Origin of the sequence: Blautia luti, assembly GCF_033096465.1 — a bacterium.
GTDB lineage: Bacteria > Bacillota > Clostridia > Lachnospirales > Lachnospiraceae > Blautia_A > Blautia_A luti.
In genome coordinates, this window is record NZ_AP028156.1 from 367501 (window position 1) to 482843 (window position 115343).

A 115343-nucleotide genomic window follows, 5' to 3' on the forward strand; every position below is an offset into this window, starting at 1 on the left:
CAGACGGGGAGTTTGACTGGGGCGGTCGCCTCCGAAAGGGTATCGGAGGCGCCCAAAGGTTCCCTCAGAATGGACGGAAACCATTCGAAGAGTGCAAAGGCAGAAGGGAGCTTGACTGCGACACCGACGGGTGGAGCAGGTACGAAAGTAGGGCTTAGTGATCCGGTGGTATTAAGTGGGAATGCCATCGCTCAACGGATAAAAGCTACCCTGGGGATAACAGGCTTATCACTCCCAAGAGTTCACATCGACGGAGTGGTTTGGCACCTCGATGTCGGCTCATCGCATCCTGGGGCTGTAGTAGGTCCCAAGGGTTGGGCTGTTCGCCCATTAAAGCGGTACGCGAGCTGGGTTCAGAACGTCGTGAGACAGTTCGGTCCCTATCCGGCGTGGGCGTAGGATATCTGAGAGGAGCTGTCCTTAGTACGAGAGGACCGGGATGGACGGGCCGCTGGTGCATCGGTTAGACTGCCAAGTCTACGGCCGAGTAGCCAAGCCCGGAAGGGATAAACGCTGAAGGCATCTAAGCGTGAAGCCCCCCTTAAGATGAGATATCCCATTCGAAAGAAGTAAACCCCCTTGAAGACGACGAGGTAGATAGGGCAGAGGTGGAAGTGCAGTAATGCATGGAGCTGACTGTTACTAATCGGGTGAGGGCTTGACCAAGAATCGCAGGAAGTAATGAATCTCAAGGAAATGTCAACATGTATGTAGTTTTGAAGGTGCAAACCTTTATTCCTCCTTAGCTCAGTCGGTAGAGCATGCGGCTGTTAACCGCAGTGTCGTTGGTTCGAGTCCAACAGGGGGAGTTCTCGGAAACGAGTATTTAAAATTTAATCTTTGGCTCCATGGTCAAGCGGTTAAGACACCGCCCTTTCACGGCGGTAACAGGGGTTCAAATCCCCTTGGAGTCATTAAATAGTTAAATGAGATTTTCTGTGGCTTGATTCTGACAAGTGATATGCCGATGTGGCTCAATTGGCAGAGCAGCTGATTTGTAATCAGCAGGTTATCGGTTCGAGTCCGATCATCGGCTTTTTGGACCTTTAGCTCAGTTGGTTAGAGCAACCGGCTCATAACCGGTCGGTCCTGGGTTCGAGTCCCCGAAGGTCCATTTTTATTATTTTGGCCCAGTGGCTCAGTTGGTTAGAGCGTCGCCCTGTCACGGCGAAGGTCGAGAGTTCGAGTCTCTTCTGGGTCGTTAGCAATTTGCTGGCGACAGTAAGTTGTTTTATAATCATGGAATCTTAGCTCAGCTGGGAGAGCATCTGCCTTACAAGCAGAGGGTCATAGGTTCGAGCCCTATAGGTTCCATATGCCGCAGTGGCGGAACTGGCAGACGCACAGGACTTAAAATCCTGCGGGACTTATACTCCCGTACCGGTTCGATTCCGGTCTGCGGCATGATTTAGGGATTGATACATTTAAAGTGTGTCAATCCTTTTTTTGCGTTTGTAATATACGCAGGAGACAACCAGGAAGATCCGGAGCCTGGAACGTCCGGATGCGAAAAAAATTCCCGTTTTCGCAATGACTGCCAATGCTTTTATAGAAGATAAACAACGCAGCAAAGAGGTCGGGATGAATGAACATTTATCTAAGCCTTTGGATGAAAAAACTTTGCTGGATATGATATGGAAATATATGTCGGAGAGAAGAAATTTCCGCGGATGTTGAGATTACAGATCAGCAGAAAATTTTTAAAGGGTGAAGCAAAACCATTAAAAATAGATGGTTTTGCCTTACCCTTTATGCATTTGCGGACAATACCGCCGGATAGTTAAACCTGTATTCTGTCAGCGACTTCATTTCCCAGGACAACTCTTCTGTCAGCAGTGGAAATGATCAGAGAATCGCTGAATTTCTGAAGTACCTGAATCGTACTGCCTTCATGAATATCCATGTTATGCATGGTATTCAGAACTTCTGGTAATCCGAACATCCATTTGATTGTATAGGTATTTCCCTGACTGGAATGTGATAATGGTTGCATAAAAAAACCTCCTTTATAAAAGAATAATATTCACAGGTAAAACAAATTGCTTTTGTATATCTGAATTATAGTTAGTGTCAGATAATTTGCTTTTATTATTAGAATAATTGTACAACTAAAAGTATCAGTTCGTCAATTATAACATTATTATATCAAATATCTGAAATATTATTCATTTGTTCAGGGGTTATTATAAAATTTATTGCCGGAGATTACTGCCGGGCTTCAGTATCTACAAATTTCAAATTATCAAGAGCATAGCGGAGCGCTTTGCACATTAATTCGTTACGTGAGCGTCCGCTTTTGGCAGCAAGCTCATCGTATTCTTCCTGAAGTTCGCGGTCAAGGCGAATCGTCATGGTAATGGATTTATCTTCTTTTTTGTCTGCACTTTTTGGCATAATAATGAAATCTTCTGTCATGATAATACCTCCCTGTAATGTAAATTATAATTACACGGCGTTGACATTGATATACCACAAACTTATAATACATATAAGTGTTACTTGTGGAGGGAATATGGAGACAGTTATTGAGAAAATATACGAGAACTATATACAGAAGTATTCAGAAACAGATACAGCCAGCCAGGAGAAAAAAGCGATATATGAGAAGTACAGAACCCTTCGCCAGAAGTTGCCGGCGGACCTGGTCCAGGAGCTGGATATGCTGATGGAGAAGCAGACTGAGATTTTATGTGGAGAGCTTAAGGAGAATTTCGCAGAGGGATTCAGAGCAGGGGTGAAGCTGATAAAAGAAGTATATCTGGAAGAAATACCTGATCTGGAAGAAAAGATCCGGAAGATGGTTTAATCATGTCAGACAGTAGATGAATGAAGAATCTTTGACTGATGAGTATTCCATATAGCGGATCTTTTTGGCAAAGGCAGTATTATTTTGTATGAACAGCAGTAATTTCATTGAGAAGGCGCTCAATGGTGTGCATGTGTTCATTCATGATCTTCTCTGCCAGAGGGGCATTTTTATTAATAATAGCATTTACCAGTTGAGTGTGCTGGGAGTCGATTTCCGGTGAATCTTCATTTTTTTGCATAAAATGGGAGCGGATTCCGGTAATCATATTTTCGATGAGCTGTGCGGATGCATTCAGAACACTGAGGATCAGAGGATTGTCAGCAATCTGGGCAATTTTCAGATGAAGGTCGCGATCCAGATCGCCGCGGATACTTTCATCCTGGGTGCTGTCCAGACGTGCGATGATCAGCTGAAGCTCTGCTGCGTCCAGAGGGGTACAGTTTAAAGCGGCCAGAAAAGCAGCTTTGCTTTCCAGAGCCCCACGAAGCTGAAGAGTATCCTGGATCTTGCTGTTATACATCTGAAACAGGATAGACAACGGTTCTGTGAGACAGCTGCGCAGATCAGCAGCAATATAGTTCGCACCTCCATGAACACTGACTGTAATCCCCAGAAGGGACAGGGCTTTTAATACCTCTCTCAATGCAGGCCTGGAAATCCCGAATTCTTCTGCCAGAATACGCTCGGCAGGGAGTGCATCTCCCGGCTTCAGCTCGCCGGTCTGTATTTTTTCAATAATCTGTTTCAGTACATCATTAAAAGTGCTGGTTTTATCTATTTTTCTGAACATTTATTTTCCTCTTTCTTAATCTTACATTGTATGCCTGAATGCAGGAATACATATGTTTTATTATACCTTATAAAAACACAGATGCAACCGATTATTGAAAAAGTGTACCATATGACAGCGGATATATTTTGCGGTAAGTAAAAAGTTATACGTTGTTTATAAATTTTATAATTTTATTAGAAATTAGACAAATTTCGCTCACATTTGTGCGATATGATAATTACATCTTAAGGGAGCGACAAACCTTAAGAGAAAATCTTTCCTTTCCCTAAAAAATGTAAAATGAACAATGAATCACCGCCTAACCGACAAGATCGTCGGGCAGGCGGTGATTTTATGTTACGGTGTATCTGGAAGAAGCTGCTGGCGGCAGATTGTTTCAGGGACGTCTGTAGCGGTTAAAGCAGGTATAGATTTCCTGAAGGCGGGGAACTGCATAGCCGCAGGCGGTTTCTCTGCCATCTGCGAAGAATGAAAGACCGTGCTGAAGCAGTTTCTGGTAGAGAAATTCGACAATCTCAGAGAGGGTACGCTTTCCATCGATGAGATGTTCCACTGCATATTTCAGAAGAAGACTCAGGGCAGCAGTCTGTTCTGCGTCGATCAGCTGTTCGGTATAACGCAGGTCGATCTCCTGTCTGCCAAGAGAAAAGCCATCTGTACCGGACACTTTGGTCTTTAAACGTTCCGGTCTGTCACTGGATTCCGGACGGACATGACCGCGATGCTGTCTGCCAGGTGCTGAAACTGCTTTGGTCATAATGCGGCTGCTGTGAGGCATGGTGAATTCCGGCACGGAAATCTCAGCCAGAGGATACTGGCTACATAAAGCTTTGGCAGTTTCGGTGATATCTCTGGGGACGTAATTGTCCATCTGGATGATGGTATCTGCAATGTGGAAAAAGGCTCCGGAACTTCCGGCAACCAGAACAGTGGAGATCCCGGCTTTCTCGTACAGATCCCGGGCACGTTCCAGAAAAGGTGTGATGGGCTCTTTTTCACGGAGGATCACTCTCTGCATAAAAGCATCCCGAACCATAAAATTGGTGGCTGAGGTATCTTCATCCAGAAGAAAAAGACGGCTGCCTGCTTCTATGCTCTCTACGATCCCGGCTGCCTGGGAAGTACTTCCGCTGGCGTCCAGGGTGGAGAAACAATGGGTATCCTTTTTATTGGGCAGGTCATTGATAAAAAGGGAAATATCTATGTCTTTAATGAACCGTCCGTCTTCGGAACGGAGCTTGACAGCGGTATCATCTGTGAGCACATATTCTCGTCCATCGCCTGGGATGTGATTGTAGACGCCCAGTTCCAGAGCATTTAAAAGGGTGGATTTGCCATGGTAACCACCGCCTACGATCAATGTGATCCCACGGGGAATTCCCATGCCTGTGATCTTTCCTTTATAAGGCAGATCCATGGAGATCCGCAGGCTGTCCGGGGACGTAAAAGGAATGGAATCTTTCATAGGGCGGGAAGAAACCCCACTTTCTCTGGGAAGGATCGCTCCGTCTGCCACAAAGGCAGCCAGATTCCGTCTTCGAAGTTCCTGGCGGATATAGTCCTGATCCAGTGCGGTGTGGATCCAGGCGAGAAGCTGCTGTTTATTCTGACTGGAATAGAAATAGGCTTTTTTTACACATACAGGGAGAAAATCAAAAAGAATTTTCTCAAGTTCTGTGGAATTGATCGTACGTCCGTTGGCAGGAAAACCAATGAAGAAACGGGCGGTAATGCCTTTTTCATCAATCTCACAGGCGGTTCTGGACAGGACTTCCTGACCACAGTGGCTTACTGAGATCAAGCCGCTCTTGCCGGAACCCTTTGCCCGGAAGGTGTAGTGATCAATCTGTTCAGCGAACCGGCGAGTCAAATAATCACAGAGCGTAGTCCTTGTTAGGGGAGTATTATAATAGTCTGCGGGAAAACCGGCTGACTGATGAGAGATGCGAACACTGATATGCGAAGGAGATGCAAAGGGATCCCCCTGCACATGATCAATAGAAAGAATATAATCGCCGAATCCGTACATACCTTTCAGGCCTTTGTATGCAGGATAGCTTTTTTTGTTTATGGAATGAAGCTGCTGACGCAGATCTTCTGAAGTTTTCATGAAAATCCCTCCTGAAAAAGTTTTTTACAGGCTCACTATAGCGGAAATGAGAAAGTTTGTCCAGCGTACTGCATGTCATATCTGGAAAAATATTCCGGGATGTTTTATAATAAAAAAAGCAATACTATGAATCACAGGATTGTCTGTCCGGCAGTATGAAGCAGGCAGCAGTTATAAAGAAAGGCGGAATAGAAGATGGAGCGTAGAAACGCATGGCTGTCCTATACAGAGGCAGAGGAAAAAGAACTGGAAACTGTAGCAAAGGCATACCGTAATTTCCTTAATGTGGGAAAAACAGAGCGAGAGTGTGTGACTGAAATCGTGAAAGAAGCGCAGGAAGCAGGCTATGAATCTCTGGAAGAGAAGGTTGCTAGAGGTGACAGACTGAAAGCCGGAGATAAGGTTTATACAGTAGGAATGAAAAAGATCGTTGCCCTTTTCCATATCGGAGAAGAGGAGATTTCCCATGGAATGAACATTCTGGGAGCACATATTGATTCCCCGCGTCTGGATATCAAACAGAATCCGCTGTACGAGGATACAGACCTGGCTTATCTGGATACCCATTATTATGGCGGCGTTAAGAAGTATCAGTGGGTAACTCTTCCCCTTGCGATCCACGGTGTAGTAGTAAAGAAAGACGGAAGCATAGCAGAAGTAAATATCGGAGAGGACGAGGATGATCCAATCGTATATATTACAGACCTTCTGATTCATCTGGCAGGAAAACAGCTGCAGAAAAAAGCAGCAGAGGTCATCGAAGGAGAGAATCTTGACATTCTCATCGGCAGCAGACCGCTGAAAGACATTCCGGATGATAAGAAAAAAGAAGCAGTAAAACAGAATGTACTGAAAATCCTGAAAGATAAATATGATATGGAAGAAGAAGATTTCCTCTCTGCAGAACTGGAGATCGTACCGGCAGGTAGAGCAAGAGAATGCGGACTGGACAGAAGCATGATTGCAGCTTATGGACAGGACGACAGAGTATGTGCATATACTTCCCTGCTTGCAATGCTGGAGATGGAAACACCGAAACGCACCTCCTGCTGTCTGCTGGTAGATAAAGAAGAAATCGGAAGTGTAGGTGCAACAGGAATGCAGTCACAGTTCTTCGAGAATGCAGTGGCAGAGCTTCTGGATGCAATGGGATGCTACAGTGAACTTACCCTGAGAAGAGCACTGAAGAATTCCAGCATGCTTTCTTCTGATGTGAGTGCAGGCTATGACCCATCTTATGGCGAAGCATTTGAGAAAAAGAATGCTGCTTATCTGGGAAGAGGTATTGTACTGAATAAATTTACAGGAGCCAGAGGCAAATCCAGTTCCAATGATGCGAACGCAGAGTATGTGGCAAGAGTCAGAAATATTTTTGACAGCCATGAGATCGCATTCCAGACTGCTGAACTTGGCAAAGTAGATGTAGGAGGCGGCGGAACTATCGCATATATTGCCGCACTTTACGGCATGGAGGTAATTGACAGCGGAGTAGCAGTGCTGAGCATGCATGCACCGTGGGAGGTTACCAGTAAGGCAGATGTTTATGAAGCAAAGAAGGCTTATAAAGCATTTCTGCTGGATGCCTGAGTCTGGCTGACGTGGAAACATCTGGATAAAAATTTCACAGAATATGAATGGAATCGCAGTTCTGGTTCGTTATGGAAAACAGAGACTTATAGATTCCGTGTAAAAAGGCAGTGCCTCGGAAACCTGGGGCCTGCCTTTTTTCGGAAAATGGAGGAAGAAAATGGAAGAGGCGCTGATAAGGGTAAAAGACCTGTGTAAGATCTATAATCCCGGGGAAAATGAGGTGAGGGCACTGGATCATGTAAATCTGGAGATCAAGAAAGGGGAATTCGTAGCTATTATCGGTCAGTCCGGTTCCGGGAAATCCACATTTATGAATATGCTGGGATGTCTGGATGTTCCCACTTCCGGAGAGTATTTCCTGAATGGGACAGATGTATCTACCATGGAAGATAATGAACTATCGGAGGTCAGAAACCGGGAAATAGGATTTATTTTTCAGGGATTTAACCTGATCTCCAATTTGACAGCTATAGAGAATGTGGAACTTCCGCTGGTGTACAGAGGGGTGGACAGAAAGACCAGGCATAAGCTGGCTGTGGATTCCCTGACAATGGTGGGACTGGAGAAACGTATGGATCATAAGCCCAACGAAATGTCCGGAGGACAGCAGCAGAGAGTAGCCATAGCAAGGGCTATTGCAGCACAGCCCCCTGTGATCCTGGCAGATGAGCCGACTGGAAATCTGGATTCAGCATCCAGTAAGGAAATCCTGCAGATCCTGAAAGATATGCATGAAAAAGGAAAAACAGTCATACTGATTACCCATGATAATGGAATTGCAGCACAGGCCAGAAGAGTAGTGAGGATCATGGATGGAAAAATTGAGTCAGATACCGTTAATGAGAATTACGGAAAAGAAAAATATGTGAAAAATCAGCTGGATGCGTAGACAGCAGGAGGAAAATCATTATGAAGAAAAAGAAGAAAAAAAAGAAAATTATCATAGGGGCAGCTGTGGTTCTGGTGGCTGCAGGTGGAATTTCAGTGGCAGCGCAAAGAAAGTCCGGTGAGGATCAGATCCCGCAGGTGCCGGTGGTTACTGTACAGACCGGGGATGTAGAAGAGATCGTGGATGCTTCCGGAACTGTGGGAAGTGAGGAAGAGAAAACGTATTATTCTCCTGTAAATGCCCAGATTAAGAAGGTAGCTTTTTCCCAGGGTGATGTGGTGAAAAAGGGAACAAAGCTGATCGAATTTGATACAAAGGATCTGGAGAAGGATAACCAGAAGGCTGAACTGAATCTGAAGTCAACGAAGTATGATACAAAGGATACTGTAAACAAATCCGATAAAGCGGATCAGAAGCAGAAAGATGCAAAGAAAAAGGTTCAGGAACTTGAGAAAAAGGTAAAAGATAAGAAAGCTTATGTGGCTTCCCTGAAGTCTCAGATCTCTGCTGCAACAACCCGTGCACAGCAGGAAGCAGCGGCTCAGGCGGCAGCACAGGCAGCGGCCGAGGCACAGGCACAGCAGGCAGCAGCACAGGCGAAAGCTCAGGCAGAAGCCCAGAAGCAGCAGGAGATCCAGAACAAATATCATGCAGCACTTTATACATATCAGAAAGAAACTCTGCCTCAGTATCAGCAGAAGCTGTCTGAACTGAATTCTGCATATACCCAGGCACAGACGGCGTATAATCAGGCAGATACTGCTTATCAGATGGCATTTGCAGCATGGCAGGCAGATCCTTCAGAAGAAAATACCCAGGAGCTGAGTACTGCAGAAGAGAACAGAAACCAGGCGCAGATTAGCAGGGATCAGGCGAAGGAGGCATATGAGGATTATAAGCAGCAGACTCCGGCGATGCCAAACCTGGCGGATTTTTCCACAGATAATACAGGAAGTGATCTGGGATTTTCAGATGGCACGGATGTTGAGGATACGGAAGAAGAGGTGGAGACAGATACCTCGTATAGTGGCAGCAGTGAAACTGTGACTGCAGATACTTCAGCACTGGAGAGTGCGATGGAGGCAGCCAGTGATGAGCTGGCAGAACTTCAGTCTGACCTGGCATCTGAGAAAGCTATTGCGGAGGCGGATTCCACCAGCCTTACGAAAGAAGAGCGGAAGAAACTGAAGGTAGCAGATAATCTTTCTGAGCTGGATGCCAAATCCGCGAAGGAGCTTGTGGAAGAAGGAAAGAAGGGTATCACTGCTGAATTCAACGGGATCGTATCCAAAGCTGACCTGAAAAACGGGGAAGCAGTTACCCAGGGAATGGAGCTTTTTACCATTCAGAATACAGATAAGGCAAGTGTGGATGTAACTCTTTCCAAGTATGATTATGATACAGTGAAGGAAGGACAGAAGGCGGAAATTACTCTGGGAGGTAATACTTATGAGGGTACTGTGACCAGAATGAGCCATATTGCTGTGCAGAATGAAAAAGGGACTCCGGTGATCTCGGCTACAGTGAGTATTGATGATCCGGATGATGATATTTTCCTGGGGGTAGATGCAAAGGTGAAGATTCATGCAGCATCTGCGAAAGATGTTGTGACTCTTCCTGTGGAAGTGGTCAACATTGGTAAAGATGGTTCTTTCTGCTATGTGATCGAGAATGGATTGGTAACCAGAAGAAACATTACCACCGGGATCAGTTCAGAAGATTATATAGAAATCACAGACGGGATTGAAGCCGGTGAAGAAGTAATTTCCGATCTGGGCGATTATACAGAAGGCATGGCAGTTCAGGCAGAGCCACAGGAACAGACAGGAGAGGATGCTGATGAGTAATCTGTATGAATATATCAAGATGGCAGTCCATAATATTATGGCAAATAAGGGCCGGTCTTTTCTGACTATGCTTGGTATTATTATAGGTATTGCTTCTGTGATCGCCATTGTTTCGATCGGTGAGGGAACGAAGAACCAGATGAACAGCGAGATCGATGATATCGGCGGCGGACAGATCGCGATCAGTGTGAGCAGTGATGCGCAGACTGCGGAAGAATGGATCACTGCGGATGATATAGAGGCGATCCGGGAACTGGACGGAATTGAAGGTGTGAATGTTTCGGATTCCTATGATGGCGAGACTGCTACCGGTAAGGGAAATTTCACTCTTATGGTTACCGGAGAGGGACCGGATGCGAAGCTGGTCAGCAATGCAACAATGAAGCATGGAGTTTATTTTGGAGAGAAAGAAGTGCAGGAAGGAAAGAATGTTTGCGTGATTTCTGATTCAGACGCGAAGAGACTTTTTGGTACCGATGATGTTGTGGGAATGAGTCTGGATGTGAACTGTTATGGGCTGACGAAGAGTCTGCGGATCTGTGGTGTGACTACGCAGAAAGAGAATGGGACTTTTGTAAGTTATACCTATGACGGGATGCCGGTGACTGTGAATGTGCCTTATACGACAATGAATGAGTTTACCGGGACATCAGATTATTTCTTCTCTATGACGATACAGGCAGACAAGAGTCTGGACAGTCAGAGTATCGCAGATAAAGTGGTGAACCTGTTGGAGAAGAGACATCAGTGCGCTGGAGAAGATTATTTCCAGGTACAGAGCTTCCAGGATATTATGAGTTCCATGAACCAGATGCTGGATATGGTAACTGCGTTTATTTCCTTTGTGGCTGGAATTTCGCTGCTGGTTGGTGGTATCGGGGTTATGAATATCATGCTGGTGTCTGTGACTGAACGTACCAGGGAGATTGGTATCCGTAAGTCTCTGGGGGCAAAGACCTCATCAATTATGCTTCAGTTTCTGGCAGAAGCAGCAATCCTGACGGCCATGGGTGGTCTGATCGGAATTGTTCTTGGCGTGATTGGAGGGTATGCGATCTGTTCTATCATAAGCAGCAGTATGGAAATGACCATTACACCGGGAATCAGCCTGAGTACGATCATGGCGGCAACGTTGTTCTCCTGTGCAGTGGGAGTATTTTTCGGAATCTATCCTGCAAGAAAAGCTGCGAAACTCAGTCCGATCGAGGCGCTGAGACGAAATTAAGTTGTTGCAAAATAGTCAATTTTATCAATCAAAAGAAAAAAATAAAAAAAATCAAAAAAAGTGTTGACAAATGCTCTGGTATAGAGTAGAATACTCATTGTTGTGAGGGACACGCGATAAGAACTTCACAAGGATGTGCGTTTAGCTCAGCTGGATAGAGCGTTTGGCTACGGACCAAAAGGTCGGGGGTTCGAATCCTCTAACGCACGCTATGTCGAAAGGCTGGAAACCTTGAAAAATCAATGGTTTCCGGCTTTTTTTGTGCTTGTTGATTTGAGCTCGAACCTGTGACTTCCTGTGACAAGGAAAATTTGGGTGAAATCAGCTGGCAAATGCCTTTTCCATGATACTCAGACTTCAGTGGATTATAGATATACCCTAATGTTGTTGTGGTGTTGCTGTGACCAAGGCAGGCACGAATTTGATTAAGAGGAAGACCAGCTGCGTTCAGGCGACTTGCGTAAGTCTTTCTCAGTTTGTGGCTGCGCTTTACATCTGTACTGATGTGTTTGCAGGCATATTCCAGCATACTGTTAATTGAACGCAGATTCAGGTATTTGCTTCCATATCCGAAGATGAAGTCATCAGGTCTGATATCAGGAGCATTGGCTTTTAATAATTTGAAAATCTCCTGAGCTTTATGGACAACAGGAATGACACGCTCTGTATGAGTCTTGGTATGATCAAGCAATACATACACACCTTTTCGGCCTTCCTGACCAGGAAGAATAACAATCTGTCCGGAAGCCTTATACACATCATAATAAGGATTATTCAGTTCAGTGGCATCCATATGTACCATTTCCTGTACAATCGATATTTCCCACTTGTCCATGTTCAGATCTCGCCAGCGGAGGGCGCACAATTCTCCGGCACGTAATCCCATCAGGAAATTGCAAACGATGGACAAAAAGCGTGGCTGATGTTTCTTGTTGTACGATTTCCAGAGATCCTCAATGATTTTATGATATTCGTCGGTGTTGTAAACCTGAGTTTCATTGGTTGGCTTGGACACCTGACGGAATTTAACGGTTACCTTGAGTTCTGGAAATGGATTACGGGCAATATATCCGTGATCTTTGGCATACTCAAACATCTGCTTGGGAATAGTTTTTATCGTCTGCCAGGTGTGGCTGGATAAATTATATTTTTTGATCAGCTGATTGGCCCAGGAATTGATATCTGAGACCTTTATTTCCTGTAAGGGAATCTGAAAGAAATCAGTTCCGTCAAAAAATCTTTTCCAGTGTTTTCTGTGGGCACAGATAGTGTTAGGGCTGTCTGTGATAGTTCTTTTGTAGGCGAGCCATTCCTCAAAAATATCCTGCAGGCAAGTGGAAGTGGATTCTAGATAGTATGGTTTTAATGCATCCAACAATTCACCGTAAGTTTTCCGCTGAATACGCTTGTTATAATCCTGCGGGTTTGCAGTGTACCAGGCATCTCTTTTCTTGTTGTATAAGAATGCGTATTTGTGAAGTTTTCTACTTTTTTTCTGGTTAGCATTTTTTCAATATCCGCTACCGTTTTCTCATCAATTGTATCATCGATAAAGAGATTTTCCAGTCTTGATTTTTTTACTTCAGTCTGCATAGTTCATCACCTTTTTATCTTTAATATGTGATTTTAAGATGCAGGGTGTCTGAAAAAGGAAGATGCTTTCTAATTGTATAATTTTGTAGTAAATTTAGTTGGAATTCGGAACTCAAAAGTATATAATGTATTTATGGAACTCAAAAGTTGGGAGGTGAAATTAAATTGAGTCCACGCACTGGCAGACCGACAGATGCGTTGAAAAATCATGATCTGAAAGTGAGAGTAGATGATAAGCTCTATGATCGATTGCTTAAATATGCAGATGATAATAATATTACCAAAGCTGAAGCAATAAGACGTGTATTAGATGTGCATTTGCCGAAAAATTAAAAACCAGTCCAACTGCCCTGACAAGATAGTGAACTGGTTTATTGGGTTTGCCACAGGAGTTGCCCTGCAGCTAAATCTGATTATAGCACCGTAGGAACACTCCTGGCAACTTATTAACTGCTGTCGGAGAAAAAAATCTGACAGTTGATTATGTGAAAAAGGAGTCGATCATATGGAACTTGATCTTTTAATTACGGAACTGGATGAAACGACCATCCAGATCGACAAGATGAGATATCTTGCCACACAGATTTCTACTAAAGCATGTGAAAAGACAAAGCACGCAAAGAATGCTCTTCAGTATGACTTTGAGAGCCAGGAAATTGTCAAATGTGCTGCAATTCTTTCTGACTATATTGAAGTTGCAGATGCCGCAATTAAAAAGGCAGTCACAGAACTGGCAGAATACGATACAAAACTTCAGAAAGGAAATGCCAAGGCGCTTTCTGCTGATTCTGCGAAAGTGGATTTTGGAGTAACGGCAGATCCATCAAAGAATAATTAATCATAAATTTTAAATCAGGCTATATTTTGCAAAATCAGGCAAAATATGGCCTTTTTGTATTTTTAGGACTTATTTTTGCTATCCGGTTTCCAGAAATCACATATTTAAAGAAACAAACAAAGGAGCCGATATCGCAATGAAAGAAAATATCAGTTTTGAATTTATTAAATCAGATAAAACAGAACCAAATATCTATTATCGTATCCCTAAAATCCTGTTTGAAAGCAGTGTCTTTGAAGATCTATCGACAGATGCAAAATATCTGTACAGCTTTATGCTGGATCGCGTTTCTTTGTCCAGCAAAAATAAATGGATAGATCCGGATGGGAGAGTGTATATCATTTATACTGTAAAACAGGTATGTGAAATTTTAAAATGCGGAAAAGACAAGGCATCGAAGTTACTGGCAGAGTTGGATAGCGAGAATGGTATTGGATTGATTGAAAGGGTACGTAGAGGCCTTTGTAAGCCAGACAAAATTTACGTGAAAGATATTGTGGTACGGAAAGATCATGTAGACAAAAAGGAATCTGCTGCATCGGAAAATGCGACTTCCGGAGATCGATTTAATCGACTTCAGGAGGGGGAAAAACAGAGGTCATGAACTCGGAAATTCATATCACGCAGTGTAGTAAAAACAGATGTCAGGAAATCGGAAAAACAGACACAACTAATAATGATAATATTAAGACTTATAATATTAAAACGGACAAAAGTAATCAGGATAATAGTAATCATCACTCTGTCAAGAGCTCTGCCCTGACAGAGGATGATGATACATATACCCGCTATGAACAATTGGTCAAGCAGCAAATCGAATATGAGTATGCTGTCAAAGAATGTCAGAAGAATGAAGTAGCGTACATTAATGCGATGGTAGCTATAATTGCAAAGCTGTTTTGTTGGCCAGGTAAGCCTGTTAGAATCAATGGCGTCGAGTATTCATATGCTTATGTGAAGGATAAACTGTCGTTGATCACTAAGGACCATATCATCTATGTCGTTGAGCAATTACGTAAGTGGCGCCCGGATATTTCAAATATCTATAACTATTTGCTGGTATGCATGCTTCGTGCAGTTGACACAATTGACTGCTATTACACGGCGCAGGTAAATCATGACATGGGTGCGGGAAATTTTACAGACAAACCCGACGTATCTGACAAAGGGCAGGAGAATGAGGAACTGCTGCCGTGGATGCGATAAATTTATTTTCAGGGGATATGCTTTTAATCAACGGTTTTAGGAATAGGGCTAACAAAAAGTGTTGACAAATATATCATAGTGCGATATAACATAACTATCGAAGTACGATATATCGCACTGAAAGGACAACGCTTATGGATGCACATATAAAAAAAGTTTACGTTCCTATGACGGAGACAAGCTTTTACATATTGTTATGTCTTCGTACCCCGAATCATGGGTACGGGATTGTACAAAAGGTAAAAGAGCTGACAGATAATGAAGTGGTGCTCGGTCCGGGAACCATGTATGGAAGCCTTTCGAAGCTGGAGAAGGATGGTCTGATTCATTTTATTCGGGAGGAAGACAAGAGGAAGATTTATGAGATCACAGAACTTGGCACAGAAGTTCTGGAGCTTGAACTGAAGAGAATCCGCAGGTTGTATCGGAATGCACAGGAGGTAACGAAATGAAAGAACTCAAAAAAGAATTTCGCTGGTTTAACATCATGGAGTACGAAAAAGAAGAAAATTACCTGAGTAAAAGACACCAGGAAGGCTGGAAATTCAAGAGAATGACTTTCCCTGGTGTGTATACATTTGAGCGGTGTGAGCCTGAGAAAGTGATTTACCAGTTGGATTACAATAAAGAAGGAATCAAACACCAGATGGAATATGTGCGGATGTTTGAGGATTGCGGCTGGGAATACCTGACAGAGTTTGATGGCTATAATTATTTCCGCAAGCCGGCAGATAAGATGCAGCAGGAAGAAGAAATATTCTGTGACGACATCTCCCGCCTGGATATGATGAATCGGATTTTTATAGGAAGAGTAATTCCGTTGATCGTAATTCTTTGCAGTCTGATCTGGCAGCTTTATATATCTGCGACAGACCATAGTGAACGGGGTTGGTTGCCGGTATTTATTGTATTAGTGATTATATACATTATTACTTTCCTACAGTTTGCAGTAAAATATTTTGCATTTCGGAAAAAGGTAAAATAATAGCATTCGTTTGACGAAGCATTAATAGAAAGAGTTCTTTATCTGGGGAGCAATGACCTCAGGTGATGGACTTTTTCTGATTTTATAAAGAAATTTGAATTTTTTTGTTACCATTCAGGCTTTTTTACGATATATAGTATGAGTAGAAAAACGAGGAGGACAACCCGTAAATGAAAGACAATGAAATCATATCTTTGTTTGAGCTAAGGGATGAGCATGCGATTGAAGCATTGAGCGACAAGTATCATCCTTACTGCTATAAGATTGCCTGGAATCTGCTTACAAATAAAGAAGATTCGGAAGAATGCCTGAATGATACCTGGTTTTCGGTCTGGTCGCTGATCCCGCCGAAGAAGCCTTCTGTATTATCACATTTTTGTGGCAGGATCACGAGAAATTTAAGCATTGACCGCCTGCGCAAAAAATATGCTGACAGGCGCCCGGATGTACATATGGCAGACGTTTTGGGTGAAATGGATCAGCTGAGTGTTACCTATACCATTGAAGATCAGCTGGCAGAAAAAGAACTGTTGGAAATTATCAATGATTTTCTTGGAAAAATGAATGCAGAGGACAGAGATATTTTCGTGAGAAGATACTGGTTTTTTGATTCTGTTGCGGCGATTGCCAAGAGGCATGCGGTGTCCGTCGGAAGTGTGAAAATGAATCTGTACCGGAGCAGAAAGAAGCTGTTGAAGGTCTTAAAAAAGGAAGGAAAACACTTATGAAAAAATTCGATTTTTCAAAAGAATTTGGCAATATTGATCCGAAATATATCAGCGAAGCAGAGGGAGAATGGAAAGGGAAGAAAAAAGCCTGGGCGCCATCATTCTGGAGTAAACTGGCAGTTGCCTGCGTGATCCTGGCACTGATTTCCACTGTCCTATCGAACCCGAAAGTGCAGGCTGCGATTAAAAGTCTTGCTTTATCCATAGGAGAAACTCTGGGATTTCAGAAGGAAATTGAGTCCTACACGGAGGATTTGAACATATCCAGGAGCGATCAGGGAATCACTGTGAACTTAAAAGAAGTTGTTCTGGATGAAGGTGTTTTGCTGTTCAGAGTGCATGCAGAAATTGATGCTCCTGAAGAAAATCAGCAGGAAAAATCTGTAGATATTTCATCTTTTAAGAATACGGGAATTACACTTGATATGGACAAAACAACAATAAACGGACAGAAGCTTGATGAATATATGAATGCGGAATATTCTCCTTATTCTGTGGATGATTTATTAGACGCAGATGCCGACAGAGATGAAGAGGAATATGACCGTGTACAGGAGTATCGCTTTCATGCACCGACAGATCTCGGAGAAAATCCAGAAGTACATTTTGTACTCAATGCGTATGACTATGATGACTGGGAGAAATCTGTAGCAGAATTTACATTTGATTTCAATATTTCGCGAGAAAAAATCCTGAAGCAGACAACGAATAAAAAACTGGAAAATATTTCTGTTCAGACGGAAGAAGGCACGGTAACACTGAAAGATATTTTCCTGAACAAGTTACAAAGCAGTATCTCAGCAGATGTGCCGGAAAAACTGTTTCAGAAGTATGATGTTGAGCTGCGTGGAACGGACAGTAAAGGAAACAAAGTGCGGTATGAACTGAGAGACGATGCAGAAACAGGCGCCATCAATCGGATCTGGAAATTTAAGACAGATTTCTGGAGAACTTATGGAAGTGCAGGAGATGATGAAAGACCGGAAATTCCTGATCCTGAGAGTGAATATCTGGAATTACAGTTTTATCTGAAATGTGATGATATAATGGAAAGCAGTGTTACTGAAACGTATGATTTAGATGATGATACTTATGCCGAGGAGGAAGGCAAAGTCTATGATGCTTCAGATGATTCTGCATGGAAAGCTGTTGGAGAGAAGATACGGATCAATATCAGATGAAAGTAAGGAGGAACTGAGAAATGAAGAAAAAATTGATTGCATTAATCGTGGCAGGGGAATTGTTAATATTCAGTGGAGTAGTCCTGGGATATTATCATCCGGTTGCAGGAAGTATCTTTGAAATAATTGGAGGGCTGTTGAACCTTTGCTTCTTTATACTGCTGCTGGTATATGCTAAGAAGAATAAAAAGAAATAAGAACTTTCAACAAGAGGTAAGAGCATGAATTTTGATACATACAAAATCAAGGATGAATTGTTAGAAATTTATAGTGGCAGTGAAGAAACTTTCTGTGTCGGTAAAATTCTGTCCAAAAACAGGGATAGTATTCTTTTCAGATCTTATGATGCGCAGGGAAAGAACGATGGGTTACATTTTATAAAAAGCAGTCATATCAGCGAAATAAAATCAAACACACAGTATTTAAGAAAAATGCAGTTATATTTAGCATACTGGAGAGAACAGGAGGATGCACCTTTAACTAACCCATTTAAGAAGCATCCTGCATTGTCTGGGCTATTGGCATATGCGATGGAGAATAAGAAGATAATTACTGTTTTCTGCAGTTCCAAACCGGACGAATTGCTTACCGGTTATGTAGAGACATATGACAATAAAAAAATTAAATTGAACTGTGTGGATATGGAAACTGCCTGCATTTATGAAACTGCAACGCTGCTTAAAGAGGATATTTTTTATCTGGAAGTTGACAGTTTGGACAATGAATTACTGAAATATGCCAATGAGAAAATAGAGAGGTAAACGATTAATCAGGGAAGGAGTGAACAGATGAAAAAGATGATCATATTTGCCTTAATTATGGCTATATCCGTAGCAACACCAATCCAGGCAATGGCAGAAAGTGTTACACAGTCTGACGTGGAAATGCAGCCTTCGGAACAGAACATTGAGCAGATCATTGATGAGATTACGTCTGAACCGCATCCAATAAATTCTGATGCGATCCAGAATGTAAAGGAATACATCATCCAATATTGGGGTGATTTGGGATATGACGAGATAGAATGTCAGAAGTTTGAATATAATGATGAAAATAATGAGAATGCAATACGGCGTTCCTCACAGGCAGATGTATTTCTGGCACCAACGGCCGAAAATGCAACTATTGACGGCACTGGTGAAAATATTATTGTGACAAAAAAGTCATTCACTGATATGACGAAAAATCTGATCATAAGTGCCCATTATGACAGTGCAGAAGATTCGGTAGGAGCCAATGATAACGGTTCCGGAGTGGCAGCAGTACTTGAACTGGCAAGAATTTTAAAAGATACAGAGATGCCGTATAATGTAAAATTCATCCTGTTTTCGGGCGAAGAAAAATATATGCTGGGTTCAAGATGGTATGTTGGCAATCTGTCTGAGGACGAGTGGAAGCAGATCATCGGAGTAATAAATATTGATACCATCGCAGAAAAAAGTGATCTGGGTTATATGGCGATGATCGAAGGAAACAAACGACCAGATGATATAGAGTATGACGATGAGAGACTGAAAAAACTGGCCGAGTTAAATAAAAACAGCATGTCAGATTTATTTACATCCAGTGACAGATTCTACCTGACAATGGCAACTAACAGTGACCATTATCCATTTGCTTTGGTGGATATCCCGGCAGTTTCCATTGTCCAGGACTGGCAGGATGGATTGAACGTGAATGACAGTTCTGATGTAAAAGAGAATATGGATATGCAGAGGATTGTGGAAGTGATTGAGAAGGTTACGGAAGTGCTTTCTGAGATACCATCAAATAATTAATAAAGAAGAGAGTAAAGCAGAGCCGGGATTCGAAAGGGTCCCGGTTTTTTGCAAGTTTAAATGACAAAAGAAATTCTAATTTTTTTGTTATCACCCGGGATTTTTTACGATATATAGTATGAGCAGGAAAATTTTCTTTCGAAATACAAGACAAGGAGAAACAAAACGATGAAAAAAGGAACAATGATGGTTTTTTCGGCATTATTGATGAGCTGCTTTTTAGCAGTTTCGGCAGAAGCTAAGAGCATCGAGAATGGTACTTACCGCGTATGCAAAAACGATATTTTTATTGACTATGATCAATTAAATTGCAAAAAGATCGTTACGAAAGTAAAAGATGACGGGTCATTCACTGCGATTGATCTGGGAGAGTGGTTAGAAGAACAGGATATTTATAATATTTCGGTAATTGAAGATGATGAAAATACCGGCTATAAAAAAATGTTTTATGAAAGAAATCCAGAAAAAGAGGCATCAGATGAATTTTGTGATTCAGAAGATACTTCCTATATTGATTTCCAGGGATTGGTGTATGAGGGGGATGTTATCCGCAGTACGGATTCTTTCCAGGAAACGGTAACGGAAGTAAGTTTTGATGGAAGCTTCTATACGGAGACGGAAATGACAGGTCTGTATGTGGATGGAAAGACAACTCGAATTAAATAATTTATGGAGAATAGAAGGGGCTATCGTGATGATATGCTCCTTTTTCATGCTATAATTCAAAAAAATATAAATTTTTTGAGACGATCATCAAAAAAATACGACTTTATAATTGAAAACATTTTTGAGGAGATGAACATCATAGACGATATAAAAATCATAGAGCTTTATTTTGAAAGAAATGAGCAGGCGATTAAGGAAACGGATATAAAATATGGGAAGTTCTGTCGTAATATGGCCTATAAAATTCTGAATAATCACCAGGATTCGGAAGAGTGTGTAAATACCACTTATTTAGAAATGTGGGATAGAATCCCACCGACAAGGCCTGCTAAATTTAAAGCTTATATTTCCAGAATTGTCAGAAGTACTTCTGTAGATAGAGTAAGGCATCTGACAGCTAAAAAGAGGTCGGCTGATATGGTTATGGCATTGGATGAACTTACAGAGGTACTGCCAGATGAAAGACATGCGCCTGGAAGGAACGATGAAGAGATTGGAAAATTGCTCAGTATTTTTCTTCGTAAACAAAAAGAAGAGGTTCAGAGGGTGTTTGTTCTAAAGTATTTTTATTTCGAATCTAACAGGGCTATTGCGGAAAAATATGGTTTTACTGAACGCAAAGTAACGAATATGCTGGCCCGTACCAGAAATAAATTAAAAAAATATCTGATTGAGGAGGGAATCTACATATGAATATACCAAGAATTGTAAATGCTATCGGTTATATTGATGATGACCTTATCACGGCAGCACTGGAAGATCCGCCGAGGAAAAGGTATAATCTTATAATTAAATGGCTGTCGGCTTTCGCCTGTTTGGCACTGGTTATGATTATTCGATCTGTTTTCTGCAATAGTGAAGAGTATAAGTGCAGAGAATAACAAAAGATTAGAACCTGGATATTCATGTAATGGAAAAAAGAAGAACGCTATACAGCTTATTGTTGTAGGGGATTTTTTCCAGCTTCCACCAGTTATAAAAAAAGAAGATCGGGAAATTTTGGTGGAAATGTACGGAACAGAATATGAACAAGGTGAAACATGTGAGCGTGGATATGCGTTTTTTTCAAAAGCATGGAAAGAAATGAAGTTTCATTGTGTAAAGTTAGAAGAAGTTTGTCGACAGAAAGATGCAGAATTTCTTGGAATTTTGAATGACATAAAATATGGCAGGAACCTTCAGAATGTGATTGCGTATCTGGAAAGCAATCAGAGCAGTGATCTGATAGAAGAAGCACCTTATTTTGTTGGGACCAATGCGAAGGCAGATAAAATCAATCAGGCACACATGAGAGCCTTAGATGATAAAACAGAAAAGAAATTTTATGCTATTATTGAGGGCGATGTGACTTATGAGGACATTAAAAATATAAGTTATGCGAAACAGTCTCTGGTAGTAAATATTGGGGCAAAAGTGATGCTCACGGCGAATGATGCAAATGGCGAGTATGTGAATGGCACCATGGGTACAATAATTGATATCAGTAAGGAAAGAGGAGATGCAACCTGTATACAAGTTCTTACAGATAAGGGAAAGAAGGTAGATGTATATAGGTATGAACGAGAAATCGAGAGACAAGATATAGAAGAACACAAAGAAAAAGGTGAAAACGGTGAAACTGTTACCGTAAAAAAGATAGTCAGAAAAATAGTAGGATCCTTTAAACAGTTTCCAATTAAAATTGCATGGGCGCTAAGCATCCATAAGTCGCAGGGACAAACCTTTAGCCAAGTTAACATTGATCCTCAGTGTTGGGATTCCGGGCAGTTTTATGTGGCAGTTTCAAGAGCAGAGTCCATAGAGGGAATCCATTTTATGGTCCCCATAATGAAACAGTATATTCGGACATTATCAGATGAAGTGATAAAGATTTTGAGAGAAAGTTTGTATTCGATAATATAATAAAAAGCATAATTATTTCGGGTGGGTAGAGTATCCGGCATTTCAGAAACTCTTGGAGAATTCACCGTTGGAAGAGTAAAGCATATTTGCAAAGCAGGGGAAACTCTGGTTATGCCGGCAACAATCCCACATGCAGTTTACGCGGTAGAAAGATTCAAAATGCTCCTGACAGTTGTATTTCTGGTGAATAGATAATTTTTAAAACATTATTTATATAAAAACAAGTATAAAGAAGACGTGAGTTACATCATCAAAATGAGGTGAATTAAGTCTTTTTTATTATTTGAAAAAATATTGAAAAAAAGTGTGACCAATGTAAAAAAATACGATATTTATTATGTAAGACTTTTGACTATGATAATAAATGGAGAAACAAAACGATGAAAAAGGAATAATGATGGTTCTTTCCACATTACTGATGGACTGCTTTTTAGCAATTTCGGTAGAAGCTAAGAGTATCGAGAAGGATACTTACCGTATATGCAAAAACGAGATTTTTATTGACTATGATCAATTAAACTGCAAAAAGATTGTTACGGAAGTAAAAGATGACGGGGCATTCATTGTAGTTGATCTGGGAGAGTGGTTAGAAGAACAGGATGTTTATGATATTTTTGTAATTGAAGATGATGAAAATAACGGCTATAAAAAACGTTTTATGAAAGAAAGCTAGAAAAAGAGACATCAGATGAATTTCATGACTCAGAAGATACTTCCTATACTGATTTCCAGGGATTGGGAGATTGCGGATATAAAGGAATATGCATTATCCTGTTTTTATGTTATTATTGTAAATAAGAAAAATTTAGAGGGCAAAAGTTATGAAATTTAGTGGAAGAATAAAAGATGTTAATAGCGATTTTGAATTTTTAGAACAGTCTATAAGTGACGATGAAGCCCAACAATATTATGTGGACTGGATGGCAAAGTATAGGAAATATTTTCGCGATGGTTCAGAAATAAAGACAATTATTATGGCAAACAGAAGTATTAGAGCAAGGCGAGAAATAATAACATCCGCAATACTTTTTGAAGAGTCGAAAGTTGCTCGTGATAATGGGTGCATTTCGGCAACGTACTTTTTAACGTACTATTCTTTATTTCACGCGATGTGGTCAGTATTATTTCTTAATAGTGATTTGAATAATAGTATTAGTGAAATTACACATCAAAAATTAAAAAATTTATTTTGCGATTACTACACACGTAATAATTTTTTTGATGTGGATATGAAAGATTATATTACTAAACATAAGGATATGCGCGAATTCTTTTCTTATAATGTGCCATTTAATATGATAGGTGATGCAATTGATTTTGATCTGATTGAACGGATAGTTCTAAAATGTTTCCAGTTGACTAATTTACATAATAGTATGTTGGCTAAATGTTCAGGATTCTTAAATGTAACCGAAGAAAATATACCCTGGATTAAGACTTACTTTGCGGTATTTAATGGGAGAACAAGAGAGAATGGTAAAATGCTGGAAGATCCTTCAGAGGAACATCAACTTATAGAAATGCTTAAATATGGAATAAAAATTGAAAATTATGAAATAGAATTAAGCAATGACTGGGATGAAATGGGGTACGCGTACTATTTAGATGGTAAGTTTGATGAAGTTGCTGTAGATAGAGTAAAATCAAATGCATTAAATTTGGTATATAAGGCTATTCGATATTAATTTACAACAAAAGAGGATATAACTATCATGCATATCAATTGTGTTGACATCGGTGTAGAGCCAGGGTAAAATTAAGAAGGAAATATTTATAAAAGCAAGGAATTTATGTATACTTTTTGATATAGTATATAATGTAAATGAGCGAGGTAATTTATTTTAAATGAGGTTTGGTAGCTGTTTGTTTAATACAAACAGCTTTTTTTCAAAAGAAAGATGCGGAAAATAGTAGGCTAGTGGATTAATTTGGAGTTATTGTGGAAGAGAAAAATATTATACAAAAAAGGAAAGGTTGGCAATGAAGACTCAAAGAAATATTATATACATAACTATAATATGTAGTGTTATATCGGCATTACTATATGCATTTTGTGTATTTGATTGGAATCCAAGTAAATGTTCTGGCGGGTATAATTGGAATACATATATATCAAATTTGATTTTAGGAGTATGGGGAAGTTCAATTATATCTTTTATAGTGGGAGTAGTGAGTTATAATGAATGTAGAAGAAAAGATATGGAAGCATTTATCTTTTCACAAAGTGATTTGTTTGTTCATTGTATGCGATTTAAGAAAGAGAATTCTATAGAATGGTTTGATGAATATGCAAAATTGTACCGAGATTTATCAAACAATTGGTCTAATATATGGTTTTTATTTGATCCGGTGCGGCAGAGATTATTTTTAAAAGAATATATTGATTATTATGGGGATTTTATAGAGCTAACACAAGATAAATATAATTTATTAAGACAGACAGATAGCGTGGAGTGTCAAAAGAAAATATTAGATGAAATTAATGAAATAGTAATAGAAAAGAAGTCTTCTATGAAAGGAATTTGCTGTACGACAACAGAGACAAATCGTCTTACTCATGACATGGAAATTGTAACAAAAAATATTGACGAGATTTATAGAAATAAAAATCCTTTTCATAAATATAGAATGGGTAAAACTTTATTAAATGCTACAAACTTTAAAGTGTTAGATAAGAAATATGAAAATTATTTGAACGAAATTAAAAAACAAATGGATGAGTTTAATAGTACAGAGGTTAGTTTTAAAATGCCTAAAGAAGATGCAGATTACCTAGTCGAATGTAAATATTTATCAGGATATGTATGGGGTGAGTCAAATTTTACGTCAAAGGTTAGTTGTAATTTTATTGTAGATCATTATTTTGATATGAAAGCAAGATATGAGAGAGACTTTGAACATAAGAAACCAGACAGAAGATTTTTTTGTAAAAAGAAGACGAGATAAAACTTCCCTAACTTGGGGAAATTTTCAAAAATATTGCAATTATAGTAAATGCTACTAAGGTCTATGCGACTGAAAATCTAATTAATAAATGGAGTAGAATTATGTTGAATGTGTACCTGGGAAAAATGGACGAGGCAGTTTATTACCCACCAGTTTATTTTGATAATCGATATGAGGATGAATGGATCATAGACAAGCGGTCTATTGAGATTATTCGAGATGTGGACAAATCCGATGTGGTAAGTGCGCATCTGATTGAAAGCCCGGTTCTTGGACCTATTTCGCCTAAGGATTTATCAGGTGGCGTAAAGACGATATTGTTGATGTTATTTGATGAAACAGGAAGAATTTTTAATGCATCAGCATGTGGGGACAACTGTGCAAAATGGATTTTGAAAATTGCTGAAAGCAAAAATTTGACAATTAATCTCAGACATATTATGGAATTCGGAGATGGTGAATTTGAGATGAAAATTCTGAACACCGGAGAAATAGTCCATAATATGCCGGAGTTTGTCAGCGTTGCAGGATTGTATGTATAAGGTGACTGTGTATGAAGGGATTGCATAAGGTTATTGTACAAAATAACAGGTTACACTATGAGTTTGACATAAAGCGAAATATTACGATTATCCAGGGCAATAGTGCAACTGGAAAAACGACTTTGATCAATATGCTGCGGCAGGCAGAAAATCTGGGAGCTGACAGTGGAGTTGATGTGAATTGTGATGTTCCATGCAGGATTTTAGAAGGCAGAAACTGGAAGGTAATACTTGAGAGTATTTCAAAGAGTATTATTTTTATTGATGAGGAAAATACTTTTATCAACACAGAGGAATTTGCTTCTGCTATTCAGAATTCAGATAATTATTATGTACTGATTACCAGAGAAAATTTATATAACCTGCCCTATAGCGTAGAAGAAATATATGGTCTGCATTCTTCGGGGAAATATCAGAATACACGAAAAGTATACCAGCAGATGTACAGGATATATTCTGATGAAAATATTCTGCCGATAAAACCGGAAAAAATAATTGTTGAAGATTCAAATTCAGGATATGATTTTTTTCATTCGGTAAGTGAAGATCAGAATCTGGAGTGCGAAAGTGCACATGGGAAGACAAAAATTTTTGACTTGCTTCAAAAAGCGGATGACAGGCAGATATGTGTAATTGCAGATGGAGCTGCTATTGGAGCAGAAATGAACCGGTTATATAAACAATGCCAGGCAAAAAAGAATATTCATCTGTATTTGCCGGAATCTTTTGAATGGATTATTTTGAATTCAGGGTTACTCAAAGAAAATGTGATTCGTGAAATCCTACAGGCTCCGGAAGAATATATTGAGAGCAGTGAATTCTTTAGTTGGGAGAGGTACTTTACTAAATTATTGATTGAACAAACCGAAGGGGCGTATCTGAAATACAAAAAGTCCAGATTGAATAAGGTTTATCTCCATGAAAAGAATAAGGATACTATCTTAAAGAGTATAAAGGGAATAAAACTTACGAGATAATACTAGATATTCGGAAAGAACAATATTAGATATCAAGGATGATAGATTATGAAACGATATGGATTAATGCTTAGTTGTGAAGAATATAAAGAATATGATGATATTTGTTATTGCCACAGCGATGCGCTTCTGTTACAAGAGACACTCGTAAATTATTGTGACTATGGTTATTCAAACCTGGAATTGATCCCAGCATATATTGATGATGACACTACCCCTGAACAAATATATAAAAAGTTATCATTACTTATAGATAATGCGGATTCTGATGATACCGTTATGTTTTATTTTGCAGGACATGGTATGAAAATTGAATCAGAAGGTTTTTTAATATTACCCAATACTAAGAAAAGTGATATTGCTAAAACAGCGATTGAGCTGAAAAAACTAAATGAAATTATGTTAAATAAAAAATGTAATTGTTTTATAATTTTAGATGCATGTCATTCTGGCCTTTCGCCTCGAGGAGAACAAATTAGTTTGTTTGTTGAAACCCTATCTGATAAAAGCTGTGTAACTTTAGCTTCTTGTTCTGAAAATGAATGTAGCTATCCTGATGAAAACTTGGAACAAGGGGTCTTTACCTATTATCTTGCTGAGGCTATAAAAGGTAGTCCATTGGAACAAACAATACTTTTGGACAAATTAAAAGTTCAAATATGCGAGAATTTGGAGGAATGGTGTTCTCAAAATTACAAAAAGCAAACACCTACTTTAGTTGGAACAATAGTTGGAAATACGTCTATTGCAACTAGAAATTCCAAACCTTATGAATATGCAATTATTTCGTATGAAAAAAAGGAGGTTACTACAGTGGAAAACACACATTTAGAAATTACTCCATCGAATAATTCAGATATAGTTTCTCCGGCTCTTTGGCAAAGTAATTCAGGCATAGAACTTCCTAAAGTTGCGACTTTAGATGTTATATTGAATTATAATTATCAATTGAAAACGCGGGAATTATCTGCAATTTCCCAAAATTATAATGCCGGTTTCTTTGAAATGGCATCTGAATCTATTTGGAATCGATCTATTGCTATTTTACGAAATAGAGTTTTGGCATTAGGTCTTCAGTTTGTCAGTGAAATGGTAGGAATTGACAATCTTGACTATATTCAGAACCTACCTGCTTTTGAAGTAATAAACCTAGCAATGGAGTTAGGATTTATAAATGCTACAGGAAAAATGCGATTAACACATGCTAATGAAATAGTTCAGCATTATTTGGAGCGTGATGTTATGGAAGAAATGCCCCAAAACGAAAGTGATTCTGTTATCAGACCTTGTATACAATATATTTTAGGATATGAAGATTCAAATATTCAAATTGAGTATACGGATTTTAGAACAAGTTTAAAAGTTGAGGATTTTTCTGGCAATCCTACAAAGCTTGAATCTCTTAATGCTAGTCCATATTTTTATAAAAAAACAACAATACGAACTTTGGTTAATTTGCTTTCATCAACGGAAGGCGCTGAATTTGAAACAGTAGAGTCAAATTTCATTTTAATAATTAAAACAATTTGGAAAGACCTTACATCAGATGATAAATATTTTTTAGGATTAACATTCAGTAAACATAAAAATGATGGAAATACTAAACTTATTTCAGCATTTACAAAAGCCTTAATGTCTGTTCGTGGTTTTGATTATGTTCCAGAAAACTTACGTTCTTTGACCTTTATTGAAGCCGCTAAAAATCTTAAAAGTATACATTATGCTATGAATAATTTTTATAATGAACCTAGTGCCGTTAAAGAATTAAATAGAATGGGAACGAAAATTCCAAAACCAGCAATTAAAGAATGTATTAGTGCTACATTAATGGTTCTTTTAGGAAATGCTTATGGAAGATCCTTTGAGGCTATTGAGCCTGCAGAGGATATATTACAAAAACTTTCTCAAAGCGATTGGATCTATTATATCGAGCAATGTTTACCTCACGATGAAGAAGTTCTTCAAAAAATTTCTTCTGGAGGTGCGCGTGTAGAGCGTTGGTGTAATATCGTCAAAGAATTTGATCTTAAATCCTTTGAGTATCAAAATTCTAAAATACAAGAGTTTATTAAGTTTTCAGCTAATTTGGATAAAAACAATGCCAAATCTTGTGCTAATTCATTTTATAAAAAATTAATTAATTTGAATTAACTTGTATATTTAATATATAAGATACCAGACCCCATGTATAAAATAAGTATATGTGAAGGATATGCAAAATAATAGGAGGTTCTGTTTATAATGACAGATGAAAAAATCAAAAATTCCAATGAACTGGAATTTGCTGTATTTTGTATTGAAAATGTTGCAGCAAAGCTGGGGTGGATGCAGAACGTGTCTATCAGGCATTTACAGAAAAGAGCGATATTCTGAATGGCTATATTGTGCTAGAATATGAAGTGCTGCATACTCAGAGCAGGGAATATATTGTAGACGATCTTCTTGATGTGATGAAAGAAAAGGAAGTGGAAGTATGAACGCAAATCCAATTTTGCTTCAGAAAAAGTATAGTCGTGTCATTGAATGTTTTGCAATGGGCTGTCGCATGTTGGTGCAACAGCCCATTTGATGATACTAATATTTGTTTGATATCAGCATTTCTCTGCAATATCATAAATCAGGCGTTCTGTATCTTCCCATCCGAGGCATGGGTCTGTAATAGAGCAGCCCGGAGTCATGTGGTCGCTGATGTCCTGGCGGCCTTCGAGGAGGTAGCTTTCGATCATAACACCTTTAACCAGTTTCTTGAGATCCGGGTTGTAGTTGCGGCTGTGAAGTACTTCTGTAACGATACGGATCTGTTCTTTGTACTGTTTGTTGGAGTTAGAATGGTTGGCATCTACAACAACAGCAGGGTTCTTGAGATCTTTTTTTGCATATAATGAAGCCAGATGCATCAGATCTTCATAATGATAGTTCGGGATTGTCTGTCCATACTGGTTTACACCGCCGCGGAGAATAGTATGTGCCAGGTCATTTCCGGATGTTTCTACATCGCACCCTCTGTAAATGAAGTGGTGCGGATGCTGTGCAGCAGTTACAGAGTTCAACATAACGGAAAGGTCACCGCAGGTTGGGTTCTTCATACCAACTGGAATATCCATACCGCTGGCAGTAAGACGATGCTGCTGATTCTCTACAGAACGTGCACCTACCGCTTCATAGGAAAGAATATCATCCAGGTAGCTGCGGTTCTCAGGGTAGAGCATTTCATCAGCAGAAGAAAGTCCTGTTTCCTGCATAACTCTCATATGCATCTTACGGATCGCAATAATTCCGGCAAGAAGGTCAGGAGCTTTATCAGGGTCTGGCTGGTGAAGCATTCCCTTGTAGCCGTCACCGGTAGTACGCGGTTTATTGGTATAAACTCTCGGGATGATCATCAGTTTATCTGATACTTTATCTGCCACTTCTTTCAGTCTGCGCACATATTCGCAGACAGTATCTTCGTTATCAGCAGAACAAGGTCCTACAAGGACAATAAATTTATCTGATTCACCGGTGAAGATACGACGGATTTCTTCATCACGCTGTTTCTTAATTTCTTTCAGCTCCTGGCTGAGTGGGTACTGAGATTTCAGGATCTCCGGTAAAGGGAGTTCGTGATTAATGATAATTGACATGATCGGTTTCCTCCATATAAATATCATGTGGACTTTTTTTCAGATGATAGAGAACTGTTAAGTAATATCCCAATGATCTGAAAAGTCGTCCAGATATTTTTCGTTCTTATCAAGTATAACATGATGTTAGTTTAAAATCCAGTACTTTAACACTTTAAACTGACAAAATTGACCGAAATAATTTTGCACGATTTGGTAAAAAGGTATAAAATAGATTGTAAAAGTGGAAATATGACAGGAAATTATATTTTGAAAATGGTGCTGGAAGTATAAGAGATTATTTTGCTCCATATTTTCAGCAGAAAATAAAAATCGCTGAAATCTGGTAAAAATATCAGATTCAGCGATTCTATCTATTTGTCTGCCGGGAATGAGATATGGCATTGTCTGCGGATTTCATCCATCAGTTCTATTGCGTCCAGAGAACGCTGTGTATGCAACTGATTTTGTTCCTGACCGTGTACCATACGAATGAAATGTTCTAGTTCATATTTCATGTTGTTTTCCTTATTTCTGAAATAAACGACTTCTTCTGTTCCATCATTATAAATAATTTTTACATTTTCCAGGCAGTTGATCTCATGGATCAGCATGATTCCTTTTTCGCCCTGAATTTCACTTGGGACTTTTGAATTGGTGATTTTTGAATACTCTACTTCTGCGATCATATCCGGATATTTTGCAAGAATAGTTCCTGCGCCGTCAATGTCACCGCGGATCATGTCTGAAAATCCAACAACCTGTTGAGGTTTTCCGAACAGGCAGAGCAGACCGTGAACGCAATAGGTTCCAATGTCCATTAATGCTCCGGCAGAACAGTCCCGGCGGAAGATATTGTGGTCCTGTCCCTGAAGAAAACTGTCATAACGGCTGGAATATTGACAATAATTAATAGTTGCTCTGCGGATCACGCCTAATTTATTCATATTTGCTTTTACAGCATCCATTCCCGGATCAAATACAGAACGCATGGCTTCCAGTAAAATCACATGATTTTCTGAAGCGGTTCGGAACATTTCTTCTGCCTCCTTCTGATTCGATGCAATAGTCTTTTCACAAAGTATATGCTTGCCTGCTTTCATCATCTGGATTGCCTGTGAGCAGTGAAATGCGTTCGGACTTGCGATGTATACAGCATCAATGGTACTGTCTTCTGCCAGCGATGTTAAATTATCATAGAATTTTGTTACACCATAAGAGTTTCCAAATTCTTCAGCGTTTTTGATATTTCTTGAATATACTGCCTCCAGTTTAAATTCTGGTACATTGCTGGCAGCACTGAGAAAATTTCTGGTAATCTTACTGGTTCCTATAGTGGCAAATCTTATTTCTAACATGTTTTCCATACCTCCTGAATAGATCTTCTTGTGTGTAAAAAATCTCTAATTTCATTTTCTGACTATCTGATATTTTATGCAAGCATTTTATATACTTTCTTTGGAATATTCTGTGTTAACAGTACTGATTCGTGATTGCCGGGGCGTCATTCCATAAAGATTTTTAAAAAGCTGGTTAAAAATGTTCTGATTAGTGAAGCCGCTTTCATTCATTACCTCAGAAACAGGTAGATCGGTAGTTGTGAGAAGCCGCCCGGCATGAGAAATTATGCTTTTGCCATAGGAAATCCTTTCTTTATATTTTGGTTCTTTTTTATGTATTGCTGTAATATGTAAACAGTTTAGATATTGTCGAACAGATGAAATGTCAATATCGTTGTAAAACAGGATAATTATAGCACTGGTTTTATATTGAAAATAAGGCTAAAATACAGGATGTAACAAGGAAAACAAAGAAACAATAAAAATAATAGGAGGAAAGAATGGTGGTTACAGATCTGACAAAGGAGCATCCGAACAAAACGCTATGGCGTTTTTTGCTGCCAATGATGCTCAGTGTGATGTTTCAACAGATTTATAATATTGCAGACAGCATGATTGCAGGGAAATTTGCGGGGGAAGATGCTCTGGCAGCGGTTGGAGCGTCTTATCCGATCACTGTGATCTTTATGGCATTTGCAGTGGGAATGAATCTGGGAACTTCGGTGATTGTGTCCAGATTGTTTGGGGCAGGTGACAGAAAAGGGGTAAGAAGGGCAGTTACTACTGCATTTGTAGCATCTGGAGCACTTGGAATTGCTTTGACACTATTTGGGTGCATGGCATGCAGGAGTATGATGTTGTGGATCCGGACACCGGAGGATATTCTGGCAGATGGAGAGCTGTACCTGAAAATTTATGTGTTTGGATTGTTGTTTTTGATGCTTTATAATGTCTGCACAGGTATCTGTACGGCACTTGGAGACTCTAAGACTCCATTGTATTTCCTGCTTGGTTCTTCTGCCGGAAATATTTTTCTGGATTTTTTGTTTGTGGCAATATTTCGTTGGGGAGTCAGTGGTGTGGCATGGGCGACATTTATTGCACAGGGGATTTCTGCAATCCTGGTTCTGATCACGGTGCTTCACAGACTCAGTGCCATGACTGCGGAAAAGCAGCCGCTATTTGATGGAAAATTATGTAAGCAGATTCTGGCGATCGCAGTGCCGAGTATTTTGCAGCAGAGTGTGCTCAGCGTGGGAAATCTGGTGGTGCAGGCGATCATTAATCAGTATGGTTCGGCGGTTGTGGCAGGATATTCAGGAGCAATTAAGCTGAATACGTTTGTTATTAATATTTTTATGACACTTGGTTCCTGTCTGTCCAGTTATACTGCACAGAACCTGGGTGCAGGGAAGCCGGAGAGGATTCCCATGGGATTTAAAACTGGTTTAAAATTGGCAGAACTGACAGCTTTGCCGTTTGTGATTCTGTACTTTGGATTTAGCCGTCAGATGATGAGCCTGTTTCTTAATGCAGAGAGCACAGGAGCATTGGATGCAGGTGTGGCATTTCTGCAGATCGTGTCGCCATGGTATCTGATGATCGTGGTCAAGCTTATGACGGACGGGATTATCCGTGGATATGGTGCAATGCTTTACTTCGTATTGGCAACTATCCCTGATTTGATTTTAAGAATTATTTTTGCACTTATTTTCTCACAGAAATTTGCAAGTACAGGAATCTGGATGGCATGGCCGTTTGGATGGCTTGCGGCTACGGGACTGACGATTTTCTTTTACAGGAAAGTGCTGCAGAAGATGTTGGGTAAATCAATTAAGCGGAGGGATATTTAGAAAATGAGTTTATACGCAATCGGTGATTTTCATCTGTCATTTACGGTTCATAAACCAATGGATGTGTTTGATAAGAGATGGAAGAATCACGTAGTAAAGATTGAGAAATACTGGAAGAAGAAAGTAACAGAGAACGACATGGTGGTGATCACAGGTGATCATTCCTGGGGACGGAATCTGGAGGAGTGCCAGGCGGATTTAGACTTTATTATGGCATTGCCGGGAAGAAAGATTCTGCTTCGTGGGAATCACGATATGTTCTGGGATGCAAAGAAGACTGAGAAGCTGAATGAGATGTTCAGAGGAAAGCTGGAGTTTCTGCAGAATAATTTTTATATATATGAGGACTATGCGCTGGTAGGAACAAAAGGCTATTGCTATGAAGGAAAAGACAGCTACGAACACTTCCTGAAGATCAGAGACCGTGAACTGGAACGTCTGCGTTGTTCTTTTGAAGCAGCGAAGGCAGCAGGATATGAGAAATTTATTATGTTTCTTCATTATCCGCCAACAAGCATCGGTGAAATGGAAAGCCCATTCACATTGATGGCGCAGGAGTATGGCGCGGAGAAAGTAATTTATTCACATTGCCATGGAGAAAAACGATATGATGACAGTTTCAAAGGTTATGTGGAGGGAATCGAGTACAAGCTGGTATCGGGGGACTATCTGAATTTCAAGCCGGAGCTGGTTTTACGATAATGTTGAATCGTACTTTTCGTAAAAATGGATTTATGTTGTCAGAGACAAAGAACAAATTCATATTATCTGGAAAAAATTCCTGGGAAGTATTATACTTTTCAGGGATGATTTTATTATGTAACAGCAATTTTCTGTGCCATAATAAAGTTATTCAAAATGGAAGTCTTTATTGTAAATTGTGAAATGAAATATTTTTGAAAAATAGATTTCCGGGGAGAGAAAAATGAAGATATATTACAGAGAGAAATCTGGTGGAATTGAGATTCTGCGATGTTTGGGAATTGAGAGCAGGGTTGAGATTCCGGAGATGATAGATGAGAAAATGGTGATCAGTGCTGCGCCGTATGCGTTCTCCAGTCATATGGATGAGACGGAAGAGCTTAAGGATGCCAGTGTCTGGGAGATGGAAGATGGATTTGGATTTGGCAGGGAAGAGCGTGTTCTGGCAGGAAATGAAGTTGAGGAGATTGTTTTCCCGGACAGTCTGCGGGAGATTGGACGGTATATTTTTTATGGATGCGGGAATCTGAAGAAGCTGGAATTCTCTGACAGTCTCATGCAGATTGGATGTGGGGCATTCACTGGATGTCATGCATTGGAGAAGTTGACCGTGCATATGAAACAGGGAAAGAAGTCTGGTGTTAAAGAAATGCTTGGGGAGATGTGGCAGAGGATTGATGTGACATTTCTTTATGAGGATAAAAATGAGCAGACTGTACCAGAACGACGCCTGGCAGGAGATATGTTTGAGACAGGAAAGGTGCATAGAAAAGACAGCAAATGTGAGGCGAGACTCGTATTTCCAGAGCACTATGACGAGGCAGTTGAGAACACTCCGGCGCGTATTCTGTATACGGAATATCATGGTTCGGGAAGTAATTACAGGCAGTGTTTCTATAACAAAGAACTGAATTATCAGGAGTATGACAAGCTGTTTGAAATGGCAGTAGTAATGGATAAGCTGGAAGTTCTGGTGAATATGTCATTCGGCAGACTGGAATTTCCGTATGAACTGACCGAGAAAGCCAGAGAAGAATATCAGGGATATATCAAGAAGAATCTGAGAGAGATTGCTGTTTATCTGGTGAAGCAGGAAGACATACACAGATTGGAAGTCATATCAGTACAGAAACTCTGGACTTTGGAAGGAATCGATGCTGCCCTTGACTGTGCATCTCAGAGAAAAGAGACAGAAGTTTCCGCATTTCTGATGAATGAGAGAGCAAATCTGGTGGATAAGTCAGTTGGTGATGAGCGGGTGAGTGTGGATAAAATAAAGAATCATCAGGAAATGAACATGCCAGTTCTGGAAAAAACTGTTCACGCATCTCCAGCAGAAAAGCCACTGAGTATGAGAAAGAAGAGATTTGAATTGTAAGTATCGGGAGAATAAATTTCTATTATAAACCTTCAAATGAAGAGAGAAATCTTACCGAATTAGATAAGTTGTGAAGCAGATAGGGAGTACTTGATTGAGAGTGAATAATACTTGGACAAATATAGAGGAAAATAACTATGCAGCCAGAAAATAGAACACAGGAAATGGCAGAAACTGCAGAGCGTCTGCAGGTAATTGGCAGCAGTATTCTGCGGGCAGCACGGGATGAACTGTATCTGGGAATGCGCTTCCTGGATGTGGCGTTGAGCAGTTTTTCCTATCAGATGGACGGCTCAATTCATGGATTTGGAACAGACGGAAGAGTGATGTATTTCCAGCCGCAGATGCTTGGCGGATTGTATAAAGAGAACAGAATTCTGGTAAATCGAGGATATCTTCATATGGTATTTCACTGCATTTTCAGACATTTTGCGTGGCGTGGTGCAGGTAGAAATATTGGTGCTGGTTACAGTGCAGGAGAGAATAATGCTGACAGTGAAAAAACAATTGAGGAGCGCCTGCGGGATTTAAGCTGCGATATCGCAGTGGAGCATATCATAGACGGAATGAACTACCGAAGTATCCGCTTCTCCCGCAGCCTCCTGCGCAGGGAAACCTACCGTCTGCTTGAAAAAGAAGGAAAAACCCTGAATGCCCAGCGAGTATATAAGATTCTGTCCGGATGGAATTTAAGCGAGAAAGATTTCGTAAATCTGGAACAGGAATTCCGTACAGACGACCACAAATACTGGGAGAGCAAGAAACCAGATCAGAAGCCGAACCCCATGCTCAGCCGTAAATGGGGTGAGATCAACGATGGAATCGAGACAGACCTGGAGACGTTTTCTCAGGAGGCAGGAGAACACGACGGGGATTTCCTGGAACAGATTAAAACTGAGAACAGAAGTAAATATGACTACAGAGAATTCCTGCGAAAGTTTGCAGTTTTTCATGAAGAAATGGCAGTAGATAATGACAGTTTTGATTATAATTTTTATACTTATGGATTGCGGTTGTATGGCAATATGCCGCTGATTGAACCATTGGAATCCAAAGAAGTGAAGAAAGTAGAAGAATTCGTGATCGTCATTGACACTTCCATGTCCTGTTCCGGGGAACTGGTGCGGAAATTTCTGGAGGAAACCTACGGCGTACTCAGTGAGAATGAGAGTTTTTTTATAAAAATAAATGTGCATATCATCCAGTGTGACGAGAAAGTCCACACGGACAAGAAAATTACTTCTCAGGAAGAAATGAAGGATTATATGGAACATCTGGAATTATACGGTGATGGTGGAACAGATTTCAGACCTGCGTTTGAGTGGGTGGATAGATTGCTGGAACAGCATGAATTTCACAACCTGAAAGGGCTGATTTATTTCACAGATGGTTTCGGGATCTATCCGCAGAAAATGCCTCCATATAAGACGGCATTTGTGTTTATGCAGGATAATTACCGGGACGTAGATGTGCCAGTTTGGGCAATGAAGTTGATTTTAGATGAAGATGATTTAACCGAATCAGGTAAGTAGAGAATGGCGTTTTGAATATCTGATCATGAAAGAGCAGATATATCAGAAATGCAGAAAAGAACAGATTAAAAAAATAACTTTCAGTAACAGGAAAGGATTTACATTATGGATATAAAACGAGCAAAACAGGAGATAAAAGATTCAATAGAAGCATATCTCGCGAAGGATGAATTTGGACATTATCTGATTCCTGCGATCCGTCAGAGACCAATCCTTCTGATGGGCGCACCCGGCATCGGCAAGACCCAGATCATGGAACAGATCGCCAGAGAATGCAAAGTAGGTCTGGTGTCCTACACCATCACTCATCACACCCGCCAGAGCGCAGTGGGACTGCCGTTTATCAAAGAGAAAACCTTTGGAAACGAAACATTTTCTGTCACAGAATACACCATGAGTGAGATTATTGCATCTGTCTATGAGAAGATGGAGAAGACAGGTCTGAAAGAAGGAATTCTTTTCATTGACGAGATTAACTGTGTCTCAGAAACCCTGGCACCGATGATGTTGCAGTTCCTTCAGGGAAAAACCTTCGGTAACCAGAAAGTTCCGGAAGGCTGGGTGATCGTAACTGCCGGAAATCCGCCGGAATACAACAAATCTGTCCGCGAATTCGATGTAGTAACTCTCGACAGAATTAAGAGAATCGATGTACAGCCGGACTTTGAAGTGTGGAAAGAATATGCCTACGAACAGGGAATCCATCCTGCAGTCATCTCTTATCTGGAACTTCGCAGAAAGAATTTCTACAGAATGGAGAACACAGTGGACGGCCGTATTTTTGCCACTGCCAGAGGCTGGGAAGACCTTTCCAGATTGATTCAGGTGTATGAAACACTGGGCAAGGAAGTGGACAGAGAGGTTGTATATCAATACATCCAGCACCCGATGATCGCGAAGGATTTTGCCGCATATCTGGCACTGTACAACAAATATAAAACAGACTACGCAGTAGAAGATCTGCTTCAGGGAAAATGGACACAGCTTACCACTCAGAAGATCAGAAACGCATCTCTGGACGAGCATTTAAGTCTGGTAGGACTTCTGAATGGAAAATTAAGCCAGTTATTTACAGAATGCTATCTGATGGATTCTTATGTAACAAAACTGTATGAATATATGGTATATTATAGAGACAACCTGGCAGATATTTCTCTGAAAGCAATCTGCCAGAAAGCAGAAAATGATCTGGCATCTGCCAGAAAATCAGAACTTCTGGCTGCAAATGAGGAGAAAACATCTCTCCGGGTCAATGCTTTTCTGGAGAAAATCTGGCTGGAACTGGAAGGACTGACACAGAGCGAACAGGACATTTACGAGAAAGTAAAACAGGCTTTTTCAGCAGAAGCAGACGCTCTGGAAGAACAGACAGAAGCTGCCGCACAGACACTGCAGAGTGTTTTTGACTTCATGGAGGCTGCTTTTGGAGACAGCCAGGAAATGGTAGCATTTATCACGGAACTGAACGCAAACTTTTACAGTATCTGGTTCATCCGGGAAAACGGTTCTGATCAGTATTATCGTCATAATAAGGGATTGTTATTTGATGACAGACAGAAGCTGATCCTGGGACAGATGGAGGAACTGGAAGACACGATGAAACGGGGGATTACGAATGTCTGAATTAAGATTTGAGACAAAGAAGATCAGAGTGGCTGATCTGGGAAAAGAGAGCTGCGTGCCGGATCTCCTTGGAGAATTGACCGTGCAGAACAACCTGGAATTTCACCTGGACGAAACCGATGAGATCTATGAGGGATACGGAAGAGTAAAAAATGCCTATCCATACCGCCAGAGAAACACTTATACAAGAGAGCTTAAGGAGCAGGAAGTGCAGACTGCAGTTCTGGAAAACCGCTATTTAAAGGCAGTATTTCTCCCTGGATTCGGTGGCAGACTGTGGGAACTCTGGGACAAATATGCGGGCAGGAATCTACTGTATACCAATGATGTTCTGCAGTTCAGTAATCTGGCAGTGCGTAACGCCTGGTTCAGCGGCGGTGTAGAATGGAATATGGGAATCATCGGACATAATCCATTTACCACAGAATCTCTTTATACTGCCCGGACTACCAATGAGAACGGAGAGCCGGTTCTGCGTATGTATGAATATGAGAGGATCCGTAAAGTAACTTATCAGATGGACTTCTGGCTGGAAAAAGACAGCAGTTTTTTGAACTGCAGAATGCGTGTTGTGAACGAGGGAAAAGAAGTCGTTCCGATGTACTGGTGGAGCAACATAGCAGTTCCGGAATATGAAAAGGGAAGAGTGATCGTACCGGCAGTTCAGGCGTTTACATCCAGAGGAAATCAGGTTACAAAAGTAGATATTCCTGTAGTGGAAGGAATCGATGTATCCGACTACAAAACTATAAAAAAATCTGTAGATTACTTCTTCGATATTCCGGATGGATGCCCGAAATACATTGCCAATGTAGATGAAACCGGCTGGGGACTTCTGCAGATTTCCACAGACCGCCTTCGCAGCCGTAACCTTTTTTCCTGGGGAAATCAGGACGCCTCCAATCGCTGGCAGGAGTATCTGACAGATAAGGCAGGACGTTATGTAGAGATTCAGGCAGGCCTTGGAAAAACTCAGTATGGCTGCATTCCCATGGCACCCCATACAGCCTGGGAGTGGATGGAACAGTATGGTTCTGTTGATATTTCCGAGGGAGTACTTGAGAAAGAATATAAAGAGCGTACAGCACTGGTAACGGAAAGAATCCTTGAGTCCGGGTTACATGAGAAGCTGAAAGAGAAACTGGAAACTTCTAAAGAAATGTCACGAAAAGAAGCACAGCTTGTATACAAAGGCAGCGTATATGGTGGGCTTGTCACCCATGGAGAAGGAACAAAACATCTGAAATTCATGGAAGAAAATACAGATGAATCACAGAGCGAAATTCCGAAGGAAGCAGAGTCTCTGAAAAACTGGAAACGCTTTTTTGAAACAGGAATTTTACATTGTCCACAACCGCTGGAAACACCGAATGAATTTCTGATCGATGAGACAAATGTGGATTTTCTGGAAACTCATATAGAAGAAAATGCACAGAACTGGTACGCGTATTACCAGCTTGGACTGGGATATTACTGCAGGGAAAATTATGAGAAGGCAGAGAAAGCTTTCAGAGATTCTCTGAAATTACGGGAAAGTGCATGGGCATTTCATGGCTTAAGCTGTGTGAAACTGATGCAGAATGACAAAGATCAGGCAGGCACATATATTCTTCAGGGAATGGCGTTTAAACGTAAAGAACTGTCCTATCTGAAGGAGGGATTCCGGATCCTGCTGCTGTCCGGGAAATATGAAGAACTGAGCCGTTTCTACCGGAAACTTGATAAGGAAGAACAGGAAGATGGCAGACTGAAACTGGGATATATTCAGGCTCTTCATGGTTTGAAACAGGACAAAAAAGCCCTTGATCTGCTGGAAAGTAAAGGTGGTCTGATACCCGATGATATCCGCGTGGGCGAAGATTACCTGGGAGAGATCTGGCAGGAACTGTATGAAAGTGTATACAAAAAAAAGGGAAAACTTCCGCATAAATTTAATTTTCGTGCGAATTAGCATTGGATTTTCAGATAAATCGTGGTATGCTGATTATCAGAGTAAAAAGTACAGTTCTGTTATAACAGCTGGAAATGAGGAGGAATAAAAATGGAACTTGAAGCATTAAGAAAAGACATGGTTGCAGCTATGAAAGCCAAAGATAAAGTAACAAAGGAAGCAGTATCTTCCCTGATCTCAGCAGTTAAGAAAGTAGCTATTGATGAAGGATGCCGCGATGATATTAAGAGTGATCTGGTAGACAGAGTGATCTTGAAAGAGCTGAAATCTGTAAAAGAACAGCTGGATACCTGCCCGGAGAGCCGTGAGGATCTGAAAGCTGAATATCAGGCAAGATATGATGTAATTGCCAAATATGCTCCGAAGCAGATGGATGCGGCAGAGATCAAAGTGTATCTGGAGGAGAAATTTGCAGATGTTCTTGCAACAAAGAATAAAGGCCAGATCATGAAAGCTGTTATGGCAGATCTGAAAGGCAAGGCAGACGGAAAAGTGATCAACCAGGTAGTTGCAGAAATCTGTAAATAATCCGTATCTGACCACAGTTGGAGATCATAGTGAAAAATACCGCAGTATCATGTGAAAGCAGGGATGCTGCGTTTTTTTTATTTTACTGAAGAGAGGTGAGAGGTTTGGAATTTCAGCATGAACTGATCATTCCGGATGAAGGATTTCCTTTTAAGGTGTTTTTGTTTGAAGGGGGAAATGGAAATTATGTGCGGGAAAAGCACTGGCATACTTCCATCGAAATTTTTGCGGTTCTGGCCGGAAGCCTGGATTTTTTTGTAAATAAAGAAGAATACCCGCTGAAGGCAGGAGAACAGATCATTATCAATTCCAATGAGATCCATTCGATCCATGCACCGGAGAAGAACCAGACAGTGGTTCTGCAGATCCCGCTGAAACAGTTTGAGAACTATTTTACAGCGCAGAGATTCATTCGTTTCCGGGGGCAGGAGGAGACAACAGATAAGAAATTGACGTCTTTGATCAAGAAACTTTATAAGACATATGTGGACAGGGAAACTGGATATGAGTTTAAAACAATGTCTATTTTCTATGAGATCATGTATATTCTGATCCGGGATTATCGTGTGACAGAGGCGAAGGAGAAGGAGATACGCCACAGCCGCCGCCTGGATGTTTTGTCAAAAATTACCACATATATGCGTGAACATTACAAAGAAGATCTGAAACTTTCTGAGCTTGCAGCTACATTTGGGTATTCTGATGCATATTTGTCGCGAATGTTCCAAAAATATGCAAAAATCAACTATAAAACTTATCTGCAGGATATTCGTATGGCATATGCGTATAGAGATTTGCTGAATACGGACCATACTATTAGTCAGATTGCACTGGATAACGGATTCTGCAGCAGCAGGGGATTTTCCGGGGAATTTCAGAAAAGATACGGAATCCTGCCAAGTGAGATGCGCAGGCAGGAAAATCAAAAAGGTCAAAAAAATGCCATAGAATAGTCAAGAAAACTGGCGAAAAGAGAAGTGCCTGTCTGCTATACTCAAACCACAATAAAGATAACGTGACACCCCCGAAAGGGGAAAAGGAGGTTTTACAGGTGAAGATTCAGAATGTAGCAGATGCTTCCTTCCGTAAATACGGAAAAGTTCTGGAAGGGTATGATTTCAGTGCACTTCTTAAAGAGATGAAACACACACCGGTTCCGGATGATGTGGTTTATGTTCCTTCTGTAGAAGAACTGGAAGCTCTGGATGTAGCCAAAGAATTACAGAACAAAGGATTCGGAGGAATCCCGGTAGAGATTGGATACTGCAACGGACATAATAAGAAGTTAAATGCAGTAGAATATCACCGCAGCTCAGAGATCAATGTAGCAGTAACAGATCTGGTACTGCTGATCGGAAGCCAGCAGGATATCACAGATGAACTTACATATGACACTTCCAAGATTGAAGCATTCCTTGTACCGGCAGGAACAGGCATTGAGGTATATGCAACCACACTTCATTATGCACCATGCAATGTACAGGACGGCGGTTTCCAGTGTGTAGTAGTACTTCCGGCAGGAACCAATACAGATCTCACATTTGAAACAGCAAAGACTGGCGAGGACAGCCTTCTGACAGCGAAGAACAAATGGCTCATCGCACATGAAGATGCAGCGATTGAAGGTGCAGTAAACGGACTTCGCGGTGAGAATATTACCATCGACTGAGTCTTTCAGAATCTGCGTAAGCAGAGTGCCGGAATATAGTAAATGATTAATGAAATCACATAAATACATATCAAAATGGAGGAATTGATACTATGAACAATATACCAGTAGTAAAACTTGGATTAATCGCAGTAAGCCGTGACTGTTTCCCGATTCAGCTTTCTGAAAAGAGACGTGCAGCGATCAAAGCAGCTTATCAGGGTGAACTTTACGAATGTCCTGTAACTGTTGAGAATGAGAAAGACATGGAGAAAGCTCTTGAAGATGTAAACAAAGCAGAGTGTAATGCACTGGTTGTTTTCCTTGGAAACTTCGGACCTGAAACTCCTGAAACACTGATCGCAGAAAGATTTGACGGACCTTGCATGTATGTAGCTGCAGCAGAAGGCGACGGCGACATGATCAATGGCAGAGGTGATGCTTACTGTGGTATGCTGAACTGCTCATACAACCTGAAAATGCGTCATCTGGAAGCATATATTCCAGAATATCCGGTTGGAACAGCTACAGATATTTCCCAGATGATTGCTGATTTCGTTCCGATCGCACGTGCAGTTATCGGTGTTCGTAACCTGAAGATCATTACTTTCGGACCACGTCCTCAGGACTTCTTTGCATGTAACGCACCGATCAAAGGACTCTATGAACTGGGTGTTGAGATCGAAGAGAACTCAGAACTTGACCTTCTTGTTGCATTCAAAGAGCATGAAAACGATCCTCGTATCCCGGAAGTTTGCGCAGATATGGCAAAAGAGATGGGCGAAGGCAATTATTATGCAGATCTTAATGTTAAGATGGCACAGTTCGAACTTACTCTTCTTGACTGGGCAGAAGCTCATAAGGGAGCAAGAAAATACGTTGCATTTGCTGACAAATGCTGGCCTGCATTCCCGTCACAGTTTGGATTTGAGCCTTGCTATGTAAACAGCCGCCTTGGATCAAGAGGAATTCCGGTAGCCTGTGAGGTTGATATTTACGGAGCACTCAGCGAATATATCGGAATTTGTATTTCCAATGATGCAGTTACACTGCTTGACATCAACAACTCTGTTCCACAGTATATCTATGATGAAGATATCAAAGGAAAATATGATTATAAACTTACTGATACATTCATGGGATTCCATTGTGGAAATACTCCGGAGTGCAAGATGTGCAAATCCAGAGCAGTTAAATATCAGCTGATCCAGCACAGACTTCTTGAGCCGGAAGGATCTGAGCCAGACTTCACAAGAGGAACACTTGAAGGCGATATCGCTGCTTCTGATATCACATTCTATCGTTTACAGTGCAACTCTCAGGGTGAACTTGTATCTTATGCCGCAGAAGGTGAAATCCTGGATGTACCTACAAGATCATTCGGTGGTATTGGTATTTTCGCTATCAAAGAAATGGGAAGATTCTACCGTCATGTTCTGATCGAAGGCAACTATCCGCATCACGGAGCTGTTATGTTCGGACATTATGGAAAACTTTTCTATGAAGTACTTAAATTACTTGGAATCGATGTAAATAAGATCGGTTACAACCAGCCGGCAGGTGTAAGATACCCGACAGAGAATCCTTGGGGCTAATACTTAGAATTAGCAGAGTGGATTGTGAATATCCCCGGATATGTACAAATCTGAATAAAGAATAAATAAACTGACACGATTAATCATAGGGCATCCCGGGGTTTTACCCTGGGATGTATTAGATTAGATGAATATGAGAAATTGAGTCAGTAAGAATTAACAGGTTTTCAATTTATTTGCACAGAAAAGAATCAGGCTGTTTGCTGAAGATAGTATGTGAACAGCAGGATAAAAGAAAAGGAGTAAGTATTATGTATTATATCGGTATTGACCTTGGTACTTCCGCTGTAAAACTTCTTCTTATGGAAGAGTCAGGAAAAATCTGCAACATCGTATCCAGAGAATATCCATTATATTTCCCGCATCCAGGCTGGTCTGAGCAGAAACCGGAAGACTGGTTTGCACAGAGCATGGAAGGTATGAAGGAACTGACAAAGGATATCGACAAAACTCAGGTAGCCGGAATCGGTTTCGGCGGCCAGATGCATGGTCTTGTAACACTTGACAAAGACGACAATGTAATTCGTCCTGCAATCCTCTGGAATGACGGACGTACAGGTGAAGAGACAGAATACCTGAACACAGTGATCGGAAAAGATAAACTCTCTGAGTACACAGCAAATATCGCTTTCGCAGGCTTCACGGCACCGAAGATCCTCTGGATGCAGAAAAATGAGCCGGAGAACTTTAAGAAAGTAGTAAAGATCATGCTGCCAAAGGACTATCTGGCATATCGTTTGTCAGGTTCTTTCTGTACAGATGTTTCCGATGCTTCCGGTATGCTTCTTCTTGATGTAAAGAATCGCTGCTGGTCAAAAGAAATGCTGGAGATCTGTGGAATCACAGAAGAACAGCTTCCAAAACTGTATGAGAGCTGGGAAGTAGTAGGAACTCTGAAACCGGAGCTCGCAAAAGAACTTGGATTCGGTGAAAATGTAAAAGTTGTTGCAGGTGCAGGTGACAATGCAGCTGCTGCTGTAGGAACTGGTACAGTTGGTGACGGACAGTGTAATATTTCTCTTGGAACATCCGGAACTGTATTTATTTCCAGCAGGAAATTTGGTGTGGACGAAAACAATGCACTTCATTCTTTCTGCCATGCAGATGGAAGCTATCATCTGATGGGATGTATGCTCAGTGCAGCCTCCTGCAACAAATGGTGGGCAGAAGAAATTCTTCACACAAAAGATTTCGCAGCAGAGCAGGCTCCAATCCAGAAACTTGGAGAGAACAATGTATTCTTCCTTCCATATCTGATGGGAGAGCGTTCTCCACACAACAACCCTGATGCAAGAGGTGTATTCTTTGGAATGTCCATGGACAGCACAAGAGCAGATATGACACAGGCTGTTCTGGAAGGTGTTGCATTCGGACTTCGTGATTCCCTGGAAGTTGCAAGAAGCCTTGGAATCAAGATCGAAAGAACCAAGATCTGCGGCGGCGGAGCTAAGAGTTCACTGTGGAAGAAGATCATTGCAAATGTTATGAACCTGAAAGTTGATGTCCTGGAGAACGAAGAAGGACCATCCATGGGTGGTGCAATGCTTGCAGCAGTAGGCTGCGGTGCTTACCCGGACGTAGAAACAATCGGTAAGAAATTTGCCAAGGTTGTAGATACAGTAGAACCAGATCCTGAACTGGTAGGTAAATATGAAGAAAGATACCAGAAATTCAGAACTCTGTATCCGGCTATGAAACCGTTATTTTAACCGAATCAAGTAAGTCCCCTGCTTCAATTGCGAAAAGCAATAAGCAGTGGGTGGGGACTTGCTTGTATCAGGAGGAGTGCAAGCTCCTTCTGATAAACTGCGGAGCAGTTATTCGGTGTAGAGCCGCGTAGCGAAGCGGATTGCGAATATCCGCTTGACGATATAGAGATGGTATAAATATAAATGCCGCTGTAGACAAAAAACTACAGCGGTATTTTTGTGCGTAAAACAGCACGATAATAAAACCTGTAAAATAGAACATGATTGAAGCAGGGGTACAGCATAAAAACAGGCGGGAAATCTTCCCGCCTGTAAAATCATCTGGACATATATCATATATAAATATGAATTTTTTGGTTTTGATTGAGTTCTGTAAGCTTAGAACAGACCTGTGATCTTACCTGTTTCGTCTACGTCGATTCTCTCAGCAGCCGGAACTTTCGGCAGACCTGGCATGGTCATGATCTCACCTGTGAGGGCTACGATAAATCCAGCACCAGCAGAAATCTTCAGATTACGTACTGTAACTTCGAAGTCTGTCGGAGCGCCAAGTTTGGTCTGGTCATCTGTTAAACTGTACTGAGTTTTAGCTACACAGATCGGGCAGTTGCCGAAGCCAAGAGCCTCTAACTGTTTTGCCTGTTTCTGAGCGTTTGCTGTCAGAACAACTCTCTTACCTCCGTAAACTTTCTGAACGATCTGGTTCAGTTTGTCTTCGATAGAACCTTCCAGTTCATATGCATAGGAGAAGTCATTTGGTTCTTCAGCAAGACGGATTACTTCTTCCGCAAGTTTGATTCCGCCTTCGCCGCCTTTTGCCCATACTTCAGAAAGAGCAACATTAACGCCGAGTTCTTTACATTTTGCTTCTACAAGATCAAGCTCTGCTTTTGTATCTGTAGGGAATGCATTGATAGCAACTACACATGGCAGTTTGTATACATTCTTGATGTTGGATACATGTTTGAGCAGGTTTGGAAGACCTTTCTCAAGTGCTTCCAGGTTCTCGTTGTTGAGGTCAGCTTTTGGAACACCGCCGTTGTATTTCAGAGCACGTACTGTAGCTACGATAACAACTGCACTTGGTTTTAAGCCTGCCATACGGCATTTGATGTCGAGGAATTTCTCAGCACCAAGGTCTGCACCGAAACCAGCCTCTGTGATCGCATAATCAGCAAGTTTCAGAGCCATCTTTGTAGCTGTTACGGAGTTACATCCGTGAGCGATGTTGGCGAATGGTCCGCCGTGTACGATTGCAGGAACGTGTTCCAGAGTCTGTACAAGGTTTGGTTTCAGGGCATCTTTTAACAGAGCTGTCATAGCACCTTCTGCATGAAGGTCACCGGCTGTTACAGGTTTCTGCTCAGAAACTTTACCATATGTATATCCGATGATGATCTTGGATAATCTTTCTTTCAGGTCTTTGATGTCACTTGCAAGACAGAGAACTGCCATGATCTCAGATGCAACTGTGATGTCGTATCCGTCTTCACGAGGCATACCGTTTGTTCTTCCACCAAGGCCGTCTACTACGTTACGAAGCTGACGGTCGTTCATATCTACGCATCTCTTCCATGTGATCTTACGTGGGTCGATGTTTAATGCGTTGCCCTGGAAAATATGGTTATCGATCATAGCTGCAAGTAAGTTGTTTGCTGCACCAATTGCATGGAAGTCACCTGTGAAGTGAAGGTTGATATCTTCCATAGGAACAACCTGTGCATATCCACCACCTGCTGCACCACCTTTTACTCCGAATACCGGTCCTAAGGATGGCTCACGAAGAGCTACCATAACGTTCTTGCCAAGTTTCTGCATAGCATCTGCAAGACCTACAGTTGTAGTAGTTTTTCCTTCTCCGGCTGGAGTCGGGTTGATAGCTGTCATGAGGATCAGCTTTCCATTGGGTTTATCTGTCTCTCTTAAGAGATTGTAGTCGATCTTTGCTTTGTATTTTCCGTACTGTTCCAGATATTTGTCATCAATACCTGCTTTCTCCGCAATCTCAGTGATTGGAAGCATTTCGCATTCCTGTGCGATCTCGATGTCTGATTTGAATCCCATAATGTTTTTCTCCTTTCGTCTCCGCATAACATGAAAAACTGTTGCTAATCACTTTACTTTATTCTCAGCAACGAAAAAATACTCATCAGAGAAACCGGATCTGACAGTCTGATGAAAAATTTAAAATAAAAGTTCACCAAATAAAAAGGGCAGTATCTGAAAACTTCAAATACTGCCCAGACGGTCGGCATTTACAAACCTCCGACTCCCCGTGGTTTGCATTCCACTCTTTCCGTCAGTACTCGAAGGTTCCTCCAATTGATGAATACAATATAGCATTTTGAGAAAAAAATGTCAAGAAAATCTTGCGAAAATGTCAAAAAAATTAGATAATCTGGATGAAATTTATGCAAATTCAATAATAATGAAGAACAGAAAAGAAGTTGATGAAATAGTGTCTCGTTTATATAATTATGAGCCTGTTAAAAAATAAACATATTTGTGAATAAAAAAGTTATTTTACAGCATTGTATTACTGAGAAAGAAGTGAAGAACAGCAGTTTATAAGTTTTTCATAAAAAATTTATGATTATATTAGTTGCCATCTGAAAGAAGTATGATAAAATAAAACCACAAAATCCCATGTACAGGAGATTAGGTAAATGAACAGAACCGAATTTCTAACTATTCTGAGAAATCAGCTTGCCGGGCAGATGCAGGAAGGTAAAGCTGAGGCACACATAAGATATTATGAAGATTATATTCAGTCCCAGGTCAGAAAGGGACGTACAGAAGAGGATGTTCTGGGTGAACTTGGTGATCCCAGACTTATTGCGAAAACTCTTATAGAAACAGAAGACAGCCAGCCGCAGGCAGGATACGGGCAGTATTCCAGCTATGGAAGCGGTGTAGAAGAGTCTGTCCAGCCGGAGAAAAGATGGAAGAAGATCCTGGATCTTTCCACCTGGCAGGGAAAGGCAGTGGTGATCGTAGGCGCGGTCCTTGCCATGATCCTGATCCTGCTGGTTATAGGAGCGGTGCTTCCATTCTTTATTGTTCTGACTATCGTTCTTTCAATCCTTTCCTGGATTAAGAAGCGTACTAATTAATAAATATCATCATCAGGCTTTCCTTCTGGAAAGTCTGGTGTCTAAAATTTCAATTCTGAAATCTGAAAATCCATTCCTGAAAATTTTTATTTAAGAACTTTTATTCAAAAATCTTTATTCAAAATTCCTGTTTCAGTTTGACGGGAGTGCAGTATTTATTACGAATATCCGTTTGACTCAAATAGTAATCATTTAGTTTCTGATCTACGAGTCTTTATCCATTTTATTCTTTATTCACGCATTTCAAACATATTTTCCCTATTCTCTAATCCTGCCATGAAAGGCAGAAAAATCAAATTTATTAAAAGTCTTAAAGAAAGGAGTCTATCATGAACAACTCAAAAACATTTCACAGAGGCTCTGTCCTGACAGCATTCTGTCTGGCAGTCCTATTCGCTCTGCAGGCGGTCTGCGCCCTGCTTCCGGCCTGCATTGTGCGGGCAGCTTCCTCTGATTCTGTAGAAATATGGGACGAGGATAAAAAAGTAGATTACGGATATCGGTTCAGCATGAAATTTCAGCCGGGAGTCTCAACCTATGAATCCTTTGGATGTGATAACCTGGACAGAGAAGCTTTTTCGGATAATGGAAAAAGTGACCGTGATACCGAATGCGTTCGTGTAACATCTGACTATAAGCCTGGAAGCGCAGGAATGCGTTACAACAACGTAGGAAAAGATGCCAACGGGAACATTGTAGATGTCCGCATGACACTTCTGGGAGTAGAGAACGCAGAACCGCGATACGATATGCGTACTCCGGAATCCATTGTTCAGAATCAGGGAGGGCTTACCTTTGCGTGGAAAGATAATGAAGCATATCCAATAGTAGGTTTTTCTAAGAACAGCATTGGGGTTTTTATTTATTCTGTGGGATATGCGAAAGTTAATTTCCAGTTTCTGAAACACGGAACGGATGAACCGCTGTCTATCAGCGGTCATGGAACTATTCGGGATATTGACGCAGGACAGGGCGTGCGTATTCCGTCAGACAGTGGACTGGATAATGTGTATTTGCTGAAAGATAATGATTTCCTGACTGTGGACGGAAATTATGTAGTATCACCTGTGACAGCCATAGAGCCGGATGACCCCAGAGGATGGCTGAATCTGTTTTACAACACAGATAATTTCACTGTAGAATTCAGCCATCAGTACAGACTGGACAAATGGGATCAAAGCCGCCAGGATGGGATCGAGAAAGCCGGTTCCCAGAAGAAATGGGCAGAAAACATGAAAAAGAAATATCTGGATCCGGATGGAAACAGTTACTGCGCTAATTTCCAGGGGCAGAAAATCTGTAAAGCATATGCATATTTCGACTTTACTTCCTATTGTTTCGGAGATGTGGAGATGAAAAAGGCACCGGAGAAACGTGTGGGAGAAGCTGGATGTACCTGGGACCAGGCAGAAGCAGCCGGGAAAGAACAGCCATTTACAATTAATGACTGTGAAGAATTTCAGTATATGATCCAGGCAGAGACTACTCCGAACAAGCTGAAAACATTTGTGATCAGGGACACATTGGAGGATTGTCTTACTATAGATGATGCATCTAAGGTTTCTGTTATCAATGATACAGGTCTGGATGTAACAGGGCTGTTTGACATCGCCGTGGAGGGACAGACTATTACCTGCAGTGCGAAACCGGAAAGTCTGGCACCGGAGAGTTTTACTGACAATCAGGTGTATACATTTGCCCTGAGGGTCCATAGAAAGACAGAATCTGATTTCAATTCGGCAGAGTATCTGCAGCAGGATGGCTGTACACTTCTGATCCCTAACAGTGCGTCCATGACTTATGAACGTACTAATGGAACAGGTGATACTATGAACACAGATACAGTCTGGGTGAAGGGAATCATCCAGCCGGATCTTCAGGTAGAGAAAAATGTATCCAGATATGAATGGATGACAGGAGACATCATCGATTATACAGTAACAGTGACTGAGAAAAAACAGAATGTATGGGCTGCAGATGTAGTGCTCACAGATGAAATACCGGCAGGACTTCAGCTTCTGGAAGGACAGTACAGTGTACAGACAAGTCCCGGCGCTGCGTCAGCTGTATTGTCTGCAGCAGACAATGGATGGAGAGTGGAATGCCCGGTTCTCAGATATAATGAAACGATCACAGTACAGTTCAGATGCCAGGCACTGGAAGAATCTAATGGTCAGGAACTGGAAAATATTGCTACAGCTACAGCAGGAAATATGATCGACCCGGAAACAGGAGAACAGCAGTACCGCAGGGATATGGCAGAAGTATGGCCCAACAGTCCGCAGTTTGAGATTAATAAGACTGCAGATAAATATGAATGGCAGCAGGGCGGTGAAGTTGTCTACCGTATTGTTGTAAATAACACAGAAGCGGGAACCATTGCGAAAGATGTCAATATAACGGATATCGGGCTTCCGGAAGGTCTGGTGCTGGCAGGAGGAACTGACAGTATAGAAATCCTGGGAGTACAGCAGCAGGTCAATTATCCTGTACCGGATAAGAAGTCTGGTCAGGCATATGAGATCCGTCCTGTGGAATCACATATGGAAGCGGATGAAAAAGGTTTCAGATTCTACTGCTCTTACCTTCCGTACAGCCAGCCGGTTACGCTGATCTTCCATTGTACAGCACAGGAAACTGCCAATGGACATGAAAGTGTGAATGCGGCAGGAGCATCTGCGTCAAATGCTGCAGAACAGGAAGATGATACGGAAGTTTATGTAAATACCGGATCATTCAGCATTGAGAAGACTGCAGACCATTATGAGTGGCAGGTAGGAGAAAAAGTAGAATATACGGTAAAGGTTGAAAATGTAAATCAGGGAACCATAGCCAGAAATGTGACTGTATGGGATACACAGATGCCTCAGGGACTTGCCTTGACATCTGAAGACAGTGTATCTGTGGATGGAATCCCACAGAGCGTGATTCAGTCTGTAGCAGGAACTGAGGATACTCCCAATGAGCTGAATCCGGAATACTATAATGAGACAGAGGAAAAAGAAGTAAGTTATGAACTTCTTCCGGAAGATGCAGGCTGGAGACTGAATATTTCAGATCTTCCCTCCGGCTGCCCTGTAACGATTACTTTCCATTGTACAGTTACAGAGGAAGTGAATGGAATGGAAAGTATTAACATTGCCAATGTACAGGCAGAAAATGCACCGGAAACATCCGATGATGCGGAAATTTATGTAAACACTGCAGCTTTGGATATTCAGAAAAGTTTTCAGAATCCATATCTGGAAAATGGAGACGGACGTGCGGAAAACGAATTCCGGGTGGGAGAACAGATTGATTATCTGGTAACTGTCAATAATCTTCAGAAAGGTTCCATAGCCAGAAATGTGGTGATCAGTGACAGTTCCATACCGGAAGGTCTGGTTTTGTCAGGAGAGGAAGGTGCTGTTACTGTAGAAGGAGTACCAGCTGTGATTCAGAATCCTGTGGCAGGAACAGATGATGCAGGAAATCAGCAGGATCCGGATAATTATAACGAAACTGTGGAAAAAGCAGTGGAGTGCCAGGTAACACGGCAGGAGAATGGATGGATCGTAACAATTTCAGATCTTCCATATCAGACACCTGTAACTGTGAAATTCCGCTGTACAGCTTCTGACAGTATCAATGGAATGGAGGTTGTAAATACAGCACAGGCCTATGCGGACAATGCACAGGTTGTAAAGGCATCAGCGAAGATCTGGGTGAATTCCCCGGTAATTCATGTGGAAAAAACAGCAGACCAGGAAATCTGTAAATACGGTGATATCATTACATATCGAGTAAAGATGACCCAGGAACAGAAAGGATGCGTGGCAAGGGAAGTAACCCTTGAGGATACGATGGATTCTGAGGGAGTAAGCCTGCTGCCGGATTCTATTGTACTCCTGGATGAAAACGGAGAGCAGATCAATGGAGCGGCAGAGAACGGAGAGCATGGATTTCTTCTGCGGACAGGCCGAAACCTGATTAAAGACGAAGTCTACAGTATCTGTGATAATGACCGTGGCGGCATTCTGGAGCAGGTAATGCCCAATCCTCTGAACTGTACAGAACAGAAATCCATGACTGTACAGTATCAGGTAAAAGTAACAGAAGAAGGCCAGGAAGATTTCAAGGTTTGTAATACAGCAGTGGCAGACAGCAGGGAAAATAATCCTGGTTCTGATGAAACAGAGACAGAGATCATACGGCCTGCTCTGGAAATCGTAAAAGAATCCGACAAGAAAGAATATGTATCAGGGGAAAAAGGATACTATAAACTGGCTGTGCGCCAGTTAAAAGAGAATATCACAGAAGAAAATATCGTGATAAAAGATGAGATCAGCACTCCAGGAGCAACATTGAATCCGGAAAGTATTGTAATAAAGAAAAATGGAGAGATCCTGAAAGATACAGTGATCGACAGTTCAGATACAGGTTTCGTTATCCGAACAGGAACAGGCCTGTCAGACAGAGATACTATGGAAGTATGCTATGAGGTGCTCTTTGAACTGGAAACTGACGGAACACAGACGATCAGAAACTGTGCAGGAGCCAGCGGAGATCTTTCCGGGGAAGTCTCTGACGAAAATGAAGTTACCGTAACGAGAACCAACGGGGACGGAGATAATGGTAACGGGGACGGAGATAATGGTAATGGAGATAATGGAAACGGAAACAATGGAAATGGAGACAGCGGAAACGGAAACAACGGCAACGGAGATAATGGAAATGGAAACAATGGAAACGGAAACAACGGAACTGGAAACAACAGCGGATCAGACAAAGGAGGATCCGGCGGATATTCTTCAGGTAACGGAGGAAGCAGCGGATATTCTTCAGGGTCCGGCTATGGAAATTACGGCGGAGGATCTGTAGCAGGAATATCCAAAACAGGAGATGTAAGACCATTTAAGATCATGAGCATTATTGGAATCCTGGGAATTCTCATGATGACCGGCGGTATTGCCGTATATAGAAAGACAGCCAGAGGAACAAAAAAGAAATGAAACGGCTGAAAGCATTTGCAGTGGGGATGATCCTGGCTGCGGCAGGGTTGATGTTCTATTGCGGAAGTTTCTATATAACCAGCCACAGACAAAATAAAGAAGCAGAAGAAAACTGGAAGCAGATAGAACAAACTGCCCATACAAGTGAACAGACATCTGAAGATCATGCTGTGAAACAGAAGAAACGAAAGGAGAAAAATAAAAAACAAAAGATCAGGGAATCCTTCGGGATTTCCTGGGAAAATTTAAGAAAGATCAATCCCCGGACAGTTGCCTGGATTACTGTCCCGGGAGCGGATATTTCTTACCCTGTAGTGCAGGGAGACGATGATGAATTTTATCTGAAGCATAACTTTCAGGATGAGGAGAATCTGTTCGGCTGCATTTTTCTTGGAAAAGCGAACAGGAAAGATTTCTCGGATTCCCACAGTTTTCTGTATGGCCATAATATGCAGGGAAATATGATGTTTGCCAATCTGAACCGTTATGAAGATCCTGCTTATCTGGAACAATATCCTGAATTTGAGATCATTACACCTGAAAAGAAATACACCTATCGAATCTTCTCCGTAGAACAGGCGCAGGAAGGAAGTACAGCATTTGAGTACGGATATGATCTGTCAGGAAATGCATACAGAGAACAGCTTATGCTACTGAAAAACCATTCTCTCTATGATACAGGGATCATGCCTCGCTCAGATCGGCAGATTGTCACACTGGTTACGTGTAATTCCAGACTGGACCAGACAGTGAGAATGGCGGTTCATGGGAATCTGAGAAATACTCTGTCCTGGAGTCAGTATAGTGCCCGTAAGTAGATATGGTCTTTGCAATTAAAACAGAAATTTTTCTGATTCACATAAAAAGACCGAAAAAAGTAATGAAAACTCTCCTGATATTTTGTATAATTTGTGCATAAAAAACAACTTGTTCACACATGCGTACAAGTTGTATCCTAAGTACAGGAGGGAAGAAAACATGACAGAGAATGGAAAGCCTAAATATTTTTCCCTGATGGAGCAGCTGAAGGCAGACATTGTTTCAGGTGCTATCTGCCCGGGGGAAAAGCTTCCTTCAGAAAATGAACTTTCACAGAAATATTCTCTCAGCAGGCATACGGTGCGGAAAGCACTGGGGATACTGGAACAGGATGGATATGTAGAAGCATTTCACGGAAAAGGGACATTCTGCTCTGAGAATATGAGCCATATCCGGAAGTCCAAGAATATAGCAGTAGTTACTACTTATATTTCTGACTATATTTTCCCAAGGCTGATTCAGGGAATGGACAATGTACTGTCTGAAAGAGGATACAGCATTATCCTGAAAAATACAGGAAACAGCCGTCAGAAAGAGGCAAAATGTCTGGAGGAATTGCTGAAAAAGGATATCGATGGTCTGATCATTGAGCCAAGTAAAAGTGAAATGGTCTGCAAACACAGGAATCTTTATCAGAATCTGGATAAATTTCAGATTCCATATGTGTTCATTCAGGGAATCTACTCTGAGATGAAGGAGAAGCCGCATATTCTTATGGATGATGCCAGAGGCGGATATCTGGTCACCAGATATCTCACAGAACTGGGACACAGAAATATCATGGGATTTTTTAAGGCAGATGATATGCAGGGGCTGGAACGCCATAAGGGATATGTAAAAGCACTGCAGGAAGCCGAGATTTCCTATGATCCGGACAATGTGGTCTGGTTTCATACAGAGGACAGGAAAGTCAAGCCTGCGCTGATCGCCAGAGAAATGCTGGAAAAGGGAAATCTGCCGGACGGGATTGTCTGCTACAATGACCAGATCGCGGTACAGGTGATGGAAGAACTTGAAAAGGCGGGAATCCGTATACCGGATGATATTTCTGTTACAGGTTATGATAATTCACTGTATGCGCGGAGAGGCACAGGAATCACCACTATCGCCCATCCTCAGGAAAAGCTGGGAGAAATGGCAGCAGAGCTGATTATGGAAAAAATCAACGGTGTTGCGGAAAAGGACAGCAAAGTAGAGCGCCTGATCCAGCCGGAACTGATCATCAGAGGTTCCTGCGCAGTTAATAAAAAGAAAGACAATATGTAACTATTCAGCATCCTATGAGGTAACACACTGCGGGACAGTTACAATAAACAAAATATAAAAAATCCAGGGAGGAATTTTATCATGAAAACAGGAAGAAACTACAAATTCTGGTTTTGCACAGGTTCACAGGATCTTTACGGAGATGAATGCTTAAGAAAAGTTGCAGAGCATTCCAAAATTATTGTAGAAGAATTAAATAAGAGCGGTGTACTTCCATTCGAACTTGTATGGAAACCAACACTGATCACAAACGAACTGATCCGTAAAACATTCAATGAAGCAAATGCAGATGAGGACTGCGCAGGTGTTATCACATGGATGCATACTTTCTCACCGGCAAAATCCTGGATTCTTGGTCTGAAAGAATATAGAAAACCACTTTGCCATCTGCATACACAGTTTAATGAAGAAATTCCTTATGACACCATCGATATGGACTTCATGAACGAGAACCAGTCTGCACATGGCGGCCGTGAATATGGTCACATTGTTACAAGAATGGGAATCGAGAGAAAAGTTATCGTTGGCCACTGGGCTGACAAAGAAGTTCAGGAAAGACTTGCTTCCTGGATGCGTACAGCAGTTGGTATTATGGAAAGCAGCCATATCCGTGTTTGCCGTGTAGCTGATAATATGAGAAACGTAGCAGTTACAGAAGGTGATAAAGTAGAAGCACAGATCAAATTCGGATGGGAAGTTGATGCTTATCCTGTAAATGAGATCGCTGATTATGTAAAAGACGTAGCTAAGGGCGATGTTGATGCATTAGTTGACGAATATTACAGCAAATACGACATTATTCTTGAGGGAAGAGATCCGGAAGAATTCAAACGCCACGTAGCAGTACAGGCCCAGATCGAAATCGGATTTGAGAAATTCCTGGAAGAGAAGAACTACCAGGCAATCGTTACACACTTTGGTGATCTGGGTGCTCTTCAGCAGCTTCCTGGACTTGCAATCCAGAGACTTATGGAAAAAGGCTATGGATTCGGTGCAGAAGGTGACTGGAAGACAGCAGCAATGGTTCGTCTGATGAAAGTCATGACAGCAGGAATGAAAGATGCTAAGGGAACTTCCATGATGGAAGACTATACATACAATCTGGTACCTGGAAAAGAAGGAATCCTTCAGTCTCATATGCTTGAGGTTTGCCCGTCTGTTGCAGATGGCAAGATCGGCATCAAAGTTTGCCCGCTTTCTATGGGTGACAGAGAAGATCCTGCAAGACTTGTATTCACAAGCAAGACAGGTCCGGCTATCGCAACATCCCTGATCGACCTTGGCGATCGTTTCCGTCTGATCATCAACGATGTAGAGTGTAAGAAAGTAGAGAAACCAATGCCGAAACTTCCTGTAGGAAGCGCATTCTGGACACCACAGCCAAATCTTAAGACAGGTGCAGAAGCATGGATTCTTGCAGGCGGCGCTCATCATACAGCATTCACCTATGACCTGACAGCAGAGCAGATGGGTGACTGGGCAAATGCAATGGGTATTGAAGCTGTTTATATTGACAAAGATACAAACATCCGTGACTTCAAGAACGAACTGAGATGGAATGAGCTTGCATACAGAAAATAATGTATAGCCAAAACCGAAGAAAAATGAGATAATAGAATCAGAGAGGGTTGCTGCCCCGGAACATACGGGCGGCAGCCCCGAATAAGATTATGGGAGGTTTACATAAATGGGAACAGCAGAAGCAAAAGCAGCGATCCTTGCAAACAAAACAGCACTTGGTATTGAGTTCGGATCCACCAGAATCAAGGCAGTACTTGTGGATGATAAAAATCAGCCGATCGCATCCGGCGGACATGAGTGGGAAAACCGTTACGAAAACGGAGTCTGGACATACAGCCTGGAAGATATCTGGACAGGTATCCAGGACTGCTATCAGGATATGGCGAAGGATGTAAAAGCGAAATATGATGTAGAACTGGAATCTGTAGGTGCACTGGGTATCAGTGCCATGATGCATGGTTATATGCCTTTTAATAAAGAGGGCGAGCTTCTTGTACCATTCCGTACATGGAGAAATAATATCACTGCAGAGGCCAGTGAGAAGCTGATGGAACTGTTTAACTATAATATTCCTCAGAGATGGAGCATTGCCCATTTGTATCAGGCAATCCTGAACGGAGAGGAGCATGTAAAGGATATCGATTATATTGCAACTCTGGAAGCTTATGTTCACTGGAAGCTGACAGGAAAGAAAGTTCTGGGAATCGGCGATGCAGCAGGTATGTTCCCGATCGATACAACAAAAGCAGATTATAACCAGGAAATGGTTGATAAATTCGACGAACTGGTAGCTCCTTACGGATTTTCATGGAAATTCCGTGACATTATGCCGAAAGCACTTGTTGCAGGTGAAGATGCAGGTGTCCTGACAGAAGAAGGTGCAAAACTCCTGGACGTAACCGGTAAACTGAAAGCCGGAATCCCGATGTGTCCTCCGGAAGGTGACGCAGGAACAGGTATGGTTGCCACAAACAGTGTTGCAGTCCGTACAGGTAACGTTTCCGCAGGAACTTCTGTATTCGCAATGATCGTACTGGAGAAAGAACTTTCCAGACCGTATAAAGAGATTGATATGGTTACCACTCCATCCGGACATCTGGTAGCTATGGCTCATTCCAACAACTGCACTTCTGACCTGAATGCATGGGTAAATATATTTAAAGAATTTGCAGAAGCTATGGGTATGGAAGTAGATATGAACAAACTTTTCGGAACCCTTTACAACAAAGCTCTGGAAGGTGATCCGGACTGCGGCGAACTTCTGTCTTACTGCTACTTCTCAGGCGAGCATATGACAGGATTCGAAGAAGGACGTCCGTTATTTGTACGTTCCCCAGAGAGCAAATTCAATCTTGCAAACTTCATGAGAACCAATCTGTATACATGTCTTGGTGCCATGAGAGTAGGTCTGAACCTTCTGTTCGAGAAAGAGAATGTAAAAGTAGACCGTCTCCTGGGACATGGTGGATTATTCAAGACCAAAGGTGTAGGACAGCAGATCCTGGCAGACGCAGTAAATGCACCGGTATCTGTAATGTCCACTGCAGGTGAAGGCGGCGCATGGGGAATCGCACTTCTTGCTTCTTATCTTGTAAACAAAGAAGAAGGCGAAACTCTGGAAGCATTCCTTGACAATAAGGTATTCGCAGATCAGGAAAGCAGCACACTGGATCCGAAACCGGAAGGTGTGGCTGGATTTAACGCATTTATGGAGCGTTACATGAAAGGACTTTCCATTGAAAAAGCAGCTGTAGAATCAAAAATCTGGTAAATATATGAAAAAGAAAGGCATTCTCCTCTGAAAATGGGGCAGGATGCCTTTTACATTTCATAGAAAATTAGTCTGATATAAAAAAGTCTGCCACATTTTTTGCCACATATTGAGGTGTACGACAAAAAGTTGTAAAATAGACCTATCAAGTCCGAGAAAGAACCTATGAGAGGAGTGAAACATCATAACTGTGATCAGACAGACTTCGAAACACGTTCTCTGGCGCGTATGAAAATAAGAAAATAAAAAGGAAAAGAAAAATATAGAAAAAAGCCATAAACACACGGATACCTGCCGCGTATTTATGGCTTTTTTATGTCACGGGGCTTATTTACAGAAATTTTTGCAAATATAAAGAGAAAGACCCGGCAGGGGAGCTGCCAGGCCTTTCGAGGGGAGTATAAATAATTAAATAAGGGGTTTATGTAAAAAAAATTATTGAAGGGTAAATTTTTTTTACATCTACGATTATAATATAGCTTGGTGAAAAAAGCAACATTTTTTGATGAATATTCCGAAGGGTTTTTGGAATAATAGTATTGTCATTAAAAATTGTGAGGGTTTTCCGGGAAAACCGGGACTTTCCCTTAGAAACCGCATTAGGAGGAATGAAAAATGGCAAAAAACTATGAATATGAAAGCAAAAACAGCAGAAATTATGCAGGAAGCTCAAATAAGAACAGCTACGGGGACGAAATGAACCGTACAGACAATTTAAGAAGCAAAAATGAGTCGGACTGCAGAAATAAGGCAGGCAATAAGGCGAAAAACAAAACTTCTCAGTCCTACAGATCAGAAGAAGACGAGCAGTACTGATTCATACAAAAATGAAAAATAGAAATGCAGCAGGGCAGTTTTATATTGTCCTGCTGTATTTTTATACCTGGAAAATTATTCCGTATCATTTCTATGATTCAAAAAGCTCTCCGGGCAGGATCGAACTGCGTCGGCGAGGAATTATGTCACGGAAGATCCTGACAGTAATCTCCAGGTGAGCAATCCGGCCATCTCCGGCATAGGATATAACAAAAAGGAGTCTGCCATGTTTCCGGTGGAAACTATTTCTGCAAAAATGCTGGATTATTATGTGGACCGCAGAGATTCACTGATCATAGATCTCAGGGAAAGAGAAGAGTTCAATAAAAGTCATGTGAGAGGTGCAGTTAACATTCCATATGAAGAAGCGGACAGCTATGCCCTTTTTCCAAAGGATAAAATCCTGGTGATGTACTGCGACCGTGGAGGAGCCAGCCTGCGTCTGGCACGGCAGCTTGCCAGAAAAGGACACAGAACCAGGTCGGTTATCGGCGGATTTGAAGCATATCGGGGAAGAAATCTTGTAATTTTCTCATAAGCATGATAAGGTAAGAGATAGGATGCGGTGACGGAAAACCGCAGGAAATCCATATGCCGGACTGTCAGGAGATAAGACTGCCTTGGACCTGCAGGAGATGAAAGGCTACTGAGAGCAGGCGGCAATGTTTAAAGAGGAGAATTACGATCATGAAATATATGTTTGCGTCAGATGTACATGGCTCTGCCTATTATTGCAGAAAAATGCTGAATGCCTATAAAGAAGAAAAAGCAGACCGCCTGGTATTGCTGGGTGATCTGCTTTATCATGGACCCAGAAATGACCTTCCGAGAGAATACGCACCCAAGGAAGTCATTCCCATGCTGAATGATATGAAGAAAGAAATCTATGCAGTACGAGGCAACTGTGAGGCTGAAGTAGATCAGATGGTGCTCCAGTTCCCGGTAATGGCAGATTACTGCATTCTTAACCTGGATGGCAGAACTTTTTATGCTACCCACGGACATGTCTATAATGAAAACAATCTGCCGCCACTTCAGGAGGGGGATATTCTGATCCACGGCCACACACATGTGCTCAGGGCAGAGAAAAAGGAAAGTTATACACTGCTGAATCCGGGCTCTGTTTCCATTCCGAAAGAGGGAAATCCTCCTACTTATGCAATCTTTGAAAATGGAATCTTCATGATCAAAGACTTTGATGGAAATATCGTAAAGAGTATTCACCTGTAACATCATATTTTTAGAGAGGATAAAGAATGGAAAAATTTGAACTGATCGCACCCTGCCATTTCGGCATGGAGGCAGTACTGAAAAGGGAAATCCTGGATCTGGGCTATGAGATTGTTAAGGTAGAAGACGGCAAGGTGACCTTTGAGGCTGATGCCCAGGGTATCGCAGATGCCAATGTCTTTCTGCGCTCCACAGAAAGAATCCTGCTGAAGGTGGCAGAGGTAAAAGCAGAAACCTTCGATGAACTTTTTGAGAAGACCAAGGCCCTTCCGTGGGAAAACTATATTCCCAAGGATGGCAAATTCTGGGTGGCAAAAGCCAACTCAGTAAAGAGTAAACTGTTCAGCCCATCTGATATTCAGTCGATTATGAAAAAAGCCATTGTAGAACGTCTGAAGGGTGTTTACGGCGTATCCTGGTTCGAGGAAGACGGCGCAAGCTTCCCTATCCGTGTGGCTTTTATGAAAGATGTGGCAACCATCGGCATCGATACTTCCGGTGTGTCCCTGCACAAAAGAGGCTACCGCAAGATGATAGTGAAGGCTCCGATCACAGAGACACTTGCGTCTGCACTGATCATGCTCACTCCATGGAATAAAGACAGGATCCTGGTAGATCCTTTCTGCGGAAGCGGCACATTTCCAATTGAAGCGGCTATGATGGCAGCAGATATCGCGCCGGGAATGAACCGTTCTTTCCTTGCGGAAGACTGGAAACATCTGGTTCCGCGAAAATGCTGGTATGAAGCGAACGAGGAAGCACAGGACAGAGTAAATCTCAATATTGATACAGATATCCAGGGATTTGACATAGATCCCGAGGCGTTGAAAGCAGCCCGCGCTAATGCGAAGATGGCAGGAGTGGACAAGCTGATCCATTTCCAGCAGCGCCCGGTAAAAGAACTCCGCCACCCGAAACCGTACGGATTTATCATCACAAACCCGCCATACGGGGAACGACTGGAAGAGAAAGAGAATCTGGCACAGCTTTATCGAGAGATCGGTGAAAGCTATGCAAGACTGGATAAATGGTCCATGTATCTAATCACATCCTATGAGAAGGCAGAGAATGACATTGGCAGAAAAGCGGATAAGAACCGTAAGATCTATAATGGAATGCTGAAAACCTATTATTATCAGTTCCTGGGCCCGCGTCCGCCGAAAAAGAACCAGAAATAACAGAATTCAGGATACAATCTGAAACAACAGAGTCAGAAGTTAAGATAAAAAGGAAACGAAAATCATGAAAAAAATAATCTTTGCAACAGGAAACCAGGATAAGATGAGAGAGATCAGGGAAATCCTGGCAGATATGGATGTAGAAGTGGTTTCCATGAAAGAGGCAGGAATCCATGCAGATATTGTGGAAGACGGCTCTACATTCGAAGAAAATGCAGTGATCAAAGCCAGAACAATCTGTGAGATAACAGGGGAGATCACACTGGCAGACGATTCCGGACTGGAGATCGATTATCTCAATAAAGAACCAGGAATCTATTCTGCGCGTTATATGGGAGAAGACACTTCCTATCATATTAAAAACGCCAGCCTGATCCAGCGTCTGGAAGGAGTGCCGGACGAAAAGCGTACAGCAAGATTTGTGTGTGCGGTAGCAGCAGCATTTCCAAACGGAACTATAAAAACAGTACGGGGCACAATGGAAGGCCGTATCGGATATGAAGAAAAAGGGGCAAACGGCTTCGGCTATGACCCGATCTTTTATCTTCCGGAATATGGATGTACTTCCGCAGAACTTGCCATGGAAGAGAAGAATAAGATCAGCCACAGAGGAAAGGCTTTGCAGGCGATCAGGACAGAACTGGAAGGGCTGGAATAAATGAAAGTATTGATCGTCAGCGACACTCATGGAAAAGATGAAAATCTGGAAAGGGCAGTATATCAGGAAGTACCTTTCGATTATCTGATCCACTGCGGAGATGTGGAAGGCAGAGAGATCTTTATTGAAGCACTTGCAGAATGTCCCTGCTGTATTGTGGCAGGGAATAATGACTTTTTCTCGGATCTTCCCAGAGAAGATGTGGTTGAAATTGAAGGGCACAGGATCTTCGTGACCCATGGACATCTTTATGGGGTATCCATGACTACAGAAGGAGTGGCGGATGCTGCGGCAGCCAGAGATTGTGAGGCAGTATTTTTCGGTCATACCCATTGTCCGGAAGAGGAAGTGGTCAAAGGGATCCTGACAGTGAATCCGGGAAGCCTGACCTTCCCACGGCAGCGGGGACGCAGACCAAGTTATGCGGTTATGGAAGCAGAAGCAGGAAAAGATTTGCAGGTTGAATTAAAATATTTATGATTTTGATCCATTATATAGCAACAAAATAACTCCATATTGTTCCAGAATATAAAAAGACGAAGTTGCTCAAAAAAAATATTTTTTTGAAAAAATTCAGCACTTTTTAGAAAAAAAGACCTGAAAACAGGAAAAAAGAGGATTTTTTCCGGGATACTTAAAATCCCGGAAACCCTTGATTTTATTGGCTTTCCGGGATTCTGTACATCTTCGGAAAATATATTTTTGAAAAAAAATAAAAAAATTGAAAAAAAGGTGTTGACATTTGTCCCCGTTTACCATATAATATGTCTTGCGTCGGACAACGAAGCACAAATAAATAAAGAAACAGCGGGGTGTGGCTCAGCTTGGCTAGAGCGCCTGGTTTGGGACCAGGAGGCCGCAGGTTCGAATCCTGTCACCCCGACTGCTGTAACACAACATTACCGTTTCAGCGAAATGCGGGTGTAGTTCAATGGTAGAACACTAGCCTTCCAAGCTAGATACGTGGGTTCGATTCCCATCACCCGCTTCTCTGTATGTGACAGAGAAATGTGTCTGTAGCTCAGCTGGATAGAGCAACGGCCTTCTAAGCCGTGGGTCGGGGGTTCGAATCCCTTCAGGCACGCTGTGGTGGGTATAGCGCAGTTGGTTAGCGCGCCAGATTGTGGCTCTGGAGGCCCAGGGTTCGAATCCCTGTATCCACCCTTCGCCTTTGGGCTATCGCCAAGCGGTAAGGCACAGCACTTTGACTGCTGCATTCGCTGGTTCGAATCCAGCTAGCCCAGTCTTAATATGGAGCATTAGCTCAGTTGGTAGAGCACTTGACTTTTAATCAAGTTGTCCGGGGTTCGAATCCCCGATGCTTCATTAAAACAGCGGAAATCTTTTGATAAGATTTCCGCTGTTTTTATAAAAAAATATTTCACAGAGATGTGAAACAGGAAATGCGGATATGGCGGAATTGGCAGACGCGCTGGTTTTAGGTACCAGTGGGCATCCCGTGCAGGTTCAAGTCCTGTTATCCGCAGTAGAAACAGAAAAGTACCGTAGAATGAGAAATATCTCAGAATCGGTACTTTTTTGTCATATCGGAAGAGAGAGATACAGGCAGAAGCAGAAATTGAGGTTGCATAGTCTGCTGCCATTGATTATAGTAAAAATATAAAAAGGCCGGACGGAAATCCGACAGCAGTAAAAAAGGAGTAAGAACATCATGGATATACAGAAATTTCAGGAAAAGCTGGCAGAAATCTGTGAGCTTGGAGAAAAAAGTGGAAAGATATTAAAACCTCAGCAGATAAAGGAATGTTTCGGTGAAATGGATTTGGATAAATCTCAGCTGATCAAGATCCTGCAGTATCTGAAGCTGAAAGGTATTACTATCGAGGGAGCAGAGGTTGCTCTTCATACATCAGGGGAGGAACAGGAGACAGAGCCGGAAGAGCAGGAACAGAAAGTCCCGCTGACCCCTGAGGAGGAAGAATACCTGAAAGAGTATCTGGAAGGTCTTGAGGAACAGAAGGCAGGGGAAGGACAGACAGAGCTGTACCTGAAATATCTTCCTGCAGCAGCGAAAATGGCAGCAGAGATGAACTGTGAGGAGATTTTCTTGGCTGACCTGATCCAGGAGGCCAATATCAGCCTTCTGATGGCAGTAGGAGAGGAAACAGAAGATGAGAAGGATGACAACTGGTTCATGGGAAGGATCCGGGCAGGAATCCGCCATGCTATTGAAGAGCAGACACAGAGAAAGTTTGAAGACGATTATCTGGTAGCAAAGGTGGAGAAACTGGAGGCTGCTGTCCGTGAACTCACAGAGGACGAAGACGATGAAAACTCGAAGTTCAGTGTGGAAGAGCTGGCGATCATTCTGGATATGGATGAAGAAGAGATCCGTGATGTGCTTCGCCTTACAGGAGATGACAAATAACGTTTTCAGGCCGATGATACAGCATTTGCAGAGCATGAGAATTTATTAAAGGAGGAAAGAGCAATATGTGTATTCCAACACCCCATAATGCAGCGAAAAAAGGAGACATAGCAAAGAAAGTTCTGATGCCGGGAGATCCCCTGCGTGCGAAATTTATTGCAGACAATTATCTGGAGAATCCGGTGTGTTTTAATACAGTCCGGAATATGCTTGGGTATACGGGAACCTATAAAGGAGAATGTGTATCAGTCATGGGAGCGGGCATGGGAATGCCCTCAGCAGGCATTTATACCTATGAGCTGTACAATTTCTATGATGTAGATGAAATTATCCGTATCGGGTCTGCTGGAGGCCTTCAGGACGATGTGAACGTAATGGATGTGGTGATCGCACTGGGAGCATGCACGGATTCCAACTATGCATCACAGTTCTGCCTCCCTGGAACTTTTGCACCCACAGCAAGCTATGAACTTGTGGAAAAGGCAGTACAGGCAGCCAGAAAACTGGGCACACCGGTACGTGTTGGAAATGTAATGTCTTCCGATGCATTTTACAATGATAATCCCAATGCAGCTGCAGCCTGGAGGAAAATGGGCGTGCTCTGTACAGAGATGGAGTGCGCAGCCCTCTTCATGAACGCAGCCAGAGCTGGCAAAAAGGCAGTAGGCATCCTGACGATTTCCGACCACATTTTCAAAGACGAAGCGATCTCAGCAGAGGAGAGACAGACATCCTTCCGGAAAATGATGGAGATTGCTCTTTCTGTAGCGTGTGAACGATAACTAAGATACCGTTAAGTGATTACTGTTCTCAACAAGGAACATTGAAAAAAATGCCTTTTTGTGTTAACATAAAAATATCACGGGAGGTATTTTGAATGCAAATCAGAAAATCAGCAGAGGATTATTTAGAGGCAATTCTGGTTCTGTCGAAACAGGGCGGGGCAGTCCGCTCCATTGATATTGCCACAATGTTGGGGGTGTCTAAGCCGAGTGTAAGCCATGCCATGAAACTGCTTCGGGAAGATGATTATATTGCCATGGACAGGTATGGAACAGTTACACTTCTTGAGAAAGGGGAACAGATCGCGGTTCATATTTATGAAAGACACACGGTATTAAGCAAGATGCTTGAGTACCTTGGGGTAGATCCGGAGATCGCCAGAGAAGATGCGTGTAAGTTAGAGCATGACCTCAGCGATGAGAGTTTCGCGAAGATAAAAGAACACTTCCATAAGAACGTTGGTAAAGTTGAGTAAAACAGATTCATAAAAACAGGCGCTATACAGTGGAAAAGCTGTACAGCGCCTGTTTTTATATAAGAAGCATAAGCCGTTTTATACCTGGGAGGTATCCTTCTGAGGAAGCTGGGCAAGGATGATAGCTGCAAACATGATCACACATCCAAGGATTTCTTTTGCGCTTAGCTGCTGTCCAAGGATGATCCATCCGGCAAGTACGGAGATGCAGGACTCCATACTGAGGATCAGGGATGCCACAGTGGGGTTCATGTTCTTCTGACCGATGACCTGCAGAGTATAGGCAACACCGCAGGACATGACACCTGCATAAAGGATGGGCTGCCATGCTGCCAGAATAGAGGAAACCTGGGGATGTTCCAGGATCAGGGCAGGGATGGCAGACAGGATCCCGCAGGTCAGAAACTGGATACAGGAAAGTTTTACTCCATCTGCTTTCGGAGAAAAGTGATCAATGACCAGAATATGTATGGAGAATAAAAACGCACAGACCAGTACAAGCAGGTCGCCTTTTCCAATGGAAAATCCATCTGTAATGCACAGAAGGTAAAGACCGATCAATGCCATAGCAACAGCAGCCCAGATAAATTTGCTGCATTTTTTGCCAAGAAACAGTCCGATGATCGGTACGATTACGATATAACAGGCAGTAATAAATCCGGCTTTTCCCACAGTGGTATATTTAATGCCGAACTGCTGGAAATTACTTGCCAGACAGAGGCAGATCCCGCAGGAAATACCGCCGATGATCAGATCTTTTCGTTTCTGAATACCGGATGTGGTGCTGGCAGCTGCTTCTGAGATTTCGGAGTTATCAGAATTTTTTTGCCCGGGAATAAGTATGAGAGGAACCAGTACAGCTGATCCGATGAGAGAACGGACTGCGTTAAAGGTGAATCCACCCACATAGTCCATTCCCACGCTTTGAGCCACAAAAGCGATGCCCCAGATAACAGCCGCGAGCAGCAGGAACAGGGAATTCTTTAAAGGTATCTGTTGTTTTTGCATTTGTAAAAAATCCTTCCTTAAATAATGTGTAAATGAAATGTATAAAATGTGGATAATACAAAATATTTATTCATACAGTGTGGATAGAAACAGTATAATCTGTAAGTATCATACTGATTGTAAAATGAATAAATACTTTCATAATTATACAACACAGAGTAAGAAAGTAAAAGAAGATTATAGCAACAAAAAAAGAAGCCCCTGCAGGAGGCTTCTTTTATCTGATTATCTGATCTTAATCCTGATAGCTGAATCAGATAAAGATATATTTCAGGATGAACAAAACAGCCAGCACATACATCAGGGCGCTGATCTTTTTCTCGTTGGCTTTGCCTGTAACTACGTTGATGATCACGTAAGAGATAACTCCCATGGAGATACCTTCAGAGATGCTGTACAGGAAAGGCATGGCGATGATGGCGATAAATGCCGGGATCGCTTCTGTCATATCGTTGAAATCAATCTTGGTCACAGAAGTAAGCATCAGGAATCCTACGATGATCAGTGCCGGAGCAGTAGCGAAGGACGGGATAGCCAGGAAAATCGGTGACAGGAACAGGGACAGTCCGAAAAGGATGGCTGCAACCAGGGAGGTAAGCCCTGTACGTCCGCCTTCTGCAACACCGGAAGCACTTTCTACGAAAGTGGTAACAGTGGAGGTACCGCATATTGCGCCCACTGTGGTTCCTACTGCATCAGAGAGCAGGGCGCCTTTGATCTTCGGAAGTTTGCCGTCTTTGTCCAGCATGTCTGCTTTGGAAGCAACACCGATCAGTGTTCCCAGTGTGTCGAACATGTCTACGAAAAGGAATGCAAACATGATCACAATGAAATCAAGTGAGAATACAATGGAGAAATCCATTTTCATAAAAGTCGGTGCCATACTTGGAACAGAGATTCCTGCGGAAAAATCAGGAAGGAGGCTGTACCATCCTGCTTCCACGTCAGGTCTGTAAATGCCTGTAAGCTGGCAGAGGATACCCAGGATCCATGTAAGAAGGATACCCCAGAGGATACCGCCCTTTACATTTTTTACCAGGAAAATAGCAGTGATCAGGACTCCGATCAGTGCCAGGAGAACTGTGATTCCCTCTGTATGGAAGGTTCCGTTGGCAGCTGAGGATTTAAAGGAGAAAACAGATACCAGTGTAGAATCGTTGTTTACAACGATCTTGGCATTCTGCAGACCGATAAATGCGATGAAAAGTCCGATACCAACAGATACTGCGTGTTTCAGGTTCATAGGGATGGCATTGAAAATAGCTTCACGAACATTGGTCAGTGACAGGAGGATAAAGATGATACCCTCTGCAAAAACAGCTGCCAGAGCCTGCTGCCAGGTATATCCCATACCCAGGACTACCGTGTAGGTGAAATAAGCGTTCAGTCCCATACCCGGGGCAAGGACGAACGGATAATTGGAAAGAAGTGCCATCAGGCAGGTTGCGATAAATGCGGATAATGCTGTGGCTGTAAAAATGGAACCCCGGTCCATTCCTGATGCGGACAGGATGTTCGGATTTACCGCCAGGATGTAAGCCATTGTCATAAAGGTAGTGATACCAGCCATGATCTCGGTCTTTACATCTGTGTGGTTTTCTTTCAGGTGAAACAGTTTGTTAAGATTCATAATCTTTCCCCCTTTTTATTGTATTGCCGGTGTTTCCGTATTTCCTGCAGTTACAGAATCTTTCGTCCGGCTGTGTATTTGGCGGAGATGTTGCGGTCGTCGGAAAGGTAGACAAGTCTTTCCAGCCTGTCTTTCGGAGAGAGCTTCAGAGGGGTGGGAATGGTGGAGCTGTTCAGGACAACTGCATCGAATTCATAACCCTCCTTAAAACTTCCGGCTTTTCCGAAGAAGGAGCCGCCGCCTTCTGTACCCATATAAAAAGCTTCCTCCAGCGTCAGCGGTTTCATGGAAGAATCAATGAGCCGCCAGTACAGTTTGGAAACCTGAATGGCATCAGCCATAGCGCGCAGAATGGAAGAACAGGTTCCACCTGCGACGTCAGAACCAAGTCCGACATGCAGTCCTTCATCCAGATACCGCCTTACAGGAGCGATGCCGGAAGAGAGGTTGATGTTGGACTGTGGACAATGGGCGATATAAACGCCCTGTTTTTTCATAAGTGCGATCTCTTCGTCAGAGGAGTGAACACAGTGAGCCATAATCGTCGGACAATCCCCTCCGAACAATCCGAACCGACTGTAAGCTTCGCCGTAGAAATGTGTATCTGGGCAAAGTTCCTGTACCCAGGCAATTTCACCCAGGTTTTCAGAGAGATGGGACTGCACCGGCAGATGATATTTCTGCTGGAGCGCGGAAAGTTTTTCCATCAGTTCGTCGGAACAGGATGGGATAAATCTTGGTGTCAGGATCGGTTTTACATTTTCGAATTTCGTCAGGGTATCTTCAAGCCAGGACAGGGTAGCATCTGCAGAAGCCTGGGCGCTGGTTTCCTGCAGGACAGGAGAACCGTTTCGATCCATGTTTACTTTGCCAACCATGGTTTTCAGACCGGTCTGGTTCAGAAGTTCCATCAGAATTTCTGTGGCAGGAACATGGAGAGTTCCGAAAATACAGGCACGGGTATTGGGGCCTTTTTTCAGATCTTCCGCGAAAATGGTATAGGCTGCTCTGGCAAACTCTGTGTCCTCATAGCGGGCTTCCTGGGGAAAGGTGATGGTATTCAGCCAGTCCAGCAGTTCCAGATCCATGCCAGATGCCCGGAATGTGTACTGGGGAGCGTGAATGTGCAGATCTGTCAGGCCCGGGATGATCAGTTCATCTCCGAAATCTGTACATGGAATCTGCCTGTATCTGTCCGGAAGTTCTGGAAAAACACCAGCGCAGTGTCCGTTTTCACAGACCACATATCCTCCCTCGGTAATGGAAAGTTCTGTGGGAGAAGTGCTGTAACAGATGGTTCCCTTTAGTGCGAATATTTCTCTGCTCATGATCATTCCCTCTCTTTCTTACAATAAGGAAAGGCAAAAAAAATCTACCGAAGATGTCTTATCTATGCCTGTCCCTTAAGATGACAAAACTTATAGACAACTATTACGGTAGTTGGTAGAAACATCCAACCAATTATGGACATATATAAGTTTCCTGATTATTGTTTATAAAATTATTATAAAATATTTCCAGTTAACTGTCAATTCTTTTGTTTTTTTGATTATGGAATATATGAAATAAGAAATAATCTATTTTATGACAAAAATATCAAAGAAATGATATAAATTTGTAAATGCTCTGTAAATGAGTGTAAGGGCTTTGTAATTGTAATTAATCTGATAGTTCTTTATTATAATAATATCTGGTTAAATATGGAGGTAGATCTTAAAATGGACATATTAAAGGGTAAACGTTATGATGTTATGAATGTGCTTTGGGAAGAGGGAAAACCTCTGTCTGCTTTTGAGATCAATGAAATAGCACCAGAGTTAAAGATGCCAACAGTGCGCAGATGTCTGGAGCTTCTTTTGAAAGAGAAACTGATCGAGGTAGCAGGGACTTCCATGAATGGAAAGGTTTATGCGAGAAATTACAGACCGCTTCTTTCCAGGGAGACATATCTGAAGAATAATGCGGAGAGAAGGAAAATCACTCCGGTGGAAATGATGCATGCGCTGCTGGAGACAGAAGGGATCACAGAGGCTGACCTGAACGAACTTCAGACTCTTCTGGATCATAAAAGAGCAGAGTTAAGAAGCAGATAAAAGATCATAAAAATCATAACATAAAAAAGTTGCCGGTTTCGGCGGCTTTTTTGCATTTTAACAGATTTATGTGTAAAGATTACCTGGTGCTGTTTGCGTCTGACAGGGTGCATATTTGTAAAATAAAAAGTAAAACAGTAAAATGGTAAAAAATAATCTGTGCATAATATCTCATAGGAGCAGGTTTAAATGCAAAAAATCGCAGAAAATTTATGAAAAATATACAAAAATAAATGGCTGAATTGAAATAAAAATAAATATAATTGACAAAAAGAATAAGTATGATATTATTTCTGTATAATGATTTGCAAAGAAGAAAATGCAGCCTTGAAATATTGATTTTAATCATACAACATGAAGAGGAAAAAAGACTATGAATATTATGAAAAAAGAGTACATAGAACACATTTATGCCGGATGGCTTGCAAAAATAATCGGCATTCGTCTGGGAGCTCCGGTAGAGGGTTGGAGCCAGCGGCAGATTGAGGATATTTATGGAGAAACAGATGGATATCTGGTGGATTACAGAGATTTTGCGGCAGATGATGATAGCAATGGCCCACTGTTTTTTCTTAGAGCACTGGAAGATTGTGGGAAAGGTTCCGAAATGAAAGCGCAGGATGTGGCAGAGGCTTTATTGAATTATGCACCTTTTGAACATGGATTTTTCTGGTGGGGCGGTTATGGAGTATCAACAGAACATACAGCATATCTGAATCTGAGAAATGGAATCAAAGCTCCGGAAAGCGGAAGCATTGAACAGAATGGAAAAACAACTGCAGAACAGATTGGTGGTCAGATTTTTATTGATACCTGGGGATTGGTTACACCTGGGAATCCGGATATAGCGGCAAAACTTGCACGGAAAGCAGCAAGTGTTACTCATGGCGGAGACGGAATCCATGGAGGTATTTTTGTGGCTGTGTGCATTAGCTATGCATTTGTGGAATCTGATATGAACAAAATACTGGAAAAAGGACTCAGTTATATTCCGGAAAACTGCGATTATGCAAAGATTGTCAGAGTGGTCATGGATTATCATAAAAAAAATCCGAACAACTGGAAGGATTGCTGGAAATTTATACGTGATAATTATGGATATGATAAATATCCAGGCATGTGCCATATCATTCCGAATACGGCAGTGATGATACTTGCTTTGCTGTATGGTAACGGGGACTTCTCTGATACATTGCAGATCTGCAATCGATGTGGATGGGATACTGACTGCAATGTGGGAAACATCGCAACGATCATGGGAGTCAGAAATGGACTGGATGGAATTGATTATCGCAAGTGGCGTGAGCCGGTCAATGATTTTCTGGCATGCTCCAGTGTTGTGGGCAGTCGTAATATCATGGATATTCCTTACGGTGCATGTTATATTGCGAAACTGGCAGCTGAACTGGCAGGGGAAAAACTGCCGGCTCCATATGATAAAATCGCAGAAGATAAGATTGAAAGCTGCCATTTTGAATTTCCGGGCTCTACCCATGTCATGCGTGTGAGGATAGAACACCTAAATAAGGGAGATGATTATCCGAAACCGGAGTATCATCTGATGAACACAGATGAATCCGCTGCGTTTGGAAACCGTTCTTTGAAAGTAACGGCGAACAGGATGGAATCCGGAGAAAATGTTCTGGTATATAAAAAGACCTATTACAGACCGGCAGATTTTCATGACAGCCGTTATGATCCTGCATTTTCTCCGCTGGTTTATCCGGGACAGACTGTTCATGGAAGTGTAATGGTGCCGGAATATGGACTGTCAGATTTGCAGGTAAGTCTTTATGTACATGAAGTGCGTGGCGACAGGATTTATCAGGGAGATGCAGTGGTGTTGGAGAAAGGTCAGTGGAAACAGCTGGAGTTTGTGATTCCTGCCATGGAAGGTGCGCTTCTGGATGAAGTGGGATTCTGCGTCCATGTAGGCGGGGAAAGAGGATCTGCACAGCAGGTTACAGTACTTTTGGATGATTTTTATACGGACGGAACTCCTGATTATTCTGTCGAAATGAGAAAAGAAGAGGAAGAAGTGTGGACTCCGGTTCATCGCGAAATTACGCAGTTTACCAAATTGAAGGGGCTTTTCTATCTGGCAGATGGAAATCTTCATTTATCCTGCTGCGATTTCGGAGAGGCATATACGGGCAGTCATAACTGGAAGGATTATACGGCTGAATTCTGGCTGACCCCTCATACGGGAGACTGGCATATGATGAATGTAAGGGTGCAGGGAGGAATACGATCTTATGCAGCTGGATTTCTGGCGGACGGACGGGCAGCAATTCTGAAAAATGAAAATGGATATCGGATTCTGAGCCAATGTGACTTTGCCTGGGAGAAAGAAAAAGAATATCATCTTTGCGTCAGCGTTGAGGGAAGCAGACTGATTTTGTGGGTAGATGATCAAAAGCTTCTTGAAGTGACTGATGTGGAAAGGCCATATCTGGAAGGGGCTGTGGGCATTTCTGTACAGAACGGAAGCCATTGTAGCTGCAGTAAAATGGCTGTGCACGGGAATTTCTGAAATCTACGGGACCTGACCTGCCACTGCCAGCTTGTTACGGATGTATGGTAACAAAAAAATACTGCTGAATCTAAAAAGGATTCAGCAGTATTTTCACATTTCAGAAATTATTTTTTGTTCTGTTCAACTTCTTTTAACATCATAGCGCGAACTTTCAGTGGAAGTCCGAACAGTGTGATGAATCCGTCTGCATCGTGGTGGTCATAGAGGTCACCTGTTGTAAAGGATGCAAGAGATTCATTGTACAGGCTGTATGGAGAAGTTGTACCGGCTTTGATGATGTTGCCTTTGTACAGTTTCATCTTAACTTCACCTGTTACATATTTCTGAGTGGACTCAACGAATGCCTGGATTGCTTCACGAAGTGGTGTGTACCATTTTCCTTCGTAAACAACCTGAGCAAACTGGCTGCCAAGTTTCTTCTTGGTTTCCATTGTCTCACGGTCAAGTGTGAGTTCTTCCAGCTGCTCATGAGCTGCCATCAGGATTGTTCCGCCAGGAGTCTCATATACACCACGGGATTTCATACCAACAACACGGTTCTCAACGATATCAACGATACCGATTCCGTTCTCGCCGCCTAATTTATTAAGCTCAGTGATGATCTCGGAAACTTTCATCTCTTTGCCATTTAAGGTTTTCGGAACACCCTGCTCGAATGTCATGGTGATTTCTGTATCTTTATCAGGAGCTTTTTCAGGTGTAACACCTAAAACAAGCATGTTGTCATAGTTTGGAGCCTGAGAAGGATCTTCCAGTTCCAGACCTTCATGGCTGATGTGCCATAAGTTTCTGTCACGGCTGTAGCTGTGGCTTGCATCGAATGGAAGGTCAATTCCGTGAGCCTTGCAGAATGCGATCTCATCTTCACGGGACTGCATGGTCCATTTGTCTGTCATACGCCATGGAGCGATGATCTTGATGTCCGGAGCAAGAGCTTTGATACCAAGTTCGAAACGAATCTGGTCATTACCTTTACCTGTAGCACCGTGGCAGATAGCAACTGCGCCTTCTTTACGTGCAATCTCAACTAATTTCTTGGCGATCGCTGGACGGGCCATGGATGTACCAAGGAGATATTTATGCTCGTATACAGCACCTGCCTGTACACATGGCATAATGAAATCATCACAGAATTCATCAACGATATCTTCGATATATAATTTGGAAGCACCGGAAAGCTTTGCTCTCTCATCCAGTCCATCCAGTTCGTTTCCCTGACCGCAGTTTACACAACAGCAGACAACGTCGTAATCAAATGTCTCTTTTAACCACGGGATCAAGGCTGTGGTATCAAGACCGCCTGAGTATGCTAAAACGACTTTTTCTTTCATGATTGTATTCCTCCTGAAATTGGGTTTTATTATTTTCTTTGTAAAAATTTCCTGAGATATCCGTTTGCTGAAAGTAAATGAATAGGTCGGGATTTTCTGATCTGATTTTTGAATAAATATTCAATGCGGAATAAGATGATTCCCTATGACTCCGCTTAACAAGTGATAATATACACCTTTTTTTATAAATATGCAATAGAAAAATGCAAAAAAGTTTTATTCATTTTTGCATAAATATGCAACATAATATAGGTAAAAACAAGGGAAAATGAACAATCTGAATTAAAATCCATGTAAAAACATTGGAAAATGACTATTGCATATTATGCAAGTAAGATGTATAATTAGTCCAGCGCTCTGGTACAGTAGAGTTTCAGAGCAGATAAGGAAAGACAAACAGATAAAATTTTAAGAACATCGCAGAGAGAAAAATGCTGCGGAAGATGGAGGAAATTATTATGATTAAAGCAGGAATTATCGGTGCCACAGGTTACGCAGGTAACGAGATCGTGAGACTGCTTCTGGGACATAAAGATGTAGAAATTGCATGGTATGGTTCAAGAAGTTACATTGACCAGAAGTATGCAGATGTTTATCAGAATTTTTTTAAACTGGTAGATGCGAAGTGTATGGATGATAATATGGAAGCGTTGGCTGATGAAGCAGATGTGATCTTCACTGCAACTCCTCAGGGACTTTGTGCTTCCTTGATTAATGAAGGAATTCTTTCCAGGGCGAAAGTCATCGACCTGAGTGCGGATTTCCGTATTAAAGATGTGAAGAAATATGAGAAATGGTATGGTATCGAGCATAAAGCTCCGCAGTTTATTGATGAGGCAGTTTATGGATTATGTGAGATTAACCGTGAAGATATCAAGAAAGCAAGACTGATCGCGAACCCAGGATGTTATCCGACATGTTCTACTCTTTCTATTTATCCGCTGATCAAAGAAGGACTGATCGATCCGTCGACGATCATTATCGATGCGAAATCCGGTACTTCAGGAGCAGGACGTGGGGCGAAGGTTGCGAATTTATTCTGTGAAGTAAATGAGAATATTAAGGCTTATGGTGTCGCAACTCACAGACATACACCGGAGATTGAGGATCAGCTTGGATATGCATGCGGTAAGGAAGTACTGATCAATTTCACACCACATCTGATTCCGATGAACCGTGGTATTCTGGTGACTGCTTATGCTTCTCTGACTAAGGATGTTTCTTATGAAGAAGTGAAGGCGATTTATGATAAATATTATGAGAATGAGACTTTTGTCCGTGTACTTGATAAGGATGTGTGTCCACAGACTAAGTGCGTGGAGGGAAGCAACTATGTGGATGTGAACTTTAAGATTGATCCGAGAACTCACAGAGTAATTATGATGGGTGCTATGGATAACCTTGTAAAAGGTGCGGCTGGACAGGCTGTGCAGAATATGAATCTGTTGTTTGGATTTAAGGAATCTGAGGGGCTGCTTCAGGTACCGATGTGTCCGTGATAGGTTGATGAAAAGGGGACGCTCCGGAAATTATGGAAATACAGGAGGATAAATTTATGAAGATTATTGAAGGTGGCGTTACAGCTGCGAAAGGTTTTCAGGCGGCAGCTGCAGCAGCTGAGATTAAATATAAAGGCAGAACAGACATGGCAATGGTTTACAGTGAAGTTCCCTGCGTAGCAGCAGGTACTTTTACGACAAACGTTGTAAAGGCTGCTCCTGTTAAATGGGACCAGGATATTGTGTACAATCATCCGTATGCACAGGCAGTGATCTGTAACAGTGGTATTGCAAATGCCTGTACAGGTACAGAAGGTTATGGATACTGTAAGGAAACTGCAGATGCGGCAGCAGAGGTTCTGGATGTGGCAGCAGACAGTGTGCTGGTGGCTTCTACTGGTGTTATCGGTATGCAGGTTCCGATCGATCGTATTAAGAATGGTGTGAAGATGATGGCTCCGAAGCTGGATGGTTCTCTGGAAGCAGGTACTGAGGCTGCGAAGGCGATCATGACTACGGATACGAAGAAGAAGGAAGTTGCCGTTCAGGTTGAGATTGGTGGTAAGACGGTTACCATTGGCGGTATGTGCAAAGGTTCCGGTATGATCCATCCGAATATGTGCACAATGCTTGGATTTGTTACTACTGATGCGAAGATTTCCAAGAAGATGCTGCAGGAAGCCTTGAGTGAGGATGTGAAGGATACTTACAATATGGTTTCTGTAGACGGCGATACTTCTACCAATGACACCGTTCTTCTTCTGGCAAATGGTCTGGCTGAGAATCCGGAGATTACGGAGAAGGGCGAGGATTATGAGACTTTCAAAGCTGCGCTGAATTATATCAATACTTCCCTGGTTAAGAAGATTGCCGGTGATGGTGAGGGCGCAACTGCTTTGTTTGAAGTGAAGATCATTGGGGCTGAGTCTAAGGAGCAGGCGGTTACGTTGAGTAAATCTGTAGTAACTTCTTCTCTGACAAAGGCTGCTATCTATGGTCATGATGCAAACTGGGGAAGAATCCTGTGTGCGATGGGATATTCCGGTGCGCAGTTTGATCCTGAGAAAGTGGATCTTTACTTCGAGAGCAAGGCCGGAAAGATCAAGATTATTGAGAATGGTGTTGCTACAGATTACAGCGAGGAAGAAGCTACGAAGATTCTTTCCGAGGAGGCTGTTACAGCAATCGCTGATGTGAAGATGGGCGATGCAACAGCAACTGCATGGGGCTGTGACCTGACCTATGATTATGTAAAGATCAATGCAGACTATCGTTCATAATAAAGGAATAATATAGGAAATTGACAAGCTGTTGTTGCCTGAGACAGAATGAAATAAATGATTCCGGACAGAGCAAATTGGAATGGCAGTCAGAGTGTGAATTGGATTACAAAGATTTGTCTGAAAGAACAGATAATCAGTATTTTTTCTATAGCAGGAGAAAGATGTATTTTTCAGACAGATCCAGGGAATAAGGAGAAAGATAAATGGTTAATCAGAAATACTTGGACAAGGCGGAGGTGCTGATCGAGGCGCTTCCTTATATTCAGAGATTCAATCGTAAGATTGTAGTTGTAAAGTACGGCGGAAGTGCCATGCTGGATGATGAACTGAAGAAAAATGTTATCAAAGACGTAGTTCTTCTGAAATTGGTTGGTTTCAAGCCGATCATCGTTCATGGTGGTGGAAAAGAAATCAGCCGCTGGGTTGGCAAAGTAGGTATGGAGCCGAAATTTATCAATGGTCTTCGTGTAACAGATAAAGATACTATGGAAATTGCAGAGATGGTTCTTGCAAAAGTAAACAAGGAACTGGTTGCCATGGTAGAATCTCTCGGCGTAAATGCAGTAGGTATCAGCGGTAAAGATGGTGGTCTGCTGAAATGCCGCAAGAAACAGACAGAGGGCGGAGATATTGGTTTTGTAGGTGAAGTTACAAAGGTTGAGCCGAAGATTCTGGAAGATCTTCTTGAAAAAGATTTCCTGCCGATCATTTTCCCGGTGGGTTATGATGATAATTTTGCTACTTATAATATTAATGCAGATGATGCCGCATGTGCCATTGCAGAGGCTGTACATGCAGAGAAACTTGCGTTCCTTTCTGATATTGAAGGCGTTTATAAAGACAAAGATGATCACTCCAGTCTGATTTCTGAACTTCATGTAGACGAAGCACAGAAACTGATTGATGATGGATTCGTAGGCGGCGGTATGATTCCGAAGCTGAAGAACTGTATTGATGCCATTGAAGAAGGCGTTAACAGAGTTCATATCCTGGACGGAAGAATTCCGCACAGCTTACTGCTGGAGATCTTTACAAACAAAGGTATTGGTACTGCAATTCTGAGAGAAGACGGGGAGAAATATTACAATGAACATGAATGAACAGATGAAGGAATCCGAAGAGAGTATCCTTCACACTTATAATCGTTTTCCTGTTGTTTTTGAAAAAGGACAGGGATGTTACTTATACGATTCCGAGGGAAAGGAATATCTGGATTTTGCGGCAGGTATCGCTGTAAATTCTCTGGGATATCACTATCCGGGATATGATGAAGCACTGAAAGACCAGATCGATAAGCTGATGCACATTTCCAACTTATATTATAATGAGCCGATCATTGAGGCCGGTGCGAAACTGGTAAAGGCAAGCGGAATGAGCAAGGCATTCTTTACCAACAGTGGTACAGAAGCAATCGAAGGTGCTTTAAAAGCAGCCAAGAAATATGCGTATGTACGTGACGGACATGCAGATCATGAGATCATTGCCATGAACCATTCTTTCCATGGAAGAAGTATCGGAGCACTTTCTGTAACAGGAACTGCTCATTACAGAGAGCCATTCGAGCCTCTGATGGGAGGTGTAAAGTTTGCAGATTTCAATGATCTTGAGAGTGTAAAGGCTCAGATTACAGATAAGACCTGTGCGATCATTACTGAAGTTGTACAGGGTGAAGGTGGCATTTATCCGGCGAAGAAAGAATTCCTGGAAGGTCTGCGTCAGATCTGTGATGAGAAAGATATCATGCTGATCTTCGATGAGATCCAGTGTGGTATGGGAAGAACCGGACATTATTTTGCATGGCAGGCATACGGTGTACAGCCGGATATCATGACCAGTGCGAAAGCTCTTGGATGCGGCGTGCCGGTAGGTGCATTTGTGCTGAGCGAGAAAGCTGCCAAAGCTTCTCTGGAGCCAGGGGATCATGGTACAACTTACGGTGGAAATCCATTTGTATGTGCTGCAGTCAGCAAGGTATTTGATATTTATGAGAATGACAAGATCATCGAACATGTACAGGAAACAGCTCCATATCTGGAACAGAAACTGGATGAGCTGGTTGCAAAACATGAATGTGCTACTACAAGACGAGGCATGGGCTTCATGCAGGGAATCGTGATCCAGGGACGTCCGGTTGGCGAAGTTGTAAAGGCTGCTCTTGCAAAAGGACTGCTGGTGATCTCCGCAGGCAGTGATGTACTGAGGATCGTACCTCCGCTTGTAATCACCAAAGAACACATCGACAAGATGGCTGCTATTCTGGATGAGTGCATGGAATAATTTTAACCAAATCAAGTATTAAGTCTTCAAACAAGCATTTTACAGCACGTAAAGGAGTGGGTGTAAATGCCATTTATGTTGAGCAGAAGCAGGATTACGTTATAAAAAGGGAATACAGCCAAAATCCGGGAAAAGAATACCAGGGATGGACTGGTTCTCCATTAAATTATTGCTTTGATCTGAATTTTGACTAAACAAAACCCCCGTTTATAACATCAGAACACGTATCTGATGTATAGACGGGGGTTTTGTTATATTTTCCGTAAAACCTGCCGGAAGCGTGTATGATTTTATTCGGAATGAATAGACTAATTTGGAGATGTTTTTTTCAGAATATTAAATGATTCTTGGGAGGGAAAATTATGTGGGGATTTATCGCGGCATTGATTTCAGGGGCATTGATGAGTATTCAGGGGGTTTTTAACACGGAGGTGACGAAGCAGACCAGCCTGTGGGTGTCCACGGGATGGGTGCAGCTGTCTGCGCTTGTGGTCTGCGTGCTGGCATGGCTGTTTACAGGGCGGGAAAGTATTGCAGCTCTCTGGCAGGTGGATAATAAGTATACACTGCTGGGAGGGGTGATCGGAGCATTTATTACCATCACAGTGATCCAGAGTATGGGGGCACTGGGGCCGGCAAAGGCAGCTATGCTTATTGTAATCTCACAGCTGGCAGTGGCGTATATTATAGAACTTCTGGGGATTTTCGGGGTGGATAAGCAGCCATTTGAATGGCGGAAACTTCTGGGAATGGGAATCGCTATCGTGGGAATTATTATATTTAAATGGCAAAAATAAGAGTTTACTATTGTAAAATCATTAAGATTTCGTTACAATAAGATATGGCATTATGGACAAGGGGACTCTTATCCGGAAGAAGGAGGAGCAGACCTTGTTAGGAAATTTAAATAAGAACATATGCTATGCTGTGGTTTGTATTCTGATTCTTACAACACTGACAGGGTGTAAGAGCAGGGAAGCACAGTTTCTGATCGATGGCTTCCAGGAAGCGAAGGCAGAAGTGGAGGCTGAGGAGAAGGAAACTGCAGATGCAGATCGGGCAGAGGAAAATGTGTCCAAAGAGCCGGAGATATCAGATGAACCGGAGAAAGCCGCGGAGATTTATGTGGATGTCTGCGGGGCAGTAGCGAATCCGGGAGTTTTCCGGATGGAGGAAGGCAGCAGGGTTTTCCAGGCCATCGAAGCTGCGGGAGGATTTTTGCCGGAAGCAGCACAGACCTGTGTGAACCAGGCGGGTATCCTGGCAGATGGACAGCAGCTGTACATCCTTACACAGGAGGAAATGGAGCAGCAGGATCTGAAACCGGGAGAGACGGCTACTGCGCAGAATAATCCGTCAGGCACGGATTTAAATCGGCAGGATAGCAGAGTAAATATAAATACAGCAGATGAGAGCCAGCTTACCACCCTGACAGGAATCGGAGCCACCCGGGCGAAAGCGATCATTGCATACCGGGAGGAGAACGGACCATTTGCAACCATAGAAGACATCATGAATGTACAGGGCATCAAAGAGGGTACATTCGTTAAGATAAAAGATGAGATTGTAGTAGGATAAGGAGAATTCAATGAGCAGGAAAGTATTGGTAGTAGATGATGAAAAGCTGATCGTAAAGGGAGTCCGTTTCAGTCTGGAACAGGATGGAATGGAAGTTGACTGTGCTTACGATGGTGAGGAAGCTGTAGAGAAAGCGAAAGAAAAGAAATATGATATTATCCTTCTGGATCTGATGCTGCCGAAGATGGATGGACTGGAGGTCTGCCAGCAGATCCGAGAATTTTCCAATGTTCCTATTGTGATGCTGACTGCCAAGGGCGAAGATATGGATAAGATCCTGGGACTGGAATACGGAGCAGATGATTATATTACCAAACCTTTCAATATCCTTGAAGTGAAAGCACGTATCAAAGCTATCATGCGCCGTGCAGGAAGTGACCATGAGGAGAAAGATAAGGCGAAAAATATCCAGGTAGGAGACCTGCGTATGGACTGTGAGGGAAGACGTGTATTTATCGCAGATAAAGAGATCAACCTGACTGCCAAGGAATTCGATGTACTGGAGCTTCTGGTATTTAACCCGAATAAGGTTTACAGCCGTGAGAATCTGCTGAATATTGTATGGGGCTACGAGTATCCGGGTGATGTACGTACTGTGGATGTACATATCCGCCGCCTTCGTGAGAAAATTGAAACCAATCCAAGTGAGCCGAAATATGTACACACCAAATGGGGCGTGGGATATTATTTCCAGGCACAGTAGGATCATAAATAAAAGAGGCCAGCGTTTTACAGACGCTGGCCTCTTTTTGATATGCCCCCACTGGTCAATCATGCAGCATGACTTTGGCAGTGAAGATGCCATCTTTGTAGGTGAAGGAATCTGCCCCTCCGTTTTTCTCACAGATACGCCGTACCGACTGGAGGCCGATACCGTTTCCCGTTCTCTTGGATGACTGGAAAATACCGTTTTTCTCCCGGATCTCTCCGTCGTAGGGGTTGGATACCTGGATCAGGATCAGATGTTCGGCATGAAGATAGGCGGTTATTTTGATATGGCGGCGGGAAGGGGATGTTTTCTGGCTGGCTTCCAGGGCATTTTCCAGAAGGTTGGAAAGTACCAGACACATGTCAATCTCGTCTACCGGTACTTTGGCAGGCAGATCCATCTGTGCCTGGAAAGGAATGCCGGACCTGTGGGCCAGCTCGCAGTAATAACCTGCTACACTGTCAGCTGCGCGGTTTTTACAGAAATGCATGTCAAGGCTGGGAATCCTGCTGCCTGTCAGGGAAAGGTACTCTCTGATGCCTTCCAGATCGCCGTTTTCTGCCATTGCAGAGAGTTGGTGGAAATGGTGACGCATATCGTGTCTTGCATGACGGGTCTCTTCGATGGCAGTACAGAGATTATCGTAGCGTGTCTGCTGCATGTTCAGCAAATGATTCTCCTGCTGTAATTTCGCATTTTTGTTCAGGCTGTCTGCTATCAGCAGGAACATGGTGTAAAACAGACAGAGGATCAGCAGCAATGTCAGGCTGATGATAATGTAGCCCTTCAGGATACGTCCGGAATACAGAGTTCCTTTATATCTGGGAACCATGAACAGATTTAAACCGATAAAAACAAGGGGCAGGATCCAGAACACATACCATGTCTGTGCCAGATTCTCGTCTTCTGCCATATCACGGACTGAATGAGTGGCCGGATACCATGCAAGAAGTACGAACAGCCAGCAGAAACCATTATAAAGAAGCCCGGCAGGGATCTGGAACCATAATTCATGTCCGTACAGATTGCTCTCGGAGATCATAACAGCATTAATGGCTCTGGAAATGCTGTTAAGGCAGGCGAAGACCGCACACACCGCCAGAGCAATACTGCCGGATTTCCAGATGGAAACCGGAAGAGATATCATATAGATGGCTATTGCACCTGTTGTCAGGATCAGCAGGAAAGGTGCGGAAGAAATCCTTACATGATAACAGAAAAATCCTCCTGCAATACACAGCCCCAGAGAGGGTAAAAGAAGCCAGCCAAAGAGTTTCCGTACAGAATATCTGAGACTGGAGTTCAGCGGCAGGTATGCCAGAAGAAGTCCTGGAATCACTACAGTAAGTTCCAGAACAGGACGTAGAATATTAATCATGATCAATGCCCTCCCTGAAAAAGAAAATCCATGAAAACCTGTCGTGCATTTTTTACAAGTTTCCGGCTGATCAGCACAGTACTTCCCTCATCCATAACAAAAGAAGCGTCAGCAAGATCAGCCACATGTTCCAGATTTACTACAGCACCCCGGCTGCACGGAAAGAATCTGGAATCTTCTTTCAGCCGTTTCACCAGAAGTGGCCGCTCTTTCGCAATATCATCAACAACAGTAATTCTCATAACTATTTCCTCCTTTGTATCAGATGTATCAGAGTAAATTCAGGATTTTATAAAATGAGTATAGCACAATATTTCACCATGTTCTATGAACCTGTTTGATAATTTGTGACAGCCTCAGCCTGAAAAAGGGAAAAACTGTTAGGAGCAGACAGGACGTCTGGCATAAATGTCTGATCTATGATAAGATTGATTTATAAAATAAAAGGCGGGCAGAGCTATAGGATGAGAGATAAATATGGAAGAGAAATAGATTATTTAAGGATTTCCCTGACAGACAGATGTAATCTGAGATGCATTTACTGTATGCCGGAGGAAGGGGTGAAATCACTTTCCCATGGGGACATCCTCACATATGACGAGATCCTCCGTATCTGCAGGTGCACAGCAGATCTGGGAATCCGTAAAATAAAACTGACAGGCGGGGAGCCTCTTGTGCGTAAAGGCTGCGCAAGTCTGGCAAAGCAGATCAGGGCAATCCCAGGGATAGAGGAGATAACCCTGACGACAAATGGAATTCTGCTTGCAGACCAATTGGATGCATTGCTGGATGCAGGAATCGATGCCATTAATATCAGTCTGGATACTCTGGACCCGGAACTTTTTAAGAAAGTTACGAGACGTGATGAACTGGAAAAAGTATTCAGGGGAATTGAGGCAGCACTTGCACATCCGGGACTTTCCCTGAAGATCAACAGCGTTCCTGTTATCAAAGAGAAAGATAATTTCGTGGCCATCGCAGGGCTGGCACAGAAATATCCCATTCATGTGCGTTTTATCGAAATGATGCCGATCGGATTCGGGAAACAGTTCCCGTTTCAGGATGAGGAATCTATCAAAGCAGTTCTGGAAGAAGCGTACGGCTCCATGAGCCCGGTGACAGAAAGACTTGGAAATGGCCCCTGCCATTACTATGAGGTGCCGGGGTTCAAGGGAAAGATTGGCTTTATCAGTGCCATGACCCACAAATTCTGCAGCCAGTGCAACCGTGTCCGTCTCACGTCAGAAGGCTTCATGAAAGGATGCCTCCAGTATCAGGAAGGCACAGATCTCCGAGCCCTGATGCGAGGCGGCTGTGCAGATGAACAGCTTAAAGATGCAATTTACCAGGTTATCTGGAATAAACCGGCCAGCCATAATTTCTATGAATCGAAAACGGAACAGGATGAAATACGTGGAATGTCACAGATTGGTGGATGATCCAAATAGATGTTGGCATTGTCAGCAGCAAGGACTTTAGGTTGTGAGGGGGAATAAAAGTGCCAGATTGGAAAATGCGAATTCATTTATGCATTGCAATTCTTCAAGGCGTGGTACGTGGTACCGTTTCTGCAGTTGCCCTTGGGATTTTAATAAAATTTATACATGATTATTGCGGTGGAGCCGGTCATGCTTTGTATGGAATTGTAGTTTTACTTTTATATTTTTGGATATCTGATACAGAGAGAAAATTAGTCGGAAGATCAGATATTGACATAAACAAGATAAAAACACGTTTAAAAGATTCTTCAAATAATTTGAGCAAAAAGGTACGGACAAAGAAGAAAATTTTCACAGAGGAATTGCCGGGGTTGTATTATTGCCAAATAGGCGCTTTTATTACAATTATTCTTTGGATCATATATGGCATTTATAGTTTGATACATGGATTGAAATCATATATAGTAATAGAAATTATATTGGCAATTATAACTGCAGTTATGTTAGGAATACTATTGATGGTGACTGGGCATTACGAGGGGACTGTTTATCGTGATTTATATTCGGGCTGGACTGGCAATGACTGGACACCTTTTGGACATACTGGAGAAAAATTTTCTTGTGGCCTTACTTATCGGAAAAAAATAACGATTGAAGAAATGGAGGCTTCCTGTATACAGAATGGATATGTTCTTTTTTTGTCAAAAAAACTGGATAAACACTTGGATATTTGGGTATACAAAAAAGCTGAAAAGAATAAACTATGGATTTTTGAAATTGTTAAAGTACCAGGGATAGCAGATGAAGATATTGACAAATTAAATGAAGATTTTCATGAAATGTTAAAGCTTGACAAAATACGGGAAAAATATAAAAAAATAAATTTGATTTATATATTATATTCCAAAGAAGAAACTCCAACTTTTAGAAATATTTTACATAGATATATAAAAAAACCTTTGGGAAATAATTATTATCGTTTATCAACAGGGTATTTGGAAGAAGAACAGGAGTTATATAGATCGATAAGCGAAACATTTTCTATTGGCGATACACGTGAACGAGAATATAAAAGGCTGTGCAAAGAATTTTATCAAATTATGCAGATTGCAGAAAAGGATATTGTGTAAGCTATAAGCATTTTTAAGAAAAATGTGACACATCTGGTTGAAGGAGCGGGAAATGAAGGATGAGAGAAAAAAATTAAAATCATTTATATTACAATGCATAGCTGTGATATCTGTAAATTTTATTACAATCTGGTATTTTGAAGAACTTTTTTTCAGGGGATTTTGGTATGTTATTTTTGCATCATTTATTCTAACTTTTATATATATCATACGGAGTTTTTGCTGTTTGAGAAAGATTCGTGTATTTGGGGTTGCAGCAATACCAGTTTTTTTATTTGGAATATATCTGGCATTTTTGTTTAATGATGGAATAAAAAAATTAAACTTTCAGGTATATAAGGAAAAAAGGACTGAAATTGTTCAGATGGTACAGGAGAACCAGATAAAAACAAGGAAAGATCTGGAATTAATTGAACTACCAGAAGATTATAAAAAATGTTCTTCAGGTGGAGAAGCTGTAGTACGACAGAATAATGGAAGTTATACAGTTGGATTCTGGTATACACAAGGCTTTTTGGACAGTGGATTTTCTTTATTTACATATAGTAAGGATGACAGCCGGACAGATGTGATTCAGATGGTAAAAGAATATGGAGGAATAGAATATGAAATTAATCTGTCTGAGAAAGAAAAGGGCTGGTATTATGTTACGGCAAAAGTCAGTGAGTAATTGAGAAAATGAAAGCGAAATATGTCTGCGGCTCAAATTAGGATTAAGGAGAATAGAAATATGGATATACAAATACTGGATATTGCTGAACTGCTGCTATTTGTTTTACTGATCTGTACTTGTATAAGGATATACAGACAAAAGAAACATAAAGGAAAAATATCGTTAAAAACGTTAATTATGTTTTTGATAAACTTTATATTCTATGGTATGGTAACCGGAACGAATTATCATCGAACTCACCCGGGAGAGAGTAAATTTCAGGGAGGGATTACATATAATAATGTACGTATATTTATTTGTAGTATTGTCTTTTGTTTAGGTCTGGCAATCATGAAGAAAATGAAAAAGCTTGCGTCAAAGAGGATTATAGCATGGGCGATATTATGTACGGTATTTCTGATCATAATGTCGTTTTGCGAAATAGAAAATGCATATGTGAGTTTTTCAACAGCAGATCAGGCAGAAAAGTATTATGGAATTGAAAAAAATAAAATAGATGAAATATATGGTGAAGATTCCATAGAGGTATTGTATCTGGAAGATAGACAAATGTATAGTAAAATAGTCTATAAAGGGGAAAAAGGATGGAAATGTACAACAAATTCTGAGATAAAATATCTTTATAACAGGGCTGATTTTAAGAAAGATAACTCTATTGTTGTGCGAGAATGTATTGTAACCGGAGAATTATATGTCAGTGTTGTTTGCGAAAAAAATGATAATAAAGATTTTCAGATATCAGATACACAAAATACAATTTTTACAAAAAAAGAATTTGTAAATAAAAATGGAGAACAGATAAGTTATAATGGTTATCTTGGAAAAGGAAAACCCCAAAATTATGTGATTTACTTGGATGGTGAAGAGATTCCTATAGACTGGAACGAAAGTGGTATTACGATTGTCTGACAGGAACAACACCGACCGTTCTTTTTGTACCCATTTTTAAGAAAAACAGGTGAAAAACTATTTTTTCTGTGATAAGATGATAAGGATTCGATAAACAAAAAAGTGTTTTACGAACAAACAGTGCGCATGCAGGAAACTGCATGTTGAAAGAGAACGGAGTTGAAAAGGTGAAAAAAAGAAACAACTTTTTCAGAAGTCTGCGTTTTCGTATTCTGATTATCTTAATCATTCTGGGAATCGTGCCGGGTGTGGTGGTGACCTGTACCATGCTGCATAATTATGAAGATCGTGCTGTTTCCATGCTTACAGAAACCATACAGGATCAGTGTGGCATTCTCAGTAACCTGATCATCAAGGAGAATTATCTGAATGATACCAGTTCGCAGACGGTGAACAGCAAGCTGGAGCTGTTTACGAACATCTATGATGGCAGGGTTCTTCTGGCAGACAGAGATTTTAAGATAGTAGGAGATACGTTTCACACAGAAGAAGGAAAGACATTACTGAGCTCCCTGGCAGTACAGTGTTTCAAGGGAGAAGAAGCAGTTAATTACGACAAAAATAACCAGGTGCTGGAGCTGGCTGTACCTGTGCAGAGTCCGGATGTAAGACAGATCCAGGGCGTGATGCTGGTGACTGTTTCGGCAGCAGAGATCGCAGATACCCTGGCAGAGCTTGAACAGAAAGGCGTCATGCTGATCGGAATTATTGTGGTTCTCGCAATATTCCTGTCATGGCTGCTGTCAACGATCCTGGTAAAACCTCTTGCAAGAGTAACGAAATCCATCGAGGATCTGACAGATGGTGTTCTGGATGGAGAGATCAGTGTGCCTGACTATACAGAGACAGAGCTGATCACAGACGCATTCAATAAGATGGTCAATCGTATGAAAATTCTGGATGAGTCCAGACAGGAATTTGTATCCAATGTGTCTCATGAGCTGAAAACACCTCTTACTTCCATGAAGGTGCTGGCAGATTCCCTGGTAGGCCAGCAGGGAGTTCCGGAAGAACTTTATCAGGAATTCATGGGAGATATCACGGCAGAGATCGACAGGGAAAGCAAGATTATCACAGACCTGCTCTCGCTTGTCAAGATGGACAAGAAGGCTGCTGACGTGAACATTACTCATATGGATATCAACCAGCTTCTGGAGGACATCCTGAAAAGACTGCGTCCTATTGCAGACAAGCGCAATATCGACCTGATCCTGGACTGTTTCCGCCCTGTAGAGGCAGATGTGGATGAGGTGAAATTCACCCTTGCCATCAGCAATCTGGTAGAAAACGGGATCAAATATAACGTAGATGATGGATGGGTCCGTGTATCCCTGGATGCAGACCATAAATATTTTTATGTCACGGTAGCGGATTCCGGAATGGGAATCCCGGAAGACAGCATTGAACGTATTTTTGAGCGTTTTTACAGAGTGGATAAGTCCCATTCCAAAGAGATCGGCGGAACCGGACTTGGACTGGCGATCACGAAGAGTTCTATTGCTATGCATCACGGTGTGATCAAAGTGTTCAGCAGGGAAGGGGAAGGAACTACATTTTCCGTCCGCATTCCTCTGTCATATATTCCGTCTTAGGAGGTACAGGTATGAGAAAAAGAATATATAGGATCCTGCCTGTACTGATCGGAAGCATTTTCCTGGGAGGATGCTCTGTAGAAGTTCAGGATAATGGAAATCCGTCGTCAGGTTATTATATCTATGAGATCAGCCAGGATGAAACACAGCTGGTCAGAGAGGCTTATTCTCCGGAAGAGACTACTGTGGAATATATGCTGAAGGATATGATGCAGCGGCTCAATAACCGTGAGGCAGACAAAGAAGATATAGGGCTTCTGCCTGATGAAGTGCAGATGAATTACAGCATAGAAGACAATGTGCTGGTTGTGAATTTCAACAGTAAATATCAGGAGATGAGCGGTGCAAGGGAACTTATGGTCCGTGCAGGCGTGGTAAGGACATTTTTACAGGTTCCGGGGATCACAGCAGTAAGATTTACGGTAGAGAACGAAGATCTTCTGGATTCCAGGGGAGAACCTGTGGGAGAGATGACAGAAGATACTTTCGCGGAATTCAGCGGAAGCGAACCGGATGCATACTGTAGCAATACATTTACCCTCTATTTCACAGATAAAGAGGGACAGCATCTGGTAAAGGAACAGCGCACGGTCCGGTATAAGAGAAGCATTCCGAAAGAGTGGATTATCCTGCAGCAGCTGATGAAAGGACCTCTGGAGAAAGGACATTATCCTACGATCCCGGAGAACACAGAGATTCTGAATGTAACACTTGCAGATAATATCTGTTATGTGGCTTTTGACCGTGTATTTTCTTCTTATGCACTGGATGTTTCCGAGAATATCCCCATCTATTCGGTGGTGAATTCCCTTCTGGATGCCCTGGATGCAGATAAGGTCCAGATCACAGTGGGAACTAAGGATAAACTGGATACATTTGGAGAGAAGATGGAGCTGTATTGCTTCTACGAAAAAAATGACAAGCTGGTAACAGCGGAAACAGATGACCAGAAGAAAAAGTAACCAATTATAGGAGGAGCGCAATGAGAAGACGCCCGGTGTGCGTCCTGTGCCTGCTTCTGGCTGCATTTCTGTGTGTGACAGACTGGCTGGGTTTTTCCATGATCCGTGGAAATCCCCTGCCGGAATCTGTACAGACATGGATCAGTAAGCACCCGGAATCCACCATCTGCGGGGAGGTGGTCAGGTGCCAGGAAAAGGAAGAAACCCAATCTGTATATCTGAAAAATACCTATCTTATTTACAATTCTGAAAAAGATTCTGAAGAAATCTCTACAGAAATTTCCTCAAATAAAAAAGTACTCATTGATGAAGTAAAAGTGAATTTAAATAAAAAAGAGAAACTTCCTGCCGGAAGTCTGGTTTTCGTGTCCGGAAAGCTGACGGAGGTGGAAGGACTACGCAATCCAGGAGAATTTGACAGCAGACAGTATTACAGATGTCGTCATATTTACTATATGATGAATAAAGGGATTATCAGGAGAAGATCATCGTTTCATTCCGGATATGGACAGTTTCTGATCGATGCCAGGGAGCGCCTCGAAGGGATCCTGGATCAGATCTGTGGACAGGAAGCGGGAATCTTTCAGGCTATGGTGCTGGGAGAGAAGAGCAATCTGGATCAGGAGGTGAAACTGCGGTACCAGATGGCGGGGATCATCCATATCCTGGCTATTTCGGGGTTACATATCAGTCTTCTGGGGGTGGGACTTTATAATCTTCTGAAGCGGGCAGGGCTAGGGATCTGGCCTGCGGGACTTGTGTCCCTGGTAGTCATGTTGCAGTACGGACTGATGACGGGCGGCAGTGTTTCCACCATGCGTGCAGTCTGCATGTTTCTGCTTTCCGCAGGAGCGAAGATCGCAGGACGGATCTATGACCTGCCCACTGCCCTGGCTGCGTCTGCCATTCTGATCCTGGTGGAGAGTCCGGGATATCTTCTGGATGGAGGGTTTCTTATGTCCTTCGGGGCAGTATTGGGAATCGGCGTGGTGTTTCCGGCAGTTCTGGAAATCTGGAATGTAGAGGGCAAAATCCTTCGTGCCCTGTTTGGGTCGGTGGTGGTGCAGCTTACCACCCTTCCGATTGTTCTCTGGTTCTACGGGGAAGTGTCGGTTGTGGGGATATTTCTGAATCTGCTGGTGCTGCCCTCTGCAGGCATTGTGCTGGGAAGCGGTGTGGCAGGGGCACTGACTGGACTGGTTTTTCTGAAGGGTGCCGCGGTACTGGTGATCCCGGGGAGGGCAGTATTAAAGATTTACGAGCTGCTGGGTACTCTGGCAGGACGGATTCCTTTTGGTACCTGGATACTGGGGCGGCCCCGGTCCTGGCAGATCGTGGGCTATTATGTGGTTTGTGGGGGAATCTTGTGGACAGGCAGGAAATACAGGGAACATTATGTGGATAAACCGGTGGGAGACAGGGGAAAAGAAGGGATACGCGGGTCATCGGGAAGGAAGAAACATCCGGGAGCTGGTGTGATCTTTCATGCAGCAGGGATGGCTGCAGTCTGTCTGGCAGTGCTTTTTCTGAGTTACCGGCAGAAAGAGGCACTTCGCATTACTTTTCTGGATGTGGGACAGGGAGACGGGATCGTGGTGGAAGCAGAGGGGAAATGGAACCTGCTTATTGACGGAGGCAGTACGAACAAGAGCGCAGTGGGGCAGTATCAGATCCTTCCGTATCTGAAGTGCAGAGGAATTTCCAGGCTGGATGGAATCTATATTTCCCACACAGATGAGGATCATATCAGCGGTGTGAGACAGATCCTGGAATATGTGGGAAAAGGCCTGACTGCGGTGAAAGTGGACTATCTGATCCTGCCTGACTGGGGAGATCAGAGGGAAAATAAGAATTATACAGAGCTGACAGAACTTGCGCAAAATGCAGGAATTTCTGTCCTTTATGTGAAAAGGGGCGACAGGATACAGTATGGGCAGATGCAGCTGGATGTTTTGTGGCCTCCTGAGAACGTGTCAGAAGAGGAAGTGAAGAAAGATATAAATGAAGAGGCCATGGTCCTGGAACTAAAATACGGGGAGTTGAAAGGCCTGTTTACAGGAGATATCGGGCAGGAAACAGAAGCGCAGCTGAAGGCGGCGGGAGTTCTGGAGGATGTGGATTTCATCAAAGTGGCCCATCATGGTTCTCGGTATTCCACTGGAATGGAGTTTTTGGAAACAGTCATACCGGAAGTGGCTGTGATCTCCTGTTCGGCTACGAATACCTACGGACATCCTTCACCGGAGACACTGGAACGTCTGAAGGATGCAGGGGTTCAGGTTCTGATCACGAAGGATACAGGTGCAGCTGCCATATGGAAGAGTACGATGAGTACAACGCAAAAGAATTTATCAGAAAAGAAATTCTCTGTGGGAATCTTTGGGGTTTCCAAGAACGGTGGCAGATGATATGATATTTATTAGGAAGTTCCGGACAGCAGACATTGCAGTCCGGAATGAAATCGAAAGGATGAGAATGTATCATGAACACTTCACAGAGAAGAATCGAAATATTAAAGATCCTCCGGGAGACACAGGTGCCTGTGGCGGCCAGGACGCTGGCAGCGCAGTTCGGAGTCAGCCGACAGGTGATCGTGCAGGATATGGCTGTGATCCGTGCTTCCACGCCGGGGATCCTTTCTACAACCAGGGGATATGTATTGCAGCAGGATGAGGATGTGGCGTGTACCAGAGAGTTTAAGGTCCGTCATGGACAGGAACAGGCTGCCCAGGAACTGAATCTGATCGTAGACTGCGGAGGCAGGGTAAAAAATATCAGCATCAGTCACAGGGTATACGGCCGTGTCAGTGCAGAAATGGATATCCGCTCCAGACAGGATGTAAATGAATTTGTCCAGGCCATCAGCAGTAGCCGGTCTACAGTACTGAGCAGTGCGACTTCCGGTTATCATTATCATCTGGTGGAGGCGTCCAGTGAAGAGAGACTGGACCTCATCGGAGAACAGCTGGAAAGGGCGGGATTTCTGGCACCGCTGCAGCCCTGGGAGAAAGAACACCAAAAGGAAGTGCGAAATTGAAAAGTATACAGGAAGACATTAAGACAGGAAATTTCAAACAGGCATATCTTCTGTACGGAGAAGAAGCTTATCTGAAGCAGCAGTATAAACACAATCTGGAGAAAGCGCTGAATCCGGACGGAGATACCATGAACTTCAATCATTATGAGGGGAAAGGCATTGATATCCGACAGCTGATCGATCTCTGTGAAACCTTGCCTTTTTTCGCAGACAGAAGAGTGATCCTGCTGGAGGATACGGGGTTTTTTAAGAATAAATGTGAAGAACTGGCTGACTATATGAAAGAGCTGCCGGGGTACCTCTGTATGATCTTCGTGGAATCAGAGGTGGACAAAAGGAGCCGGATGTATAAGGAGGTGAAAGCGTGCGGCCGCATTACAGAATTCAAAGGACAGGATGAGAAAACCCTGATGCGGTGGGCTGCCGGGCTTCTGGGAAAAGCAGGGAAGAAGATCACTCAGAGGGATATGGAGTTGCTTTTGACGAAAACAGGTACAGATATGGGCAATCTGAGAATGGAGCTGGAGAAGCTGATCTGCTATACAGAGGGCAGGGATGTGGTAACCGGGCAGGATATTGAAGAAATCTGTACTACCCAGACTACAAACAGGATCTTTGACATGGTCCGTGCAGTAACAGAGAAAAATCAGGAACGAGCCCTGGAACTCTACTATGATCTGCTTACCTTAAAAGAGCCGCCTATGCGCATTCTGTTTCTGCTTGCCAAGCAGTACCGTCAACTTCTGCAGGTGAAACAGTTTGGGGCAGCAGGACTTGCCCAGACAGAAATGGCGTCGAAACTGGGAGTTCCCACATTTGCAGTGAGAAATATTGTATCCTGTGCCAGGGCATACAGTATCTCAGAGCTGGAACAGGCAGTCAGGGATTTCGTGGATGCAGAAGAATCGGTAAAGACCGGGCGTCTGGAAGATAAGCTCAGTGTGGAGCTTCTGATCATTAAATACAGCAGCAAGAAGGCGGCGGGATAATATAACCAAATCAAGTAAGTCTCCTGCTTTAATTGCGAAAAGCAATAAGCAGTGGGGGACTTGCACTTCGCGGAGAGCAAATAAAAAAGACAGCCACATGACGGTGATGGCTGTCCTTTTAATTATAAGCTTATAATTAAAAATTCAATTTATGATTAGTCAATGCTGTTAACAGCTTTAGCTAAACGAGCAACTTTTCTTGCACAGTTGTTTTTATGATAAACACCTTTAGATGTAGCTTTGCTGATTGTGGAAACAGCATCTTTTAATGCTACTTCTGCAGCTGCCTTATCTTTGCTTGCTACTGCTGCTTCAACTTTCTTGATGGAAGTCTTTACTGCAGATTTAATAGATTTGTTTCTAGCTGCTTTTGTTCTGTTTACTAAAATTCTTTTCTTAGCAGATTTAATGTTAGCCAATTCGTACACCTCCAATTATTATTAAAATTATTATACTCCTGTCATAGAAACAGACACGGGCGCTCCTATGAACATGCTTATATATATTATCCTAATTACTTTCTCTTGTCAATACATATTTGTACAAAAAAAGCGAAAAATATATTAGAAAATACATTATATTGTGGAGGATAAAACTATGTTGGGAAGCTATGGGATCAGGACAGACCTGGCATTGGAAGCGACGGAACGTTTTACAGAGGAAAATGTAGAAATACGCGGGGTGGAGATCAGTGAGGACTATGATGAGGAGAAAGATGTACGGACAACAGTAGTGAAGATCACTACAGAAAACGGAGCCAGGACTATGGGAAGGCCGCAGGGAAATTATATTACCATAGAAGCTCCGGGACTTTCCATGTCAGATGAGGATTACCACCGGGAAATTTCAGAGAAACTGGCATTACATCTGAAAAAACTGATCCATCTGGAGCGGGAACAGTCCATTCTGGTGGTGGGGTTGGGCAATTCCGCGATCACAGCGGACTCTCTGGGACCCCATGTAGTGGATAATCTTTATATTACCAGGCACATGATCCGGGAATACGGTCTGAAAAGCATGGGGAAAGAAAGGATGCATCGTGTCAGCGGGATCATACCAGGGGTAATGGCACAGACCGGAATGGAGACATCGGAAATCGTGCAGGGAATCGTGGCAGAGACGAAACCGGATGTGGTGATAGCCATCGATGCGCTGGCAGCCAGAAGCACCCGCAGGCTGAACCGTACCATTCAGATCACAGACACAGGGATTAACCCGGGGTCTGGTGTAGGCAATCACAGGGTCGGACTTACAGAGGAAAACCTGCAGGTGAAGGTGATTGGCATCGGCGTTCCTACTGTGGTGGATGCAGCTACCATTGTCCGTGATTCCATGGCTCATCTGCTGGATGCACTGGAAGAAACAGAGCAGAAAGAATTTCTGGAAGAAATGATCTCTCCTCATCTGCATACCATGTTTGTGACTCCCAGGGATGTGGATGAAACAGTGAAATATTTAAGCTACACGATTTCCGAAGGACTGAATATTGCTTTTTCACAGCAGCCGGAGAGTCCCCGCGAATCGGAGCAGAGAAGATAAAAGTATAATCCTCAGAAGCATGTCATAGGATACCTTTAAGAGGTGATCATGTGACGAGAATTCAGAAAGCGCTGGGAGTTGTGCTGAGCCTGTGTTTTTTTGCTGTTCTGGCTGTACTGCCGGGAACTTTTTTTACAGGAGAAAATGTGTACAGGCATCTGCCACTGTACCGCTTTCTGGAAAAAAAGTCCCGGGAGATGTCAGGATATGAGGACAGGGAAACCTATGAGATGCTTGCCCGGGAAAATGGGAAATATCTGGGAAAACAGGCACAGGCGGAGCAGACGCCTGTACCTGACATTGTAGAGAATCCGGAAACTGAAGAGAATCCCAAGATAACAGAAAAACCGAAACTGTCGGAAGAGCCTGTGGTTACAGAGGCACCGAAGGAAGCAGAGACTTCGGACGAGCGTTCTATCCATGATTCTTCCAGGGAAACTGTGGCGGCGGCCCTGCCCCATCCGGTGATCGATCTTTCGCCGGAAAAGCTGGCTGATCCTGATTATATGCTGGGGCAGTTTTATATTGTGGATGATAATACAGAAGCAGGGGCTGCGCATCTGAATGCGCCGGATTTTCTGGAGGAGGATTTTTCTATACAAAAAGACACCCGGACTCCCCAGATCCTAATCTATCACAGCCATTCCCAGGAAACGTTTGCAGATTCCAGAGAAGGGGAAGAAGAGGACAGTATTGTAGGGGTGGGAAATTATCTGGCGCAGATCCTTACAGAAGATTACGGATATCAGGTGGCACATGTGAAAGAAGAATTTGACATGGCAGGGGGAGAATTGGATCGCAGTGCTGCGTATGACTATGCCCGTGATTATCTGGAATCGTATTTTCAGGAAAACCCGGATATTCAGGTGGTCATAGATCTTCACAGGGACGGAGTTTCTGAGGACCGCCATCTGGTAACGGAAATTAATGGAAAGCCCACGGCCCAGATCCTTTTTTACAATGGCCTGAGTTATACAGTGGACAAGGGAAATCTGGATTATCTTCCCAATCCTTACATACAGCAGAATCTGGCATTTTCTTTTCAGCTGGAATATCAGGCTGCGGAATATTACCCGGATTATTACCGCGGAATCTATCTGGCAGGCTACCGTTACAATCTTCATTTCCGTCCCTGTTCCATCCTTCTGGAGGCAGGCGCCCAGACCAATACAGTGCAGGAAGTAAAAAATGCCATGGAACCTTTTGCCGATATTCTGGATAAAGTCCTGAATCCCCGGAAATAGGCGGTGACAAATGCCGGAAATATATGCTATAATACAGAATTAGCAAATCAACAGCAGAAAAATATTAGGAGGGAATTCCTGAATGATAGATCAGAGCAAAATCAGAAATTTCTGTATTATTGCACATATTGACCATGGCAAATCAACACTTGCAGACAGGATCATTGAGATGACTGGCACACTGACAGAGCGTGAAATGCAGTCACAGGTCCTGGATAACATGGAGCTTGAGAGAGAGCGTGGTATTACCATCAAGTCTCAGGCAGTGCGTATTGTATATAAAGCGAAGGACGGGGAAGAATATATTTTCAATCTCATTGATACCCCCGGCCACGTAGACTTTAACTATGAGGTATCCAGAAGCCTGGCTGCCTGTGACGGCGCGATCCTGGTAGTTGATGCAGCTCAGGGAATCGAGGCGCAGACACTTGCCAATGTTTATCTGGCACTGGATCATGACCTGGATGTACTTCCGGTTATCAATAAGATCGACCTGCCAAGTGCAGAGCCGGACAGAGTGGTAAATGAGATTGAAGATGTGATCGGACTGGAGGCACACGATGCCCCCAGGATTTCTGCGAAAACAGGACTGAATGTAGAAGAAGTCCTGGAGCAGATCGTGACAAAAATCCCTGCACCTCACGGAGATGTGGACGCACCTCTGAAGGCGCTGATCTTTGACTCCATTTATGATGCATACAAAGGTGTTATCGTATTCTGCCGTGTTATGGACGGCCGTGTGAAAAAAGGAACCCAGATCCAGATGATGGCCACCGGATTTACCACAGAAGTTGTAGAAGTAGGATACTTTGGCGCAGGACAGTTTATTCCGTGTGAGGAACTGACTGCAGGTATGGTAGGTTATATCACTGCAAGTATCAAGAATCTGGGAGATACACGTGTAGGTGATACAGTTACGGATAAAGAGAGACCATGTGCAGAGGCACTTCCGGGATATAAGAAGGTAAATCCTATGGTTTACTGCGGATTGTACCCGGCTGATGGAGCGAAGTACGGTGACCTGAGGGATGCGCTGGAGAAGCTTCAGCTGAATGATGCTTCCCTTTTCTATGAACCGGAGACTTCCGTAGCCCTTGGTTTCGGATTCCGATGCGGATTCCTGGGACTGCTTCATCTGGAGATCATCCAGGAGCGTCTGGAGAGAGAATACAATCTGGATCTGGTAACTACAGCACCGGGCGTTATTTACAAAGTACACAAGACAAACGGCGAAGTGATCAATCTGACAAATCCGAGCAACCTTCCGGATCCGTCAGAGATCGAATATATGGAAGAACCGATGGTAAATGCTGAGATCATGGTCACTACAGAGTTTATCGGAGCGATCATGGATCTGTGCCAGGAGCGCAGAGGACAGTATCTGGGAATGGATTATATGGAAGAAACACGTGCACTTCTGAAATATAAACTTCCGTTAAATGAGATCATCTATGATTTCTTTGACGCCCTGAAATCCCGTTCAAGAGGATATGCTTCCCTGGATTATGAACTCTGTGGATATGAGCGCAGTGAACTGGTGAAACTGGATATCCTGGTGAACAAAGAAGAAGTGGACGCCCTTTCCTTTATCGTACATGCAGATACTGCTTACGAGAGAGGCCGTAAGATGTGCGAGAAACTCAAAGATGAGATCCCGCGTCAGCTCTTCGAGATTCCGATCCAGGCAGCTATTGGAAGCAAGATCATTGCCAGAGAGACAGTAAGAGCCATGCGTAAGGACGTTCTGGCCAAATGTTACGGCGGTGATATTTCCCGTAAGAAGAAGCTGCTGGAGAAGCAGAAGGAAGGTAAGAAGCGTATGCGCCAGGTAGGTAATGTGGAGATTCCGCAGAAAGCCTTCATGAGCGTGCTGAAGCTGGATGACAAATAAGAAAGACTGTCAGGGAGAATTCCCGGAGAGGACCTGGAAATGAGAAATACGGGCAAAAAAACAGCCATTGTCCTGACTGTTCTGCTGGCAGGAGTCATGATGACAGGATGTGGAAAGAAGGCGGCAGATGCGAAATCCACGCAGGTGATTCAGATCAGTGTAGCACCTCCGTCCCCCACATCTACCCCGGCACCGGATCAGGTAGATTCTGTAGCAGTCACCACCAATGGAAATCTGACAATGGTGAATGAATATCTGGCTGACCAGAGCACTTCCGGTGCAGCAGACAGTACAGACACCAGTGCAGCGGATAGCAGTACGGACAATAATTCAGATGATAATACAGACAGCAGTGATGCTGGAACAGGAGAGAGCGATGGAAGTGAGGAGCAGTAATAATATAGAAGCTTCTCCCATGGAACTCTACATCCATATTCCGTTTTGTATCAGAAAATGCGATTACTGCGATTTCCTTTCAGGACCCTCGGATCCTGGGAAAAGGGCAGCCTATGTACAGGCACTTCTGAAGGAAATACAGGCAGTAAAGGAAGGCAGGGGAAGGAGTGTGTCCTCCATATTTATTGGAGGAGGCACTCCTTCTGTGCTGGATGAGAAGTTTATGGGAGAGATCCTGAGGGAGATCAGGAAAGATTTTAAACTGCAGGAGGATGCAGAGATCACGATAGAAGTAAATCCCGGTACTGTAGATGCCCGGAAGCTTCAGGCATACAGAAGTTTCGGGATCAATCGTCTGAGTATCGGGCTGCAGTCCCCTCAGGACAGGGAGTTAAAAATCCTCGGAAGGATTCATAATTACAGGCAGTTTCTGGAAACCTATAAACAGGCAAGAGATGCCGGATTTGACAATATCAATGTAGATCTGATGAGCGCCATCCCGGAGCAGACCTATGAGGACTGGATCGGAAATCTCTGCACAGTGGCAGAACTGGGACCGGAGCATATTTCCGCATACAGCCTGATCATAGAAGAGGGGACTCCTTTTGCAGAGAGGAAACTGGATCTTCCGGATGAGGATACAGAATATGAAATGTATGAGGCAGCGGCCCGGATCCTGGCGGAATATGGATATGAACAGTATGAAATTTCCAATTATGCCAGAAAAGGCAGGGAATGCAGGCATAATGTGGGGTATTGGACCCGGCAGGATTATCTGGGATTTGGACTGGGGGCAGCCTCTCTTTATGGAAATCTCCGTTTCGCCAATACCGCAGACTGGAACAGATATCTGGAAAACAGTTCTGATCCGGAACAGATCCGTGAAAAGGAACCGGTTCTTACCACAGAGGATGAAATGGCGGAATTTATGTTTCTGGGACTGCGTATGACCAGGGGGATTGCCAGGACAGATTTTGCCCGGACATTCGGATGCCCTGTGGAAAAAATCTACGGGGAAGTTCTGGACAGATACATGGCCATGGGAATGCTGCAGGAGAAAGAGGACAGGATCTTTCTGACACGTCCGGGGATCCATGTGAGCAATCAGATCATGGCGGAATTTCTTTTATAAACACCTTGACGAACGGATGTTCGCATATTATACTGGGAACAGAAATGAAAGAAACATTGAGAATTACTGAGAGCAGTAGGAGAAACTTTTTTACAGGAGGCAGAGAATGGCTGCGGATACGACGAAGAAGCATTTTATCAGGATCAGAGGTGCTAATGTTAATAATCTTAAGAATTTAAGTGTGGATATTCCCAGAGATCAGTTTGTAGTATTTACCGGACTGAGTGGTTCCGGTAAGTCATCACTGGCGTTTGACACGATCTATGCAGAGGGTCAGAGACGTTATATGGAGTCGCTTTCTTCCTATGCCAGACAGTTCCTGGGACAGATGGAGAAACCGGATGTGGAGAGCATTGAGGGACTGCCTCCTGCCATTTCCATCGACCAGAAATCAACCAACCGCAACCCACGTTCTACAGTGGGAACAGTGACGGAGATTTATGATTATTTTCGATTATTATATGCCAGGGTGGGAATCCCGCATTGTCCGAAATGCGGCAGGGAGATCAGGAAGCAGACGGTAGACCAGATGGTGGATACGATCATGGCTTTTCCGGAGCGTACCAGGCTGCAGCTGCTGGCGCCTGTAGTGCGGGGACGTAAAGGGACTCATGCCAGGCTGCTGGAACATGCCAGAAGAAGCGGGTATGTACGTGTGCAGATCGACGGGAATATGTATGAACTTTCCGAGGAGATCAGCCTGGATAAGAATATCAAGCACAATATTGAGATCGTGGTGGATCGTCTTATCGTGAAGCCGGGGATCGAGAAGAGACTTGCAGATTCTATAGAGACAGTGCTGGATCTGGCAGACGGGCTTCTGATGGTGGATACTATGGACGGACAGATCCATAATTTCAGCCAGAGTTTCTCCTGTCCGGACTGCGGCGTGAGCATTGACGAGATTGAGCCCAGAAGCTTTTCCTTTAATAATCCGTTCGGTGCCTGCCCGGACTGTCTGGGACTGGGATATAAGATGGAATTTGATATAGATCTGATGATCCCGGATAAATCACTGAGTATCCTGGAAGGTGCCATTGTGGTGACAGGATGGCAGTCCTGTACAAGCCAGGGAAGTTTTTCCAGGGCAATCCTGGATGCACTTGCCAGAGAGTATGACTTCAGTCTGGCTACACCATTTCAGGATTATCCGGAGAAGATCCAGGATATTCTCATCAATGGAACCAACGGCCATTCTGTGAAAGTTTATTATAAGGGTCAGAGAGGTGAGGGCGTTTATGATGTGGCGTTCCCGGGGCTGATCCGCAATGTGGAACAGCGCTACAGAGAGACGGGGTCAGATACCATGAAGCAGGAATATGAATCATTCATGCAGATCACTCCGTGTAAGACCTGTAAGGGACAGCGTCTGAAGAAGGAATCCCTGGCAGTGACAGTAGCAGATAAGAATATTTATGAGGTCACCAATCTGTCCATAGAGAAGCTGAAGGAATTTCTGGGCGGGATGGAACTTTCCCCTCAGCAGCAGATCATCGGTAAGCAGATCCTGAAAGAGATCCGTGCCAGAGTCAGCTTCCTGTCAGATGTAGGACTGGATTATCTTTCCCTGGGACGTGCTACAGGTACTCTTTCCGGCGGTGAGGCGCAGAGAATCCGCCTTGCCACACAGATCGGATCCGGTCTGGTGGGAGTTGCCTATATTCTGGATGAACCAAGTATCGGACTTCATCAGCGTGATAATGACAGGCTGCTGGGATCCCTTATGAAGCTTCGTGATCTGGGAAACAGTTTGATCGTAGTAGAGCATGATGAGGATACCATGCGGGCAGCAGACTGTATCGTAGATATCGGTCCCGGAGCAGGGGAACATGGGGGACAGCTGGTTGCCATGGGAACTGCTGAGGATCTGATGAAGAATGAGAATTCTGTCACAGGTGCCTATCTCAGCGGAAAGCTGAAGATCCCGGTACCCACAGAACGCCATAAACCCACAGGATTTCTCACGATCCGTGGAGCTGCGGAGAATAATCTGAAGAACATTGATGTGAAGATCCCCCTTGGGATCATGACCTGTATCACAGGCGTGTCCGGTTCCGGAAAGAGTTCACTGATCAATGAGATTCTTTATAAACATCTTGCCAGGGACCTGAACCGTGCCAGAGTGATCCCGGGGAAACATAAAGATATCCTGGGAGTGGATCAGCTGGATAAGGTCATCAATATCGACCAGTCCCCTATCGGACGTACACCCAGGTCAAATCCTGCCACTTATACGGGTGTTTTTGACCAGATCAGAGATCTCTTCGCTGCCACAGCAGACGCTAAGGCGAGAGGATATAAGAAGGGACGCTTCAGCTTTAATGTGAAGGGCGGACGATGTGAGGCCTGCAGCGGTGACGGAATCATTAAGATCGAGATGCATTTCCTACCGGATGTTTACGTACCATGTGAAGTCTGCAAAGGCAAGAGATATAATCGCGAAACTTTGGAAGTGAAATATAAAGATAAGAGCATTTATGATGTGCTGAATATGACAGTAGAGGAAGCTCTGACCTTTTTTGAAAATGTTCCTTCTATTAAAAGGAAGATCCAGACACTCTATGATGTAGGACTTTCCTATATCCGTCTGGGCCAGCCGTCCACGGAACTTTCCGGTGGTGAGGCACAGAGGATCAAGCTTGCCACAGAGCTGAGCAAGAGAAGCACAGGGAAAACCATTTATATTCTGGATGAGCCTACCACAGGACTTCATTTCGCAGATGTCCATAAACTGGTGGAGATACTGAAACGTCTGTCAGAAGGCGGAAATACAGTAGTGGTCATTGAGCATAACCTGGATGTGATCAAGACGGCAGACTATATTATAGACATCGGTCCGGAGGGCGGAGATAAGGGCGGTACTGTGGTAGTCCAGGGCACACCGGAAGAAGTAGCCCAGTCACCGGTATCTTACACCGGTAAATATGTAAAAAAATATCTGGAACAGTAAAATACCGGGAATGCAGGGGTTTTCTTTTGGCGGGATTTTGTATATAATGATTACTGTTTACAGTAATGAGAGAAAGAAAGGGGATTCCTATGCCGGCAAGTGATATTGGAATTGACCTGGGCACCAGAAACAGTCTGGTGTATTCTACAGGGAAGGGCCTGGTGCTGAATGAGCCTTCTATTGTAGTTTATGACAAAAATACAGAGAAAATCAGAGCAATCGGAGAAGAAGCCCGAATGATGGAAGAGCGTATCACCTCTGATATGGAGATCATCCGTCCTATCCGTCAGGGCGTTATCGTAGATTATACAGTTATGGAGAAGATGCTGAAATATTTTATCTCCCGTGCAATGGGAAGGCGTGCTTTCCGTAAGCCGCGTATCAGCATTTGCGTTCCAAGCGGAATTACAGAGATCGAGCGTAAAGCTGTGGAGGAGGCCACCTATCAGGCCGGAGCCAGAGATGTATTTATGGTGGAAGAGCCTATTGCAGCAGCCATTGGTTCCGGGGTGGATGTGACGAAACCATTTGGAAACCTGATCGTGGATATCGGAGCAGGAACTACGGATGTGGCTGTGATCTCCCTGGGAGGTGTGGTGGTTTCCACATCCCTGAAGACAGCAGGAGATACCTTTGACCAGGCGATCATGAATTACGTGAGGAAGAATCATGGTCTTTTTATTGGGGAAGACCGTGCGGAGAAGATCAAGGTTCAGATCGGAACCGCCTGTGAGGAATCAGCACCCAGGACCATGGAAGTAAAGGGAAGGAATGTGATCACAGGACTTCCGAAGGTAGTAACACTTACATCAGAAGAAATCCGTGTGGCATTGAGAGATGCTACAGGACAGATCGTGGAAGCCGTCCACGGAGTTCTGGAGAAAACACCTCCGGAACTGGCAGCAGATATCGTAGACCGGGGAATTGTTCTGACCGGCGGTGGTGCACTGCTCCATGGAATGGATACACTGATCGAGCAGAGAACGGGGGTAAGCACACTGACAGTGCAGGATGCGATGAGTGTGGTTGCCATAGGAACGGGCAAATATGCGGAGATCATGTCCAGATTTGACGGATAAAGCAGGAGGTGCTGCAGCAGATGCAGTGCCTCTTTTCACATATAGTGTGCCACAGGCTGATTTTTGAAATAATCCGGTGTGTTGGTACACTGACAGGGAGGAAAAGATGAGCGATACTGTTACAGGATATATAGATCATATTATTTTCAGGAATGAAGATAATGGATATACAGTTATGGTGCTGAAGGATTCGAAAGAGGAGGAACTGACCTGTGTAGGCAGTTTTCCGGCTGTGACTCAGGGCGCAGTGATCGAGGCGGAAGGGGTATATACTCATCATCCTGTATATGGCAGGCAATTTCAGATCTCCTCTTTTACAGAGAAAATGCCGGAAGATACCATGGCTATGGAACGTTATCTGGGATCTGGTGCCATTAAGGGAATCGGTGCAGCACTGGCAGCCAGGATCGTGCGGAGATTCGGGGAGGATACCATACGGATCGTGGAGGAAGAACCGGAGAGACTGGCAGAAGTGAAAGGGATCAGTGAAAAGAAAGCAAGGGAGATCGCAGCGCAGGTAACAGAGAAAGCTGACATGCGCAAGGCTATGATCTTTCTTCAGAAATATGGGATTTCCCTGAACTTGGGAGCGAAGATCTATCAGAAATATAAGGATTCAATTTATACAGTACTTCAGGAGAATCCTTATAAACTGGCAGAAGATATTTCCGGTGTGGGATTTAAGATCGCAGATGAGATCGCAGCCAGGATCGGGATCCATGCAGATTCAGATTACAGAATCCGAAGCGGTATGTTGTATACTCTCTTACAGGCTTCGGGAGAAGGTCATACCTATCTTCCACAGGAACAGCTTTTTGCCAGATGTTCCCAGCTTTTGGGAGTGGATGAATCCTATATGGAGAAGCATCTGATGGATATGGTCATTGACAGGAAGCTGGTGCTGAAGGAACGAAACGGGGAGAATGTTGTTTATCCCAGCCAGTATTATTATCTGGAATTGAACACAGCCAGAATGCTGTGCGAACTGAACATTTTATGCCCGGAAGATGAACAGCTTGTCAGGAAGAGAATTGAACTGATCGAGAAGGAAACAGGGACTGTTCTGGATGAAATGCAGAAAAAGGCGGTGACGGAAGCAGCCAGCCATGGACTTTTTATTCTGACCGGTGGTCCGGGTACAGGTAAGACTACTACGATCAATGCCATCATACAGTTTTTCGAAGGAGAGGGTGCAGAGCTTCGGCTTGCTGCGCCTACCGGACGTGCTGCGAAGAGGATGACAGAAACCACGGGATATGAAGCACAGACCATCCACAGGCTTCTGGAGCTGAACGGCATGCCGGAAGAAGAGAGGGACGGACATTCGGCGAAATTTGAGAGAAATGCCCAGAACCCGCTGGAGGCAGATGTGATCATTATTGATGAGATGTCCATGGTGGACATTCACCTGATGCATTCCCTGCTTCTGGCAGTGACAGCCGGAACTAGACTGATCCTAGTAGGGGATGAGAACCAGCTTCCAAGTGTGGGACCTGGAAATGTACTGAGGGACATCATCCACAGCGGATGCTTCCCTGTAGTAGAGCTGACGAAGATTTTCCGGCAGGCTTCTGAGAGCGCTATTGTAGTGAATGCCCATAAGATCAACAGAGGTGAGCAGGTACAGATCAATAATAAAAGCAGGGACTTCTTTTTCCTGAAGAGATATGATGCAGATATTATTATCCGCGTAGTGATCGCGTTGATCCAGGAGAAGCTTCCGAAATATGTGGATGCCCGTCCTTTTGAAATCCAGGTACTGACACCTATGCGGAAAGGTCTTCTGGGAGTGGAGCGGTTAAACCAGATTCTGCAGAGATATCTAAACCCACCGGACAGCTCCAGAAAGGAACATACTCTGGGTGACAGGCTGTTCCGTGAGGGTGATAAGGTAATGCAGATCAGGAATAATTACCAGATGGAATGGGAGATCCGCGGAAGATACGGAATTGTGATAGAGAAAGGGATTGGTGTTTTTAACGGAGATACCGGAATCCTTAAGGAGATCAATGAATTTGCGGAAACTGCAGAAGTAGAATTTGAAGATGGAAGATTTGCTGTATATTCCTTCAAACAGCTGGAGGAACTGGAACTGGCGTACGCGATCACCATACATAAATCACAGGGTTCGGAGTACCCGGCAGTGATCCTGCCTCTTCTTTCCGGACCGAAAATGCTTCTGAACCGAAATCTTCTTTATACAGCTGTGACCAGGGCACGTAAGTGTGTGACAGTTGTGGGAAGTGAGGAAACTTTCGGGGAGATGATCCGCAATGAGAAGCAGCAGAAGCGTTACAGTGCCCTGGATGAACGGATCCGGGAGCTGAACGATGCAGTGGAGAAGGGAGAAATGACCGGAATGTGAAGAAACTTATCGAGAATATCCTGAATGTTTTTTACCCCAGATGCTGTCCTGTGTGTCAGAAAGTACTGAAAGACCAGAACCGGATGATCTGTCCGGAATGTGAAGAGAACCTGCACCCTGTGGGGCATCCCAGGTGCTTTTTGTGCGGGAAACCGGTAAATGCAGGAGAATATTGCAGGGACTGTGAGAAACATCATCATCTCTTTGATCAGGGAATAGGAATATTCGTTTATGATGAGCGGATGCGCAGGTCTGTTACACGATATAAATACTACGGCTGCAGAGAGTATGGAGATTTTTATGCAGCTGCCATGTACAGATTCGGCAGAAAGGAAATCCTCCGATGGGACCCACAGCTGATCGTTCCTGTCCCCATACACAGGACGAAGCTTCGGATGCGTGGCTTCAATCAGTCAGAATATCTGGCAGAAAGACTGGGCAGATATACAGGAATCCCCGTGGATCCTGATCTGGTGCAGAAAGTACGCAGGACACCGTCCCAGAAAAAACTTACTGCAGTCCAGCGCAGGAAGAATCTGGAGTCTGCGTTTCGGGTTACCCGGAAGATCAGTGAGAAGAGGATCCTTCTGGTAGATGATGTTTATACCACGGGAAGCACAATGGATGCCATGGCTGCCTGCCTGAAGAAAAAGGGCGGGGAAAAGATTTATTTTCTTACCCTCTGTACAGGCAGGACATGAGAAAAAATGCTTTTCATAAATAATGATATATGTTACAATCAGTCTGTATGAATATGGGTTTCTGCGACTTTTTTTGCGGAAATAACGGAAGAAAAGAGAAGCAATGAGGAGTTATTTATGTTAAATGAAGAGAAGATTAAAATCATGAATAAACTTGCCATGTATGAACAGGGAGAAGGAAAGAAGTATCTTCCGGTGAGCCGATATTACAGAAGTGATTACATAGGACTCGCCCTGATCAAGAACTTTTTCCTGGTGACTATCGGTTATTGTTTGATCCTGGCCGGGATCGCGGCATATTTCGGAGAATATCTGGTAGACAACATTCATAAGATGGACCTGGTGGCAGTGGGAAGGAATGCAGTGATCGGATATGTAGTCGTGCTGGTCGTTTTTTCAGTGGCGACTTATATCCAGTATTCTGTCAAGTACCATAAGGCCAAGAAAAGCGTGAAAGAGTATTATCAGGAACTTACACAGCTGAATAAGATCTACAGCCGTGAAGAGAAAAAATCCTCGTTCCGGGGAGTATCAGGAGGATATAAAAAATGACAGCATTACTCGAATTGAAACAGAAAATAAAGAATTTATACGGTGAGTATGAGATTTATATCCTGCCATTTCTGAAATTCGTCCTGGCACTGGTATATTTCATATGGATCAATGCAAATATGGGATATATGGAACAGATTAATAATATATTCATCGTTCTGATCCTGGCACTGATCTGTTCGATCCTGCCTTCAGGGGTGATGATCTTTGTAGGATTTGCCATGATGCTCGCTCACGGATATGCACTTGGGCCGGAAGTTGCCGGATTTCTTCTGGTGCTGATCCTGTTTATGGCAATCCTTTTCCTGAGATTCAGTTCAGGGACCAATCTGGTACTGGTATTTACACCGTTATCCTTCGGATTCAGTGTTCCGGCACTTCTTCCTATCGGAAGCGGACTGCTCAGCAGTGCGGCATCTGCACTTCCGGCAGGCTGCGGTGTGGTTATTTATTATTTTATCCGTTTTCTGTCTGTACAGCATAAACTTCTGGAGAATCCGGACGTGCTGATGACAGATAAATTGAAACTTCTCACTGACGGGATCGTACAGAACTGGGGAATGTGGATCACAGTGATCGCATTTATCGTAGTGATCCTGCTGGTAAATCTGATCCGCACCCGCTCTTTCGATTATGCGTGGAGGATCGCCATTGTTGCAGGAGGAGTTGTTTATATTCTGGTAGTTCTCGGGGGAGGAGTTATCCTGAACCTGAACATTGATATGATCAACCTTATTGTATACACAGTGGTCTCCGTAGTTGTGGGACTGCTTCTGGAGTTTTTTGTATTTGGCGGAGATTACAGCCGTACAGAGAGACTTGAGTATGAGGATGATGAGTACTACTACTATGTGAAGGCTGTTCCGAAGGCAGCAGTTGCCACTTCTGAAAGAAGTATCAAGAAGATCAACGGTGAACCTGCCAGAGAAGAGAAAGATGCCACAGACAATGTAGTATCTTATGCGAACCCTATTTTCCACGGGGAAGAAGATGCAGTACAGCCAACAGAGGAAGCTGGACCTGTAGTGAGAAAAGCAAATGTAGACCATGTAGATTTTGAGAAAAAACTGGAAGAATCTCTGAAAGACCTGTAAGCTGCTGAAGTTGGTAATATAGCAGCAAAATCTGTACAGGGATGTTTCAGGAAGACCAGGAGGAAAGGAGAACCATATGCAGGATGTTGGAGGGAATCTGATAGAGTATTTGTCCAGAATAGCATTCCCGAAGATCAGTATCATTGATGTCATCCAGATCGCGCTGATCGCATTTTTTGTGTATCAGTTTATGATATGGATCAAATATACCCATGCGTATACGCTGCTGAAGGGTATACTGGTAGTTCTCCTGTTTATTCTTGTTGCGTATATCTTCAAAATGAATACGATCCTGTGGATCTTCTCCAATCTGGCAAGTACGCTGATCGTAGGTGTTATTGTTATTTTCCAGCCGGAGCTTCGCAAAGCTCTGGAGCAGATCGGCCAGAAGAAGATCATGGCTGCGATCATTCCTTTTGAATCTGGCAAGGAAGTCAAGGAGAGATTCACAGATAAAACCATCAGCGAACTGGTAAAGGCCTGCTTTGATATGGGAGAAGTAAAGACAGGCGCACTGATCGTTATCGAACAGAATGAGCTGCTTACAGATTATATCCGTACAGGAATCAATCTGGATGCGATCCTTACCAGCCAGCTACTGATCAATATCTTCGAGCATAATACACCGCTTCATGACGGAGCTGTTATCGTGAGGGAAAACAGAATCGTAGCTGCAACCTGCTATCTTCCGCTGTCAGATAATATGGAGCTGAGCAAGCAGCTGGGAACACGCCACAGAGCCGGCGTAGGTATCAGTGAGCAGACAGACTCGGTGACTATTATCGTTTCTGAAGAAACCGGGCAGGTATCAGTAGCCCGGAACGGGAAACTGATCCGTGGCGTGAACAGTGCCAGACTCCGTGAGATCCTGATAAAGGCACAGAACAAACAGGTTGTAGATAACAGCAAATTCCGCTATTTACTGAAAGGAAGAGGCAAACATGAAGAAGAGAAAAATCACTGATAATATCCCTCTGAAGATCATGTCTGTTGCTGTGGCTGTCGTGGTATGGCTTATTGTTGTGAATATAGACAATCCTGTAGGAACAAACTATTATACACTGACCAATGTGGAGCTGATCAATAAAGAATATGTTGAATCCTCAGATACCATCGGCAAGATGTGTATGCCGGAGGAAAAGCAGGACTCTATAAGGATCGCTATTACAACGAACAAAAAGATAAGAGATAAGATCAAAGTTTCTGATATTACTGCTACAGCAGACCTGCAGCAGGCAGTAAGCCTTGACACAAACCCGGTTATGGTACCCATCACAGTAACCTGTTCCGTGCCGGGAGTAACACCCAATGATATTAAAGTAACCCCTCAGAACCTCAGTGTGAATCTGGATGAAAAGGAAACACAGGAGTTCGTAGTGAATGTAAGCAGAGGTGATACGAAACCCGGGAAAGACTATGAAGTAGGAAGCCTGACAGCTAATCCTGAGAAAGTCAGGATTACAGGACCGAAATCTTTGGTGAATAAAATAGACAAGGTAAATGCGACCATTTCCTTGGACGGTAACACGCAGGACTTTACACAGGACGTGAATCTTACGATCATAGATAAGAATCAGGAAGCACTTTCAGATTCAGAGATGAATTCTCTCAGGATTGAGAACAATGCGAAGGTAAGTGTTACAGCCAGACTGTGGAAGATCCGTCAGGGCGTAGGTATTTCAGCAGGATATGTAGGAAGCCCGGCATCCGGCTATCAGGTTGGAACTGTAACCACAGTTCCGGATACTATCAGCGTGGCAGGAAGCACCGAAGGACTTGAAACCTTGACTCAGAATGATAACACCATCACCATCCCTGCTGACAGTATTGACATTTCCGGAGAGTCCAGGGATGTGGAACGGAAGATCAGCCTGAAGGATCTGCTGCCTGACAATGTGAAGCTGACCAGCGATTCCAGTGAAGATGTATGGGTAACCGTAAGCATTCTTCCGGAGGGCAGCAGAGAATTTACACTGTCAACCAAGGATATTGAGGTAAAGAATAAACCGGATGATCTTCAGGTAACGTTCGAGACAGCTCAGATAGAGATCAGGATCAAATCTGATACAGAAGATCTGGATGATCTGAATACAGAGACAGATATTAAAGCGTCCATAGATCTGAAGGGAAAAGAGGAAGGAAATTATAAAGTCCCTGTGACATTGAGTCTTCCTAACGGATATGAAACTGTAGAGAACGTTTCTACAGAAGTAGTGATCTCATCAGGCACCGGAACGGATGACAGCAAGGGATGAGAGGAATACAGATATGGTTAGTAAGAAAGTAACGGTCAAGAATCCGACAGGTCTTCACCTGAGACCTGCAGGGATTTTGTGTAATGAGGCTATGAAATATCAGTCACAGGTAACTTTTGACTATGACGGAGGAACCGCTAATGCCAAGAGCGTGCTGAGCGTACTTGGCGCCTGCGTGAAATGCGGGGATGAGATAGAGATTATCTGTGAGGGAAAAGATGAACAGACAGCACTGGAAGGTATGGTAAATGCCGTAGAAAGCGGTCTGGGAGAATAAGTGTTAAAGGTTTATAACAAGTACACTACAAGTACACTCTGGTGTACTTGAATAGTTATTGAGGGAGGAATTAATTGTGAAAAAAAGGTTGGTTGCAGTAACTCTCGGCGTTATTTTGAGTTTGTCAACTGTAGGCGAAGCCGGTGCATCGGTATTCAGCTCTCCTGAGGACACAGCGGCATCCCAGGATGAGATCGCAGGATCTGAAGCAGCGGAATCAGAGACAGACAGTGCAGAAACAGCAGACACATCGGAAGTACAGCCAGAGGATTCTGGTGCAGAGGATCTGTTTTCGGCAGGAGAGTATGCAGGTACTTCAGATGCAGAACCACAGGACAGCAGTTCTGCTTTTTCATCAGGAGAAGATGAGACACAGCCAGCAGCTGTATCACAGATAACAGATGCAGTACCGGCAGAGCAGCAGGATGATTCTGATGCTGTGTCAGTGAAGGCAGAGGACTGGATCAGAGAGGATGATCACTTTAAGCTCCGCAAGCCAGTGAAGAAAGACAGTGCTGACACTTCAGATGCAGCACCGGCAGACACAGTACAGACAGAAGATCAGACCGGTGAGGTGGTTCTCACAGATTCTGATACAGATGAAACCGACAATGCAGACAGTACAGATCCGACACAAGCAGATGCAGCAGATACGGAGATTCTGACCGCAGAAGATCCGGATTATGAAGATGCAGCAGATACAACAGAGGATCCGGTTCTGGATGTATCCGATGACAGTGCAGACGGGGATGCCAATGCCAGCACAGATCCGGCAGATAATACAGACAGCTTTTATACAGCAGCAGACGGACTGGTGAAGATCAGTACGGAATATAAAGAACAGGTACATACAGGCTGGTATCTTTTCGATGAGAACGGATACATGGTTACAGGACAGGCACAAGTAAATCCGGAACAGGGCACAGATATTGCTGCTACACAGACAGCAGATGCCAGCGATGGAGATGCCAGCATAGCTGCAGATACAGAAGAAACAGTTCAGTCCTGCTTCACATCAGCAGAGGATGCGGTAGTATATACAGGCTGCGAGAATGAAGCGGTTACGCCGTATACATCTACTGTAGGACAGCAGATCCGTAATAAATGGAAATGGACGGGAACTGCATGGCAGTATTACAATGCAGCAGGTACCCTTGAGACAGTAACACAGCTGGAGGCAGCACAGAAAGCCAACGGTACTTATACAGGATACTTTAAAATCGAGAATGAATATTACAGCCTGAAAGCAGACGGAACACCACGAACAGGAAATGTCACACTTACAGTAAACGGAGTGTCCAATCTCTATTATTTCGAGAAGGACAGCACCATCCCGGGAAGAATGTTCCACGAAGGCTGGAGAGTAACAGGACTTAATACTTCCAGGGAGAGATGGCTCTACTACAGCCAGGGGAAAAACCCGGCAGATATCGGTAAATACTATCAGCGTGGTGTCATTGCTACCAGACTGGATGAGAATATAAAAGGTGCTTATACATATCTGATCAGCAGCAAGGGATACCTTCTGAAAAGTACCATAAAGAAAGCTGAGAACGGCGCTTTCTATGGAACTGATAAATATGGAAGAATTTATACAAATAAGATGGTTTTGTATAAAGGATACAGATATTATTTCGGAAAAAACGGCAAACGTGCTACATGGAAGAACAGATGGGCGAAGGTCAACAACCATTATTATTACTTCGGCGGCGTTCCGGGAAGAGTTCAGGAGAAACATGGCTGGCAGAAACTTACCAATACCAAGAATCAGTTCCTGGGCTGGATCTATTTAGATCAGAACGGAAACAATTACACTAATAAGTGGACCAGCAACGGATATTATTTCAAAGCCAACGGAAAACTTGCCAGCGGTCTGACACAGATCGGAACAAAGATGTATCTCTTTGAATCATCTACGGCAGCAGCCCATAAAGGAAAAGTGTACAAGAATACAATGATCCGTTACAAGAAAAAGCTGTATCTGGCAAGTGCTACAGGTGCTCTGTATAAGGGTGGATGGAGACAGTATAATAACGGCTGGTACTATCTGAGAAATTATACACCGCTGACAAACCAGTTCAGGAAGAAAAACGGTGTAAACGGTTATCTGAATTCCAGTGGTAAATACACCACAGGATGGGTGCTTGTAAGTGATGCCAAGAACCTTATGAGATACATTGACCCAACCGGAAACGGATATGCAAAAAATACAAGCAAATGGATCAATGGAGTTCTGTATTACTTTGACAGCAACGGATACAGGATCACAGATGTTTCCGCGAAATATCCGAACGGTCCATATTATCTGGAAGTACAGAGAAAGAATGGTATCATGACTGTTTATACAGACAGTACCAAGAGAATTCCTATCAAGACCATCAGAGTATCCGTAGGTGTTCCAAGTACTCCTACACCGCCGGGTGAATACACACTCAGAAGCAGCGCAAGATGGCAGCTCCTGATGGGACCATCCTGGGGTCAGTATGGAACCCATGTAGAGGGAGCAGGAAAGGGAGGAATTTATGTTCACTCTGTTGCATGTGCACAGGCAAATTCCTTCAACCTTCCGGCAGTAGAATATAATAAACTTGGCCAGCCGGCTTCACACGGATGTATCCGTGCCTGCGTGGCAGATGCCAAATGGGTATATTATCACTGCAATGGTTCCAGAATCAATATCATCGATGGTGTGGTCACATATCACGATGCATATAAAGGACCTCTGGGTAAGAATCCTCT

103 protein-coding genes, 15 tRNA genes, 1 rRNA gene and 2 riboswitches (2 of these 121 only partly in view) are annotated in these 115343 nt (G+C 42.9%); of the genes, 102 read left to right on the forward strand and 17 right to left on the reverse strand.

The features are described 5' to 3' along the window. The 8 genes from R8695_RS01665 to R8695_RS01700 form a co-directional block, all read left to right on the forward strand. Nucleotides 1-666: ribosomal RNA gene (locus R8695_RS01665) — 23S ribosomal RNA — on the forward strand; it begins 2218 nt to the left of the window's first position. 70 nt (nt 667-736) lie between these two features. Continuing rightward, nucleotides 737-809 (forward strand) — tRNA-Asn (locus R8695_RS01670). A gap of 33 nt (nt 810-842) precedes the next feature. Further along, a tRNA-Glu gene (locus tag R8695_RS01675) sits at nt 843-914 on the forward strand. Nucleotides 915-963: 49 nt separating this feature from the next. Further along, nucleotides 964-1036: transfer RNA gene (locus R8695_RS01680), tRNA-Thr, on the forward strand. A gap of 4 nt (nt 1037-1040) precedes the next feature. Continuing rightward, nucleotides 1041-1114, forward strand: a tRNA-Ile gene (locus tag R8695_RS01685). A 13-nt stretch (nt 1115-1127) separates the two neighbouring features. Next, nucleotides 1128-1201: transfer RNA gene (locus tag R8695_RS01690), tRNA-Asp, on the forward strand. A 40-nt stretch (nt 1202-1241) separates the two neighbouring features. Next, nucleotides 1242-1314 (forward strand) — tRNA-Val (locus tag R8695_RS01695). Nucleotides 1315-1317: 3 nt separating this feature from the next. Then, nucleotides 1318-1404: transfer RNA gene (locus tag R8695_RS01700), tRNA-Leu, on the forward strand. A 376-nt stretch (nt 1405-1780) separates the two neighbouring features. On the opposite strand, the gene R8695_RS01705 is transcribed toward R8695_RS01700, so the two are convergent. Then, complete coding sequence (locus tag R8695_RS01705) at nt 1781-1993, reverse strand: FeoA family protein (protein ID WP_154780462.1); 213 nt, start codon at nt 1991-1993, stop codon at nt 1781-1783. A gap of 212 nt (nt 1994-2205) precedes the next feature. Continuing rightward, nucleotides 2206-2415, reverse strand: a complete 210-nt coding sequence (locus R8695_RS01710) for a ribbon-helix-helix domain-containing protein (protein ID WP_118512052.1) — start codon at nt 2413-2415, stop codon at nt 2206-2208. Between the two features lie 97 nt (nt 2416-2512). Between R8695_RS01710 and R8695_RS01715 the strand changes: the two genes are divergently transcribed. Further along, nucleotides 2513-2806, forward strand: a complete 294-nt coding sequence (locus R8695_RS01715) for a DUF6809 family protein (protein WP_154780461.1) — start codon at nt 2513-2515, stop codon at nt 2804-2806. A 79-nt stretch (nt 2807-2885) separates the two neighbouring features. On the opposite strand, the gene R8695_RS01720 is transcribed toward R8695_RS01715, so the two are convergent. Then, nucleotides 2886-3599 carry a FadR/GntR family transcriptional regulator gene (locus R8695_RS01720; protein ID WP_154780460.1) on the reverse strand — a complete coding sequence of 238 codons (714 nt, stop codon included), beginning with the start codon at nt 3597-3599 and terminating at the stop codon, nt 2886-2888. Nucleotides 3600-3978: 379 nt separating this feature from the next. Further along, nucleotides 3979-5712: an ABC-ATPase domain-containing protein gene (locus tag R8695_RS01725; RefSeq protein WP_118512046.1), complete on the reverse strand. Its 1734-nt coding sequence runs from the start codon at nt 5710-5712 to the stop codon at nt 3979-3981. Between the two features lie 195 nt (nt 5713-5907). On the opposite strand from R8695_RS01725, the gene R8695_RS01730 reads away from it, so the two are divergent. The 5 genes from R8695_RS01730 to R8695_RS01750 all read left to right on the forward strand — a co-directional run bounded on the left by R8695_RS01730 (nt 5908) and on the right by R8695_RS01750 (nt 11472). After that, nucleotides 5908-7299: an aminopeptidase gene (locus tag R8695_RS01730; protein WP_118512044.1), complete on the forward strand. Its 1392-nt coding sequence runs from the start codon at nt 5908-5910 to the stop codon at nt 7297-7299. Nucleotides 7300-7459: 160 nt separating this feature from the next. Continuing rightward, nucleotides 7460-8191: an ABC transporter ATP-binding protein gene (locus R8695_RS01735; RefSeq protein WP_118512042.1), complete on the forward strand. Its 732-nt coding sequence runs from the start codon at nt 7460-7462 to the stop codon at nt 8189-8191. 20 nt (nt 8192-8211) lie between these two features. Further along, nucleotides 8212-10038: an efflux RND transporter periplasmic adaptor subunit gene (locus tag R8695_RS01740; protein WP_154780459.1), complete on the forward strand. Its 1827-nt coding sequence runs from the start codon at nt 8212-8214 to the stop codon at nt 10036-10038. Beyond that, on the forward strand, nt 10031-11263 hold the full coding sequence (locus R8695_RS01745; protein ID WP_118512038.1) for an ABC transporter permease: 1233 nt from the start codon (nt 10031-10033) through the stop codon (nt 11261-11263). The genes R8695_RS01740 and R8695_RS01745 overlap by 8 nt, the downstream gene beginning before the upstream one ends. Before the next feature lie 135 nt (nt 11264-11398). Continuing rightward, nucleotides 11399-11472, forward strand: a tRNA-Arg gene (locus R8695_RS01750). On the opposite strand, the gene R8695_RS01755 is transcribed toward R8695_RS01750, so the two are convergent. Together R8695_RS01755 and R8695_RS01760 are read right to left on the reverse strand one after the other, a co-directional pair. After that, nucleotides 11463-12359 (reverse strand): tyrosine-type recombinase/integrase, encoded by an 897-nt coding sequence (locus R8695_RS01755; protein ID WP_154780458.1) that lies wholly within the window; start codon nt 12357-12359, stop codon nt 11463-11465. The two genes, R8695_RS01750 and R8695_RS01755, sit on opposite strands and share 10 nt — an antisense overlap. Before the next feature lie 266 nt (nt 12360-12625). Continuing rightward, nucleotides 12626-12856 carry a hypothetical protein gene (locus R8695_RS01760; RefSeq protein WP_154780457.1) on the reverse strand — a complete coding sequence of 77 codons (231 nt, stop codon included), beginning with the start codon at nt 12854-12856 and terminating at the stop codon, nt 12626-12628. Between the two features lie 165 nt (nt 12857-13021). Between R8695_RS01760 and R8695_RS01765 the strand changes: the two genes are divergently transcribed. The 22 genes from R8695_RS01765 to R8695_RS01875 all read left to right on the forward strand — a co-directional run bounded on the left by R8695_RS01765 (nt 13022) and on the right by R8695_RS01875 (nt 29082). Further along, nucleotides 13022-13189 carry a ribbon-helix-helix protein, CopG family gene (locus R8695_RS01765; RefSeq protein WP_167515475.1) on the forward strand — a complete coding sequence of 56 codons (168 nt, stop codon included), beginning with the start codon at nt 13022-13024 and terminating at the stop codon, nt 13187-13189. A 172-nt stretch (nt 13190-13361) separates the two neighbouring features. Beyond that, nucleotides 13362-13694 carry a hypothetical protein gene (locus tag R8695_RS01770; RefSeq protein ID WP_154780456.1) on the forward strand — a complete coding sequence of 111 codons (333 nt, stop codon included), beginning with the start codon at nt 13362-13364 and terminating at the stop codon, nt 13692-13694. A gap of 136 nt (nt 13695-13830) precedes the next feature. Beyond that, nucleotides 13831-14298 (forward strand): replication initiator protein A, encoded by a 468-nt coding sequence (locus R8695_RS01775; RefSeq protein ID WP_154780455.1) that lies wholly within the window; start codon nt 13831-13833, stop codon nt 14296-14298. After that, nucleotides 14295-14900, forward strand: a complete 606-nt coding sequence (locus R8695_RS01780) for a DUF6017 domain-containing protein (RefSeq protein WP_154780454.1) — start codon at nt 14295-14297, stop codon at nt 14898-14900. The genes R8695_RS01775 and R8695_RS01780 overlap by 4 nt, the downstream gene beginning before the upstream one ends. A gap of 134 nt (nt 14901-15034) precedes the next feature. Continuing rightward, the gene (locus R8695_RS01785) at nt 15035-15352 is read left to right on the forward strand and encodes a PadR family transcriptional regulator (protein WP_005424046.1); all 318 of its coding nucleotides are present in this window, start codon (nt 15035-15037) and stop codon (nt 15350-15352) included. Further along, nucleotides 15349-15885, forward strand: coding sequence for a DUF2812 domain-containing protein (locus tag R8695_RS01790; protein ID WP_154780453.1), 537 nt, complete (start codon nt 15349-15351; stop codon nt 15883-15885). Before R8695_RS01785 ends, R8695_RS01790 begins: the two co-directional genes overlap by 4 nt. A gap of 170 nt (nt 15886-16055) precedes the next feature. After that, on the forward strand, nt 16056-16613 hold the full coding sequence (locus R8695_RS01795) for an RNA polymerase sigma factor (RefSeq protein ID WP_055066692.1): 558 nt from the start codon (nt 16056-16058) through the stop codon (nt 16611-16613). Further along, a complete protein-coding gene (locus R8695_RS01800) occupies nt 16610-17794 on the forward strand; it encodes a DUF4179 domain-containing protein (RefSeq protein ID WP_154780452.1) in 1185 nt (394 codons plus the stop codon). Before R8695_RS01795 ends, R8695_RS01800 begins: the two co-directional genes overlap by 4 nt. A 20-nt stretch (nt 17795-17814) precedes the next feature. Next, nucleotides 17815-17991, forward strand: coding sequence for a hypothetical protein (locus tag R8695_RS01805; RefSeq protein ID WP_154780451.1), 177 nt, complete (start codon nt 17815-17817; stop codon nt 17989-17991). A gap of 24 nt (nt 17992-18015) precedes the next feature. Further along, nucleotides 18016-18555 carry a hypothetical protein gene (locus tag R8695_RS01810; protein WP_117593428.1) on the forward strand — a complete coding sequence of 180 codons (540 nt, stop codon included), beginning with the start codon at nt 18016-18018 and terminating at the stop codon, nt 18553-18555. A 27-nt stretch (nt 18556-18582) separates the two neighbouring features. Beyond that, complete coding sequence (locus R8695_RS01815; RefSeq protein WP_154780450.1) at nt 18583-19572, forward strand: M28 family metallopeptidase; 990 nt, start codon at nt 18583-18585, stop codon at nt 19570-19572. Nucleotides 19573-19740: 168 nt separating this feature from the next. Further along, nucleotides 19741-20238 carry a hypothetical protein gene (locus R8695_RS01820; RefSeq protein WP_118512012.1) on the forward strand — a complete coding sequence of 166 codons (498 nt, stop codon included), beginning with the start codon at nt 19741-19743 and terminating at the stop codon, nt 20236-20238. Nucleotides 20239-20241: 3 nt separating this feature from the next. Beyond that, nucleotides 20242-20931, forward strand: a complete 690-nt coding sequence (locus R8695_RS01825) for an RNA polymerase sigma factor (RefSeq protein ID WP_243139535.1) — start codon at nt 20242-20244, stop codon at nt 20929-20931. Then, complete coding sequence (locus tag R8695_RS01830; RefSeq protein ID WP_118512010.1) at nt 20928-21119, forward strand: TraL conjugative transposon family protein; 192 nt, start codon at nt 20928-20930, stop codon at nt 21117-21119. Before R8695_RS01825 ends, R8695_RS01830 begins: the two co-directional genes overlap by 4 nt. Beyond that, on the forward strand, nt 21094-22140 hold the full coding sequence (locus tag R8695_RS01835) for a hypothetical protein (RefSeq protein ID WP_154780449.1): 1047 nt from the start codon (nt 21094-21096) through the stop codon (nt 22138-22140). Before R8695_RS01830 ends, R8695_RS01835 begins: the two co-directional genes overlap by 26 nt. Nucleotides 22141-22504: 364 nt before the next feature. Continuing rightward, nucleotides 22505-22813 (forward strand): hypothetical protein, encoded by a 309-nt coding sequence (locus R8695_RS01845; RefSeq protein ID WP_147419190.1) that lies wholly within the window; start codon nt 22505-22507, stop codon nt 22811-22813. 148 nt (nt 22814-22961) lie between these two features. Next, nucleotides 22962-23825, forward strand: coding sequence for a hypothetical protein (locus R8695_RS01850; RefSeq protein WP_154780448.1), 864 nt, complete (start codon nt 22962-22964; stop codon nt 23823-23825). Nucleotides 23826-24120: 295 nt separating this feature from the next. Beyond that, nucleotides 24121-25086, forward strand: a complete 966-nt coding sequence (locus R8695_RS01855; RefSeq protein WP_154780447.1) for a hypothetical protein — start codon at nt 24121-24123, stop codon at nt 25084-25086. 101 nt (nt 25087-25187) lie between these two features. Next, nucleotides 25188-25628 carry a DUF4869 domain-containing protein gene (locus R8695_RS01860; RefSeq protein WP_118512000.1) on the forward strand — a complete coding sequence of 147 codons (441 nt, stop codon included), beginning with the start codon at nt 25188-25190 and terminating at the stop codon, nt 25626-25628. A gap of 440 nt (nt 25629-26068) precedes the next feature. Continuing rightward, nucleotides 26069-26605 (forward strand): hypothetical protein, encoded by a 537-nt coding sequence (locus tag R8695_RS01865; protein ID WP_308418833.1) that lies wholly within the window; start codon nt 26069-26071, stop codon nt 26603-26605. Between the two features lie 48 nt (nt 26606-26653). After that, nucleotides 26654-28756, forward strand: coding sequence for a caspase family protein (locus R8695_RS01870; protein ID WP_154780446.1), 2103 nt, complete (start codon nt 26654-26656; stop codon nt 28754-28756). A gap of 170 nt (nt 28757-28926) precedes the next feature. Next, the gene (locus R8695_RS01875) at nt 28927-29082 is read left to right on the forward strand and encodes a DUF3791 domain-containing protein (RefSeq protein ID WP_330585164.1); all 156 of its coding nucleotides are present in this window, start codon (nt 28927-28929) and stop codon (nt 29080-29082) included. 114 nt (nt 29083-29196) lie between these two features. Here the strand turns inward: R8695_RS01875 and R8695_RS01880 are convergent, their stop codons facing one another. From R8695_RS01880 to R8695_RS17825, 3 genes are all read right to left on the reverse strand, one after another. Continuing rightward, a complete protein-coding gene (locus R8695_RS01880) occupies nt 29197-30228 on the reverse strand; it encodes a 3-deoxy-7-phosphoheptulonate synthase (RefSeq protein WP_154780445.1) in 1032 nt (343 codons plus the stop codon). Between the two features lie 353 nt (nt 30229-30581). Then, a complete protein-coding gene (locus R8695_RS01885; RefSeq protein ID WP_154780444.1) occupies nt 30582-31565 on the reverse strand; it encodes a Gfo/Idh/MocA family protein in 984 nt (327 codons plus the stop codon). 87 nt (nt 31566-31652) lie between these two features. After that, the gene (locus R8695_RS17825) at nt 31653-31961 is read right to left on the reverse strand and encodes a helix-turn-helix domain-containing protein (RefSeq protein WP_167829766.1); all 309 of its coding nucleotides are present in this window, start codon (nt 31959-31961) and stop codon (nt 31653-31655) included. 89 nt (nt 31962-32050) lie between these two features. On the opposite strand from R8695_RS17825, the gene R8695_RS01890 reads away from it, so the two are divergent. The 11 genes from R8695_RS01890 to xylB all read left to right on the forward strand — a co-directional run bounded on the left by R8695_RS01890 (nt 32051) and on the right by xylB (nt 46066). Next, nucleotides 32051-33400, forward strand: a complete 1350-nt coding sequence (locus tag R8695_RS01890) for an MATE family efflux transporter (RefSeq protein ID WP_167829765.1) — start codon at nt 32051-32053, stop codon at nt 33398-33400. A 3-nt stretch (nt 33401-33403) separates the two neighbouring features. Continuing rightward, complete coding sequence (locus tag R8695_RS01895) at nt 33404-34102, forward strand: metallophosphoesterase (protein WP_118511987.1); 699 nt, start codon at nt 33404-33406, stop codon at nt 34100-34102. A 223-nt stretch (nt 34103-34325) separates the two neighbouring features. Continuing rightward, on the forward strand, nt 34326-35480 hold the full coding sequence (locus R8695_RS01900) for a leucine-rich repeat domain-containing protein (protein WP_154780442.1): 1155 nt from the start codon (nt 34326-34328) through the stop codon (nt 35478-35480). Nucleotides 35481-35617: 137 nt separating this feature from the next. Then, the gene (locus R8695_RS01905; protein WP_154780441.1) at nt 35618-37012 is read left to right on the forward strand and encodes a vWA domain-containing protein; all 1395 of its coding nucleotides are present in this window, start codon (nt 35618-35620) and stop codon (nt 37010-37012) included. Between the two features lie 105 nt (nt 37013-37117). Continuing rightward, on the forward strand, nt 37118-38635 hold the full coding sequence (locus R8695_RS01910) for an ATP-binding protein (RefSeq protein WP_154780440.1): 1518 nt from the start codon (nt 37118-37120) through the stop codon (nt 38633-38635). After that, entirely contained in the window at nt 38628-40586 is a 1959-nt protein-coding gene (locus tag R8695_RS01915) for a DUF5107 domain-containing protein (RefSeq protein ID WP_154780439.1), read from the forward strand. The genes R8695_RS01910 and R8695_RS01915 overlap by 8 nt, the downstream gene beginning before the upstream one ends. 90 nt (nt 40587-40676) lie before the next feature. Beyond that, complete coding sequence (locus R8695_RS01920) at nt 40677-41114, forward strand: GatB/YqeY domain-containing protein (protein ID WP_118511977.1); 438 nt, start codon at nt 40677-40679, stop codon at nt 41112-41114. Between the two features lie 104 nt (nt 41115-41218). Next, complete coding sequence (locus R8695_RS01925; RefSeq protein WP_118511975.1) at nt 41219-42067, forward strand: AraC family transcriptional regulator; 849 nt, start codon at nt 41219-41221, stop codon at nt 42065-42067. Nucleotides 42068-42165: 98 nt separating this feature from the next. Further along, nucleotides 42166-42783: a DUF4867 family protein gene (locus tag R8695_RS01930; protein ID WP_118511973.1), complete on the forward strand. Its 618-nt coding sequence runs from the start codon at nt 42166-42168 to the stop codon at nt 42781-42783. 92 nt (nt 42784-42875) lie between these two features. Next, nucleotides 42876-44357, forward strand: a complete 1482-nt coding sequence (locus R8695_RS01935) for an L-fucose/L-arabinose isomerase family protein (RefSeq protein WP_118511971.1) — start codon at nt 42876-42878, stop codon at nt 44355-44357. A gap of 251 nt (nt 44358-44608) precedes the next feature. Continuing rightward, on the forward strand, nt 44609-46066 hold the full coding sequence (gene xylB / locus R8695_RS01940) for a xylulokinase (RefSeq protein ID WP_154780438.1): 1458 nt from the start codon (nt 44609-44611) through the stop codon (nt 46064-46066). Nucleotides 46067-46444: 378 nt separating this feature from the next. On the opposite strand, the gene R8695_RS01945 is transcribed toward xylB, so the two are convergent. Further along, the gene (locus tag R8695_RS01945) at nt 46445-48130 is read right to left on the reverse strand and encodes a formate--tetrahydrofolate ligase (protein ID WP_154780437.1); all 1686 of its coding nucleotides are present in this window, start codon (nt 48128-48130) and stop codon (nt 46445-46447) included. A gap of 167 nt (nt 48131-48297) precedes the next feature. After that, nucleotides 48298-48383, reverse strand: a riboswitch (ZMP/ZTP riboswitch). 349 nt (nt 48384-48732) lie between these two features. Here R8695_RS01945 and R8695_RS01950 point away from each other — a divergent pair. The 22 genes from R8695_RS01950 to R8695_RS02055 all read left to right on the forward strand — a co-directional run bounded on the left by R8695_RS01950 (nt 48733) and on the right by R8695_RS02055 (nt 67076). Continuing rightward, nucleotides 48733-49179, forward strand: coding sequence for a DUF1700 domain-containing protein (locus R8695_RS01950; RefSeq protein WP_118510641.1), 447 nt, complete (start codon nt 48733-48735; stop codon nt 49177-49179). A 329-nt stretch (nt 49180-49508) separates the two neighbouring features. Next, complete coding sequence (locus tag R8695_RS01955; protein ID WP_154780436.1) at nt 49509-54170, forward strand: isopeptide-forming domain-containing fimbrial protein; 4662 nt, start codon at nt 49509-49511, stop codon at nt 54168-54170. Further along, entirely contained in the window at nt 54167-54988 is an 822-nt protein-coding gene (gene srtB, locus R8695_RS01960) for a class B sortase (protein ID WP_154780435.1), read from the forward strand. Before R8695_RS01955 ends, srtB begins: the two co-directional genes overlap by 4 nt. Nucleotides 54989-55148: 160 nt before the next feature. Next, complete coding sequence (locus R8695_RS01965; RefSeq protein WP_154780434.1) at nt 55149-56255, forward strand: GntR family transcriptional regulator; 1107 nt, start codon at nt 55149-55151, stop codon at nt 56253-56255. 81 nt (nt 56256-56336) lie between these two features. After that, nucleotides 56337-57836: an L-arabinose isomerase gene (araA, locus tag R8695_RS01970; RefSeq protein ID WP_118510633.1), complete on the forward strand. Its 1500-nt coding sequence runs from the start codon at nt 56337-56339 to the stop codon at nt 57834-57836. Nucleotides 57837-57942: 106 nt separating this feature from the next. After that, complete coding sequence (locus R8695_RS01975; RefSeq protein WP_154780433.1) at nt 57943-59547, forward strand: xylulokinase; 1605 nt, start codon at nt 57943-57945, stop codon at nt 59545-59547. A 615-nt stretch (nt 59548-60162) separates the two neighbouring features. Beyond that, nucleotides 60163-60363, forward strand: a complete 201-nt coding sequence (locus R8695_RS01980; protein WP_118510629.1) for a hypothetical protein — start codon at nt 60163-60165, stop codon at nt 60361-60363. A 226-nt stretch (nt 60364-60589) separates the two neighbouring features. Next, the gene (locus R8695_RS01985; protein WP_154780432.1) at nt 60590-60901 is read left to right on the forward strand and encodes a rhodanese-like domain-containing protein; all 312 of its coding nucleotides are present in this window, start codon (nt 60590-60592) and stop codon (nt 60899-60901) included. A 149-nt stretch (nt 60902-61050) separates the two neighbouring features. Then, nucleotides 61051-61593 carry a phosphodiesterase gene (gene yfcE, locus R8695_RS01990; protein ID WP_154780431.1) on the forward strand — a complete coding sequence of 181 codons (543 nt, stop codon included), beginning with the start codon at nt 61051-61053 and terminating at the stop codon, nt 61591-61593. A gap of 26 nt (nt 61594-61619) precedes the next feature. Beyond that, nucleotides 61620-62771: a THUMP domain-containing class I SAM-dependent RNA methyltransferase gene (locus R8695_RS01995; RefSeq protein WP_118510623.1), complete on the forward strand. Its 1152-nt coding sequence runs from the start codon at nt 61620-61622 to the stop codon at nt 62769-62771. Nucleotides 62772-62835: 64 nt separating this feature from the next. Then, nucleotides 62836-63429, forward strand: a complete 594-nt coding sequence (locus R8695_RS02000) for an XTP/dITP diphosphatase (RefSeq protein ID WP_154780430.1) — start codon at nt 62836-62838, stop codon at nt 63427-63429. Then, nucleotides 63430-63909 carry a metallophosphoesterase family protein gene (locus R8695_RS02005; RefSeq protein WP_118510619.1) on the forward strand — a complete coding sequence of 160 codons (480 nt, stop codon included), beginning with the start codon at nt 63430-63432 and terminating at the stop codon, nt 63907-63909. A gap of 328 nt (nt 63910-64237) precedes the next feature. Beyond that, nucleotides 64238-64312: transfer RNA gene (locus tag R8695_RS02010), tRNA-Pro, on the forward strand. A gap of 34 nt (nt 64313-64346) precedes the next feature. After that, nucleotides 64347-64417 (forward strand) — tRNA-Gly (locus tag R8695_RS02015). 22 nt (nt 64418-64439) lie between these two features. Beyond that, nucleotides 64440-64513 (forward strand) — tRNA-Arg (locus R8695_RS02020). 5 nt (nt 64514-64518) lie between these two features. Then, nucleotides 64519-64592: transfer RNA gene (locus R8695_RS02025), tRNA-His, on the forward strand. Nucleotides 64593-64601: 9 nt separating this feature from the next. Then, nucleotides 64602-64673, forward strand: a tRNA-Gln gene (locus R8695_RS02030). A 9-nt stretch (nt 64674-64682) separates the two neighbouring features. After that, nucleotides 64683-64755: transfer RNA gene (locus tag R8695_RS02035), tRNA-Lys, on the forward strand. Between the two features lie 79 nt (nt 64756-64834). After that, nucleotides 64835-64915: transfer RNA gene (locus R8695_RS02040), tRNA-Leu, on the forward strand. A gap of 186 nt (nt 64916-65101) precedes the next feature. Beyond that, nucleotides 65102-65818, forward strand: a complete 717-nt coding sequence (locus tag R8695_RS02045) for a sigma-70 family RNA polymerase sigma factor (RefSeq protein ID WP_118510617.1) — start codon at nt 65102-65104, stop codon at nt 65816-65818. 65 nt (nt 65819-65883) lie between these two features. Continuing rightward, complete coding sequence (gene deoD / locus R8695_RS02050; RefSeq protein WP_118510615.1) at nt 65884-66600, forward strand: purine-nucleoside phosphorylase; 717 nt, start codon at nt 65884-65886, stop codon at nt 66598-66600. A 95-nt stretch (nt 66601-66695) separates the two neighbouring features. Beyond that, entirely contained in the window at nt 66696-67076 is a 381-nt protein-coding gene (locus R8695_RS02055; RefSeq protein WP_118510613.1) for a metal-dependent transcriptional regulator, read from the forward strand. A 78-nt stretch (nt 67077-67154) separates the two neighbouring features. Here the strand turns inward: R8695_RS02055 and R8695_RS02060 are convergent, their stop codons facing one another. The 3 genes from R8695_RS02060 to R8695_RS02070 form a co-directional block, all read right to left on the reverse strand. Further along, entirely contained in the window at nt 67155-68069 is a 915-nt protein-coding gene (locus tag R8695_RS02060; protein ID WP_118510659.1) for a DMT family transporter, read from the reverse strand. A 268-nt stretch (nt 68070-68337) separates the two neighbouring features. Beyond that, nucleotides 68338-69714, reverse strand: coding sequence for an NCS2 family permease (locus tag R8695_RS02065; protein ID WP_154780428.1), 1377 nt, complete (start codon nt 69712-69714; stop codon nt 68338-68340). A gap of 50 nt (nt 69715-69764) precedes the next feature. After that, on the reverse strand, nt 69765-71042 hold the full coding sequence (locus R8695_RS02070) for an amidohydrolase family protein (protein ID WP_118510609.1): 1278 nt from the start codon (nt 71040-71042) through the stop codon (nt 69765-69767). Between the two features lie 73 nt (nt 71043-71115). Beyond that, a riboswitch (purine riboswitch) is annotated at nt 71116-71211 on the reverse strand. Between the two features lie 221 nt (nt 71212-71432). Between R8695_RS02070 and R8695_RS02075 the strand changes: the two genes are divergently transcribed. After that, nucleotides 71433-71807 carry a BlaI/MecI/CopY family transcriptional regulator gene (locus R8695_RS02075; RefSeq protein WP_118510607.1) on the forward strand — a complete coding sequence of 125 codons (375 nt, stop codon included), beginning with the start codon at nt 71433-71435 and terminating at the stop codon, nt 71805-71807. Nucleotides 71808-72180: 373 nt separating this feature from the next. Continuing rightward, nucleotides 72181-74340: an ADP-ribosylglycohydrolase family protein gene (locus R8695_RS02080; protein ID WP_243139534.1), complete on the forward strand. Its 2160-nt coding sequence runs from the start codon at nt 72181-72183 to the stop codon at nt 74338-74340. Between the two features lie 107 nt (nt 74341-74447). Here R8695_RS02080 and R8695_RS02085 read toward each other — a convergent pair whose 3' ends face one another. Then, nucleotides 74448-75674, reverse strand: coding sequence for an argininosuccinate synthase (locus R8695_RS02085; protein ID WP_118510605.1), 1227 nt, complete (start codon nt 75672-75674; stop codon nt 74448-74450). Between the two features lie 458 nt (nt 75675-76132). On the opposite strand from R8695_RS02085, the gene argC reads away from it, so the two are divergent. From argC to R8695_RS02120, 7 genes are all read left to right on the forward strand, one after another. Further along, the gene (gene argC / locus R8695_RS02090; RefSeq protein ID WP_118510603.1) at nt 76133-77173 is read left to right on the forward strand and encodes an N-acetyl-gamma-glutamyl-phosphate reductase; all 1041 of its coding nucleotides are present in this window, start codon (nt 76133-76135) and stop codon (nt 77171-77173) included. Between the two features lie 56 nt (nt 77174-77229). Further along, nucleotides 77230-78453: a bifunctional glutamate N-acetyltransferase/amino-acid acetyltransferase ArgJ gene (argJ, locus tag R8695_RS02095; RefSeq protein WP_154780427.1), complete on the forward strand. Its 1224-nt coding sequence runs from the start codon at nt 77230-77232 to the stop codon at nt 78451-78453. A 206-nt stretch (nt 78454-78659) separates the two neighbouring features. Then, a complete protein-coding gene (gene argB, locus R8695_RS02100; protein ID WP_154780426.1) occupies nt 78660-79556 on the forward strand; it encodes an acetylglutamate kinase in 897 nt (298 codons plus the stop codon). Further along, nucleotides 79543-80733 (forward strand): aspartate aminotransferase family protein, encoded by a 1191-nt coding sequence (locus R8695_RS02105; protein WP_154780425.1) that lies wholly within the window; start codon nt 79543-79545, stop codon nt 80731-80733. Before argB ends, R8695_RS02105 begins: the two co-directional genes overlap by 14 nt. A 362-nt stretch (nt 80734-81095) precedes the next feature. After that, nucleotides 81096-81530, forward strand: a complete 435-nt coding sequence (locus tag R8695_RS02110) for a DMT family transporter (protein ID WP_154780424.1) — start codon at nt 81096-81098, stop codon at nt 81528-81530. Between the two features lie 94 nt (nt 81531-81624). Beyond that, nucleotides 81625-82311, forward strand: a complete 687-nt coding sequence (locus R8695_RS02115) for a helix-hairpin-helix domain-containing protein (protein ID WP_243139533.1) — start codon at nt 81625-81627, stop codon at nt 82309-82311. Nucleotides 82312-82321: 10 nt separating this feature from the next. Next, nucleotides 82322-83014: a response regulator transcription factor gene (locus R8695_RS02120; protein WP_118510591.1), complete on the forward strand. Its 693-nt coding sequence runs from the start codon at nt 82322-82324 to the stop codon at nt 83012-83014. Nucleotides 83015-83078: 64 nt separating this feature from the next. On the opposite strand, the gene R8695_RS02125 is transcribed toward R8695_RS02120, so the two are convergent. Next, nucleotides 83079-84398 (reverse strand): sensor histidine kinase, encoded by a 1320-nt coding sequence (locus R8695_RS02125; RefSeq protein ID WP_154780422.1) that lies wholly within the window; start codon nt 84396-84398, stop codon nt 83079-83081. Between the two features lie 2 nt (nt 84399-84400). Continuing rightward, nucleotides 84401-84640 (reverse strand): LytTR family transcriptional regulator DNA-binding domain-containing protein, encoded by a 240-nt coding sequence (locus R8695_RS02130; protein WP_118510587.1) that lies wholly within the window; start codon nt 84638-84640, stop codon nt 84401-84403. Nucleotides 84641-84862: 222 nt separating this feature from the next. Here R8695_RS02130 and moaA point away from each other — a divergent pair, with 222 nt between their 5' ends. The 9 genes from moaA to holA all read left to right on the forward strand — a co-directional run bounded on the left by moaA (nt 84863) and on the right by holA (nt 95129). Beyond that, the gene (moaA, locus tag R8695_RS02135) at nt 84863-85837 is read left to right on the forward strand and encodes a GTP 3',8-cyclase MoaA (RefSeq protein WP_154780421.1); all 975 of its coding nucleotides are present in this window, start codon (nt 84863-84865) and stop codon (nt 85835-85837) included. Between the two features lie 59 nt (nt 85838-85896). Further along, nucleotides 85897-86967 (forward strand): hypothetical protein, encoded by a 1071-nt coding sequence (locus R8695_RS02140; RefSeq protein ID WP_118510583.1) that lies wholly within the window; start codon nt 85897-85899, stop codon nt 86965-86967. Nucleotides 86968-87019: 52 nt separating this feature from the next. After that, nucleotides 87020-87637 carry a hypothetical protein gene (locus tag R8695_RS02145; RefSeq protein ID WP_154780420.1) on the forward strand — a complete coding sequence of 206 codons (618 nt, stop codon included), beginning with the start codon at nt 87020-87022 and terminating at the stop codon, nt 87635-87637. Nucleotides 87638-87697: 60 nt separating this feature from the next. Next, nucleotides 87698-88549: a hypothetical protein gene (locus R8695_RS02150; protein ID WP_118510579.1), complete on the forward strand. Its 852-nt coding sequence runs from the start codon at nt 87698-87700 to the stop codon at nt 88547-88549. A gap of 140 nt (nt 88550-88689) precedes the next feature. Further along, nucleotides 88690-90141 (forward strand): sensor histidine kinase, encoded by a 1452-nt coding sequence (locus tag R8695_RS02155; protein WP_154780419.1) that lies wholly within the window; start codon nt 88690-88692, stop codon nt 90139-90141. Between the two features lie 11 nt (nt 90142-90152). Then, nucleotides 90153-91103: a GerMN domain-containing protein gene (locus tag R8695_RS02160; protein WP_154780418.1), complete on the forward strand. Its 951-nt coding sequence runs from the start codon at nt 90153-90155 to the stop codon at nt 91101-91103. A gap of 20 nt (nt 91104-91123) precedes the next feature. Then, nucleotides 91124-93511 (forward strand): ComEC/Rec2 family competence protein, encoded by a 2388-nt coding sequence (locus tag R8695_RS02165; protein WP_154780417.1) that lies wholly within the window; start codon nt 91124-91126, stop codon nt 93509-93511. A gap of 74 nt (nt 93512-93585) precedes the next feature. After that, nucleotides 93586-94140, forward strand: a complete 555-nt coding sequence (locus R8695_RS02170) for a transcription repressor NadR (protein ID WP_154780416.1) — start codon at nt 93586-93588, stop codon at nt 94138-94140. Continuing rightward, on the forward strand, nt 94137-95129 hold the full coding sequence (gene holA / locus R8695_RS02175) for a DNA polymerase III subunit delta (protein WP_154780415.1): 993 nt from the start codon (nt 94137-94139) through the stop codon (nt 95127-95129). The genes R8695_RS02170 and holA overlap by 4 nt, the downstream gene beginning before the upstream one ends. A 155-nt stretch (nt 95130-95284) precedes the next feature. Here the strand turns inward: holA and rpsT are convergent, their stop codons facing one another. Continuing rightward, nucleotides 95285-95563: a 30S ribosomal protein S20 gene (gene rpsT, locus R8695_RS02180; protein WP_117676189.1), complete on the reverse strand. Its 279-nt coding sequence runs from the start codon at nt 95561-95563 to the stop codon at nt 95285-95287. Between the two features lie 163 nt (nt 95564-95726). Here rpsT and gpr point away from each other — a divergent pair, with 163 nt between their 5' ends. The 15 genes from gpr to R8695_RS02255 form a co-directional block, all read left to right on the forward strand. After that, nucleotides 95727-96668, forward strand: a complete 942-nt coding sequence (gpr, locus tag R8695_RS02185; RefSeq protein WP_154780414.1) for a GPR endopeptidase — start codon at nt 95727-95729, stop codon at nt 96666-96668. 50 nt (nt 96669-96718) lie between these two features. Further along, nucleotides 96719-97912 carry a stage II sporulation protein P gene (locus tag R8695_RS02190; protein WP_308418829.1) on the forward strand — a complete coding sequence of 398 codons (1194 nt, stop codon included), beginning with the start codon at nt 96719-96721 and terminating at the stop codon, nt 97910-97912. 82 nt (nt 97913-97994) lie between these two features. Next, nucleotides 97995-99803 carry a translation elongation factor 4 gene (gene lepA / locus R8695_RS02195; protein ID WP_154780413.1) on the forward strand — a complete coding sequence of 603 codons (1809 nt, stop codon included), beginning with the start codon at nt 97995-97997 and terminating at the stop codon, nt 99801-99803. Nucleotides 99804-99842: 39 nt separating this feature from the next. Beyond that, nucleotides 99843-100199, forward strand: a complete 357-nt coding sequence (locus R8695_RS02200; protein ID WP_154780412.1) for a hypothetical protein — start codon at nt 99843-99845, stop codon at nt 100197-100199. Next, nucleotides 100180-101331, forward strand: a complete 1152-nt coding sequence (gene hemW / locus R8695_RS02205; RefSeq protein ID WP_154780411.1) for a radical SAM family heme chaperone HemW — start codon at nt 100180-100182, stop codon at nt 101329-101331. The genes R8695_RS02200 and hemW overlap by 20 nt, the downstream gene beginning before the upstream one ends. Nucleotides 101332-101437: 106 nt before the next feature. Next, nucleotides 101438-104281 carry an excinuclease ABC subunit UvrA gene (gene uvrA / locus R8695_RS02210; protein WP_154780410.1) on the forward strand — a complete coding sequence of 948 codons (2844 nt, stop codon included), beginning with the start codon at nt 101438-101440 and terminating at the stop codon, nt 104279-104281. An 89-nt stretch (nt 104282-104370) separates the two neighbouring features. Continuing rightward, entirely contained in the window at nt 104371-105360 is a 990-nt protein-coding gene (mreB, locus tag R8695_RS02215; RefSeq protein WP_118510557.1) for a rod shape-determining protein, read from the forward strand. A gap of 106 nt (nt 105361-105466) precedes the next feature. Further along, nucleotides 105467-107725 carry an SF1B family DNA helicase RecD2 gene (recD2, locus tag R8695_RS02220; protein WP_154780409.1) on the forward strand — a complete coding sequence of 753 codons (2259 nt, stop codon included), beginning with the start codon at nt 105467-105469 and terminating at the stop codon, nt 107723-107725. Continuing rightward, on the forward strand, nt 107722-108426 hold the full coding sequence (locus tag R8695_RS02225) for a ComF family protein (protein WP_118510553.1): 705 nt from the start codon (nt 107722-107724) through the stop codon (nt 108424-108426). The genes recD2 and R8695_RS02225 overlap by 4 nt, the downstream gene beginning before the upstream one ends. A gap of 117 nt (nt 108427-108543) precedes the next feature. Then, on the forward strand, nt 108544-108978 hold the full coding sequence (locus R8695_RS02230; protein ID WP_118510551.1) for a hypothetical protein: 435 nt from the start codon (nt 108544-108546) through the stop codon (nt 108976-108978). Next, on the forward strand, nt 108975-110072 hold the full coding sequence (locus tag R8695_RS02235; protein WP_118510549.1) for a hypothetical protein: 1098 nt from the start codon (nt 108975-108977) through the stop codon (nt 110070-110072). Before R8695_RS02230 ends, R8695_RS02235 begins: the two co-directional genes overlap by 4 nt. A 76-nt stretch (nt 110073-110148) precedes the next feature. Continuing rightward, nucleotides 110149-111036: a diadenylate cyclase CdaA gene (cdaA, locus tag R8695_RS02240; RefSeq protein WP_118510547.1), complete on the forward strand. Its 888-nt coding sequence runs from the start codon at nt 110149-110151 to the stop codon at nt 111034-111036. After that, nucleotides 111014-112327 carry a CdaR family protein gene (locus R8695_RS02245; RefSeq protein WP_154780408.1) on the forward strand — a complete coding sequence of 438 codons (1314 nt, stop codon included), beginning with the start codon at nt 111014-111016 and terminating at the stop codon, nt 112325-112327. Before cdaA ends, R8695_RS02245 begins: the two co-directional genes overlap by 23 nt. Nucleotides 112328-112340: 13 nt before the next feature. Continuing rightward, the gene (locus R8695_RS02250; RefSeq protein ID WP_118510653.1) at nt 112341-112604 is read left to right on the forward strand and encodes an HPr family phosphocarrier protein; all 264 of its coding nucleotides are present in this window, start codon (nt 112341-112343) and stop codon (nt 112602-112604) included. A 76-nt stretch (nt 112605-112680) separates the two neighbouring features. Beyond that, on the forward strand, nt 112681-115343 hold the 5' portion of the coding sequence (locus R8695_RS02255; protein ID WP_167829763.1) for a L,D-transpeptidase family protein. It continues 52 nt past the right edge of the window; only the first 2663 of its 2715 coding nucleotides appear in the window; it begins with the start codon at nt 112681-112683; the stop codon falls past the right edge of the window.

Excerpts from the sequence above, each read along its gene's own strand:
- R8695_RS01805 (WP_154780451.1), top strand. The coding sequence starts at position 17,815 with ATGAAGAAAAAATTGATTGCATTAATCGTGGCAGGGGAATTGTTAATA.
- R8695_RS01895 (WP_118511987.1), top strand. The coding sequence starts at position 33,404 with ATGAGTTTATACGCAATCGGTGATTTTCATCTGTCATTTACGGTTCAT.
- R8695_RS01770 (WP_154780456.1), top strand. The coding sequence starts at position 13,362 with ATGGAACTTGATCTTTTAATTACGGAACTGGATGAAACGACCATCCAG.
- R8695_RS01780 (WP_154780454.1), top strand. The coding sequence starts at position 14,295 with ATGAACTCGGAAATTCATATCACGCAGTGTAGTAAAAACAGATGTCAG.
- R8695_RS01760 (WP_154780457.1), bottom strand. The coding sequence starts at position 12,856 with ATGCAGACTGAAGTAAAAAAATCAAGACTGGAAAATCTCTTTATCGAT.
- mreB (WP_118510557.1), top strand. The coding sequence starts at position 104,371 with ATGCCGGCAAGTGATATTGGAATTGACCTGGGCACCAGAAACAGTCTG.
- R8695_RS02250 (WP_118510653.1), top strand. The coding sequence starts at position 112,341 with ATGGTTAGTAAGAAAGTAACGGTCAAGAATCCGACAGGTCTTCACCTG.
- R8695_RS01995 (WP_118510623.1), top strand. The coding sequence starts at position 61,620 with ATGGAAAAATTTGAACTGATCGCACCCTGCCATTTCGGCATGGAGGCA.
- R8695_RS02125 (WP_154780422.1), bottom strand. The coding sequence starts at position 84,398 with ATGATTAATATTCTACGTCCTGTTCTGGAACTTACTGTAGTGATTCCA.
- yfcE (WP_154780431.1), top strand. The coding sequence starts at position 61,051 with ATGAAATATATGTTTGCGTCAGATGTACATGGCTCTGCCTATTATTGC.
- xylB (WP_154780438.1), top strand. The coding sequence starts at position 44,609 with ATGTATTATATCGGTATTGACCTTGGTACTTCCGCTGTAAAACTTCTT.
- R8695_RS01965 (WP_154780434.1), top strand. The coding sequence starts at position 55,149 with ATGACAGAGAATGGAAAGCCTAAATATTTTTCCCTGATGGAGCAGCTG.
- R8695_RS02070 (WP_118510609.1), bottom strand. The coding sequence starts at position 71,042 with ATGAGCAGAGAAATATTCGCACTAAAGGGAACCATCTGTTACAGCACT.
- R8695_RS01880 (WP_154780445.1), bottom strand. The coding sequence starts at position 30,228 with ATGTCAATTATCATTAATCACGAACTCCCTTTACCGGAGATCCTGAAA.
- argB (WP_154780426.1), top strand. The coding sequence starts at position 78,660 with ATGGTTAATCAGAAATACTTGGACAAGGCGGAGGTGCTGATCGAGGCG.
- R8695_RS01720 (WP_154780460.1), bottom strand. The coding sequence starts at position 3,599 with ATGTTCAGAAAAATAGATAAAACCAGCACTTTTAATGATGTACTGAAA.
- R8695_RS02110 (WP_154780424.1), top strand. The coding sequence starts at position 81,096 with ATGTGGGGATTTATCGCGGCATTGATTTCAGGGGCATTGATGAGTATT.
- R8695_RS02155 (WP_154780419.1), top strand. The coding sequence starts at position 88,690 with ATGTTGAAAGAGAACGGAGTTGAAAAGGTGAAAAAAAGAAACAACTTT.
- R8695_RS01920 (WP_118511977.1), top strand. The coding sequence starts at position 40,677 with ATGGAACTTGAAGCATTAAGAAAAGACATGGTTGCAGCTATGAAAGCC.
- R8695_RS01725 (WP_118512046.1), bottom strand. The coding sequence starts at position 5,712 with ATGAAAACTTCAGAAGATCTGCGTCAGCAGCTTCATTCCATAAACAAA.
- R8695_RS01730 (WP_118512044.1), top strand. The coding sequence starts at position 5,908 with ATGGAGCGTAGAAACGCATGGCTGTCCTATACAGAGGCAGAGGAAAAA.
- R8695_RS01980 (WP_118510629.1), top strand. The coding sequence starts at position 60,163 with ATGGCAAAAAACTATGAATATGAAAGCAAAAACAGCAGAAATTATGCA.
- R8695_RS01860 (WP_118512000.1), top strand. The coding sequence starts at position 25,188 with ATGTTGAATGTGTACCTGGGAAAAATGGACGAGGCAGTTTATTACCCA.
- R8695_RS01915 (WP_154780439.1), top strand. The coding sequence starts at position 38,628 with ATGTCTGAATTAAGATTTGAGACAAAGAAGATCAGAGTGGCTGATCTG.
- R8695_RS01945 (WP_154780437.1), bottom strand. The coding sequence starts at position 48,130 with ATGGGATTCAAATCAGACATCGAGATCGCACAGGAATGCGAAATGCTT.
- cdaA (WP_118510547.1), top strand. The coding sequence starts at position 110,149 with ATGCAGGATGTTGGAGGGAATCTGATAGAGTATTTGTCCAGAATAGCA.
- R8695_RS01935 (WP_118511971.1), top strand. The coding sequence starts at position 42,876 with ATGAACAATATACCAGTAGTAAAACTTGGATTAATCGCAGTAAGCCGT.
- R8695_RS01815 (WP_154780450.1), top strand. The coding sequence starts at position 18,583 with ATGAAAAAGATGATCATATTTGCCTTAATTATGGCTATATCCGTAGCA.
- R8695_RS01740 (WP_154780459.1), top strand. The coding sequence starts at position 8,212 with ATGAAGAAAAAGAAGAAAAAAAAGAAAATTATCATAGGGGCAGCTGTG.
- R8695_RS02105 (WP_154780425.1), top strand. The coding sequence starts at position 79,543 with ATGAACATGAATGAACAGATGAAGGAATCCGAAGAGAGTATCCTTCAC.
- recD2 (WP_154780409.1), top strand. The coding sequence starts at position 105,467 with ATGAGCGATACTGTTACAGGATATATAGATCATATTATTTTCAGGAAT.
- R8695_RS01820 (WP_118512012.1), top strand. The coding sequence starts at position 19,741 with ATGAAAAAAGGAACAATGATGGTTTTTTCGGCATTATTGATGAGCTGC.
- R8695_RS01885 (WP_154780444.1), bottom strand. The coding sequence starts at position 31,565 with ATGTTAGAAATAAGATTTGCCACTATAGGAACCAGTAAGATTACCAGA.
- R8695_RS01825 (WP_243139535.1), top strand. The coding sequence starts at position 20,242 with ATGGAGAATAGAAGGGGCTATCGTGATGATATGCTCCTTTTTCATGCT.
- srtB (WP_154780435.1), top strand. The coding sequence starts at position 54,167 with ATGAAACGGCTGAAAGCATTTGCAGTGGGGATGATCCTGGCTGCGGCA.
- R8695_RS02235 (WP_118510549.1), top strand. The coding sequence starts at position 108,975 with ATGACAGCATTACTCGAATTGAAACAGAAAATAAAGAATTTATACGGT.
- R8695_RS01985 (WP_154780432.1), top strand. The coding sequence starts at position 60,590 with ATGTTTCCGGTGGAAACTATTTCTGCAAAAATGCTGGATTATTATGTG.
- R8695_RS01845 (WP_147419190.1), top strand. The coding sequence starts at position 22,505 with ATGGAGAAACAAAACGATGAAAAAGGAATAATGATGGTTCTTTCCACA.
- deoD (WP_118510615.1), top strand. The coding sequence starts at position 65,884 with ATGTGTATTCCAACACCCCATAATGCAGCGAAAAAAGGAGACATAGCA.
- R8695_RS01855 (WP_154780447.1), top strand. The coding sequence starts at position 24,121 with ATGAAGACTCAAAGAAATATTATATACATAACTATAATATGTAGTGTT.
- R8695_RS02145 (WP_154780420.1), top strand. The coding sequence starts at position 87,020 with ATGAAGGATGAGAGAAAAAAATTAAAATCATTTATATTACAATGCATA.
- argJ (WP_154780427.1), top strand. The coding sequence starts at position 77,230 with ATGAAGATTATTGAAGGTGGCGTTACAGCTGCGAAAGGTTTTCAGGCG.
- moaA (WP_154780421.1), top strand. The coding sequence starts at position 84,863 with ATGAGAGATAAATATGGAAGAGAAATAGATTATTTAAGGATTTCCCTG.
- uvrA (WP_154780410.1), top strand. The coding sequence starts at position 101,438 with ATGGCTGCGGATACGACGAAGAAGCATTTTATCAGGATCAGAGGTGCT.
- R8695_RS01705 (WP_154780462.1), bottom strand. The coding sequence starts at position 1,993 with ATGCAACCATTATCACATTCCAGTCAGGGAAATACCTATACAATCAAA.
- R8695_RS02000 (WP_154780430.1), top strand. The coding sequence starts at position 62,836 with ATGAAAAAAATAATCTTTGCAACAGGAAACCAGGATAAGATGAGAGAG.
- R8695_RS02080 (WP_243139534.1), top strand. The coding sequence starts at position 72,181 with ATGAATATTATGAAAAAAGAGTACATAGAACACATTTATGCCGGATGG.
- R8695_RS01905 (WP_154780441.1), top strand. The coding sequence starts at position 35,618 with ATGCAGCCAGAAAATAGAACACAGGAAATGGCAGAAACTGCAGAGCGT.
- R8695_RS01715 (WP_154780461.1), top strand. The coding sequence starts at position 2,513 with ATGGAGACAGTTATTGAGAAAATATACGAGAACTATATACAGAAGTAT.
- R8695_RS01745 (WP_118512038.1), top strand. The coding sequence starts at position 10,031 with ATGAGTAATCTGTATGAATATATCAAGATGGCAGTCCATAATATTATG.
- R8695_RS01790 (WP_154780453.1), top strand. The coding sequence starts at position 15,349 with ATGAAAGAACTCAAAAAAGAATTTCGCTGGTTTAACATCATGGAGTAC.
- R8695_RS02055 (WP_118510613.1), top strand. The coding sequence starts at position 66,696 with ATGCAAATCAGAAAATCAGCAGAGGATTATTTAGAGGCAATTCTGGTT.
- lepA (WP_154780413.1), top strand. The coding sequence starts at position 97,995 with ATGATAGATCAGAGCAAAATCAGAAATTTCTGTATTATTGCACATATT.
- R8695_RS01810 (WP_117593428.1), top strand. The coding sequence starts at position 18,016 with ATGAATTTTGATACATACAAAATCAAGGATGAATTGTTAGAAATTTAT.
- R8695_RS02170 (WP_154780416.1), top strand. The coding sequence starts at position 93,586 with ATGAACACTTCACAGAGAAGAATCGAAATATTAAAGATCCTCCGGGAG.
- R8695_RS02130 (WP_118510587.1), bottom strand. The coding sequence starts at position 84,640 with ATGAGAATTACTGTTGTTGATGATATTGCGAAAGAGCGGCCACTTCTG.
- R8695_RS02150 (WP_118510579.1), top strand. The coding sequence starts at position 87,698 with ATGGATATACAAATACTGGATATTGCTGAACTGCTGCTATTTGTTTTA.
- R8695_RS01870 (WP_154780446.1), top strand. The coding sequence starts at position 26,654 with ATGAAACGATATGGATTAATGCTTAGTTGTGAAGAATATAAAGAATAT.
- R8695_RS01850 (WP_154780448.1), top strand. The coding sequence starts at position 22,962 with ATGAAATTTAGTGGAAGAATAAAAGATGTTAATAGCGATTTTGAATTT.
- R8695_RS02230 (WP_118510551.1), top strand. The coding sequence starts at position 108,544 with ATGTTAAATGAAGAGAAGATTAAAATCATGAATAAACTTGCCATGTAT.
- R8695_RS02245 (WP_154780408.1), top strand. The coding sequence starts at position 111,014 with ATGAAGAAGAGAAAAATCACTGATAATATCCCTCTGAAGATCATGTCT.
- argC (WP_118510603.1), top strand. The coding sequence starts at position 76,133 with ATGATTAAAGCAGGAATTATCGGTGCCACAGGTTACGCAGGTAACGAG.
- R8695_RS01955 (WP_154780436.1), top strand. The coding sequence starts at position 49,509 with ATGAACAACTCAAAAACATTTCACAGAGGCTCTGTCCTGACAGCATTC.
- R8695_RS02005 (WP_118510619.1), top strand. The coding sequence starts at position 63,430 with ATGAAAGTATTGATCGTCAGCGACACTCATGGAAAAGATGAAAATCTG.
- R8695_RS01865 (WP_308418833.1), top strand. The coding sequence starts at position 26,069 with ATGTACAGGATATATTCTGATGAAAATATTCTGCCGATAAAACCGGAA.
- R8695_RS02045 (WP_118510617.1), top strand. The coding sequence starts at position 65,102 with ATGGATATACAGAAATTTCAGGAAAAGCTGGCAGAAATCTGTGAGCTT.
- hemW (WP_154780411.1), top strand. The coding sequence starts at position 100,180 with ATGGAAGTGAGGAGCAGTAATAATATAGAAGCTTCTCCCATGGAACTC.
- R8695_RS01975 (WP_154780433.1), top strand. The coding sequence starts at position 57,943 with ATGGGAACAGCAGAAGCAAAAGCAGCGATCCTTGCAAACAAAACAGCA.
- R8695_RS01800 (WP_154780452.1), top strand. The coding sequence starts at position 16,610 with ATGAAAAAATTCGATTTTTCAAAAGAATTTGGCAATATTGATCCGAAA.
- R8695_RS01900 (WP_154780442.1), top strand. The coding sequence starts at position 34,326 with ATGAAGATATATTACAGAGAGAAATCTGGTGGAATTGAGATTCTGCGA.
- R8695_RS01735 (WP_118512042.1), top strand. The coding sequence starts at position 7,460 with ATGGAAGAGGCGCTGATAAGGGTAAAAGACCTGTGTAAGATCTATAAT.
- R8695_RS02165 (WP_154780417.1), top strand. The coding sequence starts at position 91,124 with ATGAGAAGACGCCCGGTGTGCGTCCTGTGCCTGCTTCTGGCTGCATTT.
- R8695_RS01910 (WP_154780440.1), top strand. The coding sequence starts at position 37,118 with ATGGATATAAAACGAGCAAAACAGGAGATAAAAGATTCAATAGAAGCA.
- R8695_RS02120 (WP_118510591.1), top strand. The coding sequence starts at position 82,322 with ATGAGCAGGAAAGTATTGGTAGTAGATGATGAAAAGCTGATCGTAAAG.
- R8695_RS02200 (WP_154780412.1), top strand. The coding sequence starts at position 99,843 with ATGAGAAATACGGGCAAAAAAACAGCCATTGTCCTGACTGTTCTGCTG.
- gpr (WP_154780414.1), top strand. The coding sequence starts at position 95,727 with ATGTTGGGAAGCTATGGGATCAGGACAGACCTGGCATTGGAAGCGACG.
- R8695_RS02085 (WP_118510605.1), bottom strand. The coding sequence starts at position 75,674 with ATGAAAGAAAAAGTCGTTTTAGCATACTCAGGCGGTCTTGATACCACA.
- R8695_RS01795 (WP_055066692.1), top strand. The coding sequence starts at position 16,056 with ATGAAAGACAATGAAATCATATCTTTGTTTGAGCTAAGGGATGAGCAT.
- R8695_RS01785 (WP_005424046.1), top strand. The coding sequence starts at position 15,035 with ATGGATGCACATATAAAAAAAGTTTACGTTCCTATGACGGAGACAAGC.
- R8695_RS01710 (WP_118512052.1), bottom strand. The coding sequence starts at position 2,415 with ATGACAGAAGATTTCATTATTATGCCAAAAAGTGCAGACAAAAAAGAA.
- araA (WP_118510633.1), top strand. The coding sequence starts at position 56,337 with ATGAAAACAGGAAGAAACTACAAATTCTGGTTTTGCACAGGTTCACAG.
- R8695_RS01755 (WP_154780458.1), bottom strand. The coding sequence starts at position 12,359 with ATGTTTGAGTATGCCAAAGATCACGGATATATTGCCCGTAATCCATTT.
- R8695_RS01950 (WP_118510641.1), top strand. The coding sequence starts at position 48,733 with ATGAACAGAACCGAATTTCTAACTATTCTGAGAAATCAGCTTGCCGGG.
- R8695_RS01830 (WP_118512010.1), top strand. The coding sequence starts at position 20,928 with ATGAATATACCAAGAATTGTAAATGCTATCGGTTATATTGATGATGAC.
- R8695_RS02065 (WP_154780428.1), bottom strand. The coding sequence starts at position 69,714 with ATGAATCTTAACAAACTGTTTCACCTGAAAGAAAACCACACAGATGTA.
- R8695_RS02160 (WP_154780418.1), top strand. The coding sequence starts at position 90,153 with ATGAGAAAAAGAATATATAGGATCCTGCCTGTACTGATCGGAAGCATT.
- R8695_RS02075 (WP_118510607.1), top strand. The coding sequence starts at position 71,433 with ATGGACATATTAAAGGGTAAACGTTATGATGTTATGAATGTGCTTTGG.
- R8695_RS01775 (WP_154780455.1), top strand. The coding sequence starts at position 13,831 with ATGAAAGAAAATATCAGTTTTGAATTTATTAAATCAGATAAAACAGAA.